The sequence below is a fragment of the Prolixibacter denitrificans genome, assembly GCF_003014495.1.
Lineage (GTDB): Bacteria > Bacteroidota > Bacteroidia > Bacteroidales > Prolixibacteraceae > Prolixibacter > Prolixibacter denitrificans.
In genome coordinates, this window is sequence record NZ_PYGC01000011.1 from 1 (window position 1) to 115,343 (window position 115,343).

Genomic DNA, 115,343 nt, shown 5'->3' on the forward strand with positions numbered 1-115,343 from the left:
CTTCTCCAGCGCTTTTACATCTGTTCTTTCTTTTCCACTCATCGCCTGTAAAGATAAGTGAATATCATCGGAATAACGTTCCTGCCAGTTCCTGACAATGCGCCGGTACTGGGAACCTAAATCAAACCGGTCGCGTGCCTGCTGAAAACTCATCTTTTCTGCATCTATCTGGCTGACCAGCCAGCGCCTGAAACTAACTTCGTAATCATTGTAATTAATCGGTTTTTCCTGAAATCCTTCCATGTGATCGCTCAACATGGTCTCTTTTCCATTTTTCATTTTCTTGATTTTTACGTCAAGCTATTTCAGGATAAGACACCCTGAGTTTCTCCATATCCGAAAGGATTTCGTCCAGTTTTTTCAATACCCGGCCATACACAATCTGCAGGTCCCATTTGTAAAGCCGTCCGCCAACAGCGTAGAGTATCCCCATGATGATGAACACGCCCAACAACCAAAATACCGGGATGCCGTTCACGAAATAAATGGAAGGAAGATGTCTCGTTACCAACGGAAGGTAGTCGGAGAACCAAAAGCCCAAAACCATCGACAGGAAGAAGAACGGATAATAAAACCGGGCCATCCTGGCGTTGACGTCAATCTGCTCTTTCAACCAATGGTCAAACGATTTGACGTACTCGTAGCTGCTCACATTCGGCTCGATTTCCATAAGCCTTTTCTGTAAGGTGCGGTTGACCAGCACAATGGCGCCGGCAATCAAAAACACCATGATGCCCATGACGGGTATCCCGACCACAAAAGAAGCGCCCAAAATGACAACGCCCCCAATCACAATGGCTCGTAAGTTGGTTTGAAACATGCGCTTGAACTTCTCGACGATGTGCATCGATTTCTGCGTGTACAGGTTGTTTAATTTGGGGACCACCAAAGCGTCCGCTTCTAAAAAGCCTTCTTTCCAAATGGTTTCAATTGACTTTTCCATCTAACAGTTTCTTTAATCGTTCTTTAATCCGGTTAATGCGTACGCCAATGTTGTTGGCATTCGTACCCGTGATATCTGCGATCTCCTGGTACGATTTTTCCTCCAGGTAGAGTAAAATAACACCCCGGTCCACTTCCGACAACCGCCTGATGGCATCGTACAGCACATTCAGATTTTCGTCGGCAAAAGCATGGCTGTCTTCTGTTTCTTCTTCGGGCAGATAGTCGGAGGCAAAATGCTGCGTGTTGTTTTTCTTCTTCTTCAGCAAAGTCAAACAAACATTCAGCGATATCCGGTAGACCCATGTGCTCCATTCCGACTCCCGGCGGAACTTTTCCCGCGTCCTCCAGATTTGCAGGCATACCTCCTGGTAATAATCTTCAAAATCTTCCTGCGTGTTGGTATACGCCCGGCAAATCTTGATGATCAAAGCCGAATAGGGAAGAATGTAGGCTGTATAAAAATCGCTGCTCAAATTTTCTCTTTTCTTTGTTTAGTGGCTTACGTCGCGGATTATTACACCCGGGTGCATAATTTTTTGGAATTGAATAGGAAAGGTACGAAAAAGCTGGTGGCTCGGCCGTAGAGACGTAGCATGCTACGTCTCTACCAGGCATCGCGCACGCCCCGGTCAATCCTTTTCACCAGCCGGTTTCTGTTCCTGAATAACCAGGTTCAGCAAGCTGTCAATATACGGTTGTGGATTCCTGTGCAGATATGGATTGGTGCGATTGTCTGAGCTTAAAATGTATTGAACCGATTGCCCATCTATTACGATTCGGCCTTCTTGTTGGCTAAAGGCATTCCACTGGGCCGGTTCGTTGATACGAAGGTTTGGGATGGAAGCGAGAGAGCTGTCGAGGTGCACGACGTGGGTGTTATACACATCTAGCTCTTTGCTGAAAATTCCGCTGCGTTGAAAATCGGAAAGGGACTTTTCTTTCGAATCGAACAGGACCACAATGAAATTTTTATCCGTGTGAAAGTTGATGTCGAGGGTTCTGTTCTGAAATGAAATGAACAGAAAAGCCACGATTCCAACTACAATTTCGCCCAGTGTCAGTTTACGGTAAGAAAGAATTCTGATTAATGACCGGTCAACCACATAAAGTGTTAGTGTGAAAACCGTTAGGGCAGTAGTGACGGCAACCACTAAGGCTTCGGATGGTTTGTCGATAAAATAGATAATCCACGCCCAGGCTGTAATTACTAATGCGACAACGGTTATTAGCGTCATCGGGGTGATAGGCCAAACTAACCTTTTCAGGAAAGTCCTGAATTTGGTCCGGGCGCCGTTTCCTTTATTGGGTTTACCCATGGTTGTTCGTTTTTCCGCTCCGGCTTACACCGGTTCCGTCGTTAATCCGAGGCTCAGACGCAACCGTTCCAGTTCCTTTTCCGGGTCTTCGTTTTTACCGATGCTTTTCAGCGGAAGGAGGGAATGCCCTTTGGCGTCGTACAGCTCGACAAAAGTCTGTTTTACTTCGGTATCCAGCGAGCGGTTTCCCCGGCTGTATGAGGTAAACACTTCCCGCGATGTTACAAGGTGAAGTTGCATATCCCAGTAAATGTCGCGCCATTTTCCCAGGCGTATCAGCCCAAACAGGTTGTTGCTGAATTTTACTCTCCGATTGTAATAATCGATGGTGGTGCTGGTGTTGGTGAACCCGAGGAAGCTGCCAATAAACACCAGGGCCAACCCGGTGAGAGAAAAATAGCTGGCCACGATTCCTGCCAGAAAAACAATGACGCCGGAAGTGGAGGCCACCGGACCAAACGCCTTCTTAAATCGATAGGTCTTTTTCATAGAAACAGGTTCATGAATGGTGTTAGTCTTTATTCGTCAATACGGAAACGAAAGGTATGAAAAAACCCAATGTCCTTGTATATAGAAACGTAGCATGTTACGTTTCTATTGTCACATCGTTCATGGCGGTGGTATTTTTTTAACTGTATTAGCAGTTAAAGCAAACCTGACAGGTCTGGAGACATACTGACCAACCTGTCAGGTTTTAGATGATATGGATTTTAAGGTATTAGTGTCTGACAATAATTTTTTGCCGGTTCACCTTCCCGTTGACGGAAATCGTACAGAAATACAAACCGGATCGTTCTTTCTGTGCACTCCACTGGATGGTATTTTCTTTCCCCTCTGAAACCGATTGATTCCATGATTTAACCACACGTCCGCCAGCATCAAAGATTTGAATATTGGCTATTCCGTCTTCGCCGGAGGTGAAAGAAATGGTTGCCATCTCATTCACGGGATTGGGATAGACCACCATGCCTTCGACGCTTACCTTGTTTTGATCTAACGGGGGAATGGTGGCTGCTTTTAGCGGGGCAGTATAGGGTTCGTAATCGTTCGATTGTACGTAGATGGCGTAACCACGGGCGGGCGCTTCAACCCAAACGCGGCCGTCGGCATAAACATCAGTCGTTGCCCCGGTAAAAGCTTCCTTTAAGGTGGTGTTCGACCAGTTTGAAAAACCGGTAGCATTAGCTGTAACCCATACACCTTCGGTGGAAGAGTTGTTATTTATCACGACAATCGCGCCGTCCTTTGTGCCATTGCCATCACGACGAGCCACGTATACGTTGGCTGCATTCCCAGCAGGGTATGGATCTCCGGTTTCAGTCAGCACTGTTAGTCCGCCATTCAAATAGGTTTTACGGACAAAAAGCAGTTTGTTGATATCGTCTTTCAGACTTGATGGAATCGGAACTGTAAGGCTGGAATTGCTATTGTCAACCAGTGTAACACCAAAGTAGTGAGGATAAAAAATGCAGGGGCGACCTTCGTGGGTAAGGATATAAGCATAGCCCATTTTCCAGTCTTTGGTTACCCATTTGTCATGTTCTTTTCCCGTATCGTGGTTCTCGAGCCAGGTAACGACCGAAGTTCCCGGTAAGGCATTTCCCTGATCGTTACGCACCATTCCGGCATGATTCAGCCAACGCATATCGAAACTGGCATCGCCATTACACATACTGGTTAATGAGCTTTTCAGCGGAAAGTCAAAAGCATCGGCATCGGCACCTTGTGCGGCCAATCCTTCTACCCAGTTCTTAATCTGGTAATCAACTCCCCAATATTCACCTACGATAAAACGCTGGGCACCACCTTCCAATGGTAGGTTGTTAATCCACGAGGAAATGAAATCAATTTGGTATCCACGCACAAAATCAAGACGGAATCCATCGAACCCAATTTGATTGGCCATCCAGTAGCCCCAGGCATTCAAGCGGCTTTGTACGGTCGCACTGTAAGTATTGAAATCGTTTCCAAATCCTTTGGTATTGGGGATTAAGGCATCTTGTCCGTTCCAGTTCCAACCGGTTAAAAAGTCATTGGCATCTACCGGATGGAAATCGGTATAGGTCCAGGCATAATTTGCTTCACCTGTTCCGGTGTGATTCACATAAGTAATATGTGTATTGGTATGAGCTTCCAATGTTGAAGTCGCCAGATTGGTTCCGTTATACCAAATCTCAAATGGATAGTAACCGTGTGTTTGATCGGCCCAGTTCCAGCTTCCGTCGGTAGCCTGACTGCGGGCGGTGAGTTTGATGACGATGTCGTGTGTTGAAGTCAAGGTAACTTTGTACTCATCAATGTCACCGTCGTAACCGATAAATCCACGCATGGTAGAACCTGAAACTCCGAAATCATTGGTATCGCCGTTTCCGTTATTGGGCTCGGTCTCCCAGTTGTACGCGCCGCTAAATCCGGTACCCGTCCAATCAATTTCGCAGTCATAGCCCCGATCGGTGTAGCTAAGGGAGTAATCGAGATAGTACCCCTTAATTTTGATGTAATAACTACCGGGAGCCGCATTGGGAATGACCCATTTAATTTCGTTGGTAGGGTAAGGCACGTATTGAGTGCTGTTTCGGAAAGCTTCGTCGAACACATATCCTTTTACGGCCGGATTGGCTTCGTCGTTTTCGTCGCCTGAATATACATGGTTGAGTACGGCATCAGCATAAATATTCAGGTAGGGTGCACCTCCGGCTGTATTATGCATGGTGGCTATCATGTTCTCCAATTCGGCACGCGATCCAAAGCGCGTCTCGACCGTGTTTTTTTGATTGTAATTCCCCAAATCGTAATGGTCGTAAATTCCGTAGCCCATATCGGTAATTCCCCAGTTACCTTTGGATGGGGCAGGAATCCAGATTCCGGTAATTCCGGCATTTTTCAGTTCGCTGGCTTTCGATGTCAGGTTGTCCCACCAGGTACCATTTTTGTTTGTTTCGTCAACCGGCACATTCCAGTAGAAGGCTTGCATCATGGCGTCGTTTTGAGCCTTGGTTTTTCCGGTAAATGACAATACGATTAAACCCACAATCAAAATGTGGAAAAGAATCCTTTTCTTTTTCATAGAAAACTAGTTTTAGTTAATGAACCTCTGTGTAGGTTAGAAATCAGGGCATACCACTCCAATCGGGATTAGCTGTATCGTTTCACTAGTCCCTGGTACACTCCTTATCCGTTACCCAAAAATTAATCGCGTTTTAGTCTGGTTCGTTTTTATCGTAATGTCAACTAGTGGATTGGATAATACTCCGACATGTGCTATTGGGTACAAGCCGGTGTAGTTGTGATGTGTGTTGCTTAGATTTTTACATAGGCATAGCTTAGGTTAATCTGGTCCTCTTTTAAGCCTGTTTTTCAGGCAACATATAATACGAACATGACATTCATGTTCTTAATTTGTAAACTGATTATTTTATCTGTCATGGAACTGCTGTTCCCTTGGGAAGGGGAAGATATAAAAAATATTTTATTATTTACTATCTCAATGATTTGGATTTTGTGGTTCAGTTGTTGATGAGTTGTTAGTGAGTTGGTTATGGTTGGTTGTTGAACGATAATTTTGAACAAGACTCAATAGTAATTCTCCCTACTCTGTTGAAATTCCTTCATGATTTGGCGGGTGATGATTTCGGGCTGTTGTAGAGACGTAGCGTATTACGTCTTTACGATCGCTGGGTAGTATTTATGAAACAGAGCTAGCGTTTAACCCCGAATATTTATGAACGCCACGTATGTTCCTGTCGGAAAGTCCCGTAACTTTATAGAAACGAAACCTGCAGCCATGCATCGGGGAACCCAAATAAAGTTTACCCTGATTAATCCCACCTCTCCGTTGTGGCGCATTGGCGTCCATCAACGTCCGGCTAATTCCGGCGTGTTCCGATTTTCCATGCTGGCCAGTTTGTATGTGGCTGCTTCCATGCCGCTGTATGTCGAGACAAAGATTGTTGACGAGGATGTGGAGCCGGTCGATTTTGATGATGATGCAGATATCATCGGCATCTCGTTTATGACCTACAACGCCCCCCGGGCTTACGAAATTGCCGATCGGTTCCGGGCAAAAGGCAAGACCGTTATTTTCGGTGGTTATCATCCTACCTTCATGCCGGATGAAGCGATTCAACATGCCGATGCTGTTTGCATTGGAGAAGCCGAAAGCAGCGTTCCCCGCATGATGGAAGATTACATGAATGGCCGGTTGAAGCCATTTTACCGGAGCCAGCTGGTTGATTTGGCAGGCTTGCCGGTACCCGACCGGAACCTGCTCCGCCAGCGGGCCTACATCACGACCAATACCCTGCAAGCCACACGTGGATGTTTTAACCGGTGCGGGTTCTGTTCGGTGGCTCGTTTCAACCATTACCGGCTGCGTATCCGTCCGGTGGGCGAAGTAGTGGAGGAGTTGAAAGGCCTGGGCCGCGAAGTGCTGTTCATGGACGATAACATTGCGCTTGATAAGGAATATGCCCGTGAGTTGTTTAAAGCCATGATTCCGTTGAAAAAGCAGTGGCATAGTCAATGCGGTATCGGCATTGCCGAAGACGAGGAATTACTCCGTTTGGCCGCTCAGAGCGGTTGTCGCGGGTTGTTTATCGGCTTCGAGTCGCTTTCGCGGCAGAGCCTGGAAAACTGGAAAAAATTCGGCAATAAGCGGGTGGACTACCTTGAAGCGGTGAAGAAACTTCATGGGGCAGGAATTGGTGTTTTTGCGGGGTTCATCTTTGGCAGCGACAACGACGGACCGGATGTATTTGCCGATACCCTCGATTTTCTGTTGGAAGCCAATATCGAGGTCCTTCAGGCTACTCGCTTAACACCATTCCCGGGTACGCCGCTCTATGAACAACTGGACAGGGAAGGCCGCATCTTCGACAGGGACTGGAGCCACTACGATTTTTTCCATGTAGTGCATCAGCCATTGAACATGAGTGTGAGGGAGCTGCATAACGGGACGGTCTGGGTCCAGCAGCAGTTTTACCGAACCGATCGCATCATCCGGCGGGTGGGGAGAGCATCCGGATATTTGCATCCGGGAACGGTTGTACGGGCTTTGTTGCCCTTGAATCTGGGCTACCGTCACAAACTGGCTGCGTATGAGTCTTTGCAGAAAAAGTTATCGGTTCAACCGAAAGCCGGCTAGTGATATCAGTTTAGGGTAGAGACGCAATGCTTTGCGTCTCCATGAACGCACGGCTTATAGCAGTGTATTCATAAAACGGCATTGTCGGTCAGGTCAGTAATCTTCCCTAATCCGATGAAAGTCTTCCATGATTTGCCGGGTGATGGCTCCGGGCTGTCCGTTGCCGATGGTTCCTCCGTCAATCTGCACAATGGGCATGATTCGTTTGGTGGTACTGGCCAGAAATACTTCATCGGCCGTCATTAGATCTTCTAAGCTGATCTCTGCTTCCTGATAATTGAATGGGTGATCTGTAAGAATGTCCAACACGATGCTTCGGGTTACTCCTTTTAAAATGTTCTCTTTAGGTGTGACAACCATTCCGTTTTTCACTATAAAGATGTTTCCGCGCGATGTTTCCTGAACCGTTTTACCATTATGGTACAGAATGTCGACTGTTCCGGAGTCGGTTGCTTCATCCGCCCAGAATTGCCCCGCCAGGTAGTTGGTCGATTTGGCTTCCGGCAGAAAACGGCTGAACTCTTTCAGTGTTAAGTGAGCTCCCTGCTCATATAGCGATGGAGCGTATTGTGGCATTTCCGTGGGGAAGATGTATAGGGCCGCCTGATAAGAGTCTCCAGTACGTGGTGTATGAGGCAACGCAAACATTTTGATGTAACCATGTTCCATGCGGTTGTGCCCGATTATCTCCTCTATCGTCTTCGGCAGACGGGGCAGGAAATCAATTGTTAGCTTCAACAACCGGAGAGAACGTTCGAAGCGCTCGACGTGCCGCTCTCCGTAAAACGGTTTTCCGTTAATGACTTCAAAAAAATCAAAAGCCCCATATCCCCGGTTAATGGAGAGGCTGGTAACCGGAACCGAGATAACCCGTAGTTCCCTGAACAATCCGTTGTCGAAACCAATCATGGTATGTCGTAGTAGAAATGCGTTTGTCTAAAACAGGTAGTTCAAACCGATGTAAATACCCGAATCACCATCCTGTTTGTCTAGGGCAATTCCGTAGTCCAGTGCCGCGATGAAGTTTTGGTTCATGGCCAGGCGCAGTCCGCCACCGACGCTGTAATGCATTTTCTCGGCACCAAAATTGAAATACTGGTTCATCGGCTCGTTCATGTTGGAAATCTTGTTCTGGATATCCATCTTCTTCACGACGCGGCCGAAGTCGAGGAATCCGTTCAGTCCCCAGTAGAAATGTTGCTTGAATTTCTCCATCCGGGCAAATTTCCAGCGCAGTTCGGTGTTCCCCATCACAAAGCCGTCACCCACAATGCGGTTCCGCAGGATACCCCGCAGTGTTTTGGCGCCTCCCAATCCCGATGAAGAGGAACCGCGCAGTGCGGAAGCAATGATTTGCGGCTGGTAGTAAAAGGGCGCGTGTCCGCCAATGGTTTGTTGCCACTGAATGCGGTAGGCAAACGACAAGTCGTTTTTCACGATAGTGAAATATTGACGTTGGGTAATCGATAGCTTGGTAAAACTGCTTTCGGCACCCATGAACTTTTGTGCAGTGGCCAGTTCGGCTTCTGCCCAGATGCCGTGCATCGGGTTAGGCTTGTTGTCGCGGGTATCGTAAACCAGTCCGGCTTTCACAATTGGGACAAAACCACCGTTGGCTTCTTTTGCCGAAATGATGCCCCATTGCTGGTATTTTTCGTACAGTCCGGGCTGCTCGCTCACTGGCGGCAGTTTATCGGCTTCCTTTTTCCCTTTGTTCAGTTTATCTACATCGACTGAGCTGATGTTGAAGTTCAGTAGGTTGAAACCGACCAGCCAGCGGAAATTCGAATCGCCCCAGTCGCCCTGGATATCGGTTTTAAACCGGAAAAGTTTCTGATGGAACTTGTAAAACATCCGCGTACGGTAATCCGGTGAGGTATCATCGGTCCAATCCTTATTGTAAACAGCCTCATAACCGTTGAAGCCGTAAAAATCGTATGCCTGGTCGGGAAGGTAACTCAGGTCTGTAGTCAGCTCGATACCCGGAATCAACGCTTCCGAATCATAATAAAAACGATAGGTTCCGCTGCCTTTGGTGTAATGCGAAACTTCGAAATACAACGAGTGGTCGTAGTCGGGGTAATTACTTCCATCACCGTAATTGAAGAAGTTAACGACCGCTCCGTACTGGAAGCCCAGGTCGCTGTCGAACGAAATGGCCGGCAATGCGCCCATGTTCCATCCGGTTTTTATCTCTTTTTTCTGGTTGTCTTGTTGATTGTTTTGCTGTGCGCTGCTCCAAAACGGAATAGCAGTCAGCAGGATAAGCAGGAATAGATTCTTTTTCATCTTGGTTTGCTCAAATAATCATTTGATGACGCCAAGATGGTGTTTTCCTTTTTATTTACAAAATGGAAAGTATCTCCGCCCTTTGCAAAGCAGACAACAGGCGAATACCTTACAGGCATTGTTAATTATTTTGTTTAACAGAAACGAACTTTTTATTTTGTTAATCCTTTATCAGGATGAAAGAAAAACAGATTTGACGATAGCTTGTGGGCTGTCTTTTGTTTTTCGTTAAAGGAGAAAATTAAGAATATGAAACGAGTCCCGAAACGTCGGGACTAGTTCCATCAGGCAATTGAAAATAAATGATAAACTGATGAAATACATTGGAGCACACGTGAGTGCAGCAGGAGGCGTGGAGAATACACCGGCGAATGCGCACGCCATCGGAGCGAAAGCCTTTGCTTTGTTTACCAAAAACCAGCGGCAGTGGGTGGCCAAACCGTTAACGCAGGAAAACATCGACGGTTTCAAAGCGAACTGTAAGAAGTACGGCTACGACCCGAAGCACATCCTGCCGCACGATAGTTACCTGATTAACCTGGGACACCCCGAAAAGGAAGGTTTGAAAAAGTCGCAGGATGCCTTTCTGGACGAGATGCAACGTTGTGAGCAGTTGGGCTTGTCATTGTTGAATTTCCATCCGGGAAGCCACCTGAAAAAGATTTCGGAGAAAGAATGTTTGTCGAAGATTGCGGGTTCGGTTAACCTGGCGTTGGAAAAAACGAAAGGTGTGACGGCGGTAATCGAGAACACGGCGGGACAGGGAACCAACCTCGGATTTTCTTTTGAACAACTGGCGGAAATCATCGAGCAGATAGAAGATAAGAGCCGCGTCGGTGTCTGCATCGATACCTGCCACGCCTTTACTGCCGGATACGATTTGATTACCGATGAAGGATACGAAGAGACTTTCCGAAAGTTGGACGAGGCTGTCGGATTGAAATACCTGAAAGGCATTCACCTGAACGATTCGAAGAAAGAGCTGGGTAGCCGTGTTGACCGGCATGACGCTATCGGCAAAGGTTTTATCGGGAAGGAGGCTTTCCGCCGAATGATGCAGGACGACCGTTTCGACGATATTCCCATCATTCTGGAAACACCCAACACGGAAGCCTGGGCCGAAGATATCGCGATGTTATACGAGTTTACGAACGAGTAAACCTTTTCCGGTTACGGAAAAAGGAAGTGGCAGGGTAGTGCTCGCCCCGCCGAATTTATTAATTTTGTGTAGCCCGGTTCAGACCTGCTGTGAATCTGTAAAATGATGTTCTATGATGTCATTTTTTTCCGGAGATTGATGGCCGGCATGTAAAGGGGTATTTGTCTCACAAACAAATCCTGCAGCTTATGATTACATTCCTGTATAAGGAAAATGGAAGAGTTCATATGGAGAAAGTCCGGGATTCGATTTCGGATTTTGGCGATAAAGAGATCATCGGAATTGATCTGGAAAGCCCGACTCCTGAGGAACGAAAACAAGTCGAAAATCAATACAACATCAAGCTGCTGAGTTGGCAAAAAGCCGAAGAGATCGAAAGTAGTTCCCGCTACTTCGAAACGGATGATACCATTATTGCTAACTCCAATTACATGAAAATGGAAAACGGACGCTACGATTACATGCCGGTTTCCTTCATCATCAAACACCAGGTTCTTTTTTCCTATCACTACGACCGAGTCGACTCTTTCAAGAACGTATACAGCCGTCTTCAGGCACAATCGGTCACTGATATGGACGGATACGACTTGTTTCTGCTCGTGTTGGATGTGCGCATCGACTATGATGCCGACCTGTTGGAGGCCGTGGGAAGAAGTATCAATCAAATCAGTAAAAAGATCCGTATCGACCGGGATTTGGACGAAGAAAGTATCCTACAGATTACCCAGTTGCAGGAAGCTACCATGTTGCTGCGTGAGAATATCATGGACAAGCAGCGGGTGATGTCTGCTATCCTGAAGAGCGAGCGTTTTGTGAACAAGAAGGAGGGACGTTTGCGTATTATGCTGAAGGATACGGGGTCGCTGTTGGAACACACGGCATTCAGCTTCGAACGTCTCGAGTTTTTGCAGGACACTTTGATGGGACTGATTGACATTGAGCAGAACAAAATCATCAAGATGTTCTCGGTGGTAGCCGTGGTATTTATGCCGCCAACTTTAATTGCCAGTATGTACGGTATGAACTTCCGGATTATGCCGGAACTGAGCTGGAGTTTTGGTTATCCGTTTGCCATTGTTCTGATGCTGGCATCCTCTGTTTTAACCCTTTGGTATTTCCATCGCAAGGGCTGGTTGTAGTCTATCTCCAAAAAAATACCCCTGCCGTTCGTTGTGAACAAACAACAGGGGAATGAATGGGTATGGTTACGATTATTATCTGTTATACTCTTCCCGTTGCATAATAGTTTCCTTTAACAGGCCCTGAAATTTTTCGGGCTCTTTAACTGCGTAATCGAAAGCCTCTTTGGTCAGGTTGTCATAGCCTTCGCGGCCGGCAATAACGATCGACGTATTCGTTATGTGGTAATAACGGGCCAGTTTCCGGTTGGGCCTGCGGTTAATATTCACATCGATGAAATGTACGTTTACTGAATCGGCAAAGTATTTCATCACCGTTTCTTTCGTCGCGTTACCTACGGTCTGACAAGTTGTGCAGGGCTTGTCGCCGTGAAAGTAGTATACATTCACCGTGTGGGCCGGAATCGAAATAACGGTGTCGGTCTCCATGGCAGCTTTTCGCTGTGCTTCCTTTTTATGACCAGGCTTGCAGGCAGCAAAAACGACCAGGGTCATGATGGATATGAGAAGATAGTTTTTCATGTTATGTCAGGTTAAGTGTTTATACAATGCAATTCTGTTGCAGCTCGGTATTGTTTTACATGCTATTGTGAATCCCTCTATGCGGCCTGTTTGAAGAGAGGCCTTTTCTCTTCAAGTTACACAGAATTATATAAACTTAGAAGTGTGTAATGTCACATAATGTTCATTGTTTTATACGTTTTATAGCATGTTTTGTTTGCATAAAGAAAGATTTCAATCTGAAGTTGAAGGGGATATCTGCTTAACTTGAGGCACTTAAGGTGTGAAGAGGTATTTTATAACATAATCAATCTAAATGATGTTTTTTCCGTTGTATCAGGAGCTCAGTGTGGAACGTAGGTATGGTGATGCTGCCTGATTCTGCTAATTTTTATACTTTTATTGTTCCCCTTGCGGGGATGAAAACGTGTGTATTCGAATTTGAAACTGAAAAAATCTTTACTTGTGAAAAAATTACTTCTTTCTCTGTTTCTCGCGTGGTTTGCTGCCGGCGTATATGCTCAGCAAGAGAAGAAACCATTGACCACTGATAACTTTAATACCTGGAAGCACATTCGTGAGCCGCAAATATCGGAGAATGGGCAGTACCTGGTTTACGAACTGAACCCGGGCCACGGGGATGGCAATCTTGTTGTGAAGGATATGACAAGCGGCCGCATTGATACCATTGCCCGGGGATACGATGCTAAGCTGTCCGGAAACAGTTCCATTGTGACGTTCAAAATTAAACCTCAGCTGACGCTCCGTCGCGAAGCGGAAGTGGAGAAGTTCAAGAAGGATAAGCAGCCGCAGGATTCCATCGGGATTTATTCCTTTAAAACCCATCAGGTGGTAAAGTATCCCAAGGCTGAATCGTTTAAGATTCCCGAAGAAGGCACTGGTTGGGTGGCATTTCTGTCGGATGGAAAGATTGAGAGTCCCGCTGATTCAACGAAAGCTGATCAACCCAGTGACGACAAAGAGAAGAAAAAGGACAAGAAGGAGTCGGGCAACCTGGTGGTCGTCAAACCGGGCCTGAATGACACGTTGGTCTTTCGCCATGTAAAAGAGTACAGCTGGTCGAAAAACGGAAATACGCTGATGTTTACGACAGGCAAAAAAGACTCGACAGTAAACCTGGCGTCCGTTAATTATTTCGATACCAAAAGCGGAGAAAGACGCATTGCCTTTTCGGGGGAAGGATTCCCGGGCAAGATTGCGGTCAGTGAAGCTGGCGATCGCGGAGCTTTCCTGTTCTCGAAAGATACGGTTGAAAATAAAACTTATAGTTTGTACCTGTCGGAAGTTGATGCGGAGCCATCGGTAATAGCCGATACGTTGACGGCTACCTTGCCGAAAGGCTGGGCTCCTTCGGAAAATGGGAAGCTCGATTTCTCGAAAGACGGAAAGCGCCTGTATTTTGGTTCGGCACCGAAACCGGAACCGGAGCCAAAGGACACGTTGATGAAAAGCGAAAAGGCCCGTCTGGATATCTGGTCATGGACTGATAAGCAATTGCAGCCCCGTCAGAAGATTAAGCTGAAGAGCGAAAAAAAACGGACCTATCTGGCCGTGTATGATGTCGAGAAAAAGACAATTACTCAGTTGGCTGACGAAAAGCTGAAAACGGTTCGGACAAAAAGAACTGGAGAAGGAGCGTATGCGGTCGGTATCGACCCTGTACCTTACGAAAGAGCGATGTCGTGGACTGGCCTGGAGTGCGCAGATTTTTACCTGGTCAATATCGCGAACGGAGAGAGGAAGTTTATGGTAAAAGGCGTTAGGCGGGGACGCCTGGGGCCGGCGCAGCACTACTTTGTTTATTACAATTACCAGGATAGTACTTATTATTCAGTGAATACGAAAACATTGGAAACGCTGGCACTGACAAAGTCGGTAAAGGCGCCGATGTACGATGAACTGAACGACATGCCAACACCGGCTTATCCTTATGGGATTGCCGGATGGGCCAAAGATGATAAATATGTTTTTGTGTACGATCGGTACGATATCTGGCGATTGGATCCATCGGGGAAAGAACAGCCGGTTAATCTCACCGATGGATACGGCCGGAAGCATCAAATGAAATTTCGGTATGTGAAACTGGATCCGGAGGAAGAATATATTTCGACGAAGACTTCGGCATTGCTGTCGGTTTTCCAGGAAGAAACAAAGCAGGCTGGTTACGCTTCCTTACGTATGAATAAGGCGGCTGTGCCTAATATGCTGGTTTTGGATGATTACGTGTTCCGGAAAACTGCGAAAGCAAAAAATGCCCCGCAAATCATATTCACTAGGGAATCGTTCACCGATTACCCGGATGTTTGGAAAACAGATGACCGGTTTGCCAATTACCAGAAAGAAACAGACGCGGAGCCGCAGCAGAATAATTATTTGTGGGGCTCGGCAGAACTGGTGAGCTGGACCAATCTGAATGGGGTGAAGTTGCAGGGAATATTGTATAAGCCCGAAAATTTCGACCCGTCGAAGAAATATCCGATGATGATTTATTTCTATGAACGGAGTTCCGACTCGTTCCATCGTTACTGGACTCCCGGGCCGAGCCGTTCCATCATCAACAAGCCGTTTTACACCAGCAACGATTACCTTGTTTTTGTTCCCGATATCGTTTATACCGTTGGTTATCCGGGACAAAGTGCGTACAACTGCATTATGAGTGGGGTAGAAGCGTTGATGGATAGATACCCGTTTGTGGATGCGAAGCATATGGCTTTGCAGGGACAAAGCTGGGGCGGTTATCAGACAGCCTACCTGGTGACGCAGACCAACCTGTTTGCTGCTGCCATGGCGGGTGCTCCGGTGGCCAACATGACCAGTGCCTACGGTGGTATTCGCTGGGGAAGCGGTTTAAGCCGAATGTTCCAGTACGAGCATACGCAGAGTCGCTTGGGAGGAACCTTGTGGGATAAACCTTGGCGCTACATCGAGAATTCACCGTTGTTCTATGCCGACAGGGTTCAAACGCCGCTGTTAATGATGCACAATGATCACGATACAGCAGTTCCGTGGTACCAGGGAATCGAATATTTTGTGGCATTGCGTAGATTGAATAAGCCGGTTTGGATGCTGAGCTACAATGACGAGCCGCATAACCTGAAAGCCGGCAGTTGGGGCGATAGAATGGATTTGTCTATCCGGATGAAACAATTCTTCGACCATTACCTGAAAGGAGCCGCAGAACCGAAATGGATGAAAACAGGTCGTCCTGCCATTGACAAAGACAAGGAGGGGGCGTTGGAAATAAAATAGTTGTTTGAAGATATACAGGAGATGGCCGCATAAGTTTTGTTTATGCGGCCATTTTTCCATCTTTTCCTTATGTTTAATTTTATGTTAGTTATGTTTTGAAAATTCTTTGTTTAAACGAATTGTTTCACTAATTTCATAAGTCCAAAATGCGCCTATTAAAAGCATTTCAGACACAGAAACGATTTTTCCCGCGAGAATTGAATTAGCGGAAGCGGAGAGAATCTGTACCACTGAGGATTTATATTGTGTGTATTGTAACTAACTGATTTAAAGATTCTAAATGTTGTTCTATTCCTTAAGGAGAGTACTGCCTCTCTTACTGCTTTGTCTGCCGTTTACTTTAAGGGCCCAGAAGGCTTCGGTTGACACTCTGAAAAAGCAGTATGAGCAGTATGACCAGATGTATGGCTTAAATGATCTGCTGGTCAACGGAGTTTTGTACATCAACCTGCATTACAATGCTACGGGATACCCGTTCATGGGAGAAAATACATTTCGGCGTGGCTCTGTTACGGTGAAAAATGAGAATTTCTCTCCGGTTGAGTTAAAGTATGATATTGTTAATCAGCAGCTCGTGCTGAAGGTGATTAACTCTTTCGGAGGTGAGAGTCATATTATTCTCCGGCGGAATTTTATTCATCAGTTCACCCTTGAAGGCGGGTATTTATTCGAGTGGATAGACAACGACCAGTTACATCCATCATTTTATCAGGTTATTGGTGAAAAGGGATTTCGCTGGTTAATTAAGTATACAAAATTTCTGGAAATACCTCAGGGGTCACAAGCTAACCACCGGGCTTACACCAAGGCCTACCGGAAGTATTACTTCGAACGCGATGGTAAGGTATTCGATATCCGGAACCGGAGAGCCATAAAAAAACTTTTTCCTGATAAGAAAAAAGAGCTGAAGAAGTATTTCCGTGCACACAGGAAATCATTCTCAGCTATTTCTAACGAAGACTTTAATAACCTGCTTAATATCCTGAAAGACGCATGAGAATTACCAGCATTATCTGGGGAATCGTAATGATGTGTATGCTGGTGCCTGAACTCAGGGCGCAAAACCAGGATAACGACATCGTATTTTCCGGAGATTACAACGGCTTAACGTTTGAACAATTTGTTTCCAAAGTGGAATCACAACAAGAGGTTCACTTCTATTACCGCAAAGATTGGGTGCAGAAAATCCAACTGGATCATGCTTCGGGTTCGGATTTGTCGATGAGGGAAGTTTTGCACCGTGCTTTTCTGGGTACGGATCTTCGTTTTTATATCGATGCCTACCGTGACATCTATGTGATGAAAGGTAGGGACATGGTTACAGCTTTACCCGACAAGTTGATAGAAGCTTCTGGCGGTAAAAGCCGGAAAGGAGGCATTACGGATGTTGAAAAGCGCTACCTGGAAGGCCGCAAGGAGAAAAAGAATAAGACAATTGTTTTCGGCCGGGAACACATTAAAAAGCCAAACGAGCGGGTGTATCTTACCGGACGTGTAACCAACGCTGAAAGTGGAGAACCATTGGTTGGGGCAACTTTTTACGTGGAACAATTGAAAGACGGCGTCGTCAGTGATGCACAGGGGTATTATCGTTTGGTGGTGCCACCCGGGAAATATACACTTCAGCTGGGTAGCATGGGAATGCAGAAGCAGGTTTATAACCTGCAGATTTGGCAAAATGCACATTATAATTTCCAGTTCGAGAAGGACATTATTCCTTTAAAAGAGGTGGTAATTGAAGCCAATAAATTTCACAACGTACGCGGGACCCAAATGGGATTTCAACGTTTGGATGTGAAAGCAATCAAGGAAATTCCGGTGGTGATGGGCGAAAGCGATTTGCTGGAGGTTGCTCGTATGTTGCCGGGGGTTCAATCGGTTGGTGAAGGTAGTTCCGGATTGAATGTGCGCGGAAGTCCTGCCGATCAGAACCTGTTCTACATTAACCGGGTTCCGGTGTTTAATACCTCGCACCTGTTTGGTTTTTTCTCTGCGTTTAACCCGGATATTGTGCGCGATTTCTCTTTCTACAAAAGTAATATCCCTGCCCGTTTCGGCGGTCGCCTGGCTTCCATTTTCGATATCTCGACCCGTGAAGGTAACAGTAAGAAATTTACTGCACGTGGCGGAATCAGCCCGATTACCGGAAGGCTTTCGGTGGAAGGACCGCTGGTTAAAAACAAAGGTTCATTTGTTATCGGTGGTCGTTCGACTTATTCGGACTGGATTCTGAGGAGGTTGAAAGATCCGGATTTGAAGAACAGCAATGCCGGTTTTTACGATATTGCTACCAACTTCAGCCTTGAGGCAAATCGGAATAATCATATCCAACTCTTCGGTTATTATAGTCACGATAGGTTTACGCTTTCTACCAACAGTCACTTCAAGTACAGTAACAAGGGAGGCTCACTACTTTGGAGACACCTTTTCAACGAACGTTTTACGGGCACATTCAGTGGTGCTTTCGGAGAATATTCCTACGCGAATACCGAGGAGCAAGACCCGTTGAATGCTTATACGAAGAACTATTCGATAGGGCACTATGAGCTGAAGAGCGATTTTGATTACAATGTGGCTCCGAACCATTTGCTTCGTTTTGGTCTTTCTGCTATATACTACGATCTCGACAGGGGGGCATTGAATCCTTATGGAAATGAATCGCTGCGTTATTATACCAACCTTGGAAGGGAATACGGAACAGAGGATGCTCTTTACCTAAGTGATGAATGGAAAATTGGAGCGAACCTGACTGTGGATGCTGGAATCCGTTACAGCTATTACGCTTATCTGGGACCCAATAAAGTTCGTAACTATTATCCCGATGCTCCTTTGGATGAGAACACGGTTGTTGACACAGTAAGTTACAAATCAGGTGATATTATTCAATCGTATCACGGCCCGGAATGGCGACTGGCGTTGAATTATTTGGTGGGACAAAACAGCTCAGTGAAGCTGTCCTATAACCGGATGCGTCAGTATCTTTTCATGCTGAGTAATACGGTTGCATTATCTCCGAACGATCAGTGGAAACTGACTGATTCGCACATTAGTCCTCAGATTGGAGATCAGTTTAGTGCCGGTTTTTACCGGAACTTTCCCGACAAGCATCTGGAAACTTCTATCGAGGCCTATTACAAGAAGGCGAATCATTTGGTGGAATATAAAAACGGTGCCGATTTAATTGGAAACCGCTGGGTTGAAACCGACGTGGTTCAGGGAAAACAGGATGCTTACGGATTGGAGTTGATGCTGCGTAAAACAGCCGGAAAACTGAATGGCTGGATCAGCTACACCTATTCGCATGCCCGTGTAAAAGTAGATAGTAAGTTTCCTGAAGATCAGATTAATTCAGGAAAAGAATATCCGGCTAATTACGACATTCCTCACTCGGTGAATGTGGTTACCAATTACCGTTTGAGTCGTCGCGTAAGTTTCTCTGGAAACATGGTGTATTACACCGGTCGGCCGATAACTTACCCGAGTGCTATTTATTACATCGACGGAAAAAAAGTGTTGAACTACTCTCTCAGGAACGAGTACAGGTTACCCGATTATTTCCGTGTCGACCTTTCGGTGAATATTGAAGGAAATCTGGTTGCTAAAAAGCTGGCTCACAGTTCTTGGATGGTAGGTGTGTATAACCTTACGGGAAGAAAAAATGCCTACTCAGTGTACTTTAAGAATGTGGATGGCAATATCCAGGGATACAAACAATCTATTTTCGGTGTGCCGATTCTGACACTTACCTGGAACTTTAAATTGGGTAACTATGCGAGTGAATAAGTTATACGTATTGTTACTAGTAGTAATCGCCGTAGGCGCTTTGTTTCAACGATGTGTGGAGCCGTTTACCCCTGAAATAAAAAAATACTCCGATTTGTTAGTCGTCGATGGTACATTGACTGATGAGTTGGGAACACAGGTGATTACGGTTTCCAGAACCTCTGATTATTCCAGTGGTCGGTTCATCCCGGAAAATGGATGTACCGTTACTGTTCAGGACGATCAGGGAAATATTTTTCCATTTGAGAGAAAAGGCAGAGGTAGATATGAAGCCGAGTTTTACCAGGGCGATCTGCGATATGGAAGAGCGTACATGTTGCGGGTAATCGCTAATAACGGAGAAGTTTTTGAATCGAATTATCAGACGCTGACACCTGCACCACCGGTAGATAGTGTAACTGCAGTTTATGAACCCAAAGCTACGGCAGAAAAACCCGAAGGATTAAAAGGTTACCAGTTTTTTGTGAATACCAGTGATCCCAATGGTAACACACGCTATTATCGCTGGAGTATGGAAGAAACATGGGAGTATCATGCTCCTTTTACTTTGTATGCTATGTGGGATGGTGAATGGCACTTTGATTTTGCTTTCCCCGATGATCGGAGCAGATGCTGGAAAACGATGGATGTCCCGGGCATATTTACTGCAACAACCCGTGATATTTCGGAAAATGTTTTGAAGAATGTAAAGTTAAACTATGTGTCTACTCAATCGGATCGATTAAAATGGCGGTATAGTTTGTTGGTTCGGGAATATGCTTTGTCAGCTGAGGCGTATGAATTTTGGAATGGATTACAAAAGCAGACCCAGGAAACCGGTGGTTTGTATGAGTTGCAACCTTACATGATTAAAGGGAACATTACCTGTACTTCAAATCCCGGGGAGACAGCTCTTGGATTTTTCTCCGCTTCAGGTGTATCGGAAAAGCGTGTTTTTGTATATCCTCCATCTGACTATGTTTCTGAGCCTCCTTGTGTTGGGGATACGATAAATGCCCGTAACCCAATTGAGGATTATCCGGAATCGGCTTTCCCGGTATATCTATACGAAATACAGCAGCCTACGGGTGGTGTTATTCATCAGCTGGCAGCGGCAGAAAGACGTTGCTTTGATTGTCTTGAAAGAGGAGGTACCAATATTAGACCTGATTTTTGGGTGTATTGATAGTAAAATGATGAATCACAATTATTTATGATGTGTAAGAGGTGAAGCAATCCCAAAGAAAATATGTATTAGGAGTAATTGCCATTTTCATGGTAATGGGGGGACTGCATCGCTGTGTTGAACCATTTACTCCGCAGATTAAAAAGTATTCTAATCTATTAGTGGTCGACGGCACCCTGACCAATGAGGTGGGAACACAGGTAATTACTGTTTCGCGTAGTTCTAACTATAACGATGCTGAGTTTATCGCAGAGAATGGATGTACTGTCACGGTTCAGGATGACGAGGGAAACATCTATTCTTATGCCGGGAAAGGTAATGGTAAATATGAAGCTGAGTTTTACCAAGGCGATCTGCAATATGGAAGAGCTTATATGTTGCGGGTAATCGCGAATGATGGAGAAGTTTTTGAATCGGATTATCAGACCTTGAGGCCTGCACCTCCAATTGATAGTGTAACTGCCGTATATGAGCCCAGAATTACCCTGGAGGACCCTGATGGATTAAAAGGTTATCAGTTTTTTGTGAGTACCAGTGATCCCGGTGGCAATACTCGTTATTATCGCTGGAGCATGGAAGAAACCTGGGAATACCATGCACCTTTTACGGTAGCTTATATGTGGGATGGGGCATTGCACGATTTTTCCTTCCCGGATGACCGGAGTACGTGCTGGATGACGATGGATGTTCCTGGTATATTTACCGGAACGACCCGGGATATTTCGGAAGATGTTTTGAAGAATGTGAAGCTAAACTATGTGTCTACTCAATCGGATCGGTTAAAATGGCGGTATAGTTTGTTGGTTCGGGAATATGCGTTGTCGGCTGAAGCCTATGAATTTTGGAGTGGACTACAAAAGCAGACTCAGGAAACGGGTGGTTTGTATGAATCGCAACCGTACATGATTAAAGGAAATATTACCTGTATTTCAAATCCTGATGTAAAGGCACTAGGATTTTTCTCGACTTCGGGTGTAAGTGAGAAGCGGATTTTTGTTAATCCTCCATCAGATTATGTTTATGAATTGCCTTGTTTGGGAGATACGATTACACCCCGTAACCCGATTGAGGATTATCCGGCGTCGGCATATCCTGTATATCTTTTTAAAATACCACTGCCCATGGGAAGACATACGATGGCTGCAGCGGAAAGACGTTGTTTCGATTGTCTTGAAAGAGGAGGTACCAATATCAGACCTGATTTTTGGGTGTATTAGAAGAAATTGAACGATGAATAACAATTAGTGAATAGATAAAGCAGTGAAGCAGCCCCAAAGGAAATATGTCGTAGGAGTAATTGCCATTTTCATGGGAATAGTGAGCTTGCCTTGTTGTGTTGAACCATTTACTCCGCATGTTAAGAAGTATTCCGATTTATTGGTGGTTGACGGCACCCTTACAGATGAGCCGGGAAGTCAGGTTGTTACTGTATCCCGAACCTCCGACTATAGCGAAGCTGAATTTTTACCAGAGAATGGATGTGTGGTTACCATTTTGGATGACCAGGGAAACATTTATCCTTTTAACGGAAAGGGAGATGGTAAATATGTGGCCGAATTTTACCAGGGTGACCTGAAGTATGGAAGAGCTTATATGTTGCGTGTAATCGCTGGCAGCGGAGATGTTTATGAGTCGGACTATCAGGTGCTGAAGCCTGCGCCCCCAATTGACAGTGTGACCGCCCGGTATGAGACCAAAGTTACCGCAGAAAATACGAGAGGGCTGAAGGGGTACCAATTCTTTGTAAATACCAGCGATCCGACCAATAATACGCGCTATTATCGCTGGAGTGCGGAAGAAACCTGGGAATATCATGCGCCCTACGAGGTTGTGTTTATGTGGGATGGTACGCTGCATTTCTTTTCTTTTCCTGATAACAGGAGCACCTGTTGGAAGACTTCAGATATCCCTGCCATTTATACCGCGACGACACGAGATATGTCTGAGGATAGGTTGACAAATGTAAAACTCAGTTTTGTTTCCACCGGGAGTGAGCGATTGAAGTGGAGATACAGTTTGTTGGTCACCGAGTACTCGTTATCTGCCGAATCATATGAGTTTTGGAATGGACTGGAAAAGCAAACTCAGAAAACCGGAGGTTTGTATGAAGCGCAACCTTACATGATCGAGGGAAATATTTCCTGTGTTTCCACGCCTGATGAAGTGGTCCTGGGATTTTTCTGCGTAAGTGGAGTGAGTAAAAAGAGAATTTTTGTTGGCCCAGCTCCCGATCCAGTTTATGAAATGGTTTGCAATCTGGATAAAATCGGCCCGAGAAATCCGATAGAGGATTATCCAGAGTCTGCTTACCCGGTATATCTCACCGGAACGTTATTGCCTGGAGGAGGATATGCGATGGCGGCTTCCGAAAGGCGCTGTTTCGATTGTCTTGAAAGAGGAGGAACGAATGTTAAACCTGATTTCTGGGAGGATTAGAATAAACACAAGAAAGAATAATAATTAGATACAGTAAGTGAAGCAATCCGAAAGAAAATATGTAGCAGGAGCAATTGCCATTTTCATGGTAATTGGAGGATTGCATCGTTGTGTCGAACCATTTAATCCCTCAGTGGAGAAGTACAGCGATCTGCTTGTCATTGATGCTACACTGACGGATGAGCCAGGTGTTCAAAAGGTAACGGTTTCGCGAACATCGAGTCTTAATGATTCAGCCTTTATACCTGAAATTGGTTGTACGGTAACCATTTTGGATGATGTAGGAAATATATATGATTTGAGTGATGGCGGCAATGGAAGATATGCAGCCAACTTTAACAGTGAACAACTTCAAACCGGCACTTCCTATATGCTGAGGGTCATAGACAATAGCGGAGACGTATTCGAATCAGATTATCAGAAGTTATTACCTCCTCCCAAAATTGACAGTGTGACCTATCGTTATGGACCCAAGTATACGCCTGAATTTCCTGAAGGACTACTCGGCTGTCAGTTTTATGTGAATGCGAGTGCCCCTGGTGGTGAAATGAAGTTCTATCGGTGGAGTATGCAGGAGACCTGGGAGTATCACTCAATTTATCAAGTCGGAGCGATGTGGGATGGTGCCTTGCATGATAATTATTATTTCAAGGAAAACAGGACGATTTGTTGGATGACCAAGGAAGTTCCCGGCATTTATACTGCGACGACCCGCGACATGGCGGGAAATGTTTTGAAAAATATCAAACTGAATTATGTTTCTGTCGGAAGCGATCGGTTAAAATTCAGGTATAGTCTTTTAGTCCGGGAGTATTCACTTTCGCCCGAAGCCTATGAGTTTTGGAGTGGGCTGGAAAAACAAACACAACAAACCGGAGGATTGTACGAAACGCAGCCTTATATGCTAACCGGAAATATTTCCTGCGTTTCAAATCCCGAAAAAACTGCGTTAGGTTTTTTTTCAACGAGTGGCGTTAGTAAAAAACGAATTTTTGTTAAACGTTCACCTTATCCTGTCAGAGATATTGTTTGTTCTTCCGATACAATAAGAGGAACCGGGGACCTGATGCCGTATCCGCCTTCATCTTATCCGGTTTACATGTATTATTTTATTCTGCCTTCGGGCGGATTAATGAGAGTTGCTTCCAATCAGCGTTGCTTTGATTGTTTAGTACGTGGTGGTACGAATGTGAAACCTGATTTCTGGGAGGATTAAAATGGTAAGGCAATATAGATATACGATTTTGAGATTAACATAATTTGTGAATAGTTCTGTTTGCTGGTTTCAAATGAAGAGATGATGATTGTGAAGAAAAAATATTTGATGTTGATGGCTATTACGATTGTTGGTTTTGGAATTCAACGTTGTGTGGAGCCATTTAATCCACCGGTAACCAATTACAATGATTTATTGGTTATCAGTGGGACGTTGACGGATGAGCCGGGAACACAAACAATTACTGTTTCCAGGACGACTCCCTACACCGACTCTACCTACGTTCCCGAGAATGGATGCTCAGTGACTGTTGTCGATGATAAGGGTAACATAATTAGTTACACAGGAAAAGGAGAAGGCAAATATGTTGCCAATATAACCAGTGGTGATTTGGGATACGGAACCAGTTATATGTTGCGGGTGATCGATAACAAGGGCGATGTATATGAGTCAGATTACCAGACGCTGCAACCGGCTCCTCCTATTGATAGTTTGACAGCCAGTTATCAGTCGAAAAGTACGGCGGAAAATCCGGACGGCTTAAAAGGGTATCAATTTTATGTGAATACCAGTGATCCCAGTGGCAAAACTCAATATTATCGGTGGAGTATGCAGGAAACCTGGGAGTATCATTCTCCCTATACCGTCGCAGCCATGTGGGATGGTACATTACATTTGAATTATCATTTTGAGAACAATCGGACCACTTGTTGGATGACAAAGGAAGTACCGGGAATATACACTGCTACGACACGCGATTTGGCTGAAGATGTATTGAAAAATTATAAGCTGAACTATGTCTCGACGCAATCGGATCGGTTGATGTGGAGATATAGTCTGCTGGTAAGAGAATACTCTCTATCCGCAGAGGCTTATGAGTTTTGGAATGGATTGGAAAAACAAACGCAGCAAACAGGTGGTCTCTTTGAAAGTCAACCTTATATGATTCGGGGAAATCTAACCTGCGTGTCGAAGCCGGGTAAGGTGGTACTAGGATATTTTTCAGCCAGTGGAGTCAGCAAGAAACGAATTTTCGTAGGGCCAGCACCTGATCCAGTAAGAGAAATATTTTGTAGTTCCGATACCATTAAATCAATCAGGGATGACTTAATGCCCTATCCATCTTCTTCTTATCCGGTATATATGTACAATTTTATTCTTCCTTCGGGAGCAATCGTTAAAGTGGCCTCGAATCAGCAATGTTTTGATTGTTTGAAACGCGGGGGCACCAATGTCAGACCTTCTTATTGGCAATAAAATACAGGGAATATGAATACAAAAACAAAGACTTTTATAAAGCAGTTGGTAATATCCGTTGCACTTTTGGTTATTGCTCTTCCCGGGTATCTTCGCGCAGCTAACGAACCTGCCCAGAATGAAAAGGTTGCTTTCGTCACGGATCGTGATTTTTATGTGGCTGGCGAGAATCTGTATTTCAAAGCGTGCAATTTGTCGAATCTGGAGATGGCGGCATTGGAATGGAGCAAGGTTTTGTATGTGGAGTTGATCGACGGTAACGCCAATCCGGTTGTTCGCGAGAAGTTTACATTCGGAGAGAATGGAACAGATGGTCGAATAACCATTCCCGAGGTAATTCCTTCAGGGTACTATTACGTAATGGCTTATACCCGTTGGATGCGTAATTTTCCTGCTTCAGGATTTGCCTGGAAGATGGTGAAAATACTGAATCCCTATTCCGAAGAAGTGGTTTCGGGAAACGATTCCCTGAAGGTGGACGCGAGTGGAAATTGGAAGGTGGAAAGAGATTCGACCGCTCATCAAACATTTAAAAGGAGGCAAAATGTTTCGCTTGATTTGTTGCTTCCTGATGTTAATGATCCAACTTGTACAACAACTGTTTCGGTCGTGCGTAAGGGCAGTCATGTGGCTTATCATCAACAGATGGACGTTCGCGATCCTGATTACGATAAAGTAACCGGGGATACGATTGTCTTCATTCCGGAAACACGAGGAGTGAGTGTAAACGGCAGGGTTGTAAATAGAAATACTGGAAAACCTGTGGCTTACGCCCGGATTAACCTCTCAGTTTTAGGTGGCGAAGGCAATTTTCATGGAACCTACAGTCGTTCAGACGGGACTTTCCACTTTGCTATTTTAGATGAGTATGGTAACCGGGAATTATTTATGTCGGTCGAAAAAGACAGTGTTCCCTGTAAATTATTGGTTGACAATGACTTTATTCAGAGGAGGTTGGCAGTTCCTAATATGAAATTTCGGTTGACGCCGGCTGAGAGAAAGATGGCGGAGCGGATGATGATCAGTCAGCAGTTGGCCAGTAATTTTAGGTTGAGAACAAAGCCTGATTCAATGAAAGCGAAGAAGAATGAAGAATATTTCTTTGGAAAGCCGGTTTTTCATACTGATCTGGATAAATACATCAAGCTGCCAACGCTTGAAGAGGTTTTCTACGAGTTGGTTCCCAGTGTTGTAGTAGTTCGTCATCACGGAGTGCCCCGGTTCTTTGTAGCGGGCGACCATTCCGATTTGAGACTCTATCCACCTCTTGTGTTGCTTGACCGGGTGCCGTTGTCAGATATGAATAATATTCTCTCCATTCCTCCGGAGCGAATCAAATCCATAGATGTAGTTAACGCAACCTACCAGCGTGGTGATTTGATTTATGGAGGAATTATCAGCATGAAATCGCGACAAGACGATTTGGCGGGAATTGATTTGCCGGAAAGTTCTTTCTTTCTCGAGTTTCAAACGCTCGATCAAGCGGACAGTTTACATCTCCTAACGGATGTGGAAGGGGCTGGCTCGCCGAATATCCCAATGATGGGAAATACGTTGTATTGGAACTCTGATTTGACGGTTGATAAAGACAATAAGGTTCATGTTTCGTTCGATACAGGTGATGAAACAGGCGATTTCGAAGTTTGGCTGACTTCCATAACGATAGAAGGGAAAGTTTCTGAACGATGTGTGCCGATTACGATTACCCGATAGAGAAAGCATATAGTAAATAAAAAAAAGCGGAGCCATTTTTTAATGGTTCCGCTTTTTGCGTCATATGTTGGTTGCAATATCTACAAGTCGAGAAGTAATTCTTCCGGCGAACTTCCGCCAAATAGCAATTTCTCCGGATTTTCGATGAATTCCTTTAAGTGAACGAGGAAACCGACAGAGTCTTTCCCATCGATAACCCTGTGGTCATACGAAAGGGCGATGTACATCATTGGACGAATTTCCACTTTGCCATTCACAGCAATAGGCCGCTCTTTGATGGCATGCATTCCCAGGATTCCGCTTTGCGGCGGATTAATGATCGGAGTCGACATCAGTGAACCAAATACGCCCCCATTGGTAATGGTAAAAGTTCCACCGGTCATTTCTTCAATGGTTAATTTACGGTTACGGGCTTTGGCAGCCAGTTCTTTAATCTCCAGTTCAATTTCAGGAATCGATTTGGTTTCCACATTGCGGACAATTGGAACCATCAACCCCTTGGGCGTCATCACAGCAATACCGACATCGTGGTAACGTGGTGTGACAATTTCATCGCCTTCAATCATGGAATTGACGCCTGGATGCTGCTTCAGTGCTTCGCTGACCGCTTTGGTGAAGAAAGACATGAATCCCAGCTTGAAACCGTGTTTTTCAACAAATCTTTCCTGGTAAGTCTTACGCAATTGCATCACGTTAGTCATGTCCAGCTCGTTGAACGTGGTCAACATGGCTGTTTCGTTCTTCACGGAAACGAGACGCTGACTGAGCTTCTTACGCAGTGAACTCATGGTTTGCCGGTCCTCTTCGCGACTCGCTTCGGGCTTTTGCATTGCCGGATGGTTTTTTAAGGTATCGGCGGCAGTTTCCACATCCTTACGGGAAAGACGACGCAAACCTTCGAGAACTTCTTCTATGGATAAGCCTTCGGCTTCCATCACAGCTTTGGCTGCCGGAGTTGTTTTTACATGAGATACATCGTCTCCGGAAGACTTCGGCGTTTCAGGCTTTTTCTCAGTTTTGGGTGGTTCCGGTTTTTTTGTTTCTGCTTCGGTTTTCTTTTCCTCTGCAGGAGCTTTCTTCTTCTCCTCAGCCTTAGGTTCTTCTTTTGGTTTAGCCGGAGCTTCTCCTGCTTTGTCCGTATCAATGGTACAAGCAACGGCGCCGACTTCGATGGAATCGCCCTCTTCTGCTTTAATACTCACTGCTCCCGCTTCGCTTGCAATGAGAGACAGGGTGGCTTTATCTGATTCAATCTCCGCTATTTCCTGGTCCTTTTCTACTATATCACCGTCAGAAACAAGCCAACTTCCTATTTCCACTTCGGTGATGGATTCACCCGGACTCGGTACTTTTATTTCGATGATCATCTTTCGGTACTTTTTTGATGAATTGTGATTGTTTTGGGGTTTTATTTAAAAACGGCTTCCAGGATTCGTTCGAGGCGTCGTTTATGTTGTTCCATTAATCCTCCGGCCGGACTGGCGCTTTCCGGACGGGAAATCACGTCAAGATTCAGGCCCGGATATTTACGGGTAATGTATGGCCAGGCTCCCATGTTTTCAGGTTCATCCTGAACCCAAAGTTTGCTCTTGGCATTTTTATTTTCATAGATAATACTCCTGACGGCTTCGGCCGGAAACGGGTACAGTTGTTCGATGCGGATAATTGCCACATCATTTTTCTTCAGTTCTTCCCGCCGTTCCAGCAATTCGTAATAAATCTTTCCGGAAGTAAATACCAGCTTGGAGGCTTTTCCCGGTTTAACCGTTTCATCCGGGATAAGCGGCTGGAATCTTCCGTTTGCCAAATCTTCGAAAGTAGATATGACTTTCGGATGGCGCAACAGGCTTTTCGGGGTGAAAATTACCATTGGTATACGGAAATCCCACTTGACATGGCGTCGTAACATATGAAATAAACTGGCAGGAGTGGTTGGGACCATTACCTGCATGTTATTACCGGCAGCCTGCGCGAGCATACGCTCAATACGACCGCTGGAGTGTTCCGGGCCCTGGCCTTCGTAACCGTGTGGTAACATGAGTACCAAGCCATTCATCATTCCCCACTTTTCACCTGCCGAGGAAATGTATTGGTCGATGATTACCTGTGCTACGTTGCTGAAATCACCAAATTGCGCTTCCCAAATGGTCAATCCTTTTGGACAGGCGAGGGCATAACCATATTCGAATCCCATGGCTGCATATTCGTTCAGCGGGGAATTATAAATGTGGAATGGAGCCTGATTTTCACCAATGTGTTTAAGTGGGAAGTATTTTTCGTCTGTAGCTTCCATCACCAGAGCTGCGTGACGGTGGGCAAATGTACCGCGTTCGCTGTCTTGTCCGCCCATGCGAACCGGATGTCCTTCGAGCAACAACGCAGCATAGGCCAGCAATTCACCCATGGCCCAGTCGAGCCTGTTTTCGGATGCTGCTTTTTTCCTGTCGTTGAGGAGCTTGATAATTTTTCTGAAAAAGCTCTTATCGTCCGGAAGGGTATTCATCTTTTCGGCGACAGCCTTCAGTTGGTCAATATCGTAACCGGTGTCGGTATCGTGATCCGACTCGGACGGCTCCGGCAAACGGTAATTCTTATACTCATCCAGTAAGAACCGTTCAATACGAAGCTTTTGAATATGCTGACTCTCTTCGTATTTTACTTCGAGCGATTGATTGAAATCATCAATTTCCTTTTTGATCTCTTCGTTGGTCATGATACCTTTTTGTATCAGTTTTTCAGCGTAGAGATCACGCGGATTGGGATGACTGGCAATGGCTTTGTACAGCGTAGGCTGTGTAAAACGGGGTTCATCACCTTCGTTGTGTCCGTATTTCCGGTAGGAAAGAATGTCGATGAAAATATCGGATTCAAATTGCTGCCGGAATTCCATCGCCAGTTTGATGGTAAAGATGAGCGCTTCCACATCATCGCCGTTGACGTGGAAAACAGGAGAACGCGTAACCTTTGCCACGTCGGTGCTGTAAGTACTCGAACGGGCATCAAGGTAATTGGTCGTAAAACCAACCTGGTTGTTTAATACCATGTGAATCGTACCTCCGGTTTTGTAGCCTTTGAGCTGCGACATCTGCACCGTTTCGTAAACGACTCCCTGACCGGCAATAGCGGCATCTCCGTGAATGACAATAGGAGCCAGTTTTTTGAAGTCTTTACCATATTCGTGGTCCAGTTTGGCCCGTGCTACACCTTCTACCAACGGCGCTACCGCTTCAAGGTGCGATGGGTTAGGAAGAAGGTTCAGCTTTACCTTATGGCCCTGGTCGGTGGTAACCTCGTTTTCGTAACCCAGGTGATATTTCACATCACCAAGGGCGATTCCTTCTTCGAATTCGGTTCCATAGAATTCCTTGAAAATATTCTTGTAAGGCTTTTCAACAATATTGGCCAGTACATTTAACCGGCCCCGATGGGACATCCCAATCACAAATTCCTCAATTCCCAGCTCTGCACCGCGCTCAATAATGGCGTCCATCGCTGGAATCAAAGTTTCGGTTCCCTCGAGAGAAAAGCGCTTCTGACCGACGAACTTCTTGTGAATGAAGTTCTCGAAACCAACTGCTAATTTGAGATGGTAGAAAATGTGTTTCCGGTTTTCGTCGGTAAACTCCTGCTGGTTTTTGGTGCCTTCCATGCGTTCGCGAAGCCACTTAACCACTTCGGGTTTCCGCATAAAAAGATACTCCACGCCGATTGATTCACAGTACGTTGTTTCGAGATGCGCTACAATATCACGCAGTGATGCCGGCCCAATGCCAATTTCATTTCCCGCCTGGAAAACAATGTCCAGATCAGCTTCACTTAACCCAAAATTTTCAATATCTAGTGTTGGTGAGTAAGTCCGGCGTGTCCGTACAGGATTGGTTCGGGTAAACAGGTGTCCTCGTTGTCGGTAATTGTGAATAAGGTTCAGAATCTTAAACTCTTTGTCCAGGTGTTTGCAATCCTCAGGTGTTTCGGCTTCTGCCCAAGATTGCCGGGCGAACTCGAACCCTTTGAAAAATGCTTTCCAGCTTGCATCCACATTCTCCGGATCTTCAAGGTACGCTTTGTATAGGTCCTCTATCGCTCCAATCTCTTGGTTGCCAACCTGTGAGAATTTGTCCATGTTAGTGTTATTCATAAGTTGATGATAAAAATAATACAAAGATGTACCGATATATGTTCAGTAAAATTTTAAACTTTCGTTGATGATTTTTCAAAGATATGTGAGGATTGATAAAAAAGTATCAACTTTACACTTCCACATCTTTTTTCCCAGTGAAAACCAATAAAGATTTAAATAGTTCTGAATTAATTGATAAAAATTTTATGCGGGGATTTTTAGCGCGTTTGGCTGCCCATTTATATGAGGTTTACGGAGACAAAATTTCGGAGCAAACAATCATTTTTCCGAACCGAAGAGCCGGAATTTTTTTCAATAGTTACCTGAATAGATTGGTCTCCGAGCCGATTTTTAGTCCGGAGATTGTTACCATCAGCGATTTTTTCGCCAGTCAGACCGATTGGCACGTGGCCGATCCGCTTACACTCGTGTTTCATCTGTATGAAATTTACCGCGAAGTTACTGGTTCCAGTGAATCATTCGATGACTTTTATTTCTGGGGCGATATGCTCGTGAACGATTTCGACGATATTGACAAGTACAATGTCGATGCGGCCGGTCTTTTTCAGAATATTTCCGATTTGAAAGAGATTGACTTGCTTTTTCAGGACTTTGATGATGAGAGCCGGGAACATATCTCCGGTTTTTGGCGGAGCTTGAGCAACCGCGACAAAACACCGAATCAGGAGGAATTTTTGCAAATCTGGCAATCGCTTTTCCCGATTTATGAGAAATTCAGAGAGCGGCTTTTGAACGAGGGAATTGCTTACGAAGGCATGGTTTACCGTGAAACTGCCCGCCAGATTCAGGAGAAAGAGTTGCAGATTAAGCAAGATGGAGACATTATTCTAGCCGGTTTCAACGCGCTGAACCGATGCGAGGAGATCTTGTTTTCCTTCTTCCGGGAAACCGGGAAAGCAAAGTTTTTTTGGGACTACGACCGCTATTATCTTGATGATCCGCAGCAGGAGGCAGGTTTGTTTATGCGGAAAAACCTGAAGAAGTTCCCGCAGGCGGCCTCGTTAGGCGGCGAGTCTGATTTCATGCAACATCCGCCAAAAATAGAAATCATCAATGTTCCTTCTCAGGTGGGGCAGGCACAGGTAGCATCGAACCAGTTAATGAAAATGCCGACACCTGACCGGCAGTTCGATGATGCAGCGGTTGTATTGTGTGACGAAGGTTTGCTTCTGCCGGTCCTGGGCGCACTACCGGAGCAAATAGGCAAAGTGAACGTGACGATGGGGTTCCCGGTGAATGCCAGTCCGGCCTATAGTTTGGTAAATCAGTTGATCGAACTGCAGCGAAATATCCGTCGTCACGAAGAGTCGGTTTTCTATTATAAAAATGTATTGGCGCTTTTAGGGCACCAGTTGGTTTCGGGAATCGAGCCAGAATTAAGCCGGAAGTTGACAGAAGAGATTATTTCGCAAAACATGGTTTACCTTCCGGCGAAGAGGTTACAGCAATCCCCGTTCTTGCGATTAATATTTCAAATTCCGCGAACGATTGACGACTATTCAGATTATTTTCTGGAAATTCTTCGTTCTGTCTTTACGAAGATGCCGTCCGATGAAAGTGAAAACCGGCATCAGTTACATAAAGAATATTTGTTCCAGCTCTATTTGGCTGTCAACCGCCTGAAGGATGTGCTGGAAACCAGTGGTAAGAAAATTCTCGGGGATGAGAACTTTTTAACAAGAGAAACCTATTTCCGTTTTCTGGGACAATACCTGGGAGGCATTACGGTGCCTTTCGAGGGGGAACCGCTTCAGGGACTTCAGGTTATGGGAATCCTGGAAACGCGAACGCTGGACTTTCGCAACCTGGTCATTCTGTCGATGAATGACGGCGTTATGCCCAAAACTTCAGCGAAAGCTTCTTTTATTCCCTACAATTTGAGGCGTGGTTTTGGTTTGCCTTCCGTTGAAGAAATGAATGCCATGTATGCTTATTACTTTTATCGATTGCTTCAGCGGGCCGAGAGTGTAACGTTTGTTTATCATTCAGGTACCGAAGGACTTTTTGTCGGTGAGAAGAGCCGATATTTGTACCAGTTGCAGATGGAAACTCCGCTGGATATTAAGGAAACGAGTGTTTCGATGGAGGTTTCCTCGCTTTCGCCTGTGCCGATTGTTGTTCAGAAGACAGAAGATGTAATGGCTCCACTGAAGCCTTATCTTAAAGGCGAAAGGGTGCTTTCACCGAGCGCGATCGATAAGTATCTGACATGTTCGTTGCAGTTCTATTTTCGCTACAGTGCGGGTTTGGAGGAACCTGATGAAGTAACCGAAGAAGTTGACGCCCGGATTTTTGGGAATCTGTTTCACGATACGATGGAGGCCTTGTATACTCCATTTCTCGGAAAGGAATTGAGTGCCGATGATATTCAGGGCTTGATAGACGATGAATTGAAGATTCAGGATTTGCTGCTTCAATCGTTTCGAAAAAATTATTTCAAGGGGGGAGGCAATTCCGAGGCCGTTGTCCTTCGTGGACGCAACTGGCTGGTAGGGGAGATTGTGAAGAAATATGTGCGGCAGGTGCTTGCGTTGGATAAAGAGAGAGCGCCATTTACCATCGAAGGCTTGGAGAACAAGGTGAAAGCTGATTTTCCTTTAACTGATGGAGAACGAACAGTTCTCGTCGGTGGAAAAGTCGACCGGATGGATAAGCGGGATGGAGTTCTCGAAATTCTGGATTACAAAACAGGAAAGGCCGATCTCAGTTTCACTATGCTGGATGATTTGTTCGATCAGGAAAAATCGAACCGGAACAAAGCTGCCCTGCAGACTTTGATTTATGCTTCGGTTGTTCATGCCAACAGGAAATCGGAAGGGATTATTCAAACTGGTATTTATGCTTTGCGCAGAATATTTGAAAAAGATTTTCAGCCAACGGTCACAAGCAAAGAGTTGGGGAATTTGCCGGTCAACTATGTCGAGCATCAGGATGTATTTAAAGAAAAGTTAGTTGGTCTTCTTGAAGAAATCTTCGATACAAACATTCCTTTTATTCAGACAGAGAAGGAAGAGACCTGCCGTTATTGTCCGTATAAAAATATTTGCCGGCGAGGATAAAAAAATCCCGGTCCAATTTTTCTGAACCGGGATGCTGTAGAGAATATCTTTATTCTTCGTCGTGTTTCTCGAGTAAATCGGGGCGGAGCTTTTTCGTTCTCTCGTATGCCTGCTCCATTTTCCAATCTTCAATCAACTGGTCATTTCCTGATAAGAGCACATCCGGAACTTTCCAACCTTTGTAATCGGCTGGTCTCGTATAAACCGGCGGGCTAAGCAATCCGTCCTGAAAAGAATCGGTTAAGGCGGAAGTTTCGTCGGAAAGTACGCCGGGAATTAGTCGAACAACTGCATCTGCAATAATAGCTGCGGCCAGCTCGCCTCCCGTAAGGACAAAATCGCCAACCGATATTTCGCGGGTAATCAAGTTGTCCCGCACCCGTTGATCGACGCCTTTGTAGTGCCCGCAAAGAATGATGATATTCTTTTTCAGCGAAAGCTGGTTGGCGTCGTTTTGCTCGAAACGTTTGCCATCCGGCGAAGTGAAGATGACCTCATCATACTCACGCTGGCTCTTTAATTCGTTAATTGCTTTTTCGATGGGCTCTACCATCATGACCATGCCGGCTCCTTTGCTGAAGGCGTAATCGTCTACCCGTCGGTGTTTATCAGTCGACCAATCTCTCAGGTTGTGAATATGAATTTCAGCCAATCCTTTGTCCTGAGCCCGTTTGAGAATAGAATGACCGAACGGGCTTTCCAGTAATTCAGGCAAAACGGTGATGATATCTATGCGCATTGTCTCAAAAATTTCTACAAATGTAGAATTTCCCTTTTGAGTATCTCAATACTCCTTTTCAATTACCTTTTTTGTCTGCTTGATTTTGTGTAGTTGTGCCATAATGGCGCAATAAATTCGACAGAGATGTCAATGTGGCATTGTCTGTTTTGAAATTGATAAGATTTATGGAATGGTATATCGTTTGAATAAAGTAGGTCAGAAATTGAAAAAGCATTGAAAAAATTAACGTAATAAGGAGGAAAATATCATGTTGAACTTAATGACTTACCCGAACGCACATTCGAAAATGAAATCAAATAATGATTTGTTGGACAGATTGTTTAACGATTCGGTTTGGAACGACAGCTTTGCTTCAAGTCGTCCGAAAGCAAATGTGAAAGAAGAAAAAGATCAGTTTGTCATCGAATTGGTGGCTCCTGGTTTTACCAAAGAACAAATCAACATAAATCTTGAGAAAGAAATTCTCACCATTAAAGGCGAATCTGAAAAAAAAGAACAAGAAGCGGCACGTTATACCACCCGCGAGTTTGTTGCGGGAGACTTCGTCCGCCGTTTCTCGATGCCTGACTCAGTTGATACTGAAAACATCACTGCAGGCTTTAGCAACGGTATTCTCGAAATCAGATTGCCGAAACGCGAAGAGAATATTGATAGGGGACCCCGGACAATTAAGATTGGTTAACAGTAATATAGCAAGTTAGGTTTTGAATTATGGGGGCTGCGAAATAATCACGTAGCCCCCTTCTTTTTGCTAAATTCAAAATATATGTTTATTTTCTTTGAGGATTAACCCCCAATTCTATATTTTCGTAAGAATAACAAAGGCTTAAGTGCTTTTGTGTTTTGGGTCAAATTCGATTATTGATGGAGTCCAACGAACTAAAAAACTCGGCTATGCCAGAGCACAACGACGAATCTCGTAATTTGAACGAGAGGGTAGAAAATGAAGAAGTCTCGAAAGAGGGACAAACGCCGGTTGACAATGAGCAACACGCAGATGAACAGCAACCCGAAAAGAAGAAGCAGGTAGACGATCCGGAAGAGCAGCTTGCAGAAGAGGAAGTTGTGTCTTCATCGGAAAAGATCGATGAAAAAGCCTCTGACGACGAAACTGTTGCAGATATCTCGGATGAAGGTGCTCCCAATGAGGAAGAAGCTCCCGAAAAGCTTGCGGATAATTTAGAGAATCAATCCATGGAGTTGGAGGAGGAGCCGAACGAGGTCGACGAAAATAAAGAGGAGGGAGAGGCTGTCAAAAAAGATGAAGAGCCTGTTGTAGAAAAGTCGGAAGAAAATACCTCAAAAGAGGAAGAGAGCACTGAAAAACCGGAAGGTAGTTCCGAGGATGAATCGATGGATCTGGAGAAAGACCCTGACGACGTGGATGAAGACGAAGAGGATGATGAAAGCGACGAAGAGGCTGTCGATAAGGCTTCAGTTGATTATTCGGGATATAACAAGGTCCAGCTGATCAATACTTTCCGAAAAATTCTTCCCAATGGTATCAGTGAGGATATTCGCCCTCAGGTAGAAGCCATCAAAGCCAATTTCTACAAGCTGCATAATACCGAATTGGAAGAGCAGAAGAAAGCTTTTATTGCTGAAGGAGGAAATGAATCAGATTTTCATCCTGAGCCCGATCCGTATGAGAATGACCTGAAAGATCTTCTGAAAGAATTTAAAAACCTTAGAACCGAATATCATCGCAGACAAGAGGTTCAGAAAGAGGAAAATTATCAGAAGAAATTGGAGATTATAGAAGAGCTGAAAGCGTTGATTAATAAGGAAGAGTCGATAAATGCGACTTTTCAGGAATTTAATGCACTGCAGGCCCGCTGGCGTGAGCTGGGCCAGGTTCCCCAGGGAAGAGTGAAAGACCTGTGGGAGAATTACCACCATCATGTAGAGAATTTTTACGACTACATTAAGATAAACCGCGAACTCCGTGATCTTGACCTGAAAAAGAACATGGATAAGAAGATTGGACTATGTGAAAAGGCTGAAGTATTGGCTGAAGACGAATCCAATGCGGTAAAAACGTTCCGTCAACTGCAGAAGCTGCACGAGATGTGGCGTGAGATTGGCCCTGTACCACGGGAGAATAAGCAGGAATTGTGGGAGCGATTCAAAGCAGCAACGACTGTTATCAACAAACGATACCAGGAATATTTTGAAGAGGAGCGGAGCAAACAAAAAGAGAATCTGGAGAAGAAGGTTGAGCTCTGCGAAAGAGCAGAAGAGTTTGCAATTTTCGATTCGACTAATCCGCGTGAGTGGAATGAGATGACTGAGAAAATTATTGCTCTTCAGAAAGAATGGAAAACCATCGGATTTGCTCCCAGAAAAGATAACACCTTAGTTTGGGAACGTTTCCGTGCTGCCAACGATACCTTCTTCAGGAAAAAACGTGAATTCTGGGCCAAGAGCAAGGAAAAACTTCACGAGAACCTGGCGAAGAAAATCGAGATTTGTGAACAGGCAGAGGAAATAAAAGACAGTACTGATTGGAAGGGCACAACTGATAAGTTGATTGCTTTGCAGAAAAAGTGGAAGGCAATCGGGCCGGTACCAAGAAAACAGAGTGACATTGTTTGGAAGCGGTTTCGTGCTGCCTGTGATGAATTTTTCAACAAAAAAGGTTCGCATTTCTCCGGTATGACGGATGAGCAGGAAGAGCACCTTAAAGCTAAGAAAGCGTTGCTAGAGGAGGTTGGTAATTTCAAGCCTTCCGGAGATGTTGAGGCGGATGTTGCTAAATTAGCGGAATTTCAGGAACGCTGGAAGGTGACAGGCCGCGTACCTTTCCGGAGAAAAGATGATGTGGAATCGAAGTTCCGGGACGCCATCAACGAGCAATTCGATAAAATTGAAATGGACGAACAGGAACGTAACCTGTATAAGTTCCGGAACAAGATGGTACACTGGATGACCATTCCGCGCGGATGGGGTCGCATCAATAACGAACGCGACCGTAACGTTTCCCGCATCAAGCAGCTGGAAAGTGATTTGGGAACACTGCAGAATAACATTGGTTTCTTTGGTGATTCGGAAGGCGCTCAATCATTGGCCGACAATGTTCAGTCGAAAATTGATCGCATAACCTCTCAAATCAATTACCTGAAATCAAAAATTGAAATCATTGATGGACTGGAAGAAGAGTCCCGATAGATTTACATAAAGTATAAGAGAGCCCGTTACTGAATGGCAACGGGCTTTTTCATGCTCAGATTTACCCTAAATTTAATTTTAGGCTTCACCTCTTCAGATTTTATTCGTTACTTTGCATACTTTCAAAAAGCTCAAAAAATCATAGGAACGTGGCAGCAACGAAGTATATTTTTGTGACCGGCGGTGTAACCTCTTCGCTGGGGAAAGGGATTATAGCTTCTTCTTTGGCTAAGTTATTGCAATCCAGAGGATACAAGGTAACCATTCAAAAACTTGATCCATACATTAACGTCGATCCCGGAACATTAAATCCGTACGAGCATGGAGAGTGTTTTGTAACAGAAGACGGTGCAGAAACCGATTTGGATCTCGGACATTATGAACGTTTTTTGAATACACCTACTTCGCAAGCCAATAATGTTACTACTGGCCGTATTTACCAATCGGTAATCAACAAAGAGCGCAGAGGCGATTATTTGGGTAAGACTGTTCAGATTATTCCTCATATTACTGACGAAATTAAGCGCTATATCAAATATCTCGGCTCGAAGCGGAAATTTGATGTTGTGATTTCAGAAATTGGTGGAACGGTTGGTGACATTGAATCGCTGCCCTATATCGAAGCTGTTCGGCAGTTGAAATGGGAGTTGGGTGAGAATGCGCTTTTCGTTCATCTTACGCTCGTTCCTTATTTATCTGCTTCTGGCGAGCTGAAAACAAAGCCCACACAGCATTCAGTTAAGACACTGCTTGAGAACGGAGTACAGCCCGATGTGCTGGTGTTGCGTACAGAACATCAGTTGACACCAGATATTAAGCGTAAGGTGGCACTCTTCTGTAACGTTGAAAAAGAGGCTGTTATCGAATCGATTGACGTACCCACTATTTATGAGGTGCCGATAAAGATGAAGGAAGAGCAGCTCGATGAAATCGTGTTGAAAAAACTCGGACTGCCTCTTGGCGTCTCTCCTCAGCTGGAAGCCTGGAATGATTTTCTGTATCGGTGCAAGAATCCGAAGCAAAAAATAAAGATTGGCCTCGTCGGAAAATACGTGGAGTTGCATGACGCGTATAAATCCATTTCCGAAGCATTAATACACGCAGGCGCGGCCAATGAAGCTGAAGTTGATATAGCCTGGATTCACTCTGAGCGTGTTACGCAGGAGAACCTGGAGCGTAAACTAAAAGGATGCGACGGAATTTTGGTGGCACCGGGATTCGGACATCGTGGTATTGAAGGGAAAATACTGGCCACACAGTATGCACGGGAAAACAAAATTCCATTCTTCGGTATTTGTTTAGGAATGCAAATCGCGGTCATTGAGTTTGCACAGAATGTACTCAATATGTGTGGTGCCGATTCAAGTGAAATGAACCCTTCCACAAAGTATCCGGTTATAGACTTGATGGAAGAGCAGAAAGGCATTATCGAGAAAGGCGGAACCATGCGACTCGGTGCTTACTCCTGTCAATTGAAAAAAGATTCGAAAGCTTTTGCTGCGTATAATAAAGGAAAAGTTCATGAACGTCATCGTCACCGCTATGAGTTCAATGATAAATATTTGAAAGATTTTGAAAGTGCCGGTATGAAGGCTGTTGGAACCAATCCGGAAACCCGTTTAGTAGAGGTTATGGAAATCCCGGAACATCCATGGTTTGTTGGTGTACAGTTCCATCCTGAATACAGCAGTACGGTTCTGAAACCGCACCCGTTGTTTGTTGCGTTTGTTTCAGCTGTATTGAAAAATAAGAAGTAAATAATTAAATAGTTGTAAAAGACTCCTATGGATAGAAATACCATTAGCGGACTTGTTCTCATTTTTGTCATACTGATTACATTCAGTTACTTTAATAAACCTTCGAAGGAAGAAGTCGAGGCTGCCAAGCGCAAGCGCGACTCAGTTGAGCAGGTTCAGGCCGAACAACAACGTATAGCTGAGAAAAAAGCTCAGGAAGCTACGACTACTCAACAGCCACAGGAAAAAGCTGATTCAACAACAACAGCAAAGACTGCACAGACAAGTGAAAACCGGAAAGACGAGTATGGCGCCTTTGGCGATGCTGCTGTGGGAACTGAGAAGTTCGTTACGCTGGAAAATAACCTGATGAAAGTAAAGGTCTCCACGAAAGGGGGACGGATTTATTCGGTAGAATTAAAAAATTATAAAAGATACGACGGCAAACCATTGGTATTGTTTAGTGGTGATGCCAACCGTTTCGGTTTGAATTTCTTCTCACAAAACAGAAGCATTGAAACGGACAAGCTGTATTTTACACCTTCAGTAAGCTCCGATAGCTTGGTTGCTACCGGACCGAAAGTTCCGAAAGGAAAAGAAGGGCGTATCAATTTTAACGAAGACCATCCGGGAGGTTCGAAAACATTGACGATGCGGGTAAACGCCGGAAATGGCAAATTCATCGAATATGTTTATACCATCAAGTACAACTCGTACATGATGGATTTCAATATTCGCTCGCAGGGACTTAGTCAATTGATTGGCGGTAATGCTTATATGAGCTTTAACTGGGCCATCGATGTTCCTCGTCAGGAGAAGAAATCGAAATACGGCGAGGATCGTTACACGACTATCTATTACAAGTATCATCAGGATGAGGTGAACAGCCTGAGCTCTTCCAAGTCTGATAGCAAGGATTTGACAACCAGTGTGAAGTGGATCGGATTTAAGCAGCTGTTTTTCTCTTCCATTCTGATTGCCGATAACAGCTTCACCAGTGCAAAAATTAAAAGCAACAAAACTGAAGATAATCCGAACTACCTCGCAGATTTCTCGGCCGATGTAACCATTCCGGTTGACAATGCCAAGACGCAGAACGTTCCGATGAAGATGTTTTTTGGTCCGAACCAGTACAATGTCCTTAAACAATACAAGCTTCAGCTCGATCAGGAGATGAACCTGGGATGGACAATTATTGGTTGGGTAAACAAATTCATTGTGATTCCGGCGTTTGATTTCCTTCGCAGGTACATCAACAATTTTGGAATTATCATTCTGTTGCTGACCATTTACATCAAGCTCATCATTTCTCCGTTTACATATAAGTCGTACTTGTCGCAGGCGAAGATGCGTGCGTTGAAACCGGAAATTGACGAGATCAAGGCCAAGTATGGCAAAGATAAGGCGATGGAATCTCAGCAGGCTACGATGGCACTTTACAAGAAAGCAGGGGTGAATCCCATGGGAGGTTGTTTGCCCATGCTATTCCAGTTCCCGATTCTGATTGCGATGTTCCGGTTCTTCCCGGTATCCATCGAGTTGCGTCAGCAGAGTTTCCTCTGGGCGCATGACTTATCGTCGTATGACTCGATTCTGCACCTGCCGTTTACCATTCCGTTTTATGGCGATCACGTAAGTTTGTTCTGTTTGCTGATGACCGTTACCAACGTCTTCTACATTAAGATGAATAACGAGATGAATGCGGCCGGAACACAGCAGATGCCGGGAATGAAAACAATGATGTACTTGATGCCTGTAATGTTCCTGTTCATCTTCAATAACTACGCAGCAGGTTTGAGTTTGTATTACTTCCTGTCGCTGTTGCTGACCTTCCTGCAGATGTTCATCTTCAAGAAAGCTATCGATGAAGATAAGATTCGCAAGCAGATTACAGCTAAACAGAAGAAACCAGCGAAGAAGTCGAAATTCCAAAAGCGCTTGGAAGATATGGCTCGGCAGCGTGGTATGGAAGCACCGAAGAAATAATAGAAGATATTCTCAATAAAATTGAAAGAGCAGTCCAGTAGGGCTGCTCTTTTTTCTTTATGCTTACGCAGAATATATGTCATAAAAAAAAGCTGCCCAGTACTGAGCAGCTTTGGTGTAATATGTTTTGTAATTCTATTATTCGCCATTTTCGAAATCACGCTGCAAGGCAACCATCTTAATGGCGGTAACGGCTGCTTCGTCGCCTTTATTACCATGTTTGCCGCCGGCACGGTCTAAGGCTTGTTGCTGATTATCGGTGGTTAAAACGCCGAAAATTACCGGTAAATTGAATTTCATGTTCAAATGGGTTGCTCCCTGCGAAACACCTTCACAAATGAAGTCGAAGTGTCGGGTTTCTCCCTGTATCACACAACCGAGCAACAGAACAGCATCTACGTCGGTATTTTCAGCAAAAAGCTGACCGCCCAGAGTTAGTTCAAAACTTCCGGGGACGTGTTTAACACGGATGTTATCGTCTTGTGCTCCGTGCTTTTTCAGTGTTTCAACAGCACCACGAGCTAATGCCCCGGTTACTTCATAGTTCCATTCCGATACCACAATACCGAATTTCATGTTTTCGGCCGATGGAACTTTTTCCATGTCGTATGCAGATAAATCTTTTGTAGCCATTTTTTCAGGATTTTTGCAAAGATAAAAAATCCCCTCCGTTCCAAACGAAGGGGATTGCTTTATCGAAAACTAATTCGTTTTATTTTTTTGCCAGGATTTCAACGCGGGCAATGTATTTGTCGATTTGACGTCCCTCGTTGCTTTCCGGGTACTTTTCTTTTACCGTTTTGTAAACGTTCAATGCATCATCATATTTACCCATGGTTTCATACAGATTGCCCGCTTTCATGAGGTAAATAGGTGTGGTGAATTGATTGTCGTTCATATTGGCAGCGTCCATGTAGCGGCTAACTGCTTTGTCGTTATTACCCAATTCGGCATAGGCGTCACCGGTAGCTCCTTTGGCAATCGGACCAATCAGCGGATCATCGGTACTGAAATCATCAAGATATTCAATGGCCTGCTCGTATTTTCCAAGATGGAGGTAAGAGATTCCGGTATAATAGCGTGCCAGATGACCTGAAGAGGTACTTCCGTATTCATCTAAAATGTCGAGAAATCCGGGATAGTTACCGTCGCCGTTAAGCGCCAGGTTGAATGAATCTTTCTGGAAATATTGTTCGGCAACAAACATCTGAGACTGTGCCTTTTTCTCACGCGGAATTTTATAATACCGGTGGAAGGCCAGAAAGAGAATGGCTACAACTACGCCCGCACCAAAAATGTAAGTGATGATTTTTTGATTCTTTTCAAAAAATTGTTCAGTTGAGGTCAACGCGTGTTCAACTTCCTGTAGGTTTTCGCCGGTGTGTTTGTTTTTTCCTTTACTCATCTTATTTATTATGTCTTTATTTTCAGGTCGTGTAAACGTGAAGGCAAAAATAAATTTTTTTCAGGAACCATTGGTATTTTTGATCATAAAAATATGATGTCGGCGCTAAAAGAAATTTATTGGGACATTTCTGACTAAGTAATTGAAAAACAGATTGAATATTAATTCGGAATCGGCAAACCACTGTTCCGGACGATTATTTATTAGTTTTGTAGCCGGATTATTTCCCTCAATCACACTCATTCATGTACATAAAGGAATTATCTGTCATCAATTTTAAGAACCTCGAGCAGGTAGAGTTGGAATTTTCGCACAAACTGAATTGTTTCATCGGGAACAACGGTGTGGGGAAGACCAACCTGTTGGATGGGATCTATTATCTTTCCTTCTGCAAAAGCTATTTCAACTCGGTTGACTCGCAGAATATCCGTCACGAGGAAGAGTTTTTTGTGTTGCAGGGACAGTACAGTCGTCTGGATGAGGATGAGAATATTTATTGTGGATTTCAGAAGGGGCAGAAGAAAAAATTCCGTCGCAATAAGAAAGAATACAAACGACTGTCGGAGCACATTGGTCTGTTGCCGTTGGTGATGATTTCTCCATCGGACACAAGTTTGATTATGGGCGGAAGCGATGAACGCCGGAAGTTCATGGATAGTGTGATTTCGCAAAACGATCGCCAGTATCTCGATCAGTTGATTCGGTACAACCGGGCACTGTTGCAGCGTAATAACTTGCTGAAATATTTTGCAGCCAATCGCGTATTTGAACCTGATAACCTGGAAGTGTGGGATGCGCAACTGGTGATGTTAGGTGAAAAGATTAACAAGCGTCGGCAGGAATTTCTGGGAGAGTTGCAACCCATTTTCCAGAAATATTATGACTTCATATCGGACGGGCACGAGCAAGTGACTCTCGAATATCAATCGCAGTTGAATGAAGGCGATTTTGAAGGGCAACTTAAGGAAGCACTTCAGCGCGATAGGGTTTTGCAATTCACTTCCGTGGGAATTCATAAAGACGATTTGGAGCTGAAGTTGGGCGATTTTCCTATGAAGAAAATGGGATCTCAAGGCCAGAAAAAAACGTATCTGGTCGCTTTGAAGCTCGCACAATTCGATTTTATTCGTTCGGTGAATCAAGCTATGCCAATTCTTCTTCTCGATGATATTTTTGACAAACTCGATGGCGAACGAGTGGAGAAGATCGTCAAACTGGTTTCGGGAAACACATTTGGACAGATTTTTATTACCGATACTAACCGCGAACATCTCGACCAGATTATTCCCCGAGTAGGGGCTGATTACCGCATATTCCGGGTAACCGATGGTGCCGTTACCGAGAATGGAAATAATAATGGCGGTGAACCAAAAGTTGTTGAAAACAATTAGGGACCGACAGTGCTAATGTGATTTTCCCTTTATACTTTTGAAATAAAGAATACCTGCAAGAAAAAAAGCAATTGAGATGCGCAGAAGTGAAACACAATCGTTGGGAAGTGTGATTAAGGAATACCTGAAGGAATCGCGGATGGATGGCAAGCTAGCCGAAGTGGAAGCCGTTAATTCCTGGGAAACCATTATTGGGAAAACGATTGCGCGTGCTACCACCAACATTTATATCAAAAATGGCGTGTTGTATGTACATCTCCGTTCTTCTATCGTGCGCAACGAGCTGTTTATGATGCGACATCAGATTGTGGATGCGATGAACAACCATGTGGGACGGCAGGTTATTCGTGAAATTATTCTTCGCTAAATACTTACCACTTTATATTTTCTATCGGAATTGTGGGCGATTCTTCTATCGAAATCATTGCGTTGATGATGCGTGCTTCGTCAAATTCCGATAACATTTCCGGCTGGATGGGAATCGCTTCAATCCTACTTTCTTTTATATAACAGGCCCTGCGTGTTCCGGGAAGAAGCGGCGTATCAGGAGTGAACCATTTATCTTCTTTCAGGAAAACGATATTGGCATATGATGTGTCGGTAATGAAGCCATTTTTGACCAACAGCACGCCGTCGGCATCACAGCGCTGAGAAAACAAATCCTTCAGTTTTTCTCGATCAGCATATTTGTATCTGTAATTAATATCATCGGCATTCACCAGGCGAAGAGAATGAACTGCTCGCATTGAATAAGGCTCGAACTCTACTTTCTCGATAGTTTCCCGGTAGGTAACGCGGCATTTGAACAGGCCATTTTTCGCTTCCGCAGGAATATTCAGATTGTTGGTTAAATCGATTTGCGTGGTCATGTTCAATACCTCTCGCCGAGTTCGATTCAGCCGGGCATTATGCCATGAAAGTCTTTCGGGCTCCCCATTTCGGATGCATATGGTTTCAATGAATCGGCACATATACTTTGTCAATCATTTCCTGGTATTCTTTCTCCGGCTCGCTAAAAACGGTGATGCCTCCGCCACTGCGGAATATCATTTGATTATTTTTTTGTTCAATATAGCGAATCATCACGGCAGAATCGAGATTTTGCCCATCAAATAGGCCAAATACACCGGTGTAATAACCCCGTTGGTCGATTTCCGATTCCTTAATGATTTCTACTGTCTTCTGCTTGGGTGCCCCGGAAATTGAGCCTGCTGGCAGCAATGTGGCTATAATGGTTCCAATGTTGGAATGATAATCTGAAGGAAGTTCACCTGAAATCTCCGAACTAACCTGCAGCAGCGTTTTTTCGTGGGTTTTTACTTCATCTATGTAGCGAAATTGGGAAACATGTACTTTTTTTGCCACCATCGATAAGTCGTTCCGAATTAAATCGACGATTGTGTTGTGTTCAGCCGTCTCTTTCCGGTCGTTCAAAATCTGGCTGGCAGCATTGGGAATGGCCGCATCGATGGTTCCTTTCATTGGATAAGAGGAAATTTTTCCGTCGGTGATTTTTACGAAAATCTCCGGTGAAAACACAACACATTTTTCTGGAAGTAGCAATTTGTACGGTGCTCTGCTCCGGTGAAAGATTTCTTCGAATGACAAGTTGGTTTTCACTGGAGTGGGGAAGGTGAGGTTGGTGAGAAATGAATTACCATGCCGGATATGACGCATTACATTGTCGAAGCCTTTTCGGTAATCCGAAAACGAAATTGGTTGTTTCTCGAACTGTATTGCTTTTTTGGTGGGAAAAACTGGCTGAAAATTGCGTTGTCCATTAATTTCGAACAAAATACCCCGACTTTCAGCTTCAGCAAGTGTAAATATTAGGGGAGCTTTGAGGTCGAAGTCAAGTATGAACAGAAATGGTTCATGTTGTGCAGCGAGTCTGTTCATTTTTTTTGCGAAGTGTTCACTCATGCGAAAGAATGGTGTAGTTTTGCGCATCAAAACTAATACTTTTCCCGATGCGGATACTGATTTTCGATAACTACGATTCGTTTACCTACAACCTGGTGCAGTTGGTAGAGCAGTGGGACGGAACTGATGTGGTTGTCCGAAAATATGATGAAATTTCCCTTAATGAGGCAGCTGACTTCGATGGTATCATCTTTTCGCCCGGCCCCGGATTACCTGGGGAGGTCCCGTTGATGAGCGAAATTATTCGTAAAATGGGACCGAAAATGCCGATACTGGGTGTATGCTTGGGTCATCAGGCTATTGCTGAGGCTTTTGGAGGAAGGTTGAAACATCTCGATGCAATTTATCACGGTACAGTCATCCGGACGGAAACATTGATTCCGGATATACTTTTTAAGAATATCCCAACTGTTTTCGAAACGGGGCTTTATCATTCATGGGCGGTAGATGATGCCGGTTTTCCAGAAGAACTGGAAATAACAGCTCGGGGCGAAACCGGAAATATTATGGCTTTGCGGCATCGAACCTGGCCTGTCAGGGGAATACAATTCCATTTGGAATCAATCATGACACCTGATGGGCAGCAGATGATTGAGAATTGGTTGAATGGACTGTAGAAGTAGGCTAAAAATAGCTTACCATTACACCCATTAAAATGGCTATTCCAAAACTCAGCAAGGTTCCAACTAATACATACTCTGTCTTTTGAGCATCGCTAAAACGCAGAATAGATTTGGCGGCAATGATGAAACCAACCACCGAATACTGCTGTAATAAGACTAGTGTGAGTACAAGAAGACGTTCGGTGATACCGATTAGTTTACCAGCATTGGGTAAACCTCCTCCGTTTTCTTCTTCCGTTTCAGCAGGCGCTTTCACTGAGAAATATCGAAAAATGTACCGGATGATGATGTTGGATGGTTTTACGCAAAGTGTGTAAGCAAATATAATGGCAGCTATTCGAGGAGTGATGAAAACTGGTAGTTGATTCATGCCCGAATCAACATAGAACCAAACGATTGCTGTAATGATTATGATGTGAGCAAACTGGTCGATAAAGAACCAATCTTTGTTCCATTTTACTCTGATGAGACTTTTAATAACATCTGTCAGAAAGTGCAAAACAGTCAGGGCTAATGCAGCTGACCAGAACGCTAATTGCAGTGAAAAGAGCCATGATGAGGCAAAGACAATGAGAATGTGGAAGATATGAATTTTGCTGATTATTTTCTTTTCCTTTTGCAAGCTCCAGTGTTCGCTTTGAAGAAGGAAATCGGCTACCAGGTGTGCCGTTAGCTGAAGGAATAGAAGGTTAATCATCATGTCAGTGTATGTTTTCTTCGAAGTATGAAACAGCTCTGTATATAGCATTCCAGCCAGCGGCCGTCGAATGCTGATTGATAGTTGATTGATTTTTTTTGAGAATTTTGGCGATCTCAACTTCTGATTTATTCAATAATTTATGAAATACTACTTCGCACTGTTTGGCCGAACAACGTGCGAGAATTACGTCCAGCATTTCGAGTATTGTTTCATGCAAATCTTCAAGTGCCTGGTCGGATGAGAGGAAGTACATTGTTTTTTTTATAATGACTTTTTGCTTGTCGTAGGTGTCTTTACGGTTTAGTGCTCTTCCCGAAAGGTAAATGGCTTCTCCGTCCATTACGCCTTTTACGGGCTGGTAATTCTCTAACGGAGCTACTGCAATGGCTATTCGTACGCCGTGTTCTTTAAAGTATTTGAGTCGTTTATTTTCGTATTTAGGTTTTGGAAGTTCGAGTGAGCGGACAAAGGTTTTGATAAGGAGGGCTACACGCAATGCAGCATCCGGTTCTTCCAGAGCGCATTCGATGTAATCTCCTTTCAGGATACGACCATAGAAGCCTTCTTTTTCAAAATGTTTTGTAAGTTTCTTTACCAAACCTCTTAGCTTAGTTGCCAGAATATCCCGACTTTCCGCTGATAAAGCTGTTGAGGAAACAATATCGCACGAAATAGTTGCCCTGTTTTTCATTTCACAAATGAATTCATCTGTTTAAAGGAATAATTTATTAGTAAATATACTAATAAATATTAAATATCGGTAAATATGCTAATATTTTTTATCGGTAAAAACACTTATAAATAGTATTTATCGGTAAATTTACTAATGATTAGCAGGAGTTTCATTACAACAGATTTTTTAGTGCTTCAGCATTTTTTACCTCTACCTCGCCACGTCGCCACTCCAGTATTCCTTCTCGTTGCAATTCGCTTATTGTTCGTGCCAATGAGGGGCGAGCGACTCCAAACATCTCGGCGAGGCTTTGCTGATTTTGTTTTAACGAAATATTCCGAAATCCTGGTTTATAATGCTGTAACAGGAAGAAGGCGATTTTCTCACGAATGGTTTTAAAATTAAGGAAACTGATTTTTCTCGAAAGAAACTGGGCTTTATCGCTAATAATATTTAGGAAGTTATTCAATACTCGATTGTCAAGGCTTAGCAGTCGCGTAAAATTGGGCTTCAGAATGATGAGCATTTTGCCATCAGCCATGGCCGACAGGTTCACCGGGAAGCGGCTGTTTTTCCCGAAAAGGAAACCGGCTGCGACCATTTGTGGGGGAAGTAGTTCTTCAATTTTCAAGCTGTTTCCACTAAAATCAACCATCTCACCCTGAAGTTTTCCTTCCAAAAGAATCATTGCTGCTTTCACTTCTTCTCCGGCTACGGCCAGTAAATCATCTTTGTGGAAGTGTCGTATCTGATGTGGAACTTTGCCCAGCAGATTTTCTACTTCTGTTGGTTGAAGTCCTTTGAGTATGGGCGATTGTGTTAGAATCGTATTCATTACAGAAAGTTTTTACACAAATATACCAATTTGTAACAGCTGTTACACTTTCCCGGTAAGGGCCCATCTACATTTGTAATGTAAAATTTAAACGACAGTAATAAAGAAAACGAAATATGAAACGCGACATCATCAATATAGACGAAGAGAAATGCACCGGTTGTGGTCTTTGTGTTCCTAATTGCCACGAAGGAGCATTGCAGATTATTGACGGGAAGGCAGTTCTAATCAGCGATTTGATGTGCGATGGTTTGGGAGCTTGTATCGGACACTGCCCGGAAGAAGCTATTACGATTGAAAACCGTGAAGCACAACCGTACGATGAGGTGAAGGTGATAGAGATTATGGTAAGCAAAGGTTTCAATACGGTGGTCGCTCATCTGAAGCATTTGCGTGAACACAACGAGACAGGATTTCTGAAACAGGGAATGGGATATTTGGTGGAAAACGAGGAGAATTTACCTTTTTCTGTTCAAGCGGTGAAGGATGCTGTTCACACCGAGCCGAAGCCGGCAAACGGAAGCAGTTGTGGAGGAGGATGTCCGAGCTCTCAGACCGTTGTTTTTAATCCGGAAGAGTTGAAATTGGCACCTAAAGGCGAGAATGGTTCATTGGCTTCTCAACTTCGCCAATGGCCGGTGCAGATGCATCTTATCAATCCGCTAGCTCCTTATTTCCGTGGTGCCGATTTACTGGTGGCAGCCGACTGTACAGCTTTTACACTGGGGGATTTCCATCAAAATTATTTGAAAGATAAATCGTTGGTTATTGCTTGTCCCAAACTGGATTCCGGAAAGGAGATTTATCTGGAGAAGTTAATCACTCTCATTAATGAAGCGAAAGTGAACACTATCACTGTACTGATGATGGAGGTGCCTTGCTGCGGTGGTTTACAGCAGCTGGTTCAAATGGCTACGCTTCGGGCCAGCCGAAAGGTTCCGGTAAAAGCCATTACGGTAAGTATTCGGGGCGAAGTTCTCGAAGAAGAGTGGGTATAGAAGAACGTAAAAGTGATTTTAAATCAACAGTTAATCATAAAACTTAATCTTTAAAACGAATTATCATGAGTATGTTTTGTTTTCAATGTCAGGAAGCCGCTAAAGGCGAAGGTTGTACCATCAAAGGTGTTTGCGGAAAAACCGATGATGTAGCCAACTTGCAGGACTTACTGGTCTTTGTTACCAAAGGATTATCGATATACGCTCACGAAGCACGCCAAATGGGAATTGAATGGGAACCGGTGAATCGATTTGTATTTGATGCCCTGTTCATGACGATTACCAACGCTAATTTCGACAAGAAGAAGATTGAAGAGAAAATTCGGGAAGGGCTGAAATTACGCGCTGAATTGAAAAACCGCTTCGAAGCCGAAGGTGGAAAACTTTCGTCGAATCATGAATCACTAACATGGGAAGCTGACACGCTGGAGGCTTTCGAGGAAAAAGCAGCTAATGTGGGAATCCTCTCAACTGCTAATCCTGATGTTCGTTCGTTGCGTGAGTTGATTGTTTATGGTGTGAAAGGAATGGCCGCTTATGCTGAGCACGCTTTTAATCTCGGTTACGAGAAAAAAGAGCTCTATGCTTTCATGCAAAAGGCGTTGGCCGCAACTACCGATGATACTCTTTCGGCTGACGATTTGGTTGCCCTGACGATGGAGACCGGAAAGTACGGAGTGGACGTGATGGCATTGCTCGACCAAGCAAATACAGAGAGCTATGGTAACCCTGAAATTACAGAGGTAAACCTTGGTGTACAGAAGAATCCCGGTATTTTGGTCAGCGGTCATGATTTGAAAGATTTTGAAGAATTGCTGAAGCAAACTGAAGGAACCGGCGTAGATATTTATACGCACAGCGAAATGTTGCCTGCTAACTATTATCCGGCTTTCAAGAAGTATGAACACTTTGTCGGTAACTACGGTAACGCATGGTGGAAGCAAAAAGAGGAATTTGAAGCGTTTAACGGGCCGGTGTTGCTGACAACTAACTGTTTGGTTCCTCCTGCTGATTCGTACAAAGACCGTGTTTATACTACGGGAGCAGCTGGTTTCGACGGAGTAAAACATATTGCACCTCGGAAAAATGGTGAATCGAAAGATTTCTCTGAAATTATCGAACACGCGAAAAAATGTGCTGCACCGACAGAGTTGGAAACCGGAACGATTGTAGGTGGTTTTGCTCATAACCAAGTAATGCAGTTGGCTGATAAAGTTGTTGATGCGGTTAAGACCGGTGCTATAAAGAAATTCTTTGTAATGGCAGGTTGCGATGGTCGCATGAAGAGTCGCGATTACTATACCGAATTTGCCGATAAACTTCCGGAAGGAACGGTTATTCTGACTGCCGGTTGTGCCAAATATCGTTATAACAAGCTGCCTTTGGGTGATATCGGTGGTATTCCTCGTGTGTTGGATGCAGGACAGTGCAACGACTCCTATTCATTGGCAGTAATCGCGTTGAAACTGAAAGAAGTTTTTGAACTGAATGACATCAATGAGTTGCCGATTGCATACAACATAGCGTGGTACGAACAGAAGGCTGTGATTGTGTTGCTGGCGCTGCTCTATCTCGGTGTAAAGAATATTCATCTCGGCCCGACACTTCCGGCATTCCTCTCACCAAACGTGGCAAATGTACTGGTAGAAAACTTTGGAATTGCAGGAATTAAAACAGTCGACGAAGATATTGAGGTTTTCATGGGTTAAGTTTAGGTTGATTGGCAAATAAAAGCCGGTCGGAGTATTCTTTCTCCGGCCGGCCTATAAAAACCAAGCCTTTTAAAGAAATATTCAATTTTTGATTGGTTTAGCATAGCAAAGCAGGTTGGACTGCAGTTTTTGGATTGAAAAGTGAAGATGATGACTCAATCGGTTTCCCGGAATGGATAGTGAGTTGGATAGCGGAGAAATCGGGGCCGGTCGGGCTCATCAAAATGAGTTTGTAAATTATGGAAAAGGGAAAACAGTTTAACGTTGCTTCCGGCATTGAGTACGCTGAAGGAGCGGTGGTCAGTAAAACCATCATCAAAGAACCGACCGGTACCATTACGCTATTTGCTTTCGAGAAGGGGCAGGGGCTGAGTCCTCATACTGCACCTTTCGATGCACTGGTACAGGTTGTAGAAGGGAAAGCTACAATTACTATTGGTGGTGAGAATTCAGAGTTGGAAACGGGGGAAGCCATCATTCTTCCTTCCAATATTACTCATGCCGTTGAAGCAACTGAATCATTTAAAATGCTGTTGACCATGATCAAAACCAATTTATAAGTACAAGAAGTAGTTAAGAGGTTAATTCGTTTTTATTCCCGCCGGACTTGGTTCGGTGGGAATTTACTTTTCAGCAGATAGTTTTGTCAATGACCGGAAAACGCGTTAAAGAAAAGCAGATTGTGACCCTCATGGTTGAATTGTATTGTCGAAAAAATCATAGAGTGGGAGGAATTTGTTCTGATTGCCAAGAACTGCTCGATTATGCAGAAAAACGATTGGATAATTGTGTGTTTAGTGACGAAAAGCCTGCTTGCAAACAATGTCTGGTCCATTGCTACAAACCTGCAATGCGCGAAAAAATTCGTGAAGTAATGCGTTGGTCGGGCCCCAGGATGTTGTTTTATCGTCCAGGAGTGGCGATACGTCACCTTTTATCGAAACCGTTTGAGAGCACCGGGCAAAGGAAGTAGTCGACCGCAATGCAATAAGGCTTTTGTTTTGATAAGGTTATGGATGCACGCATATTTCCCCGGAACTGAAAGGTATTCAGTAGGTGTAAGCACAAAAAAAGCCGGAAAACTCCGGCCTATGATAAGAAGATCTCTTTGAAAATCATTTCAATCTCAGCGTCGACTGACGGTGGAATCTTATAGTGATCCGTGTAGTCGAAAGTTATTCCCTCATCCAGTTCATGGACAATCAGAATTTCGGTCAACGCCTTTGGACTCTTTCCCCAGAAATCTCTGATTTCCGTCAATCTTTCATCTTTACTGATGATCTCTTTCACAATTCTGTTCTTAAATCTTCTCTTTTGCTCCTGAAAAGATTTAACTGTCTGTAATTCTGTAGTTCTACTCATTCTAGTTGGGTTTGAATTTGTTGTTTGGTGGTTTACTTTATTTGTAATATCATCATGTTATTTTGTATTCTGCAATGCCAATTTACGTGTTACACTGAACAGAAAAAAGCAAACAGGTTATACAGCATACGGCTCCAGTTATCAATATATGTTGATGTAACGGGTGTTGTTTCCGATTTAGTGCCTTCAAATGACAGTTTTTCAAAACGATATGTGTTTAACTGGTTATAAGTGAATAGTATAGATGTTTTTTAACATTTCTGTTTTACGGCAGTATAAAAGTCTGATTTTAATCATGCATTAGGCTGTGTATTATTCTCTTACTGTTATTTTGACTATATCCTTCCTTTACCTTCCTCTATAAACCATTTTAACTCCACAAGCTGTGTACTCAAACTGTGGAATTGATTCTACATGTTGATTTGAGTCTGTGTTATCATAATTGTTTCCTCAAAAAAATGTATTCAGTGTAATCCTCAAGTATAATGTGTTTTATAGAAATTATGGTTCCAGTCTCTCTGACTTTGGCACAACCTTTTCTATAAGTAGTACCGAAGACAAGCAGATACTTTGAATTAATAAATGAATTAACATGAAAAATCACTCTTCCATAGAGTTTCTTTTGCTTCCGGTTTCCTCAGCGGGTATTACCGGACAAATAGAAAATGAGCATTCGATGAATGACTCTTCTGTTGAACAAGTGGTTTTTGAGGTTATTCAGTTGAGTGACTTGCCGATGGCTGTGAAGGAATCGGTTGCTGAAGAATTGACCGGATGCCGTTTATCAAACCAGGTAATTGCAGGAACGATAAGCGGAGTGCTGGTTTACCGATTGACCTTCAGGTCGAATTCAGGCATCAGTAATGTAGTTTACAAAGCTGATGGAGAGAGGTATGTTGCTCAATTGCAGAATTAAATAAAAAAGGAGGAATATGCGATTGTTGTCCGCGATAGGATTGATTGCTGTTTTTTCACTGATGCCTGGAAAGCCGGTTTTTGCGCAGGAAGATTCTGCCGGAAGGCAAATGGCAATGGAGTTCAAAATCGATTTTGGTCGAATTGAATTATCGGATGTCCCGGCGTTTGTCAGTTTGGCCGTTAAGAGTGAATATCGCCAGGTTTCGATATCACAGGCATACAAAAGTCGTCTTCCTTGCGGAATGGTTATTTACAAGCTGTTCCTGAATGTAGAAGGGAGCACTAAAGTTAATTACTACAAGGAAGATGGAAGTAAATATATTCCAGGTAGGGACGGTTGATTTTTGATGAGGCCAATAGAAAAAATAATTTTTGAGGAGGAGATTGATTTTAAAAAGGGGATATGAAGAAGTTATTTTTTACCGTAGCCATACTTTTCTCGATGGCCACAATATATGCAGTAAATGCCAGCCCGGTTTTTTCCGGTCGTTTGGAAATAACGAATGTTTGGGCAAAGCCCGACTTCAGACAAATTAGCGTCAACGAACTGCCTCACGCAATTAAGGAATCGGTAAGTGAACAGTTTAAAGATGCAACGATTACCGGGGCTTATGTGGCTAATTTGAGTGATGGAACAAAATTGTACAAAGTGATTTTGAACGTGGAAGGCCAGGAAGAATCGATCATGTTTAACGCAGATGGCTCACGGTATCAAATCAATTAAATAAAAGACTCAAATCACCAGCAAATTTCTAAATATTAACAATTGTATTAAAAACGAGTTAGTTATGAAAAAAGTATTAATTCCATTGGTTTTAGTTTTTGCGCTTGGCACTGGCTATGTTGCTGATGCTGCCAATTCAGTTTCAAAAACAACGAATTCATCTTTTGTAATGCAATCTGACCTCAAATTTATTTCGGTTGATGTGGCAGATTTGCCCGAAGCGGTGACCAAGGCTGTTGCCAGTGACTACAAAGATGCCAAAATCAGTCAGGGGTTCGTTGCAACTACCGAAGATGGATCAAAAGTATATAAAGTTGTTCTCCAGTTAAACGGAGAGAGCATGACTGCCATGTACAATGAGGATGGTAGTAAGTATGAGCCGGAATCATAACCCGGTAAGCTTTAGAGCAGTAAATTCCAATAATAAATAAAAAACCAATTGTGAAGACACGACGGACATTTACTGTTCACGAACAAACTTTAAATCGTAGATTTCTAAATACCGTTCATACTTGTATTGTTTAGTCAAAGCTGGTCCCGGGTGGTTTTCCTGGCACGGTTGGCCGCTATGGGACAGCTTCTATTGACGACACATTCAGAATTTAGGTTTAGGTTTATTATCGCAAGATGTGTCGGAAATAACAGGAATACAAAAACTTCCGGTGTAATGGTGGGATATTACCCGGTTGTTCATCCTGGTACTAACGGCACAAAATTGTTTATTGACTGCTCATGAAAGACCGGGAAAAGATGAAGGCAGCCATAAAAAAGGGGGATGGCTGCCGATTCTGCTCCCATTGTTTAAACAGAGTAACGTCAAGCGTTCTTATAAATTAGGTTTTGAGAGAATTCACTAAGGTAGGTCAGGAATCCTACCGATTTAAAGTTTTTCACATAAAAGCGGGTTGTTTGAACAATCCGCTTTTTTATTTTTTAATTGTATAATATCATTTACCTTTTGTGCGTTGAATAAAAGGGTTTCGACCTAAAAATTTTATCTTTATTCGCGAACCGATTTTTTTACCGATAATCTTTGCCTGATATTGATGGACATGCCCCGATTACTGATTGTTGATGACGATACCTCCTTCTGCATGTTATTGCAGGGTTTTTTAAAGCGAAAAGGCTTTGATGCCGATACGGCACATGATTATGAAAAAGCCAGTCAATCATTGGCAAAGAATTCTTATGATTTGGTTTTAACCGATTACCGCTTGCCTGATGGAACTGGCATTGATGTGTTAAAAGAAAGCAAGAAATTAGCGCCTTCCACGGTCGTTATCCTCATTACCGCCTATTCAGATATACGTGTGGCAGTTGAAGCTGTTAAGCTGGGGGCATTTGAATATGTGACGAAGCCTGTTAATTCCGACGAACTTTTTCACGTTATTAAAGAGGGACTGAAAAAGCGTGAAACACAGGAAAAGAAGACAAAAGAACCTGTACAGAATGGGCGAAAATTCCTGGTAGGGAACAGTGAGGAATCCAAAAGAACTGAAGAGCATATCCGCATAGTTGCACCGACCGACATTTCTGTTTTGATTATTGGCGATAGTGGCACAGGTAAAGAATATGTCGCCCGCCGGATTCACGAGTTGAGTAAACGGAAAAAGGCACCGTTTGTAGCGGTCGATTGTGGCGCGTTGCACCCCGATATTGCTGCCAGTGAATTATTCGGTCACGTGAAAGGGTCGTTTACAGGAGCTGTGAACGATAAGACCGGTCACTTCGAAGCAGTGGGAGAGGGAACTATTTTTCTCGATGAGATTGGAAATCTATCCTACGATGTGCAGATGAAACTTTTGCGGGCCATTCAGGAACGAATGGGCCGTAAGGTCGGTGGAAATAGTGAGTTCCCGATTAAAGCGCGGATAATTGCAGCAACAAACGAGAATCTGAAACAAGCTGTCGACGAAGGTCGCTTCCGCGAAGATTTATACCATCGTTTGAATGAGTTTACGTTGACCTTAGCTCCTTTGCATGAAAGAGACGGTGACCTGATGATGTTTGCAGCATTCTTCCTGGAAGATGCAGTAGCGGAATTCGGAAAATCGATAATTGGATTTGACGATGAAGTTCAACGTATTTTTACTCAATACGACTGGCCGGGTAACCTGCGCGAAATGAGGAATGTTATTCGGCGAGCTGTTCTGCTTTGCAAACAAGAGAAAATCAACCGCGAAGTACTTCCTGAAGAAATCTACCGCAACAACTCAGTGAAAAGCCAGCCGGAAAATGCTCAACCAGTCAACGATCTGAAAGAGATTAAAAATATTTCCGAGAAAGAGGCAATTTTGCAGGCGTTAGAGAAAACACGTTACAACAAAACCAAGACAGCCAAATTATTGGGCATCGACAGAAAAACGCTGTACAATAAACTTCATTTGTACGACATCGAGCTCTAAGACAATACTTCTTCGTTGATAAGTGCCCTGACATCATTCCATAACTGACTTAGTGCAATAATGGATGCGCGTATGGTATCCCGCTTAGATGGATCATCTTCGGCTGTTTCCAGATGCTTTAAAATAACGACTCCATCCGAAATGGCAAATTGCCGGAAGCCGGTCAACATCTTATGAGCTGTTTTCCTGATTCCCGGGACATCATTTTCTTTCTCCATTTTTTTCAGCGATGCAATACTTTCGTCTGCGTTGAGGATGAATGTTTCTGTTACAGTGCGTAGCAGGCCATCGTCATCGCCTGAAAAGGTTTTGATCTCATCGAGGCTGAAACTTGCCTGTGTCCTCTCTTTTCGCTCGAGGTCTTCGATATCTTTTCCGTTGAGGATGGAATGGAATTTTTGGGCCAGAGAAATACGGGTAAATGGTTTTGGCATGGCCCACACATTTTCTATCTGAGAAATCTCTTCCATGCGGCTTTCGCTCAGGTTGGCAGTAAGAATCAAAACCGGCGTGTACGAACTGAATTCTTTTCGAATGGTTCTGGCTAACGAAATTCCATCAGTATCCGGCATTTGTACGTCGGAAACAATCAGGTCGAAAGTCTCTTTTTTAAGATAATTCAGGGCTTCAACAGGTGTGTAGGCTGAAGTTTTTTCGCCGTTCATGTCACGAATGAGCGCTTCCAGCAACTGGTGTACCAATGGGTCATCATCAATACAAAGTACCTTCTTCCCGGCGAGGAAATCGGGCGTAATGACTTCATCCTTCAGTTGATTGCCGGTAGCTTCTTTCAGCGGAATGGTAAAGTGGAACGTACTTCCTTTGCCTTCTTCACCTTCCAGCCAAATAGCGCCTCCCATTAATTTAATTAGTCTGCGACTGATCGAGAGTCCCAAGCCTGTACCTCCGGTCTGTTTTGTTTTCGAGTTATCGACTTGTGAGAATTCTTCGAAGATTTCCTCTTTTTGGTCTTCCGGAATACCAATACCTGTATCGGTAACGGCAAAGGAAAGTTTATGATCTTCCCGTTTGACGGTGAATTTAACGTATCCTTCCTGTGTAAACTTAATCGCGTTTCCAACCAGGTTGATGAGCACTTGTTTCAATCGCATCCGGTCGGTGCTGAAATCGGGCAGTCCTTCTTCGACTTCGAAACTGAAACCAATTTTTTTGTTCTGGGCAGCCAGCTTCATCTCTTCGAAGACTTCTTTCATCAACTCGTTCGCTTCAATCTCATCTTCGCTCAGGTTGACCATGTTTGCTTCTATTCTCGAAAAGTCGAGAATCTCATTCACCATCCGGTGAAGGTGACGGGCTGAGCTAAGTAGCGTTTTAGCCATGTTTGCCTGGGGTTTGTCGGCCAATCCTTCAGAAAGCAATTCCGCGAAGCCAATGACAGAGGTAAGCGGTGTCCGAATCTCGTGGCTCATATTGGCAAGGAATTGCTCTTTTACTTTCAGCAATTCATCTACCTTGTCTTTCGACGAGCGTAACTGATCGTTCAATCGGCGGCTGCGCAAAATGTCACGGTTAACCCAAAGAATGAATAAGGCAAAGATGATTAACGCCGAAATACCCAGATATATCAGTTGGTTAAAGGTTTTCCCCCGCATTTGCTCCATCTCTTGGCTCTTTACGGCGGACATGTGAAACGCTTCGTCTTCGAGCGATTGTACAACTTCCCGAATTTTGTTCATAATCTGGTTGTCAAGCTTAACCAGCTGTTGCTCCTGGGTACTCAGTGCTCTATTGAACCTTGCTTGCTGCGCCTGAAATTGTGATAGTTCCCGCTTGATTTGAATTAACGTGGAATCTTTCCGGACGTGACTCACTTTTGATGAATCGACCCGTTGCTCGATGACCGGAACTTTATATTTTGTCGGTTCCGGTTTTTTTCCCGTAAGGAAATCTGAAAGCTTTTGGAGTGTGTTGCGTTTTATCGGAGCTCCTTTTTTCTCCATAGAGTCGACAAACGTGGAGGTGTATTTGGTCGTAGTGATTTCGTATTCCAGTGTGTCGGGAATAACACTGATCAGCTCTCCGTATTGTTTCCGGTATTGATTGATGATGTTGATTTGAATCAGACTTTCCATCAACTGTTCTTTCTCGGCAAACAGTCCCTGGATGGTGTCAATCTGACTTAACGCCAACGAATCGTTAAAATACTGGTGCAAATCGTTTACCAATATCTCGATAGAGTCGCGCTTGTTATGGTAGAGTTCCTTGAATTTCGGATCTTCTGTGATACCGTAAATTCGGCCATATCCCTCCGCTTCAATCATTTGCGAAAGCACCCTGTTGAGAAGTACCATTTTCTGGGGGAAGCTGTCGTTATATGACTGGTTTTTGATTACCCGAACAACGCTTACATAGCTGATACCGAAAAACAAAAGAGCAATCACAAATACAATCAGGAATCCTGCCGTCAGTTTGGCCTTTATCCACTTTTCCGGGGCATTCTTCTTCATCACAAATCGTTGTATTACAATATGCAATATGCCAAATATCTTCAGTAACTGAAAGAAAGTAGATTAAAAAATAAACATCGTGACGCTTTTAGTCATTACAACCATCGACTTTTGACGGAATGGTTGTTATTAACTTATTGCATTGTTAACGAAAAGAGAGTGTTTGGACTGAAGCAAATTAGTACTTTGCAGCCGTTAAAACTGTAAAAGCCGGAAGCAATGAAAAAGTTGGTCACCTATTTTCTCCAGGGCCTTTTGATGGTCGCACCGTTGGCCTTGACTATATACTTTGTTTTTGAGATTTTCGATATCACCGACGGTCTGTTGAGCACTTATCTAGATGACTGGATTGGTTTCCGTGTGCCCGGACTGGGTATTCTCATCATATTTGTTTTGCTGGTTATTCTAGGTTTTGTTGGAGAGAGCATTGTTGCAACGCCTTTCCGTAATTTTTTCAATGGAATTTTGGAGAGAACACCTTTCCTGAACCTGATTTACACTTCGCTCAAAGACCTGTTTTCTGCTTTTGTGGGAAAGGAAAAGAAGTTCAATTCGCCGGTGATGGTTTTGATGAGTGAGTCAGAAGATATTTGGAAAGTTGGGTTTATCACCCAGGAGTCGTTGGAGGAAATCGGTTTGGAAGAGAAGGTGGCAGTGTATTTCCCGTTAGCATACAGTTTTGCCGGCGAGCTGTTTTTTGTTCCGGTAGAGCGGGTAAAACGATTGGAGATTCCTCCGGCCGAAGCCATGAAATTCATTGTCTCAGGTGGCGTTACACGAATTGATTCCAATGCTCGGAACAATCATGAATAAAGGAGTTTAGGTTTTATTCTTCGTTCATTTCGTCAACAATCCAGCCACCTCCTAAAACTTTATCGTTCAGATAAAAAGTAGCTGTTTGACCGGCAGCTTCCCTGACAATGGATTCAGAAAGCTTTACTTCAAGGTATTTTTCGTTTAGAATGTGAAGGGTTGCGGGCGTGGCTTGTTTCCGGTACCGAATCCTGACAATGATTTCCGTGTTTAAAGCGATTTCCGAATCAACTAAATGATAATCTTTCAGCAAAATTCGATCGGTCATTAAATCTTCCTGGCTTCCGATGACAACTTCATTTGCTTCGGGCCTGATGGCCGTTACGTACAATGCCTTGTTCAAATGAATACCCAAACCCCGCCGTTGCCCGATGGTATAATAAACGTATCCTTTGTGACGACCGATTATTTCTCCCGTCGTTGAAACGAAATTTCCGGGACCGGGAAGAAGCTGTTTGCTTACTAATCTCTTCTCGAGAAAGGGACGGTAATCGCCGGGAACGAAACAAATTCCCATACTGTCCTTTTTCCCGGACACTTTTTTAAAACCTCTGTCGGCTGCAATCTTGCGCACTTCTGTTTTATTCAATTCTCCTAACGGGAAAACAATGCGCTGAAGGTATTTTTGTGGCAAATCCCAAAGAAAGAAGGATTGTTCCTTATCGGGGTCTTTTCCCCGCGAAATGAAAAATTTATCGTTGGTTTTTATGATTCGGGCGTAGTGACCGGTCGCCAAATGGGCTATGCCAAGTTCGTCCGCCTTTTGCGCGAGGTATTCCCACTTGATGTGATTATTGCAGAATACACAAGGATTAGGAGTTCTTCCCGCCAGGTATTCATTTTCGAAATAATGAATAACGGTTTGTTCGAACTCTTCCCGGATGTCCATCACATAGTGGGGAATCTGAAGGTTCTTGGCTAATGCTTTTGCTTCCGCAACGAATTCCGGTTCCTGGTCATCATTGTCAAACATCCGGAAGGTTACGCCCGTCACTACATATCCTTGCTCTTTCAATAGCATGGCTGCTACCGAACTGTCCGCCCCGCCGCTCATCCCCAGAAGTACGCTCTTGCTATTCATCTTTGCAAAAGTAAGAGTTGACGGGAAAATCAGGAAGAAGTGGTTGTCGGTTTTCTTTTCGGCATGTTTACTTTCGGAGCCCGCTTGAATTCCTTTGTCCGGTCGAAGAGGTAGCGGTAGGTGATGTGCGTTTTATAAATTTTGCCACCGATGAATTCAGCGACCTTCATCATCACCGGGTTGAAATCGCCAATCCAGTTTAACTCCAGGGTTTTGTATGGAAATGATGGTTTCATGGCTTCTTTCTCAAAGGCAATTACCATCGCACCTTCCACGCCTTTTCCCTGAAATTCGGGAACGACACCAAAGATACGTCCGATGACACGGTCAATTGATCTGGCCATTTTTAAATGATAGAGGAATCTCAGTTTATTCCACCGATTCCATTTGCCTTTGAAGCGACGAATAATCTGCCCAATATCCGGCATCATGACGAAAAAGCCGATGGGCTGCTCGTTGTGATAGGCGAAATAAACCAACCGTTCGTCCATGATGGGGGCCATGGATTTCAATAACTCCATGGCTTCCTTATCCGTTAATCCTTTGATTCCATTGAACTCCGCCCAGGCTTTGTTATATATTTCCTTGAAGTCATAGGCAAATTGTTTGTCGCCTTTTTCTATCATTTTTACATGATATTCGGGTTGACTAAGCAGGTAATCGGCACGTCTTCTGATGGCCGGGTGCAATCCTCCCGGCTCAAATTTCCGCCAATAGGTATGTTGCTGGAAATAGTCCTGAAAGCCGTATGCTTCAAATAATTCACGGTAGTAGGGGAAATTATAAGGCATGTTATACACAGGCTCATGAAATCCATCAACTAAACAGCCCCAGAAGGAATCGCGCATGCCCAAACTTACCGGGCCGTCCATCGCTTCCATTCCCCGCTCTTTTAGCCACTCTTTTCCGGTGTCGAACAACATGAAAGCAGCATCTTTATCATTGATGCATTCGAAAAAACCCACACCGCCGGTTGGTTGCTCATTCTGGTCGGACGATTCTTTTTCATAAAAGGCAGCAATGCGACCAACCGTTTCTCCGGTGTCATCCTTCAAAATCCAGCATTGACTTTCGCCATGAGCTAACAACTTGTTCCGGTTCGGGTCCAATATTTCCCTTATGTCGTTATCAAGCGGGTGCGACCAGTTTTTGTCTTGCGCATAAAGCTTCACCGGAAGTGTTAGAAATTCTTTGCGGGTTGGTGCGTCGGTAACTTCAGTTAAATGGAAGGTTTGTGCCTTTTTCATGTAATCTTTGGTTTGCCTGGCAATTTGAAATTCAAAATTAAAAAAAAATCGATAGTAAGAATATTGGGATGCATTTGTTGTTTGATGGCTCACTAAGCGGTCACGGATTTATCATTATCTTTGGTTTGAAACATAAAATTTTGGCATATGAAGTTGAAACGGATTGTTCCTGTTGTGATTGTTCTTGCCCTGGTGGCACTGGTTGCCTGGCAGTATCCACGATTTTATATCGCGACAGGATACGGAGCTAAATGTTTGGCATCCGGAGTTTTTGTAGCCCACAGAAATGCAGATCAGGTGATTGCACAGGATCTGGATTACTCTATCGTGAAATATACACACAGCAAGATTGATTTTAAGAAGAAGACTGTTACGACTTCCTTCCTGGGAATGGCTCACCAAACTGCCGTTTATCGTGAAGGACTGGGCTGTACTCTGGTTGGTGACATGCCGGAAAGCAAAGTAAGAGCAGAATCGCATAAACAATTGGCACCGCAACCAGCCGATCCGTTTGAAGTAGCCTGGCCAACGGGAGATCAACTAAAAGACACCATATTTCCTGAAATCAATTACTCCAGGCTGAAGAAAGCAATGGATGATGCTTTCGATCACGGTGATGAAGATTTGAAAAGGACTGCCGCTGTGGTGGTGGTTTATAAAAATCAGCTGGTCGGTGAGGAATATTGGACCAAAGAAGGTATTACGCCGGAAACCCGGATGTGGGGCTGGTCGATGGATAAAAGTGTCATTAATGCGATGTTGGGAGTGTTAACTCGCGAAGGTAAACTGGATGTGAACGAACCGGCTCCAATACCCGAATGGCAGAATGACCAGCGAAAAAATATCACCGTCAACAACCTGATGCACATGAGCAGCGGGTTGAAATGGGATGAAGATTATGGGAATGTATCGGACGTAACGGTCATGCTGTATCGAAAAGGTGATGTGTACAAAGCCGCAGTAAAAGCACCTTACGGTGTGAAACCGGGAACGCAGTGGTATTATTCTTCCGGCACGACTAATATCCTTTCGGGAATGATTCGTCACATCATTGGTAACGACGATGAGTACCTGAACTTTCCCCGCAAGGAAATATTCAATAAAATTGGGATGCGTAGTATGCTGATGGAAACCGATGCGGCCGGAAACTTTGTCGGGTCGTCGTATGGTTATGCTACTGCACGCGATTGGGCTCGGTTCGGGCTGTTATACCTGAATAACGGAATCTGGCAGGGCGATACCATTGTTTCTCCGGAGTGGGTGAAATATACCCGGACACCGGCTCCTGCTTCCACTGGGAACTACGGCGCTCAGTTCTGGCTTAATCGTGATAAGTCAATTCCAGACGCGCCGGAGGACATGTTTTATTGCGATGGTCACCGGGGACAACGTATCTTCATTATGCCATCGAAAAAGCTGGTGGTGGTCCGCTTGGGATTTTCGTTGGAACATTTCAGTGATAATACGTTCCTGAAAGAAGTATTATCCGCTTTTCATAGCGATAAGCAATAACCGAAAAATTCTACATTTGAGCCATGATGAAAGCAAGTGCAAATACCTTCTTACCGGCCGAGTGGTATCCACAGAGTGGGGTGATGCTAACGTGGCCTCACGCCGGAACAGATTGGTCGGAAATGCTGGACGAAGTAGAGGAGAGTTTCATCGCGATAGCGAATGAAATTGCCCGGCGCGAACAGTTGGTGATTGTTTGCCAGAACGGAACTAAGTTAAAAGAAAAGCTGGCGGGCATCAATCTTGGCAACGTGCATTTTTATGAAGTGCCGTCGAATGATACGTGGGCACGAGATCATGGTCCCATTACGGTTTTTCGTGATGGTGCCCCAATATTATATGATTTCCGTTTCAACGGCTGGGGCCAGAAGTTTCCGTCGAATCATGACAATCAGATTACACGTCGTTTATTCAGTAAAGAAGCTTTTTCGGCGAATGCCGGATACGCGAACTTTCTGGAGTTTGTGCTGGAAGGCGGAGCGATTGAATCAGATAGCGAAGGAAACGTATTAACAACGGCTGAATGTTTGTTGTCGCCCAACCGGAACGAACACATGAACAAAAAGGAAATTGAGCACTTGCTGAAAGAGATTTTCGGTTTGAAACGGGTTTTGTGGCTGAACAATGGTTATCTGGCCGGCGACGACACCGACAGTCATGTGGACACGCTGGCCCGTTTTTGTGATGCCGAAACCATTGCCTACGTGAAATGTACCGATCCGGAAGATGAGCATTTTGATGCTTTGCAGCGAATGGAGGATGAATTGAAAGCGTTCACAACGTTGGATGGAAAACCATATCGTTTGCTGGCATTGCCTATGGCTGATGCGGTATACGATGATGGAGACCGGTTGCCTGCTACGTATGCCAATTTTCTGATCATGAACAATGCTGTTCTCCTTCCGTTTTACGGGACAGAGAAGGATGAAGAAGCCCAAAAGATACTGCAGGACGCTTTCCCCGCAAGGGAGATTATCGGCATCAATTGTTTACCGCTAATCAAACAGCATGGTTCGCTGCACTGCGTGACGATGCAATTCCCGGAAGGAGTGCTGTAAGAATTCGAAAATCAAGAGTTATGAGTAAGACAATAAAAGCCGGACTGATTCAGCAGAAGAATTCTGAAAACATTCAGAGCAACATCGATAAATTGACGGAAAATATTGCCATTTGCGCGAAAGAAGGTGCCGAATTGGTAGTATTACAGGAGTTACACAACAGCCTCTATTTCTGTCAGACCGAAGAGACCTGTCAGTTTGATTTGGCGGAGCCGATTCCGGGTCCGTCGACGGAACATTACAGTAAATTGGCGAAAAAGCATGGCATTGTGCTCGTCACTTCGTTGTTCGAAAAGCGGGCCCCTGGTTTGTATCATAACACGGCGGTGGTTTTTGAGAAAGATGGTTCCGTTGCCGGGAAATACCGGAAAATGCATATTCCCGATGACCCGGCTTACTACGAAAAGTTTTATTTCACGCCGGGCGATATGGGCTTTGAGCCGATTGACACATCAGTTGGAAAGCTGGGGGTACTGGTTTGCTGGGATCAATGGTATCCTGAAGCGGCCCGTTTAATGGCTTTGGCTGGTGCCGAAGTGCTGATTTATCCTACGGCCATTGGATGGGAATCATCCGACCCGAAAGATGAACAGCAACGTCAGCTCGATGCCTGGATGATTTCGCAGCGCGGGCATGCTGTGGCGAATGGACTTCCGGTGATTTCGGTGAACCGGGTAGGGCATGAGCCTGATCATTCCGGTCAAACCAAGGGAATTCAGTTCTGGGGAAACAGCTTTGTGGCTGGTCCACAGGGCGAACTGTTGACAACCGCTCCAAACGAATCGGAAGCCAATTTGTTGGTTGATATTGACCTGGAACGTTCGGAAAAAGTACGCCGTTGGTGGCCGTTCCTGCGCGATCGCCGCATTGACGCCTATGACGATTTGCTGAAACGTTTTCGCGATTAATCCGAAGGAAATCTGATAAAACATAAAAACGGATGCTCTTGCTGTAAAATTTGCAAGGCATCCGTTTTCTATTTTATGCTTAGAAAAATATTTTTTCTGCTTACAAAATAAATTTTTGTAGCGTTCAATTTTGAGCAGCTTCCCCTGAAAGATTTTCGGCCTGATTAAGCTGTAATTGCAATGGATTGATTTCCTCGCCCCAATAGATGGTGGTATGTGGGAACGGGATTTCGATGTTGACCTTATCGAAAGCTATTTTCAGTCTTCGACGGTATTCCCGGCCAACGGCCCACTGCTGAATCGGTTGTGTTTTCAGCCGGGCTTTAATTACCAGCGCGCTGTCGCCAAACTGGTCGAGCCCGACAACCTCAATCGGTTCCAGAATTTTGTCCTTGAATTCATCGTCTTGCTGCATATCGGCACCTACTTCCTTCATAATGTTCATCACCTGATCCACATCTTCTTTATAAGCAACGCCAATATCAAAAACCATGGCCGACCACTCTTTGGTCATGTTCGAAAGCGAGTTGATCTTGCCGTTCTGAAAAATGTGCACCACGCCCGAAAAGTCTCGTAGGGTAATGGTGCGCAGCTCTATCTTTTCGACGACACCGCCGGTTCCGTTGATAATGGCTACGTCGCCGATACGGATTTGATCTTCCAGCAAAATAAAAAAACCGGAAATGAAATCCCGAACCAGTTCCTGGGCACCAAAACCAACAGCCAGTCCGACAATTCCGGCACTAGCTAAAATGGGACCAATGTCGACACCAAATTTGCCTAGTAGAATCATCAGGAAGATGATCCATATGATAATTTTTCCGGCACCGCGAACAATCCCCATCAGGGTGTTGGTCCGTTTTTCGGCTTCTAAATTACTTTGATTATCACCTTTCATGGCTCTTTTCAGGATAAGCCCGTGTAGCTTGCTGACCAGAAAATGCAGTAATCGCATGCTTATCAAAAAAAGTAGGATAATGATGATGATGGACGGAACATTATTAATCGCCCAGTCGACAAGAGTGGTGGCGGCTTTGGTCCAAAAGTCACCGCTGAATATTTCCTGCATAAGCTAATGTTTTTAATGTTTAGGATTGAATTGGTTGGCATGGACTATAAAATCCATTTATAAAAACAGGATGAGGAGAATTTGTGTTCAATTAAGGGTATAAATAATTTCCCTAGTGAATGGTAACCGCGACCAATCAACAAGATGATGTTCGTTTGTCTCAACCGAGCTAACTTTGGTGATTCATCACTGATTTTTTAATTTTATGCAAAACAAAATTAGCCATGAAGAAAACCTGGAAATGGGGAATTTTTGCTCCCGGAAGGATTGCCCGAAAATTTGCTACGGAGTTACAAACCCTCGATAATGCAGAAATAGTTGCGGTCGGTTCACGTAATCAAGCCCGTTCGGACCTATTTGCAGCCGATTTTAATGTGAAGAAAGCCTATGGAAGCTACGAAGAGCTCGCTGCCGATCCGGATGTGGAGGTCGTGTACGTGGCTTCTCCGCACTCGCATCACGCTGAGCATGCCATTATGTGTATGAATCAGGGAAAGCATGTGCTGTGCGAGAAAGCACTATCGCTGAACCTGAAGGAGGTGATTGAAATGTTTGAGGTGGCCCGGAAGAACAATGTATTACTGATGGAAGCCTTTGTTACTCCGTTTCAGCCTTCATATCGCAAAGCGAAAGAGATTATCGAATCGGGAGAGATGGGTAAGATTCAGTACATGCATGGCTGGTTCGGATTTAATACTGCTCCTTACGATCCGCAGGGACGACTTTTTAATCCGGAATTGGGTGGCGGTTCATTGTTGGACATCGGCCTGTATGCCGTGTTCGATGCACTTTGGTTTTTAGGTTCTCCGAAGGATATATCTGCGTCAGCTGCATTGACGGACCGTGGCATTGATACCAGCCTCACTATGCGGTTTGACTATCCGGAAGGTGTGTTTGCATCGCTGTATTCCTCATTCTATACAGCGTCCGGACCGGGTTGCGATATCTTTTGTGAAAAAGGCATATTGCGTATTACCCGAAGAGGAATCTTACATCAACAGTTGGAAACCCGTTCGCGGGGAACTGATCCGATTCGTTATACCTGGGAAGATGCCGAGTGCGGTATGAAGCTGGAGGCGGTAGAAGTGATGAAGTGTTTGGATGAAGGGAAAAAGGAAAGTGAAGTGATGCCCTACAGCCGAAGTTTTGAGCTGATGAAAACACTGGATAGTATTCGGGAACACGCCGGAATTCATTATTCAGGTAGGGGATAAACAATAAAGACAAAATAAAACAGGGCACCTTCATCAGCGGAGATGCCCTGTTTTTGTTAGGAAAAGCAGGCTATTTAATGGCTTTCAGCGCTTCGTCCACTGCATTCAAAACAGGTTGCGCTGAAATTTTTTGTCCAACGGCTTCTTCCATCCACTGCTGTGGTGTCAGACGGCCTTGTTCATAAATGCGATCGATCTCGTCTGAGAAGTTCTTTCCTTTCAGGTATTCTTCCAGCTGGAATTCGATGAGTTGACCATACGAATAAGCTGGCAGATACAACGGATAGGAAATCATATGAGAATAGATGGCCAGAATCGGTTCGTCTTTCGTCCCAAAAACCGGCGAGAAGTATGTATTCCAAACGTCTTTCGAGATATTGATGACAGCCGTTTTCAATTCAGCAGAATCAGCATTGGGGTGCGCGTACAGCCACTTCCACACTTTCATATCCACCATTCCAACACCCATAATTTCCATCAGCGACCAACCATTATCGAGTGCATTCAGGTATTTGGCCTGCGGATTATCGTCGGTAATACCTAACAGTTTTAAGTCACGACTCTGGAATATAAAAGCCAGTGCTTCGGTAAATGCGGTGTTCGGAACGCCGTGCATCATGTAGTAGTCCATGTTGTAGAGCGAGATAGTCTGCTCGACGTTATGACCGAATTCGTGAACGGCAATGTTGTATCCTTTATAATTCATTCCGGTAGAAGGAATGCGTGTACGCAGATGCGATTTCTCGCCAATCATCTGTGCGCCCCAGGCATGTCCGGAACCACGGGCCGGATCAACGGCAATTTTCGAAGCAATAAAGTTAGCTCGCTCATCCGACCAGCCCAGCTGTTTCAGTAGGTTCGGCATGTCTTCCTTGAAGGCTTTTGGGTCGGGATAATACGCTTCGGTCTTTTCGTTGAGTGTTTGCTCAGGTATGGAACTACGTGCTTTGAAACCATCGTACCAAATGTCGTACGGACGTAGTGGACGTCCCAGTCGTTCAGCAATTAGCTCACCGATTTGCTTCAGCTCCGGAGAACGAAGATAAGTATCGAACAACGCTTCCACTTCCGGCTGCGGAATTTCCATCTCGCCCGAAAATTTCCGTTTGATGTACGTGTCCATGTCCGGGTAATATGCATCGATGGCGCGCAACGCATGAAAGTTATTCAGGATTTGCTGATAACGGGTATTGGGCTCCGGTTTGAAAGCAATTTCTTTACCGTTGCTGTAAAGCTTGTTGGTAAAAGGTTTCCACTCGTAAGCCGGGTTGTTGATTACCTTCTCGGGAATATCCTGGTCGATGATTCGTTTCATCACCTCGTAAATCATATCCTGCTTTTTCGGACCTTGTTCTTTATCAGCGTAATCTGCCTTAATCTCATCGCGAAGGTTCCAGTGCGACAGCAGTACCATATCGTCCGGGAACAGTTGCTGGCCGTCGTCGGTGCGCAAATGCCCCATCTCGATGTTGTATTCCGAAATGTACAGGTCGGCATTACTGTTGGCTTCGGCATAAGCCTGCTCCAGTTCAGCAGGAACACGTGCAGAGAAAACATCACCCAATCGGGCGTAAGCCCATTCTTCGCGACTCCACATCGGTGCAAATTTCTCCTTATCTGCTAACGGATAGTAGGGAAAGTTGAGCGCAACGGCAAAAGCAATTTTGTTCCGATAGAGGTCTGACAGCATATGCGAGCCGACCGAGTAGCCGGCAAACATTTTGTCGATGGGAAGCATTGGGCCGGTAGCCAACTGCACATTCTTCTGCAAGGCTAGCGTTATCTCATCAAAATGGCCATACATTGCCTCGAAATATTGGCTGACACGTTTGAAGAAAGCTTCACGCTGAGTCGCATCGTTGATGTAATTATCGAGGCAAAATGAGGTAAACTCTTTTGCAGAACCGTCATCTTTTCGCCACAGCGATGCTGCATGCTTCACACCGCGTTCCATTCGTTCGGCAGTGCTGTCACCATATTTTTCGGTTAGTTTCTGAAGGACGTCATTTACGGTTGTTGCCGGAATTGGACTACCGGCCTGTGCCTGACTCATAGCAGGAGCAAACAGTAGAATGATCATAGTCAAGAGGAAAAGCGATTGTTTTTTCACGGGTTCACTTTTTTGTCGGTTAATGAATCGTGTTAATGCCGGAAAGCCTTGTGAGGCAGCCAGCGATGTTAAAAATAGTGAAATGAACCGGAAAGCATTCAACATAAAGGATGCCCGAAAACAGGTATTCAGATAACATGTTTTCAATCAGATTTTTTGGATAGGAAAAAATGAAAATACCCATTTGACAAATAAAAAACGCATCGAAAAAAATCGATGCGTTGCGAAGCTCAATATATTGAAGCATTTTATTTTTCTGCTGTTTCTTTGGCGTTATAGATAGCATCCAGCAACCCATCTTTTTTCTTGTCGTTGGCCAGCTGCCAGAACATGATACCTCCTAGATGTTGATCAATGGCGTATTTTGTTTTTAGCGCTACCGATTTGGGGTCATCATACGTAGCAAACAAACTGTCTTTTTCATTATACATGTACGGAGCCTGTGCTACACTGTCCCAATGAGCTTTAAAGCCTTGTTGTGGCGACAGAATCGAATCAAACCGGTTGTAGCCCACTCCTTGTTTGAAAACACCAGCCTGGTACAAGCCGTTGTCTACATTCTTCACGCCTTTCCAAACGCGGGCATAAAAGGCTGCACCAATCACAATTTTATTGGAAGGAACTCCTGCTTTCTCAAGATATTTGACAGCATTGTCCGTCGATTCGGTTTGCGATGCATTTGAGTACAACGGCGTATGGTGGCCGGTTACTTTACTGTAGCCGTTGACCAAATCGTAGGACATGATGTTAACGTAGTTGACTTCCGGCATCACTGCTTTCCAATCGATGGAGTTTTCGAGGAATTTTTGGAAACCACCAGCTGCAAAACTAATGATGGCTTTTTTCCCAAGCGTTTCTCGCAGAGTTGTTACCAGGGCAGTAAAGTTGTCCTTGTCTTCCGGAAGAAATTGATGTCCCGGGAAACCTTCGATGGAGGGATATTCCCAGTCCAGGTCGAGTCCATCGGCGCCTGAGTTGTCGAGTATTCTTTTCACCGAAAGGGCAAATGCTTCACGTCCTTCTTGCGTCGAGAACACTTCAGAGCAGGTTTTACAACCGCCCCAGCCACCAAGTGAAACCATAACTTTCAAATCCGGATATTTTTCTTTTAGTGCGACCAGATGAGCCACGCCCAGACTATCTTCCGGGGAGTCGTAAGCCAGTTCGTCTCCTTTCAGATGAAGAAAACTATAAATGACATGTGTGACCTCGCCAAGGTTATACTGGTCAATTTTATTGGCATCGCCGGCATAGTAGGCCATCACTGCAATTTGACCGGATTTGTCGTTGGATACCGCCGGTTTGTTTTTACAGGAAGAGAGACCAAGTAGCAAAAAGGCAATCAGATACAAAGTAGAAAGGTGCTTCAGTTTCATATGCATATAGGTTAAATTCGTACATCCAGGTCTAAATCTAAACAATTTCGGATCTTTGGAGACAACTTTTAAAAAGTTATGTAAGATCGGTTCTTTCATTTTCCTGATGAAGGTAAAAATAAAGAACATCCATGGCAAAGCGGGCCGAAACGGTGCCGGGTCCACCGCTCATCTCGATTCCTACCTCGAAGGCTTCGATAATTTCCTCCTGTGAAGCACCGGAATCAATAGCTTGTTTGATATGCCATTCCATGCACGATTCACAATTAATAACCACAGAAATTCCGGTTGCAATCAGTTCTTTATGCTTTTTAGCAAGTGCTCCGTCCTGGTAGGTACGTTGTTCCATTTCCACAAAAGCCTGGTAGACTTTTGAGTTCTTGCGGTAAAACTCGTGTGCTTTTTTTCGTTGGGTGACGATGTTTTGGATGGCTTCGTTATTCGTATTCATAAGTCTGTTTTTCAGGTTGCTGTATTAAAATTACGAAAGAGAACTGAAAACAGGCAATGAAAAACTAATGAAGTTAATCCCAGTTTCGGGTGGCCATAATGCTGTCGACCATGCCTTCGCGGTAAATACCAACGCGTAGAAGGGAATCGAGAATCATGGTGCGGTGCGCTTCATGAATGGCTTTTTCCCTGCGGATGTCATCGGGTGTTTTTTTCTTTTGAAAAAGGGTTACCACATCGGCCAGACTGAAATTAATACCGACTCCGCCACCTAGCGCGGGATTGGTAGACATGTTGACGGGGCCACCGGTTCCGGCGGGGCTAAGACTGTGTATCATTTTCTTAATCTGCTTATTCATCAGGTCGATGTTTTTGGCAAAGTATTTCATGTTGTTCGGATTCTGCTGAATAATCAGGGGACTCATTTCGTGAGCGGCAAAATGCATGTAATAAAAATGAGGTGAGGCAATTAGATCGTATTTTTTTATTTTGATGATTTTTCTTTCGTAAGAAATGTGCGAAACCATTAGTGAGTCGCCGGGTTCACAGGTTACAGAAAAGTGACCGTCCTTATTCGTTACCATTCCCAGCATCGTTCGGTAGTTGATGACGTACGCACCTTCTACGGGAATGGAGTCCTTGTCGAAGATAAAACCGGAGAACTTGAAGGTCGAATCGGGCCTGTTTTGGGCAAACAATCCTGTGTTTAAGATAAGTAAAATAGCAACGAGTAGCAATACTCTCATAAATAATAGAAGTTCGGTTTTTAATGAAAGAATTCTACTGCGAAGATGTTCTAATTCGTTGATTTGGTTGCTTTAATATTCCTGAAGAAAAGCTAAAAGATGTTATGGTTAAGAACGGGTTTAAATAGAAAACGCCTTTCAGTTCTTGCTGAAGTGTATCTGGATAGATAAGAACAGGACGAAATTAACTGCGAAAATTATCCGCATACCTTATTGTTAAAAATGCGTGCGCGATAATCTTATTTCGGATATATTATATGTTCTTCGACAATCTTCTGCATGCTGTTTAACATGGGCTTACCCCTGATAACTATCAGGATTTTCAGGAATTTAATTGGGTAACTTTTCAGTCGATTTTAGCACCCATTAGACGGAAAGTAGCAGTAGGAGGGTACTGAATAATTATTTAGTCAATCATTAACCCAAATGCCCATGACTGCAACAGCCGGAAACCGTGGAGACAGCGTACGCTCGGACTGTTTTGTTCAGATAACCAAAACTGAGCATCAGGCAACTGAAATCCGGTTACAAAGCAAAGTTGAAAGCCTGTATGGTGATTCCATCCGGGAGCTTTGTCACGAAGTGTTGGTTCACTACAATTTACGGAATGTGTTTGTCGAAATTGAAGACAAAGGAGCCTTGCCGTTTGTCACTGCAGCACGCCTGGAATCAGCCATTCGCCAACTCACAGGAACGGAAGAGTCTTTTTCATTACCTATTGAAACAAGAAGTCTTCACCGGACCCGTCGCGATCGAACGAGGCGAACCCGTTTGTACCTACCGGGAAATAATCCCAAACTCATGCTCAATGCCGGTATCTACGGAAGTGACGGTATTATTCTCGATTTGGAAGATTCGGTAGCTCCGGACAAAAAGGTAGAAGCCCGTTTGCTGGTTCGCAATGCTTTGCGAGCGGTCGATTTTGGAGATGCCGAACGGATGGTTCGTATCAATCAACTGCCTGCCGGGCTCGAAGATTTGGATTATATCATTCCCGAGCAGGTGAACCTGATTTTGATTCCCAAGTGCGAAAATGCCCAACAGATTGTACAAGTCGAAGAGCGCATCGAAAAGATCCTCGGACAGGAAAACACCGATATCTACCTGATGCCGATTATCGAAAACGCCTTGGGCGTGGTGAACGCTTATGAGATTGCATCGGCTTCGCCGAATGTAGCAGCTTTAGCTATTGGTTTGGAAGATTATACAGCCGATTTGGGAGCTCAACGAACGGCTGAAGGACGAGAGTCCTTTTATGCCCGCAGCGCAGTGGTGAATGCTGCTCGTGCTGCTGGTGTTCAGCCCATCGATTCGGTTTTCTCCGAAATTGATGACATGGACGCATTGCGCAACAATGTACTCGAATCGAAAGCACTTGGTTTTGCCGGAATGGGATGTATTCATCCACGTCAGGTTCCGGTTATCAACGAAGGTTTTAGCCCGGATGAACAGGAAATTGAGAAGGCTAAACGCATTGTGGAGGCTTTTGAGCAGGCGAGAGAAAAGGGACTGGGCGTTGTTGCCCTTGGTTCGAAAATGATTGATGCCCCTGTGGTGAAACGTGCTGTTCACACCATCGAACTGGCGATTCAATCGGGTAAACTGTCAACCAATTGGAGAGAAAAATCATGAATGAAGATCTGATATATAACGCAGTCGGACGGCTTGTTCCGTCGGAAATAAACGGCGAACTGGTAGTGCCGTTTATGGGCGTAGGGAAATATCGTCCGGAAGGAACAAAACATGCATCTGTAATTCCCACCAATGCCGATTATCCGGCTGATGGAAACAAACAGGTTGCTTCGTTGAAAGAAGCACTAGTAAAAGCGGGACTCAAGGATGGTATGACCATTTCGACTCATCACCACTTTCGTGATGGTGACCTGGTTGCCAATATGGTTTTTGATGTGGTGAAAGAGCTGGGCGTAAAAGATATTCGTTGGTATCCGTCAGCGTCTTTCCCTTGCCATGCGCATTTGATTCCATACCTGGAAGATGGTACTATCAGCCACATCGAAGGAAGCATGAACGGGCCGCTTGGACGCTTCTGTTCGGAAGGGAAGATGAAGAAAACAGCTGTTCTGCGCTCGCATGGCGGACGCTACCAGGCGGTGCAGGACGGTGAAGTGAAAATCGATATTGCCGTGATTGGTGCAGCTTGTGCTGATCCGTTTGGTAATGCCAATGGCCTGAATGGTCCATCAGCCAGCGGTTTGTTGGGCTTTGCTCTGGCCGATTCGCAATATGCCGACAAAGTCGTCGTGGTAACTGATAACATGGTGCCATTCCCATGTGTGCCCTGGCAAATTCAGGGAAACTATGTGGATTATACGGTTGAAGTGGAGAAAATCGGTATCCCGGAAAAAATTGTTTCCGGAACAACGCAGATTACCAAAAGCCCCGACCGCTTGCTGATTGCTGAGATGACGGCTAAATTCTGTGAAGCAACCGGCATTATCCGCGATGGCTTTTCGTTTCAGGCAGGAGCCGGAGGAACCGCTCTTTCCATCGGCATTTACTTTGGCGAAATCATGCGCCGGAAAGGTATTAAAGCGCGGTTTGCCCGTGGTGGGAGCAACAAATACCTGGTGGAGATGCTGGAAGAAGGGTTGGTGGAGTACATACTCGACGGACAGACGTTCGATTTGGAAGGTGTTCGTTCCATGCGCGATAATCCTAATCATACCTGGACCAGTCCATTTACCAGTTACAACTACCACAGCAAAGGAAACTTTGCCGGTCTGGTGGATGTGGTGATTTTAGGTGCTACCGAAGTGGATGTGAATTTCAATGCTAATGTGGTAACACACTCCGACGGGAGGTTATTACACGGACTTGGGGGATGGCAAAATTGCCTCTTCTCCAAAACGGTCATTTTACCGGTGCCGCTTTTCCGTGACCGCATTCCGGTGATTGTGGATGAAGTAACCACGCTTTGTGGACCGGGTGAACTTATCGATGTTATTGCGACTGAAAGGGGCATAGCTATTAATCCTTTGCGGAAGGATTTAATCGAAAAAGCGAAAGATTCCGGTCTTCCTATTCGAACCATTGAAGAGTTGAAGGAGGAAGCGGAACGGATTTGCGGAAAACCGAAAAAACCTGTGTTCACAGATAAGATTATCGCCGCCATCAAGTGGGTGGACGGAACTGTGATTGACGTGGTGCGGCAGGTCGAAGAAAAGAAAACAGAAAATTGAACCAATATTAGCGACCAAGCCGATTTAAAAACAAACGAGCGCAACGCCTCTGAGTGCCAAAAATCAGTGGCGTGCTAAAAAATCAATTGACTATGGCAAAAAGAACCATCGTAGCGATGCCGGGCGACGGCATTGGAAAGACAGTCCTTCCCGAAGCCATCAGGGTACTGGAAGCAGCCGGATTTGAAGCCGATTACGTAGAAGGTGACATTGGCTGGGAGTTTTGGTGTAAAGAGGGAAATCCGCTGCCAGAACGTACTATCAAACTTCTGGAAGAACACAAAGTGGGATTGTTTGGAGCGATTACTTCGAAACCGAAGGAAGAAGCGTTCAACGAACTTTCGCCCGAGTTGAAAGAGAAAGGTCTGGTATACTCAAGCCCGATTGTCGGTCTTCGTCAGCATTTCAATCTCGATATCTGCATGCGTCCGTGCCATACGTATAAGGGAAATCCGCTCAACTTCATTCGTCGCGGAAAAGGCGACAGCATTGAAGAGCCTGAAGTGGATGTGGTCATTTTCCGTCAGAATACCGAAGGGCTCTACGGCGGTGTGGAATGGAGCAATCCGGACGACAAAGTTTACGACGCTTTGATGACGCATCCCAAGTTCGTGAAAAACTTCGGTTCGGTTCCCCGGAATGAGTTATCGGTTTCGACCCGAATCTTTACGAAAAAAGCTACTGAACGCATTCTTCGCGCCGCCTTTGCCCATGCTGCGAAATACGGTTATAAGTCGGTAACACTCTGTGAAAAGCCCAACGTGATTCACGAAACTTCGGGAATGATGTACAAAATGGCGAAAGAGATTCAACAGGAATATTCTGATATCGCTCTCTGGAATACCAACATCGACGCACAAATGATGTGGTTGACCAAGAATCCGGAAGATTACGGAGTGATTGTAGCCGGAAACATGTTCGGTGATATTGTCTCCGACGGTTTTGCCGGATTGATTGGCGGTTTAGGATTTGCCTGCAGTGCCAATATGGGGGATGAAGTGGCCGTTTTTGAGCCGACTCATGGTTCTGCACCGAAGTATGCCGATTACGATGTGTCGATTGTCAATCCGATTGCCATGATTGAATCAGCCTGCATGATGTTGGATCATATTGGTGAAAACGATAAAGCCAGCAAAATCCGGAAAGCTATCGCGGAAGTGGTGGCTGAGGGCAAAGTCCGTACATACGATATGATGAAGATGTCGGGACGGCCCGATGTAGTTGAAAAAGGCGCTGCTTCGACGCAACAGATGGCGGATGCTATCATTGAAAAACTGAAGTGATGAGCAATCTGGAACAAGTATATGATCTTTGGCCGGAGTTGCTTTGGATTAAAGATGAAGAACTTCGCGACAAGACTGCAGAAACCTGGCGTCTGGCTCTGGAGAGAAGTGTGCTGAAGTCGGAAGATCTACACCGTATTCCGTTCACGCTTCTTTGTGGACCGGATCTGAAAGTCAGTTTCATGGACCACAAACGGGCGGTAGTTCACATTGCCCGCGAAAGTGGCATGAAGATGAACGAGTTCTTCAAGAGTGAGCTGCCGGTGAACATGGATGTACTTATTGCCGGCGCTATCCTGGCTGATGTGGGCAAACTACTGGAATATGAGTTGGACGAAAACGGGAATTCCTTTCAGGGAAAATATGGCAAACTGCTGAGGCATCCGTTCTCCGGAGTTTCACTAGCCGAATCCTGTGGTGTGCCGCCGGAAGTATGCCACATAATTGCTGCTCATGCAGGTGAAGGTGACATGGTGAAGCGCACTACTGAGGCGTATGTCGTGCACCATGCCGATTTTATGACATTTCTTCCTTTTAAAAACAGAAGTTGATGGAACGTAAATCGCACACAATAATTGAGAAAATAATTGCTAACCATTCCGGAAAAGAGTTGGTGAAACCGGGTGAGATTGTCGATATCAGTATCGATGTTCGTCTGGCCCGCGATTTTGGTGGAGCAAATGTGGTGAAGAATCTGGTGGACAACCAGCTGGTCATTGAGAACAGCGACAAGACTTTCTTTACTTTCGACTGCAATCCAACGGGATCGGATCAGAAATATGCTGCCAATCAGCAAAAGTGCCGACTTTTTGCCCGCGATTTCAATATCCGTGTGTACGATATCAATTCCGGTATTGGAACGCATCTGGCAATTGATAAGGGGCTTGCAGTTCCTGGTTCAACAGTAGTTTCCACCGATTCGCATGCCAATATTCTGGGAGCGATTGGTGCTTTCGGACAGGGAATGGGCGACCGCGATATCGCTGCTGCATGGGCACGTGGGGCTGTCTGGTTTAAAGTGCCGGAGTCGGTAAAGATTACTCTCAACGGAAAATGTCCGGAAGGTGTTTATGCCAAAGATATTGTCCTGAATTTGCTGAAGCATTTCGGTGCCAGTAGTTTGCTGGGCAAATCAGTTGAGCTTTACGGCGAAGAAGTTGATAAGCTTACGCTGGACGAACGCATCACCATCTCTTCCATGGGAACGGAAATGGGAGCTATTGCGGTCTTCTTTCCGCCATCGGATGAGGTAATTCAATATGCAAAAGAACGCTCCGGTGAAGATTTCGAGCCGGTATTTGCTGATGGCGACGCAAATTATGCGGAAACCTTCGAACTGGATATGGCAACCTTCATTCCGGCTATTTCCCTTCCGGGAAAACCACATGACGTGGTTCCGGTGGAGCAGGTGAAAGGCACCAAAATCGATTCATCGTTCATCGGAAGTTGTACAAACGGGCGCATGGAAGACATGCGTGCTGCTGCCCGGATTCTGAAAGGTCGGAAAGTAGCTCCCGGAGTGGTCTTGAAAATCGTTCCTTCTACAGATGAGGTGTGGAATGCCTGCATGGAAGAAGGTTTGATTCGTATTTTCAAAGATGCCGGCGCTATGCTAAGCAATGCCGGATGTGCCGGATGTGCTGCGGGTCAGGTGGGACAAAACGGACCTGGCGAGAAAACCGTTAGTACCGGAAACAGGAACTTTGCCGGTAAGCAGGGCAAAGGCGACGTCTATCTGGCTTCGCCGGCTACGGCTGCAGCTTCTGCGGTAGCAGGTCATATTACCACTGAAGATGATTTGCCGGAACGACCTTCACTATTCGAGGAAGGACATGGCAAGCAGGAAGCTGTGCTGGTAACACATCATGATAATGAAAAAGAAAAGCCGTCAGTAATTGAAGGAAGGGTTTGGTTGATCATCGAAGACAACATCGATACCGACATGATTTTCCATAACCAGCATTTGGCGATTACTGAATTGTCGGAAATGGGGAAATACACCTTTGGCAACCTGAAAGGCTGGGAAGATTTTGCCACCAAAGCGAAACCGGGTGATATCGTCATCACCGGGAAAAACTTTGGTGCAGGAAGTTCTCGTCAACAAGCAGTCGATTGTTTCAAGTCGTTGGGCGTGCAGGCTGTTTTGGCTGAATCGTTCGGAGCTATTTACGAGCGAAATGCCATCAATGCCGGTTTCCCGATTATGACTTATGAGTCGGTTGAAGAGCTGGATCTGCAGAATGGTAATGTGATTACTGTTGAATTTGAAACCGGTAAGATAACCAACCGGGAAAACGGTAAAAACGTTATGGTTCAGCCGTTCTCTGATGTTCAAATGGAAATCTACCGAAAGGGAGATTTGCTTCATGTATAACGTTAAAAATTTGGCGTATGTCAGGAAAAACGTTTGCTGAAAAGATTTTGGGTGCACCGGTGGGAAGCATTGTGTTTGCCAAACCGGATATCATCCTGTCGCACGATAATTCATCGAGTATCGAAAAGATATTCCGTAAGATGGGCGGTGACCGTGTCGCCGATCCCAATAAATTACTTCTGGTGCTCGATCACAACGCACCGCCTACCAATGCCAAGTTGGCGAATGACTACCAGCAAATTCGCGATTTCGCAAAAGACCAACACGTATCAAGTTTTCACGATGCAGGGCAGGGTATCTGTCATCAATTGATGGCTGGTCATGCACGGCCTGGAATGCTGGTTGTCGGGAGCGATAGTCATACTTGTACCGCCGGAGCTTTTAACGCTTTTGCTGCCGGTATCGACCGGACCGAAACAGCCGGACTATGGAAACAGGGAGAAACCTGGTTTCGCGTTCCTGAAACCATTAAAATTACCCTGACGGGGAAATTGCCGGAGCATGTGTATGCGAAGGATTTGGCTTTGTATATCATCGGCATGATTGGTTCTTCAGGGGCTGATTACATGTCCATAGAGTACCATGGCGAAGGTGTGAAAACACTCACGGTTGCCGACCGGATGACCATTGCGAACCTGGCCTCGGAAATGGGGGCCAAGAACGCTGTTTTCCCGGCAGATGAAAGGCTGGAAGAATATTTCGGAGCCAAATTCAAAGCCATTTGGGCCGATGATGATGCTGTGTATGCGAAAGAGTACACCATCAATCTGTCGGAATTGTATCCGGTAACGGCTTGTCCGCACCATGTTGACAACGTAAAGAGCGTGGATGAAGTAGCCGGAACGCCGGTTGCTCAGGCTTTAATCGGAACGTGTACCAACGGTCGTATCGAAGACTTGCGGGCAGCGGCAGCTATCCTGAAAGGGCATAAAATACCGGAAGGATTCCAGTTGCTGATAACTCCGGCTTCGCGTGAAATATACCTACAGGCCATGAAGGAAGGTTTGGTAGAAATCTTCCTGGAAGCAGGTGGAAATGTTCTTTCCCCTTCCTGTGGTCCGTGTTTGGGAACAGGACAGGGGATCCCCGCTGATGGCATCAATGTGATTTCGACGGCCAATCGCAATTTCCTGGGAAGGATGGGCAACAAGAATGCTTCTATCTACCTGGCATCGCCGGCAACGGTGGCCGCTTCCGCTTTGCGTGGTGAAATTACGTCGCCCGAAAAGGCTACTTCTGCACATAAGTTTCCGTACCACAAGCAGCAGACGGCAACCGTGGTGATTGAGCCCGTAGATGACCGTCGGCAGAGTGGTGTGTGGAACTACGCGGATGTGGATAACCTGAATACCGACCAGATGTTTGCCGGTAGTTTGACCTACGAGGTTAATAGCTCGGAACCTGAGAAGATTGTCCCACATTTATTTAAAGGCTTTGATGACCGCTTTGCTGAAAATGTGAAGTTGGGCGATATCATTGTGTGTGGTGAGAACTTCGGTTGCGGAAGCTCGCGCGAACATCCATCGGTGGGATTGGTGAAAGCCGGCGTACGTGCGGTTATCGTAAAATCGGTTTCCCGAATTTTCTTCCGTTCTGCCATCAACCAGGGGCTTCCGATTATTGTATTGCCCGAAGCGGTCAACGCTTACCAAAAAGGCGAAAGTGTGGAAGTGGATATGGCTTCCGGTGTGATTTATATCGGAACGAAGATTTTCCATTTCAATCCGCTTCCCGATAAACTGATGCAGGTTTTGGATAAAGGCGGTCTGGTGAATTGGATCCGCGAAAGCGAAACAACCATTTAATGGAATTGAGAATATACAACAACATAAAAGTAGATACTATGCAAGAAATGAAAGATGTACTGAAAACATTAGGCATCAAAGATGTGAATCCGGGGGTGTGCACCGGTACCAAATGGATTGATACCACCGGTGATAAAATTACTTCGTACTCACCCGCTGATGGGACGGCGATTGCTGACATCAAACAGGCAACGCTGGAAGATTACCGTAAAGTGATTGATACCGCCAAGGATGCATTCAAGGTATGGAAGAAGGTGCCTGCCCCGAAACGTGGTGAAATTGTTCGCCAGATTGGTTTGGAACTGCGTAAGTACAAAGAGCCACTGGGCCGTTTGGTTTCCTATGAGATGGGAAAAATTTACCAGGAAGGTCTGGGTGAAGTACAGGAGATGATTGACATCTGTGATTTCGCCGTTGGTCAGTCTCGTCAATTGTATGGCTTTACCATGCACTCTGAGCGTTCCGAGCACCGGATGTACGATCAGTATCATCCGCTGGGAATTGTTGGCGTGGTTTCGGCTTTTAACTTCCCGGTAGCAGTTTGGTCGTGGAATGCAATGATTGCTCTGGTAGCCGGTGATGTGATCGTTTGGAAACCATCGTCGAAAGTTTTGCTTTGTGCGGTTGCCGTTCACAACATTGTGGCCGATGTACTGAAGCGTAACGATATCCCGGAAGGTGTACTGAACCTGGTGGCTACCAGCTCGAAATACCTGGGTGATGACATGTTCAGCGATAAGAACATCCCGCTGATCTCCTTTACCGGTTCTACCCGCGTAGGTAAGAAAGTTGGCCGTTTAGTTGGCGAACGTTTGGGTAAATCGATTCTGGAACTGGGAGGTAACAATGCCGTAATTGTGACTCCGACTTCCAGCCAGGATATGGCACTGCGAGCCATCGTGTTTGGTGCAGTTGGAACAACCGGCCAGCGCTGTACTTCAACCCGCCGCATCATACTTCACGAGAGTATTTACGAAGAGTTCAAGAACAAACTCATCAATGTGTATAAAGGATTGAAGATTGGTAATCCGCTGGACGAGAAGAATCATGTAGGTCCGCTGATTGACAAAGGGGCTTCGGATACTTACTTCAAAGCCATTGATAAGGTGAAGGCTGAAGGTGGTAAAATTCTTTTTGGTGGTGAGGTTTACAAGGATCCTAATTGCGAATCGGGATGTTACGTGGTTCCATGTATCGCCGAAGTGGAAAATCATTATGAAATCGTTCAGGAAGAAACGTTTGCTCCGTTGCTTTACCTGATTAAATATAGCACGCTGGATGAGGCCATCGAACTGCACAATGCCGTTCCGCAAGGTCTGTCATCAGCCATGTTTTCAACCAACCTGCTGGAAACCGAAAGGTTCCTGTCTCATGAAGGTTCCGATTGCGGAATTGCCAATATAAACATTGGTACTTCCGGCGCTGAAATTGGTGGTGCTTTTGGTGGGGAAAAGGATACCGGTGGCGGCCGGGAGTCCGGGTCTGACGCTTGGAAAGCTTATATGCGCAGACAAACCAATACCATCAACTATGGTTCGGAATTGCCGTTGGCTCAGGGAATCGAGTTCAACGTGTAGCATTTTGACAGGTTCATACATTTGACAAGCTCGTTGGTGTCGCAACCGGACGGCAGGCAGAAAGTACGATGAATGGTTTAGTTGACTTTCTGTACTGCCTCCGGTTTTGCTAACGTGTGTAGTTGTATCGAAAGTTGCTTTCAATATGATAAGCAACGCATATTTTCTTATCTTGATGGGGATTTCCCAAAAATCTATTGTTAGAGCCTGTTTATTTCATCCAATTCCGGTTCAAACTTTTTATTAACTGAATAAAATTTCTGCGAATGAAGCTAGGTATCCTGAAAGAAGGTAAAGTACCGCCGGATCGGCGTGTGCCTTTTTCGCCCGAACAGTGTCTCGAAATCGCCCAACGTTTTCCGCAAGTGGAACTGACAGTTCAATCCAGTCCGATCCGTTGTTTTCCGGATGATGACTATTTGAACGCTGGCATTTCCATGAATAACGATTTGAGTGATTGCGATATTCTAATGGGAGTGAAAGAGGTCCCGATCCCCGACTTGATGGAGGATAAAACGTATCTGTTCTTTTCTCACACCATCAAAAAGCAACCGTACAACAAAAAACTTCTTCAGGAAATCCTGCGAAAGCGAATTCGTTTGATCGATTATGAGGTTTTGACCGAACCGAATGGAATGCGCGTGATTGGTTTTGGCCGGTTTGCCGGACTGGTTGGCAGTTACAAAGGTTTGCGTGCACTAACCATCCGTCATGAGTTGCCCGAACCGAAGCCGGCTTACGAGTGCCACGATTTGGCTGAGATGAAATCCGAAGCCCGAAGGTTGGAACTTCCGCCGTTGAAAATTGCTATCACTGGTGGTGGCCGGGTTACTCACGGCGTCATGGAGATGTTGGATGAGATGAAGATTCGGAAAGTGAGTATTGAAGAATATCTCGCTATAGACCACTTCGATGAACCGGTGTATGTGCAGCTTGAGCCGGACGCCTACAACAAACGTAAGGATGGCAGCGCTTTTGATTTCAATCACTTTGTGAAAAATCCACAGGATTACGAAGGAAATTTCCTCCGGTTTGCCCGGACGAGTGATTTGCTTATTTCGGCAGCTTACTGGGACCCAAATGCTCCGGTTTTGTTTACTCCGGACGATATGCGCAGTCCGGAATTCCGCATCAAAGTGATATCCGACATTACCTGCGACATCAAAGGTTCTATTCCTTCTACGTTGCGAGCTACTACCATCGATGAGCCGTTTTACGGATACAATCCGGTAACTGAACAGGAAGAAGTTGCTTTTACCAATCCGAAGAACATTACCGTCATGTCGGTGGATAATCTGCCAACTGAATTACCGCGTGATGCTTCGGTTGATTTTGGCGAAAACCTTATTAATAGGGTATTACCGTCTTTGCTGGGCGATGATTCTGAAGGGATTGTTCAACGGGCTACAATTACGGAAAACGGTAAGCTGACGGAGCGATATAAATACCTGGAAGATTGGGTTAATTCATGAATTGAAAAAAGTGTGTGATTGTGTGAAGACGAGCGTGTGAGATGGGGGAGATTAGGAGAAGATGAGAAAGGGTGAAAGGGAGAGTGGGAGAATTTTATATCAGGCAAGGCCGTGGTCTAAAGTCTTTAATCTAATATCTATTGTCTTTTAGTATGAAAAAAATATTCATCATCGGTGCCGGGCGTTCCTCTGCTACGCTGATCCGGTATCTGGAAGAGCAGGCATCTACCTATGGCTGGGAAATCACGGTAGGTGATCAGGATATTAACCTGGTGAAGGAAAAAATAACGCCACCCACCCGGGCGCTCGTCTTCGACGTGTTCGATGAACAGCAGCGAAATCTGGAAATTGAGCAGGCCGATATTGTCGTATCGATGTTGCCGGCCCGGTTGCACCAGGTGGTGGCGTTGGCTTGTCTCAAATTTGGTAAGTCGTTGCTAACGGCTTCTTATGTATCCGACGAATTAAACGGTCTGGATGCCGAGGTAAAGGCGAAAGGCTTACTTTTTCTGAACGAAATGGGCGTTGATCCGGGTATCGATCACATGTCGGCCATGCGGTTGATTGATCGTGTAAAGAACGAGGGGCATGCTATCACCGATTTTGAATCGTTTACCGGAGGACTGGTAGCACCTGAATCGGACAACAATCCGTGGAATTACAAATTCACCTGGAACCCGCGAAACGTTGTTGTGGCGGGGCAGGGCGGACCCGCCAAATTTCTTCAGGAAGGAAAATACAAGTACATTCCGTACAATCGTCTTTTCCGGCGCACCGAAGTAATCGATATCGAGGGATTTGGAAAGTTTGAAGGCTACGCCAATCGCGATTCGTTGAAGTACATCGACAAGTACAACCTGCAGGGAGTGCCTACCGTTTACCGGGGCACGTTACGGCGACCGGGATACTGCCGGGCATGGGACATTTTCGTGCAGCTGGGCGCTACAGACGATACGTACTTCATGGAGAATACCGAGAACATGACCTACAAGGAGTTCATCAATTCATTTCTCTATTACGCCGAAGCATCGGTGCGGTTGAAGCTGTATCACTACATGCACATCGATCAGGATTCGGATATTATCGACAAACTGGAATTTCTGGAGTTATTCAGCGACAAGAAGATTGGCCTGAAAAGAGCTACTCCCGCACAAATTCTGGAGCATATCCTTTCGGAGAAATGGAAGATGGAGCCCGAGGACAAGGACATGGTGGTAATGTGGCATAAGCTGCTTTACAATCGAAACGGTGATGCTCATCCGGTGAAAATGACTTCTTCGATGGTTGTTTTGGGCGAGGATAGTGTGCATACAGCGATGTCAAAGACGGTGGGATTGCCTTTAGCCATTGCCACTAAGATGGTCATGACCGGACAAATAGCTTTGACAGGTGTGCATATTCCCAACCGGAAGGAGATTTACGAGCCGGTGCTGAATGAACTGGAAGATTACGGTATCACTTTCGTGGAAAAGGAAGAATAAAGAAGTTCTAGCATAAAGAAAGCTCAGGTTCTGATCGCTTACGTTGAGTGAAACGAGCGGTCAAAGTCTGAGCTTTTATTTTTCGACTATTCGTCAACCGACCAACTCCAAACAATGCGCGCATCACCGGTGGAGAAGTTGTTCATGCGGTCGAGTTCCGTTTGTGTTTCAAATTCCTCGTCAAACTCTTCGTCCATCGACACAAAGCCGAAGTCGCGGTCCTTAATGCTTCGTAGAATGCCACCAATTAATGGCAATGCTTCTTTTGAAATCACCAGCCAGGGGAGCGCTCCGGCACCCAACATATCGCCGACAATGTCGAAGGCGTGCTTTCCTAATTGACCTTTTACCTGTTGAAGCATTTCGCCGGCACTGCGGGTATGCTTCCGGCAATGACGTAGGTACACCCGTACTTTAATGCGACGATCTTCGGGCATATCCCGTTCGAGTACAAACAAACCGTCAGCGCCATCATCGCTAGCCTCCGGAACAAAGTTCAACACATTTTTCTGGCGGGGAGTAAGCCGGATGTATGGTTCAGGCGTCGTCGTAAGCACCATCTTATCGTGGTCTTCGGGATGTTCCGCTACAATAACGAAGTAGAGCTGCCAGCGCTCTTTGGGCCGGAGAATGGTGAGCTTTTCGAATTCTAATTTGATTTTAGCCATGGTCAGATAATATTTATTGGTCAGTTTTTCAGTATGGATAACCATCTTGGGTAAATGGGTTCCAAGCTGTTGAAATTAACAAAATATTATCATAATCAATAAAACTCCTCTTAAATCTTCGGAAACAAAGCTTATAAATCCTTTAGCATCCATACGGTGCAGGCGTAATGTCCCGTATCACCAACCGGTTGCTGAAGACGATGGAACCCGGCCTTTTCGTACATACCTACCGCCTTTTCCAGCTCAGGAAGCGATTCGAGATAGAGTTGCTGATAGCCTTGTTCGCGTGCTGAATCGATGCATTGCGCCATCAACTGTTTGCCGATGCCGGTTCCACGCACCGATGCTGCTACATAGAACTTCACCAACTCGACGCATCCTTCCGGCAGACCGTTGGATGGATAGATGCCACATCCGCCCACGATTTTGCCACTGGCTTCAGCAATCCAGTATTCCGCTTTCGGTACCTGGAAAAGCTCGTACAGGTGGTCGGTGGTGGGATCGGTGTAAACGGTTCCGGGGCGGTCGATTTTGAATTCCCGGAACACTTTCCGAATCATCTCCGCCAGGGGAGCATTATCATCAGGTGCAATTTGTCGGTAGGTAACCTCCATGCTTATTCTTTTCTGTTTCCGAAATCCGGTGTTGAATTCCGGCGGACGGTAAAATTAGAAAATGTGACGAGGAATAAAAAAGCCGGCCCGTTGTGGAGTTGCCGGGCCGGCTTTGTTTTGCTGTTAGTTAAGAACTATCGGGTTTTATTTAATTCGGAATGAATAGCCTAGACTGATATCAATTGAACTGGTTTGCTGTTTGTCCAGCAGATGTTGGGCGTTGGATGATGGTATTCTGAAGCTAAAGTTACCGTTAAGAAGGAGGAACGAGTTTTCATTAAGGCGGTACCGGATGCCGGTGCCGGCCAAAAATCCGATCTGGTAATTTAGGAAGTTCGTACTCTGGCTCGAAAGCATATCCCGGGGGAATGCTGAGTTGTCAAAAATGAGCAGATCGCCTACTGAATATTCTGAATAGTTGACAAAAACGTTGTTGTAACCTAAACGGATGGAAGGCTGGAGTTTGTGGTTGCCAAAGGTATATTCAACGATTAACGGGATACTGAATGCAGAGTAGGATAGTTTGATATAGTTGTTTTCATTTGGGCCATTAACAGAATGTCTGATTATATCTTCGAACTTATAAGATGAGTAGTTCAGTCCCGTGATGTAGGTCCAGTTCGGATTGCGAGAAGAGGAAAAGCGGAAGTTGATGCCTGCGAAGGGGGATAAGTCCGTTATATGGTCATCTGAAGTCTGAAAGGTTAGCGAGGCGTAGCTAATGCCTGCCTGAGGTTCGAAGTACACCGAATGTTTGATGTTTTGTGTGTAATCAGTGAAGGGACATCCGGGGCAGGCCAGTTCACTGAATTTTTTCGATATTTTGATCAGTGATCGGGAAGTGAAGGACGTGTTCCGGATTTGGCGCTTCAACTGTGGTTCATCCCGGAATGCATTGGCTAGTAATCCAATGTATCTCTTGGAATAGGCTGTGTAGGTTGAGCCATCGCCCTTAACGTATTTTCGTTCACTGTTGGTGAGGTGATACATTTTATCGCCTTTCTCGATGTAGTAATTCTCTTTGTCAAGGCGGTAAGTACTTACTGCTCCTGTCGAGAGAACTTCCAGAAATCGCAACTCTTTCTTGTCATCGTACGAAATTTTTTTCGGGACAAAGTACTGAATCCCGGTGCTAATGACCCTGATATTTTGTGGAGATATAGCTTTGAATTCACCATCGTCATTTTTCCGAAAGCTAAAATTTGTTTTGTCGACAAATTTTAAAGGCAAACGGATGTCACCCCGGAGAGTGTCATTTGGATTGGTGATGATATAACTTTTACGGAAAACTTTTTGTGCTTGTGATGTGGTTGTCGTTAGGAAAAAAGCAGTACTTAACAGGAGTAGGGAAAGAATTTGTGTTTTCATTTGGATTTTAGGTTAGTATGGTGAATAATTAGTTGGTTTTCTTTCATCATTCGTTTTTCAAGGTTAGGCTTTTCCATTAGATTCACCCGAGCTGATTTTGGTTGCGTAGTGTGGAAAATTGAAATGTTATCCATAATTGAGGCACAAAAAAGCCGGCCCGATGTGGAGTTACCGGGCCGGCCTGAAAAAGGTGTGCTAAGAGGTGAAATGAGAAAGCTAACTACTTACAAGCACACCCAATGCTTCCAACTGATGAGGTATTCTCTCTTCTACCACATTATATCATCTTTCCTGTCCCGTGTTTTTGGATTTCCTCTCTCTGTCTGATACCAACGATAACTAAGATAGGGAATTTGGATTGAAAATAAAAGTCGATAACTTAGTCTGCATTTAGTTTATCGTTCAATTTTTATTCTTCTGATTTTATCTTTGTTGTCTCTGTACTCAATAAACCATTCGCTTTCTATAAAATTTTCAAAATCTTTATGAATGGTAAAATATAATGAATGATTGAGTAATTCATTTGGTGCTAGGTTTATGGTGGTTAGTTCATCAGCTTTTATTACGCCATGATTTCCTTTGCGGGAATCTTGGCTTAATAAATCAAAATAGTTATTGCGACCCTTTGACTTTGTTAGGAATTTTAATCTTCTCACAATCTTATTTAATCCTGGAGAAGTATTATAGAAGTCTAGTTCTATTGTAATTATTATAGAATGTGTAATTTTTGTCAATTGGTTTTTCTCGTTTAAATTTCCAGTGTCACTTTTCTCATAAAACTTAATGTTTACTGAATTTTGATATATTTTAACTTTACCCATTTGCGTTAAATGACCTAACAAAGCTCCTAGTATGACTAACATTGTTCCCATAACACTTATCAGGGCCGGAAGATTGAAATTAAGAATAGTCATCTTTGATTTTTTTAGGGGATGAAAGTCTATTTTACGATCTATTATTCTTATCGATGGTCATATTTTTTATATGCTATATTAAATGTGGTACCTCGAAATACATTCTGTCACTCCATGTTTTAATTGGAACATCATTATCTGATGCGCTAAAATATTTTTTCATATTTATATCAACTGAAAACTCGATGAAATAGAGACCTTGTTTATTCAATTCAAATATATATGGAAGTCTTACGCTTGTGTTAGATCTTAGTCGACCTGTGTAATGAGGTTCAGAACTTGTCAATCCTATTTTCTTTGATACAAAAGTTAGTTCTTCGTTTTCTCCAACTTTATATATGGCCATCTGCGCCCTATAGTGTTTATTTTCTTTTTCATTTTTTGCTGGATGATCTCCTGTTTGGTAATTATAATAAAGGTTGACCTCTCTGTTACCATTATTTTCAATTAATGCTTCTAAATGAATGAGCTTTCTACTTTCCTCATTATAAATTTCAGCTTTTTGAAGTTTTACGCTAATAGAAGCTATTTCATTTCTCCTTCTGAATTTGAAGTAGGCCCATATTCCTCCAGCGATTATTGAGGCCGAATTAAATAAAGTGGAATAATCGGCTAAATTAAAATGGTGACTCATCTTAATGTCTTAGTTATTGGTTTTTCTAAGTTAGTCAGTTTTATGTTATTGAAAAATCGGTAAGGGGAGAATCCTCCTCCGGCCGTTGGCCACCTCCTCCAGCGGAGGATATTTGTTGTTGGCGTGGTTTAATAGCCCCACCCGGCCTCCCCAAACGGGGAGGATAACGGTCGCGAATGGCGGTGCTTATAATCGGCAGGGGCGTTTATTGGGCAAATCCTGACAGGTTTCGAAAACCTGTCAGGATAGGGAGTAAGAGTGTTACTTATTGGTTGATTTGAGAAAAAGTTTGAGAATGATTCTTTGAGGAAATTCTCTGTTGATCTTTCGGCCATTGCCATTTCTGCAGTTATTAATTTTACTGTGCGCTGCGTGGCTACGATGTATCATGGCCCTGCGTGGCAATAGTGGAAATGAACAACGAAGTTTGGGACTTCGAAATTTCTTGCTGCCTTTCCATTTCAATATTTACTCACCCCAAACCCCTCTCTAAATTAAAGAGAGGCAATTCGCAGGCAGTGCGAATGGGAAGAACAATTTGGGCAAACTTAAATTGGATTAATAAATTGAACAGTAGAGGCACGGCGCAACAATAGTAACTACAGGAACGAGAGAAACAACAGAAACGAATTCTTTATTTCCCATTTTTCATTGTTAATTTTCGACTAGCTTTATACTCCGAAACGCTTTGCTTATGGAAAACATGCATACACCGGTGATTGAGGTGAAGCAGGTGCACAAGTCCTTCAAGACGGTTCATGCGGTGCAGGGACTTAACCTGACCATCGGGAAGGGGGAGTTTGTGGCGCTGCTGGGACCGAACGGTGCCGGGAAAACCACGTTGGTGGAGATGATTGAGGGTATCCGTCATCCCGACAAGGGCGAAATCCGCATCATGGGGAAGACGTGGAAGCACCACGAGGATGAGTTGCGACATCTGATTGGTTTGTCGTTGCAGGAGACCCGTTTTACGGATAAGCTGCGGGTGTATGAAACGCTTCGGTTGTTTGCCAGCTTTTTCGGATTGGGGAAGGAGCGGGTAGAGGAGATTATCGAGTTGGTGGCGCTGGAAGAGAAGCGTAAAGCATTTGTGGGAAACCTATCCGGCGGTCAAAGGCAACGACTGGCACTAGGCATCTCGCTATTGAATAAACCGAAGGTGTTGTTGCTGGATGAGCCGACCACCGGCCTCGACCCGAATGCCCGGCGGGAAATCTGGGCTATTCTGCGCAAGCTGAAAGAACAGGCCGAAACGTCGATGATTTTGACCACGCATTACATGGAAGAGGCGGAGCAGTTGTGCGACTATATTATCATTGTCGACCACGGAAAAGTGTTGCGGGAAGGAACGCTGGAGCAGTTGCTGAAGGGCGAAGAAGGGGAGAAGGTGATTGAGTTTTCGCTGAAAGATGGTCCGGAGACCTTGCCTCCAACGAATGGCAAAATTGGTGAGATGCAATGGAACGGAATGCAGCGGAGTGGAAAGGTGACCGTGCAGGATATGAATACGCAGCTGCCGGAGTTCATGGAATATTTGCAACAGAACCGGCTTCATTTGCAGGATATGGAGTGCCGCCGTACCACCCTCGACGATTTATTTACCACGTTAACCGGAAGACATTTACATGAATAACCGACTATCTAACCATCAGCTTTGGCAACTAACGCTTTCGTATTCGCGGGAGTTACTTCGTGAACCGGGCGTGCTATTCTGGGGCATTGTGTTTCCTATCCTGATGTCGTTGGGACTGGGCATTGCTTTTACGCAGAAAACGGATGTCGTGCGCAAAGTCGCGGTCATTGACGCATCGGTCGACAGTACGTCTATTCAACATTTTTTGCTAACGGAGGCACAGGCTAATCCGGAAGTGGCAGCGGATTCGTTTCGTTACAGCTACACGATTCCTGATAAGCAGATGGGAAATACCACCTTCCTTTTCCGGGAAACGGATTGGAAGGAGGCGATGGTTTTGCTGAAACGCGGCCAGATAAATGTGATTTTGACCGAGCAAAACGGAAAGCCGGAATATCATTTCGATCCGCGTAATCCGGATGCTCAGCTGACTTATATCAAGCTGTCGGGCATGTTGAACGGGAAAGTGGTGAATACCCCACAAGACAACGGCGAAATCAAACCGCTGACGTTGGCGGGAACACGTTATATCGATTTCCTGGTTCCTGGTTTGATTGCTATGAATGCGATGATGTCGTGTATGTGGGGTATCAGTTACGGTATTATCGACCGACGCTCGAAGAAGTTGCTGCGACGCATGGTGGCTACCCCGATGAAAAAGACCAACTTCCTGATTGCCTTTATTACGGTGCGCTTTGTGATGAATTTCATCGAATCGGCGCTGCTGGTGTTGGTTACCTGGCTGGTTTTCGGAATTACCATTCAGGGAAGTATTCCCGGATTACTGGCGATTTTTATGGCAGGTAACTTGGCTTTTGCCGGAATCGCCATTTTTGTTTCGTCGCATACGGCCAATACCGAAGTGGGCAACGGCTTGATTAACCTGGTGGTGATGCCGATGATGGTTCTGTCGGGCATCTTCTTCAGCTACCACAACTTCCCGGACTGGAGCATTCCGGTGATTCAGAAACTGCCGCTAACAATGCTGGCGGATGGTATTCGGGGAATCTTTAATGAAGGTTTGGGTATGACGGATATTGCTTTGCCGTTTGTGATTCTATCGGCCATTGGGGTTTTCTTCTTCTCGCTGGGACTGCGGTTTTTTAAATGGCATTGACGGGGCGGGTTTCAGGTTGAAAGGGTTTCTGTGGTTACTATTGTTCCTGTGGTTACTGTTGTTAGAAGGGGTTCAGGTTACAAGTTGCGCCAGAGGTTGCTGTAACTGACGTTGTCTCTGTTGGTGAGGAAAGTTTTTGAGTTACACTCCCTATCAGAACATCGTAAAAAAAGGCTGCCCGGGATAGCAGACAGCCTTTCGAATCCAACCTATGAGTGTCCTCCGGCGACGATGCGGAGGATTTTGATGTTCAGCACTACCCAGCGGTACAGTTGCCAGGGAATGAATGCTCTCCAGAAACGGGTTGCCCGTGTGGGAACCGGTGGATACGATTCCTCGGAGTATGCAATGGTTTGGTTACTTTGTTCTTCCATATCTTTTGTTTTTAATTGTTCTTATTCGGGTAACAGCCACCAGAAAGGATAGCCTTTGGCTTTGTGCAGAAACATGTAATGCATGAACCATTTCAGCCAGTGTCCGGCTAATCCGGCCTCGCCGATGGTATAGGAAATATCGCGACCGTATTCCGGGTATTTTTTCCAGTCCTGCACAATGGGGAAAATAGTCATGGTGGCAGCGGCTCCGTTCATCATTCCGTAACCGGCTGAGACGATACAGGCAGCTCCCATTTTGGACATGGAAGCTTTGTGCTTCAATTGTGGTTTGCCGGTTTTAATCCAATCGGCAATATTCTGGGCAACCACTTTTCCGGTTACGCCCGAAGGCATTCCGGTACGCGGTGGTGCCGGGAATATTTTTGTGCCTGACGGACTGGTCATCGGTTTGGAAATAGCATGTGGTGGTGCAAAAGCGATTCCCGCAGCGAAGATGTTTTCGTAGCTTGGATTTTGATAGGTTGAAGGCCAGTCATCGGCCGACCATTGCTCGAACGGTTTGGGTGTATAGTCAGCATCCACTTTCATGAAGCCGTTTGGTGCGAACAGGGTATCGGTCATGTCGCTGCCGTCTTTGGCGAAGGCTTTTATTCCCGGTCCGGTGAAGGAAGGAATCAGCATGGCAAAATCGAAAGTTTCTTCACCCATCGTTCCGTCGAGGGATTCGTAGTGTACTTTGCCTTTTTCGATTTTCTTCACCCCGGCACGTTTAATCCAGCTAATGTTGCGTTCGCGGAAGAACGATTCAGCCAGCGTGCGTGTTTGCGTAATATAACCTCCACGTTTGATGTAGGCACCGCCCATACCGAAATCGCCCAACTCGAATTCATTGGTAATCCATTTGATTTCGGCCATGTGCGACAGTTTCCGCTTCTTGATTTCGAAGGCTACGTTGAGAATGTACTCGAAGGCCGCTCCCTGGCAGGTGGACATCGGGTGCCCGACTCCAATGAGAATCTTTTGCTTTTCGCCATTTTCCATCTTTTGGATGCAGCCCTGTAGTTTCTCCCAAGCCTGGGCAGCATGGCCATAGGTACAAACCGATTCAGTGAATTTATCAGGTCCCAGACCTTCAGTACCGGCAAAGTTGAGCTTCGGACCGGTAGCATTTATCAGAAAGTCGTAGTCTACCTTTTCCGTTTCGCCAACGCGGTCCTGACCGGTGTATTCAACGGTTACAAATCCTTTGCTGATTTCACTGTCTCCTTCCGGGTGAATGGAAACAGCTTTGGCTTGTTTGAAAATGATCCCAGCCTTTTTGTAGCGTTTATCCAGCCGGAAACGAATCTGGTCGACCGTCATCCGCCCAACGCCAACCCAGATATTTGAAGGAATCCAGTGGTAGTAGGTGTTTGGAGCAATCACCACCACTTCATGTTTTTTCCCCAATTTCTTTTTCAGGATGGTTGACGCTGTATGTCCAGAGATACCGGCACCCAGCACGACAATTTTTGCCATAATCAATTGGTTTTATTGGTTAATTGTTTTCTCTGAAGAAGTGTATTGGCGTGCCCTCTCCTCAGCCGTGCCTGCGAAAGCCAAAACCTTATTAAATCTACAATAAAAATCTGTGATTTGCCTGCTTAACAGTTGATTAATTTGGTGAAGAACAAGCCGTTTTATTGACAAAAGAGATTTTGGTAACTATTGAAGAATTCAAATTAAATGCGATAAATAATAGCCGGAATACATCTTTTTCAATGGGTAGGTCTGGAAAACATCCGAAAAGTGGATTACAGATTAAGGTTATTTTTTCATCTTTAGAAAGTTTCAACAACCGACTATGACGACGACATTGACACAACCGAAGACTAAACTTGAAGAATACTTCGATTCATTTCGCAAGAATATACTGGGTATCGACCAGACTTTTGAATCTCCTTACGGTGAACAGCCTTTGGTGTATGCCGACTGGATTGCCAGTGGCCGGCTTTACCGACCCATCGAGGAAAAGCTGTTGGATCAGTTCGGTCCGATGGTGGGTAACACGCATTCCGAAGCATCGGAAACGGGTTGCACGATGACGCAGGCCTATCATTTGGCCCATGCGATTATCAAGAAACATGTGCATGCCAATGCCGATGATGTAATTCTTACGACCGGATTTGGAATGACGTCGGGGCTCGCTAAACTGCAGCGTATTCTGGGTTTGAAGATTCCGGAAAAGCTGATGAAGTTTTGTGATATTCCGCGGGAAGATCGCCCTGTGGTTTTCCTGACGCATATGGAACATCATTCCAACCAGACTCCCTGGCTGGAATCGCTGGCCGATGTGGTGGTGCTGGAGCCGGATGAGAATCTGATGGTCAATCCGCAGTACCTTCGTACCGAACTACAGAAATATGCCGACCGGAAAGTGAAGATTGGTTCTTTCTCGGCTTGTTCCAACGTAAGTGGTGTGATTACCCCTTTTTACGAACTGGCGCAAATAATGCATGAGCACGATGGTTACTGCTTCGTCGATTTTGCTGCGTCGGCACCGTATGTTGATATTGACATGCATCCTAAGAATGAGATGCAACGGTTGGATGCCATTTTCTTTTCTCCGCACAAATTCCTGGGAGGGCCCGGAAGTTCTGGTGTCCTCATCTTTAATAAGAAGCTCTACAAAAACCGCATTCCTGATCATCCCGGAGGTGGTACGGTTAAGTGGACGAATCCCTGGGGAGAGCACACATACGTGGACGATATCGAAATTCGCGAAGATGGTGGTACGCCTGGTTTTATGCAGGCTATTCGTGCCGCCATGTGTGTCCGGTTGAAAGAACAAATGGGTGTCGATAAAATCAAGGCGAGAGAGACCGAACTGCTGAAGCGGGCTTTCAAAGGCTTTAGCAAGATCGACGGGGTATTCATTTTAGCACAGGAAGCCCGGGAACGTTTGGGGGTAATCTCTTTCTACGTGGAGGGAATTCATCATAACATGGTGGTTCGTTTACTGAATGACCGGTTTGGTATACAAGTACGCGGAGGTTGCTCCTGTGCCGGAACCTACGGACACTATTTACTGCACGTGGATCGCGAAATGTCGCACCGGATTACTGAGAAAATTAATAGCGGCGATTTATCAGAGAAACCCGGATGGGTGCGACTATCACTGCATCCTACCATGACCAATGCTGAGCTGGACTACATTATGGACTCGCTTGAAAAAGTGGTTGCCAATGCGCATGCCTGGAAGGAAGATTACATATACAACCGGCACACCGGCGAATTTGATCACAAAGACGGGAATGGAAAATGTGATATGATTTCGCGCTGGTTTGATTTGGAAATCTGACTCCATTTGTCTGATTATAATATCTCCCGGAACTCAATAAGCTTTCGTTGCCTGATATTTGATATTAAATCTTATTTGAAATTTTGCAATAATTGTTAAGTTTACTCGCCATGATTTAACGTCATCGGATAACTGGACTTATTAACCGGGAAATGGCGGGGGAACTAAAAAACATTAGCAACGAAGAGTTTCGGTCAATTTTTGACCAGTACTATCCTATGCTTTTTCACCTGGGGAAAGAATATCTTCAGGATGAAGATGAAGCTAAGGAGGTTGCTCAAAATGCCTTTGTGAAACTCTGGGAGATTCGTGAGTCCCTTTCGAATGAATCGAATATTCGTAATTTCCTCTACACCATTGCCAAGAATAACTGCCTGAACTGTTTAAAGCGGAGAGAAGTGCTGGCTGTGCATCATGACCGGATGAAATATTTGGAGATGCATTTCAATTATGAGGCACTCAACCGGATGGATCATCAATACCTGGAATTTTCCGAATTAAAGGAAAAGATTGAAGAGGCAATTTCCGGCCTTTCGGAAAATTGTCGCCGCGTATTTTACATGAGCCGGTTTGAGGATAAATCGAATAAAGAAATCGCTGCCAGTCTTAATGTTACAGTGAAAACCGTGGAGGCGCACATGACAAAAGCGTTGAAACATCTCCGAAAAGAACTGAAAGATTACCTTCCTGTTTTATTGGTGATTACCAATTTCCTGAATTAAATCTGAGAAAAAAATTGAAATCGCGGTTAGGGTTGTCCTTTGCTTGATTGTTTAATAGTTAAAGAATGTGAAAATATTTGCTTTCGCATAAGGATTCATCAGAAGCAGTGCGAGAATAGAGGCTCAGAAAAGTTGTTGTATTGAAAGAAAATAGAAGGAATTGATGTCAGACGAATTATTATCAAAAATTTTGTCGGGAACGGCAAGCGAGGAGGAGAAAAGAGCCTATTACGAAGAGGTGGCCACTGATGAATCCTTTCAGGAGGAATTTTATCAGACCAAAAGTTTGTGGGTGAGAGCAACTGCCGGCAGAAAAGAGACAAAGCTAAACCTGGATGAGGAATACAGAAATCTGAAGGAGAAGGTTAGCGGAATGAAAAAAACCGGAATCCGGAGTCTGACCCGCATTTGGATTGGACGCGCAGCGATGATTGCGGTGCTGCTCTCCGTTGGATGGTTGGCTCACCAGTTGTGGTCGCCTGGAAAGCAGCCGGTGGATTTTACCCAGCAGTTTGCTTCGTCGATTGGCAGCATTTCGCAGATGACTTTGCCGGATGGAACACAAATCTGGCTGAATTCGGGCAGTAAAGTTGTTTATCACGAGACTTCGAAAGAGAGAAATGTTCAACTTGTGGGGGAGGCCTGTTTTGACGTAGCGCATGACGAAGAGCATCCGTTTTCGGTTCAGACAGAAAACATGGTAGTCCGTGACTTAGGTACGCGTTTTAACGTTCGGGCCTATCCGAGTGATGAGGTTACCGAAACAACGCTTATCGAAGGAAGTGCTGAGATTCTTTCAGGTAATAATTTGAAGCGAATCTGTGAGTTGAAGCCAGGAGAACTGGCTGTATATGACAAGGCAAAGAAGCGGATGTCAATACAGGAGATTGACCCGTCGACCATCGTTGCCTGGATGGACGGTAAGTTTGTCTTCCGGAATGAAAAGCTGGCAGATATCTGCGACGAGCTGGAGAAATGGTACGGTGTCCGTTTCCGCTTTGCTGACGATGTGATTAAAGATTACCGGTATACGGCGAACATCAAGCGAACGACTTCAATTTCGTATGTTCTGAAAATGCTAAATATCACAACTCATTTGCATTACAGTATTCAGGAGAATAAAATGGAACCTGACATTATTACGATATCAACAGAAAAGTAACTAAACAAGAATATTAAACGATTGCCTATGCACTAACTATCAACTAAATCAACAAAAAACCGGGAGGGTGGCGCCCTTCCCGGTTCATGTGAATTTAATATCCCGAGCAGTCTCTATATCAGAGAATCGCAAATAAGACTGCTCTATTGTAAACCAAACAGTTCAAATCTATGAAGAATTTTCGAAGATTCCCGGGCAATTTATGCCCCGGGCTAAAAAAATTGTACCTAACCATGAAACTAACTGGATTCCTGTTGCTTCTTTCCGCTATGACCTTGTCGGCAAAGACCTACTCACAGGCAGTGCGCTTAAATCTCCAGGTTGAAAATGCCAACATCGTTCAGGTTTTCGACCAAATAGAGAAGATTTCTGAATTTGGCTTTTTCTTTAAGTCCGATCAGATGGACTTGACGAAGCGGTATAGTCTTTCGATAGAAGATGCCAGCATTGACCAGATTCTTTCCCAGGTACTGGATTTGTCGAAATACAAATATCAAATCGTTGACCGGAATATTGTGATTTCCAAAAGAGCTATAGAAACAGCACAGAGCGGACAACAAGATAAACACAATGTTAATGGTACGGTAACGGATGAAGATGGAGTCCCGCTTCCGGGAGTAACCATTGTCGTTAAAGGAACGACTTCCGGTACGATTACCGATACGAACGGACACTATACGATATCTAATGTTGGTGATTCTGATGTGCTGGTATTCTCTTTTATCGGAATGGTGGCGCAGGACGTTGCAGTGCAATCGCGTGAAACCATCGACGTTACCATGATGCGCGAGACTTATGGAATTCAGGAAGTGGTAGCCATTGGATATGGTACCATGCGTAAGCAGGATGTAACCGGTTCCATTTCCCAGGCAAAAGGCGAGGAGTTGGTGCAAGACCAAAGTTTTAGTGCACTGGATAATTTGAGAGGAAAAGTTTCCGGTGTTAATATTTTCTCGAACTCAGGACAGCCCGGAGCTTATCAGAGCCGTGTTGTTATCAGGGGACTGTCTACCATCGATGCTTCGTCGGCTCCTTTGTATGTGGTTGATGGCGTTGTGATGGAGGATTTTGGATTGATCAACCCGAATGATATCGAGAGTATTGAAGTGTTGAAAGATGCTTCCTCAGCGGCTATTTACGGAGCCCGTGGTGCCAACGGTGTTATTCTCGTGACAACGAAACGTGGAAAAGAGCATGGCAAGGGTACCACTGTAAGCTATCAGGGATCTGCCAGCGTTAGTACCATGGCTCGTTATATGGATGTGCTGAATGCTCAGGAGTGGACCGACGCTTTCATGATTGGTCTTGAAAATGAGAACAAATACATGGATTACAATTGGTCGTTGGACAGAACTGATTGGTTTACCGACCCGAATTACTTCGATGCCCAGGGAAATCCTTTGTATGATACCAACTGGCAGAAAGAAGCCACCCGGACCGCTTTTTCTCAAAATCATCAGTTGAATATTCAGCAAGCCGGAGAAAATTCTTCAGCAGGAGCTTTCCTGAATTATACTGATCAACAAGGTATCGTTAACAATACCTTTAGTAAACGTATCAATGCGAAACTGGCATTCGACGGTGATCCGACGAAATGGTTGTCTACTTCCCTTAATCTTTCAGTCAATCACACTTGGGGACGCTATACTCCGGAAACAGGTGGTGGACAGGAAGCCCGTCGTACGATGATTGAAATGTTGCCCTGGTTACCTCTGCGCGATGCAAACGGTAATTATACTACATCTGCCAGCTCATCGATGTCCGATACATTTGGATTCGAAGGAATGTCGAATCCTGTGATGATCCTGGATTTACAGAAGCGGATGAGGTACAATACGCAGATTTTCGGAAATACGGCCTTAACCTTCCATTTGCTGGACGGTCTTGATCTGAAAACTCAGTTTGGTATCGACAGCCACAATATAACCAGCAAAGGATATTCTTCTGTATCGCTGAACAACATATCTATGCCGAATGGTTGGGCTTATATTGACCATGGAAATATATTTTACTGGCAGGAAGAAACGTATTTGACCTACCAGAAAGTATTGGGCGTGCACCGTCTGAATGCGATGGCCGGCCTTTCCTGGCAAGAGCGTACTTATAACTATAATAATTCGTACACCGAAGGATTTAGTGATGACTTCTTTGAGTGGTACAATATGGGGGCCGGTACGACGCCTTCAGCTCCTACATCCGGCTACGATAAGTGGGCAATGAACTCCTACTTTCTGCGCTTTGCTTATACCTATAACGATAAGTATTCGGCTACGGTGACCGGTCGTTATGATGGTTCTTCCAAATTCGGAAAGAACAACAAATACGCGTTCTTTCCATCGGCAGGTTTAGCATGGATTGTATCGCAGGAAGACTTTCTGAAGGACAATGCAACCATCAGTACCCTGAAGCTCCATACCAGCTATGGATTGACGGGTAACTCTGAAATTTCTCCGTATCGTTCGCTGGCATCGGTCAGTTCGGGAACAAATTTGCTGGATGGTTCAAGAGCTCCTTATTCCTATATCAGTTCGATGGCGAACCCGGATTTGAAATGGGAAAAAACAGCACAATGGGACATGGGCTTCAATTTAGGCTTGTTCCGGAATAAGCTGAATTTCGATATTTCTTACTATCACAAGAAGACTACCGATTTGTTGCTGAATACTCCGTTGCCAACGTCTTCGGGTTTTGGTTCGATATACAAAAATATCGGGTCGGTACAAAACCAGGGACTTGATATCATGGTCGATGCAACGCCAGTTCGTACCAACGATTTCCAATGGAATGCTACACTAAACCTGAACTACAATAAAAACAAGATTCTTCACCTGGGAGAAAATGATGAAGATATCGAGATGAACTATTGGGTTGGTGGTTCCGAAAGTATTTTGCGGGTTGGTGAGAACCTGAGTAGCTTCTACGGGTATCGTCGCTTAGGTGTTTACACCATTGAAGATTACGAAGCAGGCAACTGCGAAAAGAGCCAGATCGGTCGCGCCAAGCGGACGAATGAGAAGGAAATCATCGGTAAAGGAATGCCAGATTGGGCCGGTAGTTTCATTAATACTTTCCGGTACAAGAATATTGATTTGACTGTAGACCTGCAATTTGTATGGGGAGTAGAAACATTGCAGCAATTCTACCACTCTACATACGACCGTTTTGGTATCACCAACGGTTTGTCGAATATCTTGTACGATGCGTATGACGGAACCAATCCCAATACCATGGAACAAGCGATTTACCTGACGAATTCCGGTCACGCCGGACAGAATACAACGGTAGATTCCGGTTGGATTGCCGATGGTTCCTATTTGAGAGGAAACCTGATTCAGCTGGGTTATACCTTCTCTGACAAGCAATGCAAGGCCATTGGTATTTCGAAACTACGTTTATATGCGAATGTGAATAACGCATTCCTGATCTGCTCCAGTAAGTACAATGGGTACGATCCGGAGTCGACTTCTCAGGGCAGTGCCAAGTTCGGTCAGAACATGACCTTCTTTGCCTATCCGAGGGCCAGAACATGGACACTGGGACTAAACGTAACATTCTAATTTAAATCCAAAATGAAGACTACTATGAAAAAGATATTAATATGTTTATCAGTGAGCCTTCTGTTTATGACCTCGTGTAATGACTTTCTGGATGAAAGTCCCAAGTCAGCGCTGACGGAGGTTGATTACTATAAAACAGAAGCTCAGGCAACGGCAAACGTAAATTACTTATACCGAAACGGGGCGCCAAGACGCATATCTTATGCTTCCAGTGCCTATATCGGCCCCAAAGCTTCCATCACCGGAATGTTGACAGGTTATTTCAGTAACAGCTACGAAGGACAGGAAGTGGTGTGTAAGTATTCCCGTCTGTTGACCCGTCAGCAACATACGAATGAGATATCCGATACTTCGGATGATATTTGGGACAACTGTTATAATGCCATTAACGTGGCGAATAATGCGATAGCGAGTATTCCCAATATTACCATGGATTCAGGAACCGCAGCTCAGTTGACAGCAGAAGCCATGTTTTTCCGGGCATTTAATTATTTCTACCTGGTGAAAACATTTGGCGACGTTCCGCTGCTGTTAGAACCTTCCAATCTGGAGAATCTTTATCCCGAAAGGACAGCATCTGCGCAGGTTTATACGCAGATCGAATCGGATTTGAAAGCTGCTGTTGATGCTCTGCCGGCAAAAACTTTTGCGGCTAACGGACATCGGATTACGAAGTATGTCGCTGCCATGGTTCTTGCCGATGTGTATTTCCATCAGGGAGATTATGCTAATGCGAAGACTTATTCGAAAATGGTTATCGATTCGCCTCATTCGCTTACCGCGAATACTGACATGTCGGGAAGCAGCGCATTCAATCAACTGCGCTCCACCGATGATTTGGATGAGGTGATTTATGCCCAGGAGTATGATGAAAGTATCAGCAATAGCAGCTGGTGGCCAACTTATGCCTTTTCATCTTCGGCGACCGCTGTATTCGGAACTTATTCGATTTTTGAGCGGGTTTATGGTCCGATTGATCAGTTCCTGAATGTTTATCCGACCGATGATCTGCGTATTCAACCCAACCAGTTCTTCCATTGGAATTATACCAACCCGAATAACGGTAAAACCTGGACAGCTCCCGACGGACAAGCAGGCTGCTGGTATTATTATGATGAAAATGCTGTGTTGAATACTGGAAAAGGAACGAAGGATTGGAACTTTTACCGTTTAGCAGAAGCTTATCTCGACTACGCCGAATCAATTGCCCAGACGGACGGTGTAACAGACGAGGCTGCTACCTATCTTGCTAAAATACAAGTACGCGCTAACATGAACGGTGAAACTGAAGATCAGATCAAAGCCGGTTTACTTGCCTTGTCGAAGCAGGAGTTCATCGAAACTTGCTGGACAGAAAGAATCCGTGAATTCCCGTTGGAATTCAAAATATGGGATGACTGTGTCCGTACGATGAAGTTCCCGGTTATCTCAGCAACCAATCCTGGAGAGGTAACTTACGTTAACCTGATTGGCGCACAGAATGCAGCAGGAGCCACGTTTAAAGAAACCGACCTGGTATTCCCGATTTCCTTGAACGAATTGCAGCGTAATCCGAATTTGACCCAGAATGCAGGTTATGCAAGTAAATAATTGAATACAGTAAGTAGAAAGAGGATCATACCCCGTTTTAGGGGATGGTCCTCTTATACTGAAGTTGTGTGCGTTATTATTTCTTTTCTACCCATTCTTTGATATCCTTGCCGGGAACAGTGAGGAATAAAAGCTGTATCTCATCTGAAGTATTTACGTATCAGGAGACAGGCGACTTGAAACATGCAGTTTCAGTGGATTGCCGGGAATAATCTGCATACCTAAAACCTCTCTATGATTAATAAACAGTTCATGAAACACTCTCCTATGTACATGAGAAAAATCCATTTATTTCTATCGATTGGAATTTTGCTTTTTATCGGGCAGGGATTGAGCTTTGCATCCGTTCCACCAACATCAACAAAAAAATATACGCAGTATGTCAATCCATTTATTGGAACTGGCTCTGTTGATAGCTTAAGCCTATCGGGAAGTAATTTTCCGGGCGCCTGCGCTCCTTTCGGATTGGTGCAGCTTAGTCCCGATACCCGCGAATATCCCGACGACCCTTGCAGCGGCTACGATTATAACGACAAAACCATTGTTGGTTTTAGCCATACGCATTTGAGTGGAACTGGTTGTCCCGATCTTTACGACTTTTTGTTCATGCCATACCAGGGGGACATTCAATGGCAATGCGGGAGCGATGACGGTAAGACAAAAGGATTTCGTTCGGCCTTCCGGCACGAAACCGAAAAAGCATATCCCGGTTATTACAGCGTCGTATTGGACGATTACAATATTAAGGCAGAACTCGCGGCTACCGAGCATTGCGGAATGCACCGCTACACTTTCTCGAATACCGATCCGGTTCACCTGATGATTGACCTCGATCATTCGTTGGTTCGGAATAGTCCGTATCGCTATTGCAAAATTATCGAAGCCCAGGCCCGCGTGGTCGATTCGAAAACCATCGAAGGATACCGTATTATTTCAGGCTGGGCTCCGCTTCGGAAAGTGTATTTCCGGGCTGAATTTTCCCGTCCGTTCGATTCGCACGCTTTTAAAGCCGGAAGGAATATCTTTGAGAATATTCCGGTAGCCAATAATTCCAACTTGAAGTTGGTTTTGAATTTTGATAAAGACAATTCGCAACCGTTATCGGTCAAGGTGGGACTTTCGTCGGTATCAGCCGAAGGAGCCCGCGAGAATCTGAAGGCAGAGATAAAAGATTTCAATTTTGATGGGATTGTTGAGCAAACCAACGAAACCTGGAATAAGGAACTTTCCTGCGTTGATGTGGAAGGAACTCCCAAACAGAAACGTATTTTCTATACAGGGTTGTACCATTTGTTCATTCAGCCCAACAACATTGCCGACGTTTCGGGTGATTACCTGGCAACAGACAATAGTATCCGGCATGCGCCTGATGGCAAACACTACAGCACCTTTTCGCTGTGGGATACCTATCGGGCCGCGCATCCGTTTTATACCATCGTTCAGCAGAAACGGACTGCAGCTTTTATTAATTCGATGCTGCGCCAGTACGAAACGTATGGCTATTTGCCCATCTGGCAATTATGGGGGCAAGAGAATTACTGCATGATTGGTAACCACGCTATTCCGGTTATCGTCGATGCCTTCTTCAAGGAAATTCCGGGAGTTGATTACCAGAAAGCTTATGAAGCTGTGAAGGCATCGTCGACGACCTCGCACAGGAATTCGCCGTTCAACATACTGGATAAGTATGGTTATTTCCCTGAAGATTTGCAGACCCAATCCGTTTCGCTGACACTCGAAATCGCTTACGATGACTGGTGCGTGGCGCAGATGGCAAAGAAACTCGGACATGAAAAAGACTATCAGTTTTTCCTGAATCGCTCCCATGATTATAAAAACCTGTTCGATAAATCCATCGGATTCTTCCGGGCAAAAGACAGCAAAGGCAACTGGATTGAACCATTTAATCCGCTGAAATATGGAGGCAATGGAGGTTTCCCATTCACCGAAGGAAATGCCTGGCAGTATTTGTGGTATGTTCCCCAGGATGTCTATTCGTTTATCGATATGATGGGAGGTGATAAGAAGTTTGTTGACAAGCTCGATACCTTCTTTACCCTCAATGCCAAGCCTGGAGATGTTAACGGAAATGCGTCAGGTTTTATTGGCCAGTATGCACACGGAAATGAACCAAGTCACCACATTGTCTACTTATACGACTTTGCCGGTGAACCATGGAAAGCTCAATTTTACAGCGCCAAAATTCAGAACGAATTGTACACCGACCGGCAATCGGGTTATTCTGGTAACGAGGATTGTGGTCAGATGTCGGCCTGGTACCTGTTTAGTTCGATGGGTTTTTATCCGGTCAATCCGGCCAACAGCGTTTTCTGTTTCGGTTCGCCACAACTGGCTAAAGCCACTATCAATCTGGCTAGCGGGAAGCAATTTACGGTGACTACAAAAAATGCAGGAGGACAGAACATTTATATCCAGTCTGTCCGGTTGAACGGAAAACCGTATACGCATTCCTATATTACTTATCAGGATATCATCTCCGGTGGTCAACTCGAATTTGTGATGGGGAAACGGCCGAATAAAAAATTTGGAACGGCCCCGAAAGACCGCCCTGTTTCTGTTTTAAGCTACTAAAATGAGTGTGATGAAAATATTGAAAGGCTGGCTTATTGGAATTTTTGTTTTAATGGCTGGATGTGTTGCTCAGGTTCAGGAACAGGGATCTGCAGTCAAATCGCCGGTTGATTATGTCAATCCGTACATGGGAAACATCAGTCATTTGCTGGTACCCACATATCCTACCATACACTTGCCCAATAGCTTGTTGCGTGTTTATCCTGAGAGGGCCGATTATACGAGTGTCCGGCTCCACGGTTTGCCACTCGAAGTAACGAGTCATCGTGGTGTTTCGGCGTTTAATCTGAGCCCTTTTCAGGAAAACCCGAAGGATGTAAAGCCGGTTATTTCCTTTTCATACGATCAGGAGAAGATTACACCTTATTCCTATTCGGTTTATCTCGATGAAGCACAAATCGATGTTGATTTTGCTGTGTCGCATCAATCGGCCATGTATGCTTTGAAGTTTGAACAACAGGAAGCGCCTGGAATAATTTTGAATTCGCTCAACGGCGGAATGAAATGGGACGGGAAAGCCATTTCCGGCTGGCAGCTGATTGGAAACGATACGCGCGTTTTTCTGTATCTCGTTCCGAATGAAAAGCCGGAAAACGTTTCGGTTCTGAAGGATGGCAAAATGCTTACTGCTTCCGACGCCTTGGGGAAAAATGCCTGTTTGGTATTGAACTTCCCGAAAGGCAAAACAGAATTGCAGGTGCACTATGGTATTTCGTTTATCAGTGCCGAACAGGCCGAGAAGAACTTGAAGCGCGAGGTCGCCGGGAAAACTGTAGCCGAAATTCAGGCGGAAGGACGAAAAATTTGGAATGAAGCGCTTGGCAAAATTGAAGTTCAGGGTGGAACGGAAAATGAGAGGACTGTTTTCTACACATCGCTCTACCGTTGTTACGAACGTCCCGTTTGTATTTCGGAAGACGGACGTTATTACAGCGCGTTCGATCACCGGGTGCATTCGGATAACGGACGGCCGTTTTATACTGATGACTGGATTTGGGATTCGTACCGGGCGTTGCACCCATTGCGGATTCTGGTCAATCCCGAAAGGGAAAATGATATTCTGCATTCATTTGTATTGATGGCCGAACAAATGCCACACATGTGGATGCCGACTTTCCCCGAAATTACCGGTGATAGCCGCCGCATGAATTCCAATCATGGTGTTGCATCAGTTTTGGACGCTTACCGGAAAGGGCTGCATGGTTTTGATTTGGAAAAGGCCTTCGAAGCGTGTAAAAAAGGAATTACAGAGAAAACGTTGGCGCCGTGGTCCGGGAAGCCGGCGGGTGCATTATCGGCTTTTTATCAGAAGCATGGTTACATTCCCGCGCTGAAGCCGGGCGAAAAAGAGATGATTCCGGAAGTAAATTCGTTCGAGCGCCGGCAAGCTGTAGCAGTTACGTTGGGGACGGCTTATGACGAATGGTGTTTGTCGCAACTGGCCGATACGCTGGGGAAGGAAGCTGACGCTACTCGCTTTCTGAAAGCTTCGTTCAACTACAGGAATCTGTACAATCCTGAAACGCAGTTTTTCCATCCGAAAGATGCTGAAGGGAAGTTCATCGAACCATTTGATTATCGCTTTTCAGGCGGTGTTGGAGTTCGCGATTATTATGACGAAAACAACGGCTGGACGTATCGTTGGGATGTTCAACATAATATTCCTGATTTGATTCACCTGATGGGCGGGAAAAAGGCGTTTGCTCAAAACCTTGACGCTTTGTTTACCACGCCTATGGGCAGAGGAAAACGGGAATTCTATACGCAGCTGCCCGACCAAACCGGAAATGTGGGACAGTTTACCATGGCCAACGAGCCATCGCTCCATATTCCCTACCTGTACAATTATGCCGGACAGCCCTGGAAAACGCAAAAATTGGTTCGTGCTCTTTTGCATGAGTGGTTTCGAAACGATTTGATGGGCGTTCCCGGCGATGAAGACGGCGGTGGTTTATCCTCGTTTGTTGTGTTCTCTTCGATGGGCTTTTATCCGGTTACGCCGGGAAAACCTGTCTACAGCATCGGAAGTCCGCTGTTTACCAATGTGAAAATTCATCTGGCGAACGGAAAAACATTTGAGCTGGAAGCGAAAAATACTTCCGATGAAAACAAATATATCCAGTCGGCAACGCTCAATGGAAAACCATTGGACGAACCCGTTCTAAATCATTCGGATTTAATGAACGGCGCCAAACTGGTACTAGTCATGGGCAACCGGGCTAACCGTAATTGGGGTGCTCACCAAAAGCCATAATTATTTTTCAAGCGAAAGCTTGTCCTAATCACCAAAGCTTGATAAAGGACTGTCTTGACAGGGACAGTCCTTTTCTTTTGAATGTCGAGGGAGTGGCTAGTAACCTGCATTTTTTTTTTTCAACAGTAAGTAATTTCATCCTTATTCAGACTGAATAGAAGCCGGACAAATTCGTTACCTTTAGACGAAATTTTAAATGCTGAATCCATGAAGAAAAATATCTTTCTCTTGTTACTGGCCGGTGTGGCTGCGTTGGCCGGACCAGCAAAGGGCGTGGCTCAGGAAAACTCTAAATCAGGTATGATGTTTTATATCGGAACTTACACTGACGGGAGCGATAGTAAAGGAATTTATCGCTGCGAGCTTGACCCGAAAACGGGACAACTGGAGAACTACGCATTGGCCGGAGTTTCAGTTAATCCATCTTTCGTTACGTTAACACCTGATGGTAATTACCTGCTGGCTGTTCAGGAAAAAAATACGGCAGTCGGAAATACCCAGGGTTATATCGAATCTTTTGCGGTAGATGAAACTACCGGCAATCTGGAAGCTATCAATAAAGAACCCAGCGGCGGTGCGGATCCCTGTTTTGTGAGCGTGAACCCGGAAGGTTTTGCGTTAACAGCTAATTATTCCAGCGGAAGCGTGGGGCTTTTTCAATTGGATGGAGACGGAACGATAAGCAAGGCGCTGGATGTTAGTCAGCACGAAGGGCACGGTCCCAATGTAAACCGTCAGAAAGGACCCCATGCGCACAGTTCGTATTTCGGGCCCGGTGGAAAACGAATCTTCGCTGCCGATTTGGGAACTGACGACGTGTATGTTTACCGCCTCGATGCCGATAAAGGGAAACTGGTGCCATGCAAAACGCCAAAAATTCCGATGGCTCCGGGGGCGGGGCCACGTCACATTGCTTTTGGTCCTAATGGACAAAATATGTACGTGATTAGCGAAATGGGCTGTACGGTTACCCGCGTGGCAATGAAACCGGATGGCACCTTTGCTGTAAAAGAATCGGTTTCTACACTTCCTAAAGGATACGACGGAGAAAATACCTGTGCCGAAATAGCTATTTCGCCTGACGGAAAATACCTTTATGCTTCCAATCGCGGATTAGACAACATCGTTATTTATTCAATTAATCCGGAAAACGGGAAATTGACGGAAAAAGGAACCGAATCGGTGAGAGGAAAGACACCGCGGAATTTTACATTGTCTCCCGATGGTAAATTCCTGTTGGTTGCCAATCAGAACAGCGATAACATTGTGGCATTCCGCCGTAATCCGGAAACAGGAATGCTCACCTATACCAGCGAAACTAATGCGCCAAAACCGGTTTGCCTTCTATTCCGGTAAACCGAAGATAAATAAGATCACAAAAGGCTGAACAATTGAATGTTCAGCCTTTTTGTTTTCTAACCTGTCGTTTTGTTATTAATCAATAAATTTGAATGCGTTCAACGGAAAGTCCATAATGCCCGCATTCGGCGCCAATATAAGGAAAATTGTACTGAATCCAAGCGAAACCTCAGTGACGCGGACGGAAATTACCCCTTTGTTCATAACCTCCGGAACGGCGGGGACGGGCCTTTTTCTCGGTAGCCAGGTTGACAATCACTTTTCGCCCGTTAATCTCAGAGCCATTCAATGATTGGACGGCCTGTTCACCTTCCTCGTCATTAGGCATTTCAATAAAACCAAAGCCTTTGCTACGACCGGAAAACTTGTCCATAATAATCTTCACGGAGTCAACCGCACCATAAGCTTCAAAAACACTTCGTAATTCATCTTCTGTTACATCGTACTGAAGACTGCCAACATAAATATTCATTTCATGGTAGTTTTAGTTAGACGATGTATAAGTTACGGAGTTTTATGCTTCGTATGCCATATTATTAAAAGTTTATGTATAGAATGCAGGAAGATAGAATCAGACGCGATAAAAATCATGCTCATTGCAGAATGAATCAACTAGTTTTAAAACGAGCTGATTGATGGCGTTTTTGTGGGCATTCCGGGTTGCAGGTGGTTTTGAGATCCTGAATTGGGGGGAGAACGAACTCAATGGAGGCTACATCTGTTGTAGATTACAAATGCCGAAGAGCACAAATGAGAGATTGTCGTATTAAAAAAATAGATACCAAATGAATTTACTGGAACAATTAAAAAAAGTAACAACCGTAGTAGCCGATACCGGAGACTTTGAGTCGATGAAGGAATTTAAGCCGCAGGATACAACGACCAATCCGTCGTTGATACTGGCAGCTACCGAAGATTCGAAGTACGATTCACTCATAGAGGATGCCGTGAAATATGCAAAAGAGCATGGCGGTAGCAAGGAAGAACAGTTGACCACCTGCATGGATAAGCTGTCGGTAAATTTTGGCCGGGAAATCCTGAAGATTGTTCCCGGTCGTGTTTCCACGGAAGTGGATGCCCGCTTATCCTTTGACACGGCGGCGACGATTGAGAAAGCCCGCACACTGATTCGTTTGTACGACGAGGTGGGTATTAGCAAAGAAAAGGTGCTGATTAAAATTGCATCGACGTGGGAAGGAATTGAAGCAGCCCGCATATTGGAGCAGGAAGGAATTCATTGTAACCTGACCCTGCTGTTCAGTATGCCGCAGGCCATTGCCTGTGCCGATGCAGGTGTTACGCTGGTTTCTCCTTTTGTGGGAAGGATTTACGACTGGTATAAAAAGGACCGGGGTGTGGATGATATTCCGGTAGAGGAAGATCCCGGTGTAGAGAGTGTGACCGACATTTTTACGTATTTCAAGAAATTTGGGTATCCGACTGAAATCATGGGAGCCAGTTTTCGCAAAGCGGAACAGATTATCGAGTTGGCGGGTTGTGATTTGCTGACTATTTCTCCTAAGTTACTGAAGGAACTGGGAAGCAAAGAAGGAACCCTCGAACGGAAACTTCGACCGGAAGATGCGAAAGATGCCGATATTGAAAAGATAACGCTGGACGAGAAATCTTTCCGCTGGATGCTGAACGAAGATGCGATGGGAACAGAAAAGCTGGCTGAAGGCATCCGGAAGTTTAGTGCCGATATCGTTAAGTTGGAGAAGAAAGTATCTGCCTTACTGTAAAATGTTTCATCAGAAAATATAAATCAACCGGGTGGAAATAACCATCCGGTTTTTTTAGGTGAAAAATCCCTCGCCAAGCCGGTAGGAGAATTTCCATCGATAGACGCGCACTATCATAGAAAAGCCGGAATGAGCTTGGCTACATTCCGGCTAACTGATCGCTTTTTTCGCTGTTTGCGTTTTCTGAATTACTTGTCGTTATCGAAAAATTCCTTGACGCTTTGGTTCAGATTATTCATATCCTGGTTAAACTGTGTCTTGAACTCTTCCCATTGTTCTTTGGTTTGATCGTTCAATTGATCTAAATCCGACTGCAGTTTATCGCGTTGTGTTTCCAGTTTCTTCAAAGCTTCCTCTTTATCTTCGGATAGTTTATCTGATTGGTTGTCCATCTTGGCTTTAAGTTGGTCGATCTTCTGATTGGTCTGATCGAGCAATTCCTGGGCTTTGCTTTTCAAGTCAGCTTTCTTTTGTTCCAGGGTTTGATTCATCGATTGTGTAACATCTTTCATCTCCTGTTTCACATCGTTGTTATCGTCTTTTTTCGGCTTTTGCTTGCAGGCCGATACCGAGCCAATCATCAGGATCAGCAATGCATAAATGGTAATACGTTTCATGTTTTATCCTCCTGTTTTTGATCTTAATCTTAAAAATGGTTGGTAACCTTGCCGGATTAATCAATCACCAGCTACTCCCGTGAGGGAAGTTTCCGGTATAGGTTTCATCACTTATATATACAAGGGGAAATATCAGCCAGAATACGGCTAATTTACCAGGCAGGACGTAGGTGGGATTCCTGCTGTTCCGGTGAGCAAATATAAAAATTTGTATGAAAAACTCCGGATGGGAACCGGAGAAAATGCACTATAAGCCTTCGATCTCTTTCCTGATTTCGGCTGCTATTTCTTCTTTCGTTTTGTTTAATTTCCTTTGCAGGCGACCCAATAGTTCATCTTCTTTGCCTTCCACAAAGGTCAAATCGTCTTCGGTCAAATCGCCATACTTCTGTTTCAGTCTTCCTTTCAATTCGTTCCAGTTTCCTTTAATCTTTAAATCCATAATTTTTATTTTTTGTTGTTATTCGTATATCTTGCTTCTTCTCACTAGGTAGACAAATAACACGGCGAATTGTTTGGTTATTTACCGCTTTTTTGCGGCTAACACCTTCAAAATAAATCAAATCATTAGCTATCCTGGAATTCTAGCCCACCTTTTCGGCAGTCAACGAGAAAAGCGGAAACTTCTGTGAATGACCGTCCCGTTTTCTCTCCAGCTCGTAAAAGATTTCGTAATGCACCGGGTTCATTCCGTGTTCCTTTAACAGCCCCGACAGTTTATCTTTGTCAAAGCCCTTATGTCCGGTAAATCCACTACCGTGAAAACTGCCGTCTTCTTTTACCAAATCACCAATGCACAATTTTCCGCCCGGTTTCAGCAACCGATGGAACACCTGCAAAATATCCGGCAGCGAATCGATGTGGTGCATGGTCATCAAGGTATAAATGGCGTCGAACGGGCCAATATCCGGTGATGTTTCCAGTAAATCGACGTTCAGCGGAAAGAAGTGGGAGAGTTTTTCTTTCGCTATCTTCTCTTTCAACACGTCAATCATGCCTTCCGAACTATCGACCAATACAATGGTGTCGAATGCTTCCTTTAGCTGGTAGCTGAGCAAGCCGGTTCCGGCTCCGAATTCCAGGGCACTCATTTTCGGTTTTGGGTGTATCTGTTCGATGATTGTTTTTGCGAAAGCGGCAGCTCTTTCTGTTTTTATCGGGTCGTCGTCCCAGGTGCGGGCGCGTTCATCAAATGACATGATTCTATTCTTTTTAAATGTTTTTGACAACTGGTTTATTCAACGATTGCCATTCCGGTTTGTTCAGTAAATACAAGTTCATATCTACGAAATTTGCCGGAAAACAAAAGTCCGGTGCAAAATATACAGAAAATGGAAAAGTTCAGAACAGAAACCGATTCAATGGGCGAAATTCAGGTTCCCGCCGAACATTACTGGGGAGCGCAAACCCAACGTTCATTTCAAAATTTTCAAATCGGAACCCAACGTTTTCAGTGGCCTTCACCGATTATCCGGGCGTTGGGGATTGTGAAAAAGGCTGCAGCACAGGCAAATGAGGAACTCGGTGAGTTGCCGTCTGACATTGCCGGTAATATTATGGCTGCCGCCGAAGAGGTGATCACCGGCCGGATGGACAGTGAGTTTCCGTTGGTGGTCTTTCAAACAGGTTCGGGAACGCAATCGAACATGAATGCCAACGAGGTGATTTCCAATCGCGCTATCGAAATGATGGGCGGCGAAAGGGGAAGCAAGAAACCGGTTCATCCCAACGACCATGTCAACCGCAGTCAGTCGTCGAACGACACGTTTCCTACGGCCATGCACATTGCGTTGGTTGAAGAGTTGCACAAGCGTCTTTTTACTTCGGTTGAGTTGCTGCGAAAAACACTGGCTGATAAATCGGACCTGTATCAATCGATTGTGAAAACCGGACGCACGCACTTGCAGGATGCCACGCCGTTAACGGTAGGACAGGAGATGAGCGGCTGGGTAGCCCAGCTCGATTTCGCGATGGAAGGCATTCGCGCTTCGCTTCCCGGATTGTATGATCTGGCTATTGGAGGAACGGCAGTGGGTACCGGATTGAAC

94 protein-coding genes (1 of these 94 running past the window's edge) are annotated in these 115,343 nt (G+C 44.8%); 55 read left to right on the plus strand and 39 right to left on the minus strand.

Going from position 1 to position 115,343, the window contains the following annotated elements:
* The 6 genes from CLV93_RS16615 to CLV93_RS16640 all read right to left on the minus strand — a co-directional run.
* Positions 1–279 (minus strand): hypothetical protein (locus CLV93_RS16615; RefSeq protein WP_146142048.1); only part of this gene is annotated, 279 nt, incomplete at its 3' end.
* A 16-nt stretch (positions 280–295) separates the two neighbouring features.
* Positions 296–943: a hypothetical protein gene (locus CLV93_RS16620; RefSeq protein ID WP_106543346.1), complete on the minus strand. Its 648-nt coding sequence runs from the start codon at positions 941–943 to the stop codon at positions 296–298.
* Positions 927–1,418: an RNA polymerase sigma factor gene (locus CLV93_RS16625; RefSeq protein ID WP_106543347.1), complete on the minus strand. Its 492-nt coding sequence runs from the start codon at positions 1,416–1,418 to the stop codon at positions 927–929. Before CLV93_RS16625 ends, CLV93_RS16620 begins: the two co-directional genes overlap by 17 nt.
* Before the next feature lie 156 nt (positions 1,419–1,574).
* Positions 1,575–2,261, minus strand: coding sequence for a hypothetical protein (locus CLV93_RS16630; RefSeq protein WP_106543348.1), 687 nt, complete (start codon positions 2,259–2,261; stop codon positions 1,575–1,577).
* A 24-nt stretch (positions 2,262–2,285) separates the two neighbouring features.
* A complete protein-coding gene (locus CLV93_RS16635) occupies positions 2,286–2,750 on the minus strand; it encodes a hypothetical protein (protein WP_106543349.1) in 465 nt (154 codons plus the stop codon).
* A 229-nt stretch (positions 2,751–2,979) separates the two neighbouring features.
* Positions 2,980–5,328, minus strand: coding sequence for an alpha-amylase family protein (locus CLV93_RS16640; RefSeq protein WP_106543350.1), 2,349 nt, complete (start codon positions 5,326–5,328; stop codon positions 2,980–2,982).
* Positions 5,329–5,982: 654 nt separating this feature from the next.
* Between CLV93_RS16640 and CLV93_RS16645 the strand changes: the two genes are divergently transcribed.
* Positions 5,983–7,404, plus strand: a complete 1,422-nt coding sequence (locus CLV93_RS16645; RefSeq protein ID WP_106543351.1) for a B12-binding domain-containing radical SAM protein — start codon at positions 5,983–5,985, stop codon at positions 7,402–7,404.
* Between the two features lie 93 nt (positions 7,405–7,497).
* Here the strand turns inward: CLV93_RS16645 and CLV93_RS16650 are convergent, their stop codons facing one another.
* Together CLV93_RS16650 and omp85 are read right to left on the minus strand one after the other, a co-directional pair.
* Positions 7,498–8,313 (minus strand): aminotransferase class IV, encoded by an 816-nt coding sequence (locus CLV93_RS16650; RefSeq protein ID WP_106543352.1) that lies wholly within the window; start codon positions 8,311–8,313, stop codon positions 7,498–7,500.
* Positions 8,314–8,340: 27 nt separating this feature from the next.
* Entirely contained in the window at positions 8,341–9,693 is a 1,353-nt protein-coding gene (omp85, locus tag CLV93_RS16655) for an Omp85 family outer membrane protein (protein WP_106543353.1), read from the minus strand.
* Between the two features lie 313 nt (positions 9,694–10,006).
* Between omp85 and nfo the strand changes: the two genes are divergently transcribed.
* Both nfo and corA read left to right on the plus strand, forming a co-directional pair.
* Complete coding sequence (gene nfo / locus CLV93_RS16660; protein WP_106543354.1) at positions 10,007–10,852, plus strand: deoxyribonuclease IV; 846 nt, start codon at positions 10,007–10,009, stop codon at positions 10,850–10,852.
* A gap of 188 nt (positions 10,853–11,040) precedes the next feature.
* Positions 11,041–11,991, plus strand: a complete 951-nt coding sequence (gene corA / locus CLV93_RS16665) for a magnesium/cobalt transporter CorA (protein ID WP_106543355.1) — start codon at positions 11,041–11,043, stop codon at positions 11,989–11,991.
* Between the two features lie 75 nt (positions 11,992–12,066).
* Here the strand turns inward: corA and CLV93_RS16670 are convergent, their stop codons facing one another.
* Entirely contained in the window at positions 12,067–12,513 is a 447-nt protein-coding gene (locus tag CLV93_RS16670; RefSeq protein WP_146142049.1) for a nitrophenyl compound nitroreductase subunit ArsF family protein, read from the minus strand.
* A gap of 444 nt (positions 12,514–12,957) precedes the next feature.
* Between CLV93_RS16670 and CLV93_RS16675 the strand changes: the two genes are divergently transcribed.
* The 9 genes from CLV93_RS16675 to CLV93_RS16715 all read left to right on the plus strand — a co-directional run bounded on the left by CLV93_RS16675 (position 12,958) and on the right by CLV93_RS16715 (position 27,332).
* A complete protein-coding gene (locus CLV93_RS16675) occupies positions 12,958–15,762 on the plus strand; it encodes an alpha/beta hydrolase family protein (protein WP_146142050.1) in 2,805 nt (934 codons plus the stop codon).
* A gap of 280 nt (positions 15,763–16,042) precedes the next feature.
* On the plus strand, positions 16,043–16,759 hold the full coding sequence (locus CLV93_RS16680) for a hypothetical protein (protein ID WP_146142051.1): 717 nt from the start codon (positions 16,043–16,045) through the stop codon (positions 16,757–16,759).
* Positions 16,756–19,545, plus strand: a complete 2,790-nt coding sequence (locus CLV93_RS16685; RefSeq protein WP_106543359.1) for a TonB-dependent receptor — start codon at positions 16,756–16,758, stop codon at positions 19,543–19,545. Before CLV93_RS16680 ends, CLV93_RS16685 begins: the two co-directional genes overlap by 4 nt.
* Positions 19,532–20,710: a DUF4249 domain-containing protein gene (locus tag CLV93_RS16690; protein WP_106543360.1), complete on the plus strand. Its 1,179-nt coding sequence runs from the start codon at positions 19,532–19,534 to the stop codon at positions 20,708–20,710. The genes CLV93_RS16685 and CLV93_RS16690 overlap by 14 nt, the downstream gene beginning before the upstream one ends.
* Positions 20,711–20,751: 41 nt before the next feature.
* Positions 20,752–21,927 (plus strand): DUF4249 domain-containing protein, encoded by a 1,176-nt coding sequence (locus CLV93_RS16695; protein WP_146142052.1) that lies wholly within the window; start codon positions 20,752–20,754, stop codon positions 21,925–21,927.
* A gap of 43 nt (positions 21,928–21,970) precedes the next feature.
* A complete protein-coding gene (locus tag CLV93_RS16700) occupies positions 21,971–23,146 on the plus strand; it encodes a DUF4249 domain-containing protein (protein ID WP_146142053.1) in 1,176 nt (391 codons plus the stop codon).
* Between the two features lie 37 nt (positions 23,147–23,183).
* Positions 23,184–24,362, plus strand: coding sequence for a DUF4249 domain-containing protein (locus CLV93_RS16705; RefSeq protein WP_106543363.1), 1,179 nt, complete (start codon positions 23,184–23,186; stop codon positions 24,360–24,362).
* A 114-nt stretch (positions 24,363–24,476) separates the two neighbouring features.
* Entirely contained in the window at positions 24,477–25,619 is a 1,143-nt protein-coding gene (locus tag CLV93_RS16710; RefSeq protein WP_170108980.1) for a DUF4249 domain-containing protein, read from the plus strand.
* A 12-nt stretch (positions 25,620–25,631) separates the two neighbouring features.
* Positions 25,632–27,332 carry a hypothetical protein gene (locus tag CLV93_RS16715; RefSeq protein WP_106543365.1) on the plus strand — a complete coding sequence of 567 codons (1,701 nt, stop codon included), beginning with the start codon at positions 25,632–25,634 and terminating at the stop codon, positions 27,330–27,332.
* An 80-nt stretch (positions 27,333–27,412) separates the two neighbouring features.
* On the opposite strand, the gene odhB is transcribed toward CLV93_RS16715, so the two are convergent.
* Both odhB and CLV93_RS16725 read right to left on the minus strand, forming a co-directional pair.
* Positions 27,413–28,699 carry a 2-oxoglutarate dehydrogenase complex dihydrolipoyllysine-residue succinyltransferase gene (gene odhB / locus CLV93_RS16720; RefSeq protein WP_106543366.1) on the minus strand — a complete coding sequence of 429 codons (1,287 nt, stop codon included), beginning with the start codon at positions 28,697–28,699 and terminating at the stop codon, positions 27,413–27,415.
* Positions 28,700–28,740: 41 nt separating this feature from the next.
* Complete coding sequence (locus tag CLV93_RS16725) at positions 28,741–31,455, minus strand: 2-oxoglutarate dehydrogenase E1 component (protein WP_106543367.1); 2,715 nt, start codon at positions 31,453–31,455, stop codon at positions 28,741–28,743.
* 203 nt (positions 31,456–31,658) lie between these two features.
* On the opposite strand from CLV93_RS16725, the gene CLV93_RS16730 reads away from it, so the two are divergent.
* Entirely contained in the window at positions 31,659–34,532 is a 2,874-nt protein-coding gene (locus tag CLV93_RS16730) for a PD-(D/E)XK nuclease family protein (RefSeq protein WP_106543368.1), read from the plus strand.
* A gap of 49 nt (positions 34,533–34,581) precedes the next feature.
* Here the strand turns inward: CLV93_RS16730 and trmD are convergent, their stop codons facing one another.
* Positions 34,582–35,271 (minus strand): tRNA (guanosine(37)-N1)-methyltransferase TrmD, encoded by a 690-nt coding sequence (gene trmD / locus CLV93_RS16735; RefSeq protein WP_106543369.1) that lies wholly within the window; start codon positions 35,269–35,271, stop codon positions 34,582–34,584.
* A gap of 289 nt (positions 35,272–35,560) precedes the next feature.
* Here trmD and CLV93_RS16740 point away from each other — a divergent pair, with 289 nt between their 5' ends.
* The 4 genes from CLV93_RS16740 to yidC all read left to right on the plus strand — a co-directional run bounded on the left by CLV93_RS16740 (position 35,561) and on the right by yidC (position 42,164).
* Entirely contained in the window at positions 35,561–35,956 is a 396-nt protein-coding gene (locus CLV93_RS16740; protein ID WP_170108981.1) for an Hsp20/alpha crystallin family protein, read from the plus strand.
* A 212-nt stretch (positions 35,957–36,168) separates the two neighbouring features.
* Entirely contained in the window at positions 36,169–38,442 is a 2,274-nt protein-coding gene (locus tag CLV93_RS16745; RefSeq protein ID WP_170108982.1) for a DUF349 domain-containing protein, read from the plus strand.
* 149 nt (positions 38,443–38,591) lie between these two features.
* Positions 38,592–40,199: a CTP synthase gene (gene pyrG, locus CLV93_RS16750; RefSeq protein WP_106543372.1), complete on the plus strand. Its 1,608-nt coding sequence runs from the start codon at positions 38,592–38,594 to the stop codon at positions 40,197–40,199.
* Positions 40,200–40,226: 27 nt separating this feature from the next.
* Entirely contained in the window at positions 40,227–42,164 is a 1,938-nt protein-coding gene (yidC, locus tag CLV93_RS16755) for a membrane protein insertase YidC (protein ID WP_106543373.1), read from the plus strand.
* Positions 42,165–42,302: 138 nt separating this feature from the next.
* Here the strand turns inward: yidC and ribH are convergent, their stop codons facing one another.
* Positions 42,303–42,797 carry a 6,7-dimethyl-8-ribityllumazine synthase gene (ribH, locus tag CLV93_RS16760; protein ID WP_106543374.1) on the minus strand — a complete coding sequence of 165 codons (495 nt, stop codon included), beginning with the start codon at positions 42,795–42,797 and terminating at the stop codon, positions 42,303–42,305.
* A 79-nt stretch (positions 42,798–42,876) separates the two neighbouring features.
* Positions 42,877–43,569, minus strand: a complete 693-nt coding sequence (locus CLV93_RS16765; protein WP_106543375.1) for a tetratricopeptide repeat protein — start codon at positions 43,567–43,569, stop codon at positions 42,877–42,879.
* 245 nt (positions 43,570–43,814) lie between these two features.
* Between CLV93_RS16765 and recF the strand changes: the two genes are divergently transcribed.
* Positions 43,815–44,960, plus strand: coding sequence for a DNA replication/repair protein RecF (gene recF / locus CLV93_RS16770; protein WP_106543376.1), 1,146 nt, complete (start codon positions 43,815–43,817; stop codon positions 44,958–44,960).
* A 76-nt stretch (positions 44,961–45,036) separates the two neighbouring features.
* Positions 45,037–45,327 carry a DciA family protein gene (locus CLV93_RS16775; RefSeq protein ID WP_106543377.1) on the plus strand — a complete coding sequence of 97 codons (291 nt, stop codon included), beginning with the start codon at positions 45,037–45,039 and terminating at the stop codon, positions 45,325–45,327.
* Positions 45,328–45,331: 4 nt separating this feature from the next.
* Here the strand turns inward: CLV93_RS16775 and CLV93_RS16780 are convergent, their stop codons facing one another.
* Both CLV93_RS16780 and CLV93_RS16785 read right to left on the minus strand, forming a co-directional pair.
* Positions 45,332–45,931 (minus strand): aminotransferase class IV, encoded by a 600-nt coding sequence (locus CLV93_RS16780; protein WP_106543378.1) that lies wholly within the window; start codon positions 45,929–45,931, stop codon positions 45,332–45,334.
* On the minus strand, positions 45,915–46,910 hold the full coding sequence (locus CLV93_RS16785) for an aminodeoxychorismate synthase component I (RefSeq protein WP_308788899.1): 996 nt from the start codon (positions 46,908–46,910) through the stop codon (positions 45,915–45,917). Before CLV93_RS16785 ends, CLV93_RS16780 begins: the two co-directional genes overlap by 17 nt.
* A gap of 20 nt (positions 46,911–46,930) precedes the next feature.
* On the opposite strand from CLV93_RS16785, the gene CLV93_RS16790 reads away from it, so the two are divergent.
* Complete coding sequence (locus CLV93_RS16790) at positions 46,931–47,500, plus strand: anthranilate synthase component II (RefSeq protein WP_106543380.1); 570 nt, start codon at positions 46,931–46,933, stop codon at positions 47,498–47,500.
* Positions 47,501–47,507: 7 nt separating this feature from the next.
* Here the strand turns inward: CLV93_RS16790 and CLV93_RS16795 are convergent, their stop codons facing one another.
* The 3 genes from CLV93_RS16795 to CLV93_RS16805 form a co-directional block, all read right to left on the minus strand.
* Positions 47,508–48,206, minus strand: a complete 699-nt coding sequence (locus tag CLV93_RS16795) for a DUF3307 domain-containing protein (RefSeq protein WP_170108983.1) — start codon at positions 48,204–48,206, stop codon at positions 47,508–47,510.
* A gap of 1 nt (position 48,207) precedes the next feature.
* Positions 48,208–48,897 (minus strand): fumarate hydratase, encoded by a 690-nt coding sequence (locus tag CLV93_RS16800; protein ID WP_106543382.1) that lies wholly within the window; start codon positions 48,895–48,897, stop codon positions 48,208–48,210.
* 154 nt (positions 48,898–49,051) lie between these two features.
* Positions 49,052–49,714, minus strand: a complete 663-nt coding sequence (locus tag CLV93_RS16805; RefSeq protein WP_106543383.1) for a Crp/Fnr family transcriptional regulator — start codon at positions 49,712–49,714, stop codon at positions 49,052–49,054.
* Between the two features lie 116 nt (positions 49,715–49,830).
* On the opposite strand from CLV93_RS16805, the gene CLV93_RS16810 reads away from it, so the two are divergent.
* The 4 genes from CLV93_RS16810 to CLV93_RS20620 all read left to right on the plus strand — a co-directional run bounded on the left by CLV93_RS16810 (position 49,831) and on the right by CLV93_RS20620 (position 53,397).
* Entirely contained in the window at positions 49,831–50,712 is an 882-nt protein-coding gene (locus CLV93_RS16810; protein WP_106543384.1) for an ATP-binding protein, read from the plus strand.
* Between the two features lie 65 nt (positions 50,713–50,777).
* On the plus strand, positions 50,778–52,421 hold the full coding sequence (gene hcp, locus CLV93_RS16815; protein ID WP_106543385.1) for a hydroxylamine reductase: 1,644 nt from the start codon (positions 50,778–50,780) through the stop codon (positions 52,419–52,421).
* Positions 52,422–52,663: 242 nt separating this feature from the next.
* Entirely contained in the window at positions 52,664–52,984 is a 321-nt protein-coding gene (locus tag CLV93_RS16820) for a cupin domain-containing protein (RefSeq protein WP_106543386.1), read from the plus strand.
* An 89-nt stretch (positions 52,985–53,073) separates the two neighbouring features.
* The gene (locus CLV93_RS20620; protein ID WP_106543387.1) at positions 53,074–53,397 is read left to right on the plus strand and encodes a nitrous oxide-stimulated promoter family protein; all 324 of its coding nucleotides are present in this window, start codon (positions 53,074–53,076) and stop codon (positions 53,395–53,397) included.
* Positions 53,398–53,513: 116 nt separating this feature from the next.
* On the opposite strand, the gene CLV93_RS16830 is transcribed toward CLV93_RS20620, so the two are convergent.
* Positions 53,514–53,786, minus strand: coding sequence for a hypothetical protein (locus CLV93_RS16830; protein WP_106543388.1), 273 nt, complete (start codon positions 53,784–53,786; stop codon positions 53,514–53,516).
* Positions 53,787–54,378: 592 nt separating this feature from the next.
* On the opposite strand from CLV93_RS16830, the gene CLV93_RS16835 reads away from it, so the two are divergent.
* The 5 genes from CLV93_RS16835 (at position 54,379) to CLV93_RS16855 (ending at position 57,833) form a co-directional block, all read left to right on the plus strand.
* Positions 54,379–54,702, plus strand: a complete 324-nt coding sequence (locus CLV93_RS16835; RefSeq protein ID WP_106543389.1) for a hypothetical protein — start codon at positions 54,379–54,381, stop codon at positions 54,700–54,702.
* A 16-nt stretch (positions 54,703–54,718) separates the two neighbouring features.
* Positions 54,719–55,045, plus strand: coding sequence for a hypothetical protein (locus CLV93_RS16840; protein ID WP_106543390.1), 327 nt, complete (start codon positions 54,719–54,721; stop codon positions 55,043–55,045).
* A 62-nt stretch (positions 55,046–55,107) separates the two neighbouring features.
* A complete protein-coding gene (locus tag CLV93_RS16845; protein WP_106543391.1) occupies positions 55,108–55,428 on the plus strand; it encodes a hypothetical protein in 321 nt (106 codons plus the stop codon).
* A gap of 64 nt (positions 55,429–55,492) precedes the next feature.
* Positions 55,493–55,819 (plus strand): hypothetical protein, encoded by a 327-nt coding sequence (locus CLV93_RS16850; RefSeq protein ID WP_106543392.1) that lies wholly within the window; start codon positions 55,493–55,495, stop codon positions 55,817–55,819.
* Positions 55,820–56,480: 661 nt separating this feature from the next.
* Entirely contained in the window at positions 56,481–57,833 is a 1,353-nt protein-coding gene (locus CLV93_RS16855; RefSeq protein ID WP_106543468.1) for a sigma-54-dependent transcriptional regulator, read from the plus strand.
* Here CLV93_RS16855 and CLV93_RS16860 read toward each other — a convergent pair.
* On the minus strand, positions 57,830–60,301 hold the full coding sequence (locus CLV93_RS16860) for an ATP-binding protein (protein WP_106543393.1): 2,472 nt from the start codon (positions 60,299–60,301) through the stop codon (positions 57,830–57,832). The genes CLV93_RS16855 and CLV93_RS16860 overlap by 4 nt on opposite strands.
* Positions 60,302–60,520: 219 nt before the next feature.
* On the opposite strand from CLV93_RS16860, the gene CLV93_RS16865 reads away from it, so the two are divergent.
* Positions 60,521–61,114 carry a DUF502 domain-containing protein gene (locus tag CLV93_RS16865; protein ID WP_106543394.1) on the plus strand — a complete coding sequence of 198 codons (594 nt, stop codon included), beginning with the start codon at positions 60,521–60,523 and terminating at the stop codon, positions 61,112–61,114.
* A 13-nt stretch (positions 61,115–61,127) separates the two neighbouring features.
* Here the strand turns inward: CLV93_RS16865 and mnmA are convergent, their stop codons facing one another.
* The gene (mnmA, locus tag CLV93_RS16870; protein ID WP_106543395.1) at positions 61,128–62,195 is read right to left on the minus strand and encodes a tRNA 2-thiouridine(34) synthase MnmA; all 1,068 of its coding nucleotides are present in this window, start codon (positions 62,193–62,195) and stop codon (positions 61,128–61,130) included.
* 29 nt (positions 62,196–62,224) lie between these two features.
* The gene (locus tag CLV93_RS16875) at positions 62,225–63,442 is read right to left on the minus strand and encodes a hypothetical protein (protein ID WP_106543396.1); all 1,218 of its coding nucleotides are present in this window, start codon (positions 63,440–63,442) and stop codon (positions 62,225–62,227) included.
* A gap of 147 nt (positions 63,443–63,589) precedes the next feature.
* Between CLV93_RS16875 and CLV93_RS16880 the strand changes: the two genes are divergently transcribed.
* The 3 genes from CLV93_RS16880 to CLV93_RS16890 are packed head-to-tail and all read left to right on the plus strand — an operon-like array spanning position 63,590 to position 66,920.
* Positions 63,590–64,954 carry a serine hydrolase domain-containing protein gene (locus CLV93_RS16880; protein WP_106543397.1) on the plus strand — a complete coding sequence of 455 codons (1,365 nt, stop codon included), beginning with the start codon at positions 63,590–63,592 and terminating at the stop codon, positions 64,952–64,954.
* A gap of 23 nt (positions 64,955–64,977) precedes the next feature.
* On the plus strand, positions 64,978–66,012 hold the full coding sequence (locus CLV93_RS16885; RefSeq protein WP_211297886.1) for an agmatine deiminase family protein: 1,035 nt from the start codon (positions 64,978–64,980) through the stop codon (positions 66,010–66,012).
* A gap of 20 nt (positions 66,013–66,032) precedes the next feature.
* Positions 66,033–66,920 carry a carbon-nitrogen hydrolase gene (locus tag CLV93_RS16890; protein ID WP_106543398.1) on the plus strand — a complete coding sequence of 296 codons (888 nt, stop codon included), beginning with the start codon at positions 66,033–66,035 and terminating at the stop codon, positions 66,918–66,920.
* A gap of 124 nt (positions 66,921–67,044) precedes the next feature.
* On the opposite strand, the gene CLV93_RS16895 is transcribed toward CLV93_RS16890, so the two are convergent.
* On the minus strand, positions 67,045–67,989 hold the full coding sequence (locus tag CLV93_RS16895; protein ID WP_106543399.1) for a mechanosensitive ion channel family protein: 945 nt from the start codon (positions 67,987–67,989) through the stop codon (positions 67,045–67,047).
* Between the two features lie 224 nt (positions 67,990–68,213).
* Between CLV93_RS16895 and CLV93_RS16900 the strand changes: the two genes are divergently transcribed.
* Positions 68,214–69,203, plus strand: a complete 990-nt coding sequence (locus CLV93_RS16900) for a Gfo/Idh/MocA family protein (protein ID WP_106543400.1) — start codon at positions 68,214–68,216, stop codon at positions 69,201–69,203.
* Positions 69,204–69,273: 70 nt separating this feature from the next.
* Here CLV93_RS16900 and CLV93_RS16905 read toward each other — a convergent pair whose 3' ends face one another.
* The 4 genes from CLV93_RS16905 to CLV93_RS16925 all read right to left on the minus strand — a co-directional run bounded on the left by CLV93_RS16905 (position 69,274) and on the right by CLV93_RS16925 (position 73,885).
* The gene (locus tag CLV93_RS16905) at positions 69,274–71,313 is read right to left on the minus strand and encodes a hypothetical protein (protein WP_146142055.1); all 2,040 of its coding nucleotides are present in this window, start codon (positions 71,311–71,313) and stop codon (positions 69,274–69,276) included.
* Between the two features lie 248 nt (positions 71,314–71,561).
* Positions 71,562–72,689 carry a glycoside hydrolase family 18 protein gene (locus CLV93_RS16915; RefSeq protein ID WP_106543403.1) on the minus strand — a complete coding sequence of 376 codons (1,128 nt, stop codon included), beginning with the start codon at positions 72,687–72,689 and terminating at the stop codon, positions 71,562–71,564.
* A 76-nt stretch (positions 72,690–72,765) separates the two neighbouring features.
* Positions 72,766–73,140, minus strand: coding sequence for a carboxymuconolactone decarboxylase family protein (locus CLV93_RS16920; RefSeq protein ID WP_106543404.1), 375 nt, complete (start codon positions 73,138–73,140; stop codon positions 72,766–72,768).
* A gap of 73 nt (positions 73,141–73,213) precedes the next feature.
* Complete coding sequence (locus tag CLV93_RS16925; RefSeq protein ID WP_106543405.1) at positions 73,214–73,885, minus strand: peptidase associated/transthyretin-like domain-containing protein; 672 nt, start codon at positions 73,883–73,885, stop codon at positions 73,214–73,216.
* A 432-nt stretch (positions 73,886–74,317) separates the two neighbouring features.
* On the opposite strand from CLV93_RS16925, the gene CLV93_RS16930 reads away from it, so the two are divergent.
* The 9 genes from CLV93_RS16930 (at position 74,318) to CLV93_RS16970 (ending at position 87,077) form a co-directional block, all read left to right on the plus strand.
* Complete coding sequence (locus CLV93_RS16930; protein WP_211297887.1) at positions 74,318–75,517, plus strand: aldolase/citrate lyase family protein; 1,200 nt, start codon at positions 74,318–74,320, stop codon at positions 75,515–75,517.
* Positions 75,514–77,085 carry a citrate lyase subunit alpha gene (gene citF, locus CLV93_RS16935; protein ID WP_174821604.1) on the plus strand — a complete coding sequence of 524 codons (1,572 nt, stop codon included), beginning with the start codon at positions 75,514–75,516 and terminating at the stop codon, positions 77,083–77,085. The genes CLV93_RS16930 and citF overlap by 4 nt, the downstream gene beginning before the upstream one ends.
* A 92-nt stretch (positions 77,086–77,177) precedes the next feature.
* Positions 77,178–78,368, plus strand: a complete 1,191-nt coding sequence (locus CLV93_RS16940; protein WP_106543407.1) for an isocitrate/isopropylmalate dehydrogenase family protein — start codon at positions 77,178–77,180, stop codon at positions 78,366–78,368.
* Positions 78,368–78,919 (plus strand): HD domain-containing protein, encoded by a 552-nt coding sequence (locus CLV93_RS16945; RefSeq protein ID WP_106543408.1) that lies wholly within the window; start codon positions 78,368–78,370, stop codon positions 78,917–78,919. Before CLV93_RS16940 ends, CLV93_RS16945 begins: the two co-directional genes overlap by 1 nt.
* A complete protein-coding gene (locus CLV93_RS16950) occupies positions 78,919–80,742 on the plus strand; it encodes an aconitase/3-isopropylmalate dehydratase large subunit family protein (RefSeq protein ID WP_106543409.1) in 1,824 nt (607 codons plus the stop codon). The genes CLV93_RS16945 and CLV93_RS16950 overlap by 1 nt, the downstream gene beginning before the upstream one ends.
* Before the next feature lie 17 nt (positions 80,743–80,759).
* Positions 80,760–82,547, plus strand: a complete 1,788-nt coding sequence (locus CLV93_RS16955; protein ID WP_170108984.1) for an aconitase/3-isopropylmalate dehydratase large subunit family protein — start codon at positions 80,760–80,762, stop codon at positions 82,545–82,547.
* Positions 82,548–82,585: 38 nt separating this feature from the next.
* Entirely contained in the window at positions 82,586–84,124 is a 1,539-nt protein-coding gene (gene amaB / locus CLV93_RS16960; RefSeq protein ID WP_106543471.1) for an L-piperidine-6-carboxylate dehydrogenase, read from the plus strand.
* Positions 84,125–84,390: 266 nt separating this feature from the next.
* The gene (locus tag CLV93_RS16965) at positions 84,391–85,596 is read left to right on the plus strand and encodes an NAD(P)-dependent oxidoreductase (RefSeq protein ID WP_106543410.1); all 1,206 of its coding nucleotides are present in this window, start codon (positions 84,391–84,393) and stop codon (positions 85,594–85,596) included.
* Positions 85,597–85,748: 152 nt separating this feature from the next.
* Positions 85,749–87,077: a saccharopine dehydrogenase family protein gene (locus tag CLV93_RS16970; RefSeq protein WP_106543411.1), complete on the plus strand. Its 1,329-nt coding sequence runs from the start codon at positions 85,749–85,751 to the stop codon at positions 87,075–87,077.
* 86 nt (positions 87,078–87,163) lie between these two features.
* Here the strand turns inward: CLV93_RS16970 and CLV93_RS16975 are convergent, their stop codons facing one another.
* The 5 genes from CLV93_RS16975 to CLV93_RS16995 all read right to left on the minus strand — a co-directional run bounded on the left by CLV93_RS16975 (position 87,164) and on the right by CLV93_RS16995 (position 91,275).
* Positions 87,164–87,745 (minus strand): hypothetical protein, encoded by a 582-nt coding sequence (locus CLV93_RS16975; protein WP_146142056.1) that lies wholly within the window; start codon positions 87,743–87,745, stop codon positions 87,164–87,166.
* Positions 87,746–87,876: 131 nt separating this feature from the next.
* Positions 87,877–88,359 (minus strand): GNAT family N-acetyltransferase, encoded by a 483-nt coding sequence (locus tag CLV93_RS16980; RefSeq protein ID WP_106543413.1) that lies wholly within the window; start codon positions 88,357–88,359, stop codon positions 87,877–87,879.
* A 144-nt stretch (positions 88,360–88,503) separates the two neighbouring features.
* Positions 88,504–89,727 (minus strand): outer membrane beta-barrel protein, encoded by a 1,224-nt coding sequence (locus CLV93_RS16985; protein ID WP_106543414.1) that lies wholly within the window; start codon positions 89,725–89,727, stop codon positions 88,504–88,506.
* A gap of 395 nt (positions 89,728–90,122) precedes the next feature.
* Complete coding sequence (locus CLV93_RS16990) at positions 90,123–90,641, minus strand: hypothetical protein (RefSeq protein WP_106543415.1); 519 nt, start codon at positions 90,639–90,641, stop codon at positions 90,123–90,125.
* Positions 90,642–90,714: 73 nt separating this feature from the next.
* The gene (locus tag CLV93_RS16995) at positions 90,715–91,275 is read right to left on the minus strand and encodes a hypothetical protein (RefSeq protein WP_106543416.1); all 561 of its coding nucleotides are present in this window, start codon (positions 91,273–91,275) and stop codon (positions 90,715–90,717) included.
* A gap of 694 nt (positions 91,276–91,969) precedes the next feature.
* On the opposite strand from CLV93_RS16995, the gene CLV93_RS17000 reads away from it, so the two are divergent.
* Both CLV93_RS17000 and CLV93_RS17005 read left to right on the plus strand, forming a co-directional pair.
* Positions 91,970–92,908, plus strand: a complete 939-nt coding sequence (locus tag CLV93_RS17000; RefSeq protein ID WP_106543417.1) for an ABC transporter ATP-binding protein — start codon at positions 91,970–91,972, stop codon at positions 92,906–92,908.
* Positions 92,901–94,025 carry an ABC transporter permease gene (locus CLV93_RS17005; RefSeq protein WP_106543418.1) on the plus strand — a complete coding sequence of 375 codons (1,125 nt, stop codon included), beginning with the start codon at positions 92,901–92,903 and terminating at the stop codon, positions 94,023–94,025. The genes CLV93_RS17000 and CLV93_RS17005 overlap by 8 nt, the downstream gene beginning before the upstream one ends.
* A 209-nt stretch (positions 94,026–94,234) precedes the next feature.
* Here the strand turns inward: CLV93_RS17005 and CLV93_RS20290 are convergent, their stop codons facing one another.
* Entirely contained in the window at positions 94,235–94,399 is a 165-nt protein-coding gene (locus CLV93_RS20290) for a hypothetical protein (RefSeq protein WP_170108985.1), read from the minus strand.
* 21 nt (positions 94,400–94,420) lie between these two features.
* Positions 94,421–95,878, minus strand: a complete 1,458-nt coding sequence (locus CLV93_RS17010) for an NAD(P)/FAD-dependent oxidoreductase (protein ID WP_106543419.1) — start codon at positions 95,876–95,878, stop codon at positions 94,421–94,423.
* 325 nt (positions 95,879–96,203) lie between these two features.
* Between CLV93_RS17010 and CLV93_RS17015 the strand changes: the two genes are divergently transcribed.
* The 8 genes from CLV93_RS17015 to CLV93_RS17050 all read left to right on the plus strand — a co-directional run bounded on the left by CLV93_RS17015 (position 96,204) and on the right by CLV93_RS17050 (position 110,933).
* Positions 96,204–97,700, plus strand: a complete 1,497-nt coding sequence (locus CLV93_RS17015; protein WP_106543420.1) for an aminotransferase class V-fold PLP-dependent enzyme — start codon at positions 96,204–96,206, stop codon at positions 97,698–97,700.
* Positions 97,701–97,852: 152 nt separating this feature from the next.
* Entirely contained in the window at positions 97,853–98,422 is a 570-nt protein-coding gene (locus CLV93_RS17020) for an RNA polymerase sigma-70 factor (RefSeq protein ID WP_106543421.1), read from the plus strand.
* Between the two features lie 163 nt (positions 98,423–98,585).
* Entirely contained in the window at positions 98,586–99,584 is a 999-nt protein-coding gene (locus CLV93_RS17025; RefSeq protein WP_106543422.1) for a FecR family protein, read from the plus strand.
* A gap of 233 nt (positions 99,585–99,817) precedes the next feature.
* Positions 99,818–103,141 carry a TonB-dependent receptor gene (locus CLV93_RS17030; RefSeq protein WP_211297888.1) on the plus strand — a complete coding sequence of 1,108 codons (3,324 nt, stop codon included), beginning with the start codon at positions 99,818–99,820 and terminating at the stop codon, positions 103,139–103,141.
* Positions 103,142–103,165: 24 nt separating this feature from the next.
* Positions 103,166–104,731, plus strand: coding sequence for a RagB/SusD family nutrient uptake outer membrane protein (locus CLV93_RS17035; protein WP_106543424.1), 1,566 nt, complete (start codon positions 103,166–103,168; stop codon positions 104,729–104,731).
* A 273-nt stretch (positions 104,732–105,004) separates the two neighbouring features.
* Positions 105,005–107,323 (plus strand): GH92 family glycosyl hydrolase, encoded by a 2,319-nt coding sequence (locus CLV93_RS17040; RefSeq protein WP_211297889.1) that lies wholly within the window; start codon positions 105,005–105,007, stop codon positions 107,321–107,323.
* Positions 107,324–107,333: 10 nt separating this feature from the next.
* The gene (locus tag CLV93_RS17045; RefSeq protein ID WP_246187234.1) at positions 107,334–109,577 is read left to right on the plus strand and encodes a GH92 family glycosyl hydrolase; all 2,244 of its coding nucleotides are present in this window, start codon (positions 107,334–107,336) and stop codon (positions 109,575–109,577) included.
* A 207-nt stretch (positions 109,578–109,784) separates the two neighbouring features.
* The gene (locus CLV93_RS17050) at positions 109,785–110,933 is read left to right on the plus strand and encodes a lactonase family protein (RefSeq protein WP_106543426.1); all 1,149 of its coding nucleotides are present in this window, start codon (positions 109,785–109,787) and stop codon (positions 110,931–110,933) included.
* A 172-nt stretch (positions 110,934–111,105) separates the two neighbouring features.
* On the opposite strand, the gene CLV93_RS17055 is transcribed toward CLV93_RS17050, so the two are convergent.
* A complete protein-coding gene (locus CLV93_RS17055) occupies positions 111,106–111,408 on the minus strand; it encodes an RNA-binding regulator (RefSeq protein ID WP_106543427.1) in 303 nt (100 codons plus the stop codon).
* A gap of 313 nt (positions 111,409–111,721) precedes the next feature.
* On the opposite strand from CLV93_RS17055, the gene tal reads away from it, so the two are divergent.
* Positions 111,722–112,678, plus strand: coding sequence for a transaldolase (tal, locus tag CLV93_RS17060; protein WP_106543428.1), 957 nt, complete (start codon positions 111,722–111,724; stop codon positions 112,676–112,678).
* Positions 112,679–112,866: 188 nt separating this feature from the next.
* Here tal and CLV93_RS17065 read toward each other — a convergent pair whose 3' ends face one another.
* From CLV93_RS17065 to CLV93_RS17075, 3 genes are all read right to left on the minus strand, one after another.
* A complete protein-coding gene (locus CLV93_RS17065; protein WP_106543429.1) occupies positions 112,867–113,295 on the minus strand; it encodes a sll1863 family stress response protein in 429 nt (142 codons plus the stop codon).
* A 247-nt stretch (positions 113,296–113,542) separates the two neighbouring features.
* A complete protein-coding gene (locus CLV93_RS17070) occupies positions 113,543–113,737 on the minus strand; it encodes a CsbD family protein (protein WP_211297890.1) in 195 nt (64 codons plus the stop codon).
* A gap of 142 nt (positions 113,738–113,879) precedes the next feature.
* A complete protein-coding gene (locus CLV93_RS17075) occupies positions 113,880–114,494 on the minus strand; it encodes a class I SAM-dependent methyltransferase (protein WP_106543431.1) in 615 nt (204 codons plus the stop codon).
* Between the two features lie 132 nt (positions 114,495–114,626).
* Between CLV93_RS17075 and fumC the strand changes: the two genes are divergently transcribed.
* On the plus strand, positions 114,627–115,343 hold the 5' portion of the coding sequence (fumC, locus tag CLV93_RS17080; protein WP_106543432.1) for a class II fumarate hydratase. 681 nt of this gene lie beyond the right edge of the window; 717 of the gene's 1,398 nt are visible here — the first part of the coding sequence; the start codon lies at positions 114,627–114,629; its stop codon lies off the right edge, out of view.

Coding starts and splice junctions, on each gene's coding strand:
- CLV93_RS16620 (WP_106543346.1), bottom strand. CDS start 943: ATGGAAAAGTCAATTGAAACCATTTGGAAAGAAGGCTTTTTAGAAGCG.
- CLV93_RS16630 (WP_106543348.1), bottom strand. CDS start 2,261: ATGGGTAAACCCAATAAAGGAAACGGCGCCCGGACCAAATTCAGGACT.
- CLV93_RS16635 (WP_106543349.1), bottom strand. CDS start 2,750: ATGAAAAAGACCTATCGATTTAAGAAGGCGTTTGGTCCGGTGGCCTCC.
- CLV93_RS16640 (WP_106543350.1), bottom strand. CDS start 5,328: ATGAAAAAGAAAAGGATTCTTTTCCACATTTTGATTGTGGGTTTAATC.
- CLV93_RS16645 (WP_106543351.1), top strand. CDS start 5,983: ATGAACGCCACGTATGTTCCTGTCGGAAAGTCCCGTAACTTTATAGAA.
- CLV93_RS16650 (WP_106543352.1), bottom strand. CDS start 8,313: ATGATTGGTTTCGACAACGGATTGTTCAGGGAACTACGGGTTATCTCG.
- omp85 (WP_106543353.1), bottom strand. CDS start 9,693: ATGAAAAAGAATCTATTCCTGCTTATCCTGCTGACTGCTATTCCGTTT.
- nfo (WP_106543354.1), top strand. CDS start 10,007: ATGAAATACATTGGAGCACACGTGAGTGCAGCAGGAGGCGTGGAGAAT.
- corA (WP_106543355.1), top strand. CDS start 11,041: ATGATTACATTCCTGTATAAGGAAAATGGAAGAGTTCATATGGAGAAA.
- CLV93_RS16670 (WP_146142049.1), bottom strand. CDS start 12,513: ATGAAAAACTATCTTCTCATATCCATCATGACCCTGGTCGTTTTTGCT.
- CLV93_RS16680 (WP_146142051.1), top strand. CDS start 16,043: ATGTTGTTCTATTCCTTAAGGAGAGTACTGCCTCTCTTACTGCTTTGT.
- CLV93_RS16685 (WP_106543359.1), top strand. CDS start 16,756: ATGAGAATTACCAGCATTATCTGGGGAATCGTAATGATGTGTATGCTG.
- CLV93_RS16690 (WP_106543360.1), top strand. CDS start 19,532: ATGCGAGTGAATAAGTTATACGTATTGTTACTAGTAGTAATCGCCGTA.
- CLV93_RS16710 (WP_170108980.1), top strand. CDS start 24,477: ATGGCTATTACGATTGTTGGTTTTGGAATTCAACGTTGTGTGGAGCCA.
- CLV93_RS16715 (WP_106543365.1), top strand. CDS start 25,632: ATGAATACAAAAACAAAGACTTTTATAAAGCAGTTGGTAATATCCGTT.
- odhB (WP_106543366.1), bottom strand. CDS start 28,699: ATGATCATCGAAATAAAAGTACCGAGTCCGGGTGAATCCATCACCGAA.
- CLV93_RS16725 (WP_106543367.1), bottom strand. CDS start 31,455: ATGGACAAATTCTCACAGGTTGGCAACCAAGAGATTGGAGCGATAGAG.
- CLV93_RS16730 (WP_106543368.1), top strand. CDS start 31,659: ATGCGGGGATTTTTAGCGCGTTTGGCTGCCCATTTATATGAGGTTTAC.
- trmD (WP_106543369.1), bottom strand. CDS start 35,271: ATGCGCATAGATATCATCACCGTTTTGCCTGAATTACTGGAAAGCCCG.
- CLV93_RS16740 (WP_170108981.1), top strand. CDS start 35,561: ATGAAATCAAATAATGATTTGTTGGACAGATTGTTTAACGATTCGGTT.
- CLV93_RS16745 (WP_170108982.1), top strand. CDS start 36,169: ATGCCAGAGCACAACGACGAATCTCGTAATTTGAACGAGAGGGTAGAA.
- yidC (WP_106543373.1), top strand. CDS start 40,227: ATGGATAGAAATACCATTAGCGGACTTGTTCTCATTTTTGTCATACTG.
- ribH (WP_106543374.1), bottom strand. CDS start 42,797: ATGGCTACAAAAGATTTATCTGCATACGACATGGAAAAAGTTCCATCG.
- CLV93_RS16765 (WP_106543375.1), bottom strand. CDS start 43,569: ATGAGTAAAGGAAAAAACAAACACACCGGCGAAAACCTACAGGAAGTT.
- recF (WP_106543376.1), top strand. CDS start 43,815: ATGTACATAAAGGAATTATCTGTCATCAATTTTAAGAACCTCGAGCAG.
- CLV93_RS16775 (WP_106543377.1), top strand. CDS start 45,037: ATGCGCAGAAGTGAAACACAATCGTTGGGAAGTGTGATTAAGGAATAC.
- CLV93_RS16780 (WP_106543378.1), bottom strand. CDS start 45,931: ATGTGCCGATTCATTGAAACCATATGCATCCGAAATGGGGAGCCCGAA.
- CLV93_RS16785 (WP_308788899.1), bottom strand. CDS start 46,910: ATGCGCAAAACTACACCATTCTTTCGCATGAGTGAACACTTCGCAAAA.
- CLV93_RS16790 (WP_106543380.1), top strand. CDS start 46,931: ATGCGGATACTGATTTTCGATAACTACGATTCGTTTACCTACAACCTG.
- CLV93_RS16795 (WP_170108983.1), bottom strand. CDS start 48,206: ATGATGATTAACCTTCTATTCCTTCAGCTAACGGCACACCTGGTAGCC.
- CLV93_RS16800 (WP_106543382.1), bottom strand. CDS start 48,897: ATGAAAAACAGGGCAACTATTTCGTGCGATATTGTTTCCTCAACAGCT.
- CLV93_RS16805 (WP_106543383.1), bottom strand. CDS start 49,714: ATGAATACGATTCTAACACAATCGCCCATACTCAAAGGACTTCAACCA.
- CLV93_RS16810 (WP_106543384.1), top strand. CDS start 49,831: ATGAAACGCGACATCATCAATATAGACGAAGAGAAATGCACCGGTTGT.
- hcp (WP_106543385.1), top strand. CDS start 50,778: ATGAGTATGTTTTGTTTTCAATGTCAGGAAGCCGCTAAAGGCGAAGGT.
- CLV93_RS16820 (WP_106543386.1), top strand. CDS start 52,664: ATGGAAAAGGGAAAACAGTTTAACGTTGCTTCCGGCATTGAGTACGCT.
- CLV93_RS20620 (WP_106543387.1), top strand. CDS start 53,074: ATGACCGGAAAACGCGTTAAAGAAAAGCAGATTGTGACCCTCATGGTT.
- CLV93_RS16830 (WP_106543388.1), bottom strand. CDS start 53,786: ATGAGTAGAACTACAGAATTACAGACAGTTAAATCTTTTCAGGAGCAA.
- CLV93_RS16835 (WP_106543389.1), top strand. CDS start 54,379: ATGAAAAATCACTCTTCCATAGAGTTTCTTTTGCTTCCGGTTTCCTCA.
- CLV93_RS16840 (WP_106543390.1), top strand. CDS start 54,719: ATGCGATTGTTGTCCGCGATAGGATTGATTGCTGTTTTTTCACTGATG.
- CLV93_RS16845 (WP_106543391.1), top strand. CDS start 55,108: ATGAAGAAGTTATTTTTTACCGTAGCCATACTTTTCTCGATGGCCACA.
- CLV93_RS16850 (WP_106543392.1), top strand. CDS start 55,493: ATGAAAAAAGTATTAATTCCATTGGTTTTAGTTTTTGCGCTTGGCACT.
- CLV93_RS16855 (WP_106543468.1), top strand. CDS start 56,481: ATGCCCCGATTACTGATTGTTGATGACGATACCTCCTTCTGCATGTTA.
- CLV93_RS16860 (WP_106543393.1), bottom strand. CDS start 60,301: ATGAAGAAGAATGCCCCGGAAAAGTGGATAAAGGCCAAACTGACGGCA.
- CLV93_RS16865 (WP_106543394.1), top strand. CDS start 60,521: ATGAAAAAGTTGGTCACCTATTTTCTCCAGGGCCTTTTGATGGTCGCA.
- mnmA (WP_106543395.1), bottom strand. CDS start 62,195: ATGAATAGCAAGAGCGTACTTCTGGGGATGAGCGGCGGGGCGGACAGT.
- CLV93_RS16875 (WP_106543396.1), bottom strand. CDS start 63,442: ATGAAAAAGGCACAAACCTTCCATTTAACTGAAGTTACCGACGCACCA.
- CLV93_RS16880 (WP_106543397.1), top strand. CDS start 63,590: ATGAAGTTGAAACGGATTGTTCCTGTTGTGATTGTTCTTGCCCTGGTG.
- CLV93_RS16885 (WP_211297886.1), top strand. CDS start 64,978: ATGATGAAAGCAAGTGCAAATACCTTCTTACCGGCCGAGTGGTATCCA.
- CLV93_RS16890 (WP_106543398.1), top strand. CDS start 66,033: ATGAGTAAGACAATAAAAGCCGGACTGATTCAGCAGAAGAATTCTGAA.
- CLV93_RS16895 (WP_106543399.1), bottom strand. CDS start 67,989: ATGCAGGAAATATTCAGCGGTGACTTTTGGACCAAAGCCGCCACCACT.
- CLV93_RS16900 (WP_106543400.1), top strand. CDS start 68,214: ATGAAGAAAACCTGGAAATGGGGAATTTTTGCTCCCGGAAGGATTGCC.
- CLV93_RS16915 (WP_106543403.1), bottom strand. CDS start 72,689: ATGAAACTGAAGCACCTTTCTACTTTGTATCTGATTGCCTTTTTGCTA.
- CLV93_RS16920 (WP_106543404.1), bottom strand. CDS start 73,140: ATGAATACGAATAACGAAGCCATCCAAAACATCGTCACCCAACGAAAA.
- CLV93_RS16925 (WP_106543405.1), bottom strand. CDS start 73,885: ATGAGAGTATTGCTACTCGTTGCTATTTTACTTATCTTAAACACAGGA.
- CLV93_RS16930 (WP_211297887.1), top strand. CDS start 74,318: ATGACTGCAACAGCCGGAAACCGTGGAGACAGCGTACGCTCGGACTGT.
- citF (WP_174821604.1), top strand. CDS start 75,514: ATGAATGAAGATCTGATATATAACGCAGTCGGACGGCTTGTTCCGTCG.
- CLV93_RS16940 (WP_106543407.1), top strand. CDS start 77,178: ATGGCAAAAAGAACCATCGTAGCGATGCCGGGCGACGGCATTGGAAAG.
- CLV93_RS16945 (WP_106543408.1), top strand. CDS start 78,368: ATGAGCAATCTGGAACAAGTATATGATCTTTGGCCGGAGTTGCTTTGG.
- CLV93_RS16950 (WP_106543409.1), top strand. CDS start 78,919: ATGGAACGTAAATCGCACACAATAATTGAGAAAATAATTGCTAACCAT.
- CLV93_RS16955 (WP_170108984.1), top strand. CDS start 80,760: ATGTCAGGAAAAACGTTTGCTGAAAAGATTTTGGGTGCACCGGTGGGA.
- amaB (WP_106543471.1), top strand. CDS start 82,586: ATGCAAGAAATGAAAGATGTACTGAAAACATTAGGCATCAAAGATGTG.
- CLV93_RS16965 (WP_106543410.1), top strand. CDS start 84,391: ATGAAGCTAGGTATCCTGAAAGAAGGTAAAGTACCGCCGGATCGGCGT.
- CLV93_RS16970 (WP_106543411.1), top strand. CDS start 85,749: ATGAAAAAAATATTCATCATCGGTGCCGGGCGTTCCTCTGCTACGCTG.
- CLV93_RS16975 (WP_146142056.1), bottom strand. CDS start 87,745: ATGGCTAAAATCAAATTAGAATTCGAAAAGCTCACCATTCTCCGGCCC.
- CLV93_RS16980 (WP_106543413.1), bottom strand. CDS start 88,359: ATGGAGGTTACCTACCGACAAATTGCACCTGATGATAATGCTCCCCTG.
- CLV93_RS16985 (WP_106543414.1), bottom strand. CDS start 89,727: ATGAAAACACAAATTCTTTCCCTACTCCTGTTAAGTACTGCTTTTTTC.
- CLV93_RS16990 (WP_106543415.1), bottom strand. CDS start 90,641: ATGACTATTCTTAATTTCAATCTTCCGGCCCTGATAAGTGTTATGGGA.
- CLV93_RS16995 (WP_106543416.1), bottom strand. CDS start 91,275: ATGAGTCACCATTTTAATTTAGCCGATTATTCCACTTTATTTAATTCG.
- CLV93_RS17000 (WP_106543417.1), top strand. CDS start 91,970: ATGGAAAACATGCATACACCGGTGATTGAGGTGAAGCAGGTGCACAAG.
- CLV93_RS17005 (WP_106543418.1), top strand. CDS start 92,901: ATGAATAACCGACTATCTAACCATCAGCTTTGGCAACTAACGCTTTCG.
- CLV93_RS20290 (WP_170108985.1), bottom strand. CDS start 94,399: ATGGAAGAACAAAGTAACCAAACCATTGCATACTCCGAGGAATCGTAT.
- CLV93_RS17010 (WP_106543419.1), bottom strand. CDS start 95,878: ATGGCAAAAATTGTCGTGCTGGGTGCCGGTATCTCTGGACATACAGCG.
- CLV93_RS17015 (WP_106543420.1), top strand. CDS start 96,204: ATGACGACGACATTGACACAACCGAAGACTAAACTTGAAGAATACTTC.
- CLV93_RS17020 (WP_106543421.1), top strand. CDS start 97,853: ATGGCGGGGGAACTAAAAAACATTAGCAACGAAGAGTTTCGGTCAATT.
- CLV93_RS17025 (WP_106543422.1), top strand. CDS start 98,586: ATGTCAGACGAATTATTATCAAAAATTTTGTCGGGAACGGCAAGCGAG.
- CLV93_RS17030 (WP_211297888.1), top strand. CDS start 99,818: ATGAAACTAACTGGATTCCTGTTGCTTCTTTCCGCTATGACCTTGTCG.
- CLV93_RS17035 (WP_106543424.1), top strand. CDS start 103,166: ATGAAAAAGATATTAATATGTTTATCAGTGAGCCTTCTGTTTATGACC.
- CLV93_RS17040 (WP_211297889.1), top strand. CDS start 105,005: ATGAGAAAAATCCATTTATTTCTATCGATTGGAATTTTGCTTTTTATC.
- CLV93_RS17045 (WP_246187234.1), top strand. CDS start 107,334: ATGAAAATATTGAAAGGCTGGCTTATTGGAATTTTTGTTTTAATGGCT.
- CLV93_RS17050 (WP_106543426.1), top strand. CDS start 109,785: ATGAAGAAAAATATCTTTCTCTTGTTACTGGCCGGTGTGGCTGCGTTG.
- CLV93_RS17055 (WP_106543427.1), bottom strand. CDS start 111,408: ATGAATATTTATGTTGGCAGTCTTCAGTACGATGTAACAGAAGATGAA.
- tal (WP_106543428.1), top strand. CDS start 111,722: ATGAATTTACTGGAACAATTAAAAAAAGTAACAACCGTAGTAGCCGAT.
- CLV93_RS17065 (WP_106543429.1), bottom strand. CDS start 113,295: ATGAAACGTATTACCATTTATGCATTGCTGATCCTGATGATTGGCTCG.
- CLV93_RS17070 (WP_211297890.1), bottom strand. CDS start 113,737: ATGGATTTAAAGATTAAAGGAAACTGGAACGAATTGAAAGGAAGACTG.
- CLV93_RS17075 (WP_106543431.1), bottom strand. CDS start 114,494: ATGTCATTTGATGAACGCGCCCGCACCTGGGACGACGACCCGATAAAA.